Genomic DNA, 115,343 nt, shown 5'->3' with positions numbered 1-115,343 from the left:
CCGACGCCGAGCAGGCGCTGGCCATTCTCGAGCGTCCCGAGCAGATGCTCTCGCTGGCCCAGGTCGGCATCACGCTGACCAGCATCCTGACCGGTCTCTGCACCGGCGTGTTCCTGGCGCCAGTCGTTGCGAGCCTGTTGCCCTTCCTGCCGCAGGCCCATGCAGTCGCCCTCGTCATCAGCATCGTCGCAATGACGTACATCACACTGCTCTTCAGCGAATTCCTGCCGAAGAAAGCGGCCATCCAGGCGCCGGAGCGCGTGCTGCTCAAGTACCATCGCAGCCTGCGCCTCATCACGCGCCTCACCCAGCCCTTCATCACGCTGCTATCGGGGTCAGCCAACCTCATCCTGCTGATCTTCGGCATCAACCCCAAGCACGAGGACACTGTTACCGAAGACGAGGTCAAGGATCTCATCGAGCAGGGCACAGAAGATGGCACCTTCGAGAAGACCGAGCAAGCCATGGTCGACCGCATCTTCCACATGAGCGACCAAACCGCCTATGCGCTGATGACACCGCGCACGCAGATGCTGTGGCTCGACCTTTCCGACTCGCTCAAGCATAACCTGCGGCTGATCCGCGAAACGCCCCAGGACGTTTTCCCGGTCGGCCGTGACAGCCTCGATGACTTCTGCGGCATCCTCTATGCCAAGGACCTGCTGAATGCCTCGCTTGAGCGCAAGGCCCTTGACCTTTCCCTCTATATCCGCAAGCCGTTGTTCGTCCCCCGCTCGATGGAAACCTTCCGCGTGCTTGAGCAGTTCCGCGACAGTGGCACCCACGAAGCAATGGTTCTCGATGAGTACGGCGGTGTCATCGGCTTCCTGACCATGGATGACATCCTGCAGGAAATCATCGGCGATTCGCTCTCGACCAGCGAACCCGACCCCGTCCAGCTCACCGTCCGCGATGAGAACTCCTGGCTGGTCGATGGCCTTTACTCCATCGACGATTTCAAGGAGCGCTTCGACATCGACGAGCTGCCGGACGAAGACCACGACCACTATCAGACCATGGGCGGCTTCCTGACCTCCTACTTCGGCTATATTCCCAAAGCCGGCGAGAAGAAGGATTGGAACGGCCTTACCTTCGAAGTCGTCGATATGGACCGGGCGCGCATCGACAAGATCTTGATCACCAAGACCCCCGCGCCCATCGCAACCGAATAAGTGAAAATCCCGCTGCCAGGGTTTAGCCCACGGCAGCGGGATTTTTTCATGCTCAAGACTGGACAAACAACGCCTTGACGCGGATATTCACTTCATGCACGATCATGCCGGTCATATACTCCACCGCCTCGCGCACACTATGCTGCGCCTGGGCGATCAAGGTGGGGATATGGTTGCCATAGGTCAGGACCACATCACACGAGATCTTGAGCCCCAGATCCTCGTCCTTCTGCATGAGGTGCTGCACCTCTATGCCGCTGACCTTGGTGAAGGCCTCCTGCTGCGTGATCACCTGACGGATAATGCCCTTGATGGCATGGTCGTCGATTTCGAGTTTGCCATAATAGCTGAATACCGGACGCACGATGGACTTTTCGCCCAGCCGGCGCCGGCGCGTTGAAGAACGCTTGAAAAACGTCTGCAACGGATCCACGAGATATCCTGAGAAATGCGGCTTGAGTTCAATGGTCGGCACGGGGATGATATGCTTTCCCTGCTTGAGCCGATAGAACTGCGCCTTTTCCATCTCCTGCTGCGAAGCCACATCCTCGATATGGATGATCTTGGCTATCGACGGCAGCTTCAGTGCCTTGGCTATCTTCTGCACCATGTTCTCCGACGTGCCGAGGATCAGGATGCGATGCGGCTTCTCCGCCTGTATGGCAGCCCGCACTTCCTCAGCATGCCCCGGCAGGACGAAGATTGCCCGGCGCACAGCCATGATCTTGCTCTGCTCTTTCTTCGCTGAGTGACCGGCCAGTATCTTGCCGTCCTTGATCAGGATGCCATCGTCGATGATGGCATCCGCCTTGTTTTCATGTGCCACTACCAGCGCATGATGGCTCTTGCCAGTACCACTGGGTCCCACCAGTGCGATTACGTTCATGCTCTACACTCCTGTTTAGCCCAGTTTCTGCTCTGGGCGGTAAAATTTCTCTGCCCAGCTGTCTTCAATCGTAAACACGCCGAGTTCCTGCGGATAGCGTGTCGGGAACCCATGGAAATCAGAGCCCCCCGACACCATGAGCCCGAACTCCTCGGCCATGGCCAGATAGCGGCCAGTATCCTCTGCATTGTGCTGCGGATAAAACGCCTCGATGCCCTCGATGCCACGCTGGCAAAGCTCACGCACCAGCGCATCGTCACCAACGAGCTTCGGATGCGCCAGCACCGGCGTGCCACCAGCGGCCTTGATGAGGTCGATGATCTCCTCGACCTCCAGATGATAGTGCGGCACATAGGCAGGCTGCCCCTTGCAGAGGACAGCATCGAACGCCTCCCGCACCGAGGCAAAATACCCTTTCTTGACCAGGACTCGGCCGATATGCGACCGGCTGATCGACTTGCTGGTCCCGGCAATCGCCAGGACATCGGCCTCGGTAATCGCATAGCCTAAGGCCCGCAGCTTCTCCACCATCTCCGAGAACCTGCTCCAGCGTCCTTCTGTCACATCGTTAAGCTTGTCCGCCAGCCCCCGATAGTAGATATCGACGTTGTAACCCAGTATATGGATTTCCTTGGTCGGATGATGCGCACTGAACTCGATCCCGGGGATGATATTTATCCCGCGGGCCGGATAATGACCGTTCTCATATAAATCGACGATGCCTTCCACCGTATCATGGTCCGTGATGGCCATATAGGTAAGGCCGGCTGCTTTTGCGGCTGCTACGAGCTCTTCCGGTGTCAGCTTGCCATCCGAAAAAGTCGTATGCATATGCAAATCACTTGGCATTCGGATCCACTCCTATACTCTATACTCAGCGCGGCTCGACGATCAGTTTGATAGCGGTACGTTCTTCCCCGTCGATCTTGATATCCGTGAAGGCCGGAATGCAAATGAGGTCGATTCCATGCGGCGCTACGAATCCACGGGCAATGGCCACAGCCTTGACCGCCTGGTTCAGCGCTCCGGCACCGATTGCCTGCATTTCAGCGCTGCCGCTTTCCCGCAGCACGCCAGCTAAAGCGCCTGCCACTGAGTTCGGATTCGACTTTGCAGATACCTTTAGAATTTCCATGTTCAGCACGTCCTCTCAACAAAAACACTACATCAACAAATTGTGTATATCCTGTAGTCAAAACTTACTGTCACTAGGAAGAGTATTCGGCAAAAGACTGCAAAGTCCTTCTTTTTTCTACAAACTAAAGTATTTTCAGCTTACTCCTCGGTAATGAAAATACGCTCGATCCCCGTCGTCCGGTTCGTCGCATCATCGATGTCGACAATCACGGCCGAATAGACCTGCGGACCGCTCTCTTCGAGATCGAACCGGCAGGGCATGGCCGTCGTGAACTTGCGCAGGATGATGTCGGTCTTGACGCCGAGCACCGAGTTCCACGGCCCCGTCATCCCGAGGTCGGTGATATAGGCAGTGCCCTGGGGCAGGATGCGGGCATCAGCCGTCTGTATATGCGTATGCGTACCGACGACGCCATTGACACGCCCATCGAGATACCACCCCATCGCCATTTTCTCCGAGGTTGTCTCCGCATGGAAATCCAGGAATATGATGTCACACTCCCGCCGAATCTCATGCAGGATATCCTCCACCTTCTGGAACGGGCAGTCAAGCGCTGGCATGAAGGCCCGGCCCGAAAGATTGATGACACCGATATTCTTGGCCTTGAACGGATAGACGCACCAGCCCTTGCCCGGCGTCCCCTCCGGATAATTTGCCGGACGGATCAGGAAAGGCTCCTGGTCGATGAACTCCAACACATCCTTCTTGTCCCATACATGGTTGCCCGACGTGACGATGTCGGCTCCCGCATGGTAGAGCTCGTCGAGCGACTTGCGGGAAAAGCCCTTGCCACCAGCGGAATTCTCACCATTGACGATAACCACATCGATGCCCTTCTCCTGACGGAGCTTCGGCGTATACAACTGGAATGCCTTGCGGCCCGGACGGCCGACGACATCACCTGTCAACATTACTCGCACGATTGTACTTCCTCCTCCCGCTGATACCTCAGCGGTTATATACTACCACCCGATCCCGGTCGCGGATCCCGATCAGCTGCTCGCGGATCTTGTATATCTGATGCTGATCCAGCAGCTGGTCGAGAACGGCACTCTGGGCATCGGCAAATTCCGGCTCCAGCTGGTCGAGCGAGTGCTTGTCCCGTCTCAGCCTGCTGCCAAAGGTCTCCCGGAACAACGCGGCGATCAGTGTGAGCTCTCCGCGTGTCAGAGTCACCAGCTGGCGATGGATGTGGACGGTCATCAGGTTGCCGAAGCTCTCGGCCTCTGCAGCCATCCATACCTGGCTGCCCGAATCCAGCTCATGATAAGCCTGCAGGCTGTCATCGAGCAATTTGACAAAGGGCTCCAATTCCTGCTTGTCCGCCTTGCCCTCGATGATGAAATCCATGACCATTTCCGTATTCTCTGGCTCGTAGGTGACCGACTCGATCTCGGGGTAACAGACGAGGATAGAAGCCAGCAGCTGTATGCCTGTCTTGTCATTCGGCTGCTTTCCCACCGCCTGTTTCATCAAATCCTTGAATCTGAACATAGTCTGTCCTCTTATAGGTAGAATGGGGATGCAGAGCCAAGCCCTGCATCCCCAGATCTTTTGTTTCTTGCTTATTTCGCATAGTCGACGACGCGCGTCTCACGGATAACCGTAGCCTTGATCTGGCCCGGATATTCGAGCTCGTCCTCGATCTTCTTGACGATATCATGTGCCAAAGCAGCTGCCTCAGCATCATCCACCTTGTCCGGCTTGACCATGACACGGATCTCACGGCCAGCCTGGATGGCGAAGCAACGCTCAACACCATCGTAGGACTCTGCAATCTCCTCGAGACGTTTGAGGCGCTTGAGATACGACTCAAGGCTCTCACGGCGTGCCCCAGGTCTGGCAGCCGATACAGCATCGGCTGCAGCGACGAGGACAGCCTCAACACTCGTTGCCTCGACATCCCCATGATGCGAAGCAATGCAGTTGATGACATCCTTGGACTCACGGAATTTGTGTGCCAGATCTGCACCGATCGTCGTGTGCGAGCCCTCAACCTCACGGTCGATGGCCTTGCCGATATCGTGCAGCAGGCCGCCACGCTTGGCCAGCGTGACATCACAACCCAGCTCCGACGCCATGACACCAGCCAGATGGGCAACCTCGATCGAATGATTGAGGACGTTCTGCCCATAGCTCGTGCGATAGCGCAGGCGGCCGAGCATCTTCACGAGTTCCGGATGGATGCCGTGGACGCCCGTATCAAACGTAGCCTGCTCACCAGCCTCTTTGATGCGCTGGTCGACTTCGCGTTTGGCCTTCTCGACCATCTCCTCGATGCGGGCCGGATGGATGCGGCCATCCTGGATCAGTTTCTCCAGGGCAATGCGGGCCACCTCGCGGCGCACCGGATCAAAGCCCGACAGGATAACAGCCTCCGGCGTATCATCGATGATGAGGTCAACGCCCGTCATCGTCTCCAATGTACGGATGTTACGGCCCTCACGGCCGATGATGCGGCCTTTCATCTCATCGTTCGGCAGTGCGACAACCGATACCGTTGTCTCTGCGACATGGTCGGCCGCGCAGCGCTGGATGGCCTGACTCAGGATGTCCTGTGCTTTCTTGTCGCACTCATCCTTCATCTGCTGCTCATATTCCTTGATCTTCATGGCTTTCTCATGCTTGAGTTCTTCCTCAGCCTCTGCCATGAGCATCGTCCGCGCTTCCTCTGCCGTCAGGCTCGAGATGCGTTCGAGTTCTGTTTTCTGCTTCTCATGCATCTCATCCACAGCCTGCTGGCTCTTGTCAAGGCGCGACTCCTTGCGGGCCAGTGCCTCTTCCTTCTTTTCGATGGAATCGAGCTTGCGGTCAAGATTCTCTTCCTTCTGCACCACACGGCGCTCCTGGCGCTGAATCTCGCTGCGGCGCTCCTTCGTATCGCGATCGAGTTCCTGGCGCAGACGATGGATATCCTCCTTCGCCTCCAGCAGGGCCTCTTTCTTCTTGGTTTCGCCTTTTTCTTCCGCGTCTGCTACAATGCGTCTTGCTTCTTCTTCAGCGGAGCCGATCTGCGCTTCTGCCGTACGTTTACGGGCAGCATAGCCAAAGCCGGCACCGATGATAGCTGCAACTATTACCGCTACTATTTCGATAACGATAATACTCACCCCCTCTTGTTTTTATTTGCTTTTATGCAGGATAGATTCTCGGATAGTTTATACATAACTATACCCTACTATTTTAATGTTTTTCCTGTACAGTGTCAAGAAATCCTAGTCAAATCACGGCGGATGCGGTAAAATTAAAAATATGTGCGGATACGCAAGAATTCAACGGGAGGAATCCATATATGCTGAAATGTTCAGAATGCAGCCGCGACCTTGAGGAAAAGGACGCGCTCGTCCATACGGCCGAAGACGGCCAGCGCAAGGTCATCTGCCCGGAATGCTTTGAACGGCTGACCGGTGTCGACTACAAGACCTTTGCCTATCGCAAGGAAAATGCCAAGCAGACCATGTTTGCGGTACTCTTCTGCCTCGCTGCCACGGCCTATGCCTGGTATGACAAGGGCTGGATGTGGGGTGTCGGCGGCATCGTCCTCACCATCCTCGTCTATCTCTTTTCGAGCAAGACCCGTTGACAGCAAGGGCCTGACGGCCTATCGATGGCCGTCAGGCTCTTTTCATTTGAGAATCTGCTGCAGTTCTTCGTCGGTGAGGTCAAAGGTCTCCATGATGGCCTTGCTGCTCATCGTCCCATCCTGATACAGCTTGCGCAAGATGGCTCTGCGGGCATGGGAAAGCCCCTCGGCATAGCCGTTCTTGTAGAGAGCACCGACATCGCCTTTCTCGGCACTGATCCGCCGGTTGATGCCGCTGAGCAGGCTGTTGTCGATGGTCACGTCGGGCTTTTTCCAGAGCACCTCACGATTGACCATGCGGTTCGGCATCATCTTGCCGCGCAGCTGGTAGTCCCCGTCTGACAGCATCTGCCAAGTCTCATCGGCAGGCCATGATTTCTTCAGCACGCGCTCGACGTTGACGCGGTCGCTGTTCCGGTAGAAGATCTCTGCCTCTTCGCGGCTCTTGCCGCCCATCATCTTGCGCTGGATGAGACGCTCCTTGAGATCCTGCGGTTCAGCGCCGACAAACAGCGAATAATCCGCGTAATTGCGCACCGTAAGCCAGCGGTCATCACCGAGCAGCAGCCAATTGCCCTCCAGCAGGACGATGGGCCGGCGGACCTTCACGACCTCCTCGACTACATCGTGTGTCGTGCGGTCATAGATCGGCCAGCGGCATTCCTCCGCATGGAGCGTCTGCAGCTTGTCCAGCAGATGCTCCACATCGAAGGTCTCCGGGCAGCCCTTGACCATGCTCATCGGCACCTGCTTGCCATCACGCTCCACCGTATGCGTGCGGATATAATCCGCATGGTAATGGAAGCCATCGAGGCCCAGCGCCTGCACCGGCACGAGGTTCGAGTCCGTCAGCGATAGTTTTTCCAGCAGCAGGGCCAGCGTCGACTTGCCGGTCCCCGGTGGCGCCACCAGATATACGACAATGCGCGTCCCTTTCTCCCGCTGCAGCTTCGACATCCGCCGCAGAAACGGCAGGAACAGATTATCGATCGTTTCCTGATTATATCGCACCATATGCCCCAACCCGTTTATGGTCAGCCGCAGGGTACGCCAAGCTTTTTCTTCCATGAAACCCGCCTCCTTGTTCACACCTAACCGATGCCTGTCATCCGCAAGTTAAATTTCTATTAATTCTCACAAATCCCTTAACCTTTCCCGACAAAAATCCGTTATAATAATAGCAAAGGATAACAAACATCTACAGGAGGAATTATACATGAAATCTACGAAATTGCGCAAGCTGATTACGGGAACAATTGCCGCCAGCCTGCTGGCCTTCCCGCTATCCTTCGGCACAGTCCCAGCTCCGGCCGCAGAAGCCGGTACCTCCAGCATCCTCGGCGCAATCGTCGGCGGTGTTGCCGCCCATTCGCAGCTCGATGCTCTCCTGCGCAAGTACAATGACTCCGAGGAAGGACGTCAGGAATACTTCCGCGAGATGAAAAAACAATACGGCGTGAATGAGGACTGGGCGCTCAACCAGCAGCTCGATCGCATCATGACCAACCTCACGGCAGGAATCGGCGCCGTCGATTCTTCCGTATACAACAAGCCCTACAATTACTTCATCAACAACCAGAAGGGCTTCAACGCCTTCTGCACGATTGGCCACAACCTCAGTGTCAACACGGGGCTCTACAACGTGCTGACCAACGAAGACGAGATTGCCGTCGTCCTGGCCCATGAGCTCGGACACGGGCAGAAGGATCACCCGGTCAAAGGTGCCCGCAACTCGCTCAACATGCAGATCCTTGGCGCCGCCACGGGTTCCCAGGCCGGCGCTCTTGTCGCCCAGGTCATCAACAACCGCCACATCACCAAGCCGATGGAAAACGAAGCCGATGCCCTGGCCTTCGACTACATCACCCATACCAATTACAACCCCGGCGCGACAGCTGCCGTCTGGCAGCGCGTCCTCGACCTTTCCAAGAGCAAGGCCTCCGCTGTGCAGGAATTCCTCTCCGACCATCCCGCCGATGACGACCGCCGCGACGCTTACGTCAAAAAGCTCTCGTCTTACAGCGGTAACCATGTCACGAACAAAGACGGGCTCATCCGCATCAACACCAAGGATTTCACGACCCCGGCTGCGGCTGGCGGCATGAGCGCACGCGAGCGCTCCTACTTCGTCATGGGCAACCTGGCGGCAGCCTACCATAACGGCCACGACAAGCGCCGGGCCTATGTGGATGGCAACACCGTCATGCTCGGGGCCCAGCCCATCATGACCTGTGTCAGCGGCGACGAAAGCGCCAGCACCTTGGCCGAACGTCTCAACGCCATCAAATGAACCTTTCCCGCCTCCGTTGCCGGAGGCTTTTCTTTTTGACCTGGTTTGCTATAATGATAGATAACACGATTCTTTCCACACGATTCACACAAAGGAGCATTTATGCATCTACGCGCTTACCGCACATCCATCCTGCTGGGGCTTTTCTTCACGCTGCTGCTGTCAGCCTTCTGGTTCATGCCGCAGCTGGCCTTCATCATCTTTTTGTCCCTGCTGCTGCAGCTGCTCTTGCTGCCAGCCGTCAACCAGCTGAACCGCAGACTGCCGCGGGCGCTGGCCGCCGGCCTTGTACTCGCGGCCTTCGTCGGCCTTGGCTTTGTGCTGCTCGGCCTCGTCTCCAGCAGCTTCGTGCCGACCTTCTCCCGCTTCATCACGGATTTCCCGCAGATCACGGAAAAATTCCAGAACCTGCCGCTCTTGCAGGAGTCCGAATTCCTGCACAATGAGCTCGGCAATGTCTGGGGCGAAATCAAATCCACCGGCATCACAGCCCTCCGGTCTTCGCTGCAGCTGCTGCTTTCGCTGTTCAGCAAGGTCATCGATTTCGTCATCATCCTGTTCGTGACCTTCTACCTGCTGAAGGACGGCGAGGAGATCAAGCAGTATCTGGTCACGCGCTTCCCGCAGCGTGATACCGACCGCGTGCTCAAGCTGTTCAACAACATCTTGGGCGCGTTGCGCACCTACATCTGCAGCCAGCTTGTCATCTGCCTCATCACCGGCATCATTGTCTTCCTCTATTTCACCGTGCGCGATCTGCCCTATGCTTCGGTCTTCGCCATGGTATCCGGCATCGCGGAGTTCATTCCAGTGCTCGGCCCGACGGTCGCCTCAGCCTTCGGCACACTGCTGACTGCCACCGTCGAGCCCTTCATCGCCCTGCAGACCGCTGGCTTTTACCTGCTGCTCACCCAGATCAACCACAACCTCGTCTACCCGACCTTGATCGGCAAGTCGCTGAACCTGCACCCCATCGCCATCATCCTCGGCATCATCCTCGGCGGCGAGCTGCTCGGCGCCACCGGCATGTTCCTGGCTGTGCCCTTCATCGTCATCTGCAAGCTGGTCATCGAGGACATCTACGAAAACCGGCTGCTGCAGAAAAAACTCCAGCGTGAATCGCGCTGGCTCGCCAAGAAACCCACCGAAACACAAAAATAAAAGGAACTGTCTCTTGCAGGCAGTTCCTTTTTCTTGCCGGAAATTCAGAGCAGCATCTTGACGATGTCCGTACGGCTGACAATGCCGATCAGTGCACCGGCATCATCGAGCACCGGCAAGCGCTTGATATGCTTGTCATGCATGAGCTTGGCAATCTTGCTGACCTCATCTTCGGCCTTGACCGCAATGACCTCCTCCGTCATGATCTGCTCGGCGGTCAACGCGGAGAACTTGCGGAAAGCATCGCGGTACTCCTGCAGGCCATTGTAATAGATCACCGCTCCCAGGATGCAGAGCTCGTCGGGCATCTCCGGGGCGATCTCCTTGCGCATGAGATCGCCTTCGCTGACGATGCCGCAGACCTTGCCCGTCTCATCCACGACAGGGACACCAGAGATCTTCTTCGTCACGAGCAGTTCGGCCAGCTCACGGATCGTTGCTTCAGGTTTTACAGTGATAACGTTTTTGGTCATGATATCTTTGACTTGCATGCTGAACACCTTCCCTGTTGCAAACACAAGAACAAAAGCTGCCAGCGGGAATCCACTGGCAGCTGCCACAACACTTTATTTGATGACCATTACCGGAATCGGCGACTCCTCAATGACCTTCTGGCTGACACTGCCAATCAGCGCGCCCTTGAAGAGGCCCAGGCCACGGCTGCCCATGATGATCATGTCGCTGTGCTCCTGACCGGCCACACGGATGATAGCCTTCGGGATATTGCCCGTCTCAACATGCTTCGCGGCCTTGATATCATCGGGAATCTTCTCCCAGATGCGATCGAAGACGATATGGCTCGGGATATCCTTATTGATATTGCTGGCTACATAGACGAAGTCCAGATCCGCCTGGCATTTCTCGGCAAAGAAAATCGCCTCATCGACAGCTTTGCAGCCATTGACGGAACCATCAACCGGCACTAGGATTTTTTTGATTTTCCCCATAACAAAACCTCCTAACGAGTTTGTTTTATTCTATATAGCTATATTCGGGATTTTGCCGGATGATTCCTGCTTTTAGACTGAATTTTTTCAATTGTTCCGTCATCAATCCTCACAGGGACATTGCGGTTTGTCAAAGTACTTGCTGATGATCTTCACCGCACAGTAATCCCCGCACATCGAGCAGGCCTCCTCGCCTGCTTTGTTGCGTGCGCCTCGCTTTTTGCGTGCAAGCTCCGGATCGATAGACAGCTTCAACTGTTCCTCCCAGTCAAGAATCTTGCGGGCTTCTGCCATCTTGCGGTCCCATTCCACCGCCCCCGGAACTCCGCGCACCATATCCGCTGCGTGAGCCGCAATCCGTGAGGTAATCACGCCGGTATGGACATCTTCAATAGTCGGCAGCGCCAGATGCTCAGCCGGCGTCACATAGCAGAGGAAATCCGCACCGCTTACGGCTGCCAGCGTACCACCGATTGCCGCCGTAATATGGTCATAGCCTGGTGCGATATCGGTCACGAGCGGCCCCAAAACATAAAACGGTGCGTTGCGGCACAGACGTTTTTCCAATTTCATATTCGCAGCAATCTGATCATAGGGAACATGTCCCGGCCCCTCGACCATGACCTGTACCCCACGACGCCAAGCGCGATCCACAAGCTCGCCTAACGTAATCAGCTCAGTCAGCTGGCCACGGTCGGTGGCATCAGCCGTACAGCCGGGACGCATGCCATCCCCCAGGCTCAAGGTCACATCGTATTTTTCACAAATGTCAAGAATCGCATCAAAATGCTCGTATAGCGGATTCTCCCGCTCGTTATGAAGCATCCAGCCAGCAATAAACGAACCGCCACGGCTGACAATATCCATGATACGTCCCTGTTTGCGCATGCGTTCTACTGCCGTTAGCGTCACCCCGCAGTGAAGCGTCATGAAGTCCGCACCATCTTTTGCCTGCCGCTCAATAGTCTCCAGGATATCCTCTTCGGTCATCTCTACTACTGCGCCATGCGCTTTGATTGCCCGTACCGTTGCCTGATAGAGGGGAACCGTACCAACCATGACCGGCGAATGAGCGATAATCTCCTTTCTGGACTGATCTATATTATTGCCTGTCGAAAGATCCATAACCGCATCTGCTCCGCATTTGACGGCTTCTTTGAGCTTCTCAAGCTCTGGTGCTACATCCGGATAGGTACTCGACGTGCCAATATTGGCATTGACCTTTACCCGGAGACCTTCGCCCACACCGCGCGGCTGAAGCCCCCTATGGTTGATATTACACGGGATTGCCACTACACCTTTAGCTACCTTGGCACGAATCTCCTCTGGCAGGAGTTTTTCATCAGCTGCCACTTGTTTCATTTCCTCCGTGATCTTGCCTTCCCGTGCCATCTGCATCTGCGTTGCCATATCATTACCTCCTAAAATAAAAAACCGCCTAGCATAGAGCTAAGCGGTATTCTTTGCCTCTCACTTCCCTACGCAGGTATTAACCCAACAGGTTCCAAGGGTCGACATAAGTCTCTCAGCAGAACAAGTCTGCGCCCCTAGTGAATAAAAATATACAATTGATGCTAATAGTGTAGCAAATACACTCAATTTATGCAACCATTACTTTTTATCGCTAAAAAGTAAAAAAAATATAAAAAAGGTGTTGACAGTCCCCGTTATTCTGCGTATAATATTTCATGTACTCACGGGATGTGGCACAGTTTGGTAGCGCGCTTCGTTCGGGACGAAGAGGCCGCAGGTTCGAATCCTGTCATCCCGACCATTTGAATCATCAAGACAGCAACTTCGGTTGCTGTCTTTTTTATTTACCTGCGTCATCGCCATGATCTTTGAGCCATTGCGACCATTTCAAAGCAAACCCCGTCTTATGGGCTTCCTGCACATATGCATAGAACTTTTTGATCATCCCAGCCTTCTGCCGGTAATAGGTCTGCTTCCAATCATTTGATGCCGGTTTCAGCGACACATGTGCCACATATGCACCACCCAGAAGATACTGCCGCGATAAGATATCTTCCAGTGGCACCTCAGGATTTTTCATCATATCGTACATAGCCATATAGGCAGTAGTACGCCCCATCCCTGCCTGGCAATGGAAATGAAGCCAAGCATCCCTGGGCAACTTACAGGTAAAGTCAATAAACCGCTCTATATTTTCTGCTGCCGGCCATACATGATCCGTATCCGTCAGCCGCAGATAATGCCAGCCTGCGCCTTCTACCAGCTGCTGCTCACTCATGACAACTGTTATCTTCGCAAACTGTGGATGAAGCGGCTTTTTCTTTTTATCCAGCTGCGCCAGCAAGAGTATTTTCCCCTTCGCATCCTGCAACCGCTGTGCTTCATCTGTCAAGGCATCCTGCCGGGATTTGCCTACATTGCCCCAATCGCGCTTTCCATACCAGCTGACTGCATCGCCATTGAATAATCCATGCGATTCCTGCCGTAAATCTATCACATAGATGGGACCATGTGTTTTCTGCTGCAAAGTCTGCTGCAATGCCTTGAATTCGCCTGCCGAAAATTCTGCACTGCCCGATATAGCCAGCTGTTCCAGTCCCTGCCGCGAAGGTGACGCAATAACCCCTTTCCCGGCTTTGTCTGCCGATATTTTTTTCCGAAACGCCCCATCTGCCATACGGAAATTCCTTGGCAGCATATCCTTGTTTTTGGAATCGATCCGCCACATGTAGCCATGATACTCAGACGGCACCACCCGCTCAGCAGGCTGCACATCCTGTGCTTCTCCGGCCATTGCCGTCCAAGGCACCCCCATGACCAGCAAGGCAGCCCCAAGGGATACCCCTAACTCTTTTACCAAATGCAACTTCATTGAAACCTCAGCTCCTTTTACTATTCTCTTTTAGGTATACTCTTTTGCGCAATTTTGTCAATACTAAATCCTGCACACTTTGCTGTACCCACCAAAAAAGACTGCCGCCGCAGCGACAGTCCCTCCATGTCATCTAAGCATTGCCTGATTCATTTACTACACCTTCTGGCAATCAGCATCTTCTCCCTGTTTTTCACGCTCGATCACTGTTGCCTGGAAGTCAAAACATTCTTCCGCGATATCGCGGCTCAGCCATAACAAGCAGATAAGGTTCGGAATCGCCATAAGGCCATTCATCGTATCCGAAAAATTCCAGACAACTTCCAACGCTGTCGTTGCTCCCACAAAGGTCACCAAGCTGAACAGCACACGATACCCCATGATTGCCTTGCGGTTGCTGACGAGATATTCCAGCGCCTTTTCGCCATAGTATTCCCAGCCCAGAATCGTTGAAAAAGCAAACAATGCGAGTGCCACCGAGACGATCAGCTTGGCATACTCACCGAACACCGAGCTGAACGCCAGTATCGTCAGCTGGGCGCCCGATACCATCTTGCCCGTCGCAGGATCGACCGTCCCGAGCATGCCCGACGAAGCGATGACCAGGCCCGTCAGCATACAGACAATCATCGTATCAAAAAATGTTCCCGTCATATTGACATAGCCTTGGCGGGACGCGTGGTCCGTCCGGGCAGCAGCCGCCGCGATTGGTGCCGAGCCCAGGCCAGCCTCATTCGAGAATACGCCGCGGGCCACACCCCAGCGCATCGAGGTCAGCATCGAGGCAACGATGCCGCCGCCAACACCACCGGCCACCGAATCGAAGGAGAACGCCATGCGGAACATCTCCGCCACGCCAGCCGGCACTGCTTCAAAATTCACCACAATGACAATGAGTGCCACCACAAAATAGAAGCCCGCCATCGCTGGCACGACCACGCTCGATACCTTGCCGATGCTATGGATGCCACGGAGCAGCACCGACAGAGCCAGCACGGCTACCACCAGGCCAGTCAGCCAGGCTGGTACGTCAAAGCTCGTCAAGAGCGCCGCCGAAATCGAATTGGCCTGGGTCATATTGCCGATACCAAAGGACGACACCACGACAAAGAAGGCAAACAAGCCCGCCAGTCCACGGCCGATATACTTGTTCTTGAAGCCATTCTTCATCGCATACATCGGGCCGCCAGCCATCTCACCCACGCTGTTGGTCTCACGATATTTGACCGCCAGCACCGATTCTGCATACTTTGTCGACAAGCCGAACGCCGCACTGATCCACATCCAGACGAGTGCACCGGGACCCCCCAGGACCATAGCCGTCGCCACGCCGACGATATTACCGGTTCCGACGGTCGCCGAAAGCGCCGTCATAAGCGACTGGAACGGTGAAATGTCCCCTTCATGTTCTTTTTTCTGCCGGAATATCATCCGGACTGCATAGCCGAGATTGCGCCATGGCAGGAATTTCAACCGAACCGTCAAAAATACGCCTGTGCCGACCAAAAGCGTCAGCATCACCGGCCCCCAAACGAAGTCATTGATATCTGCCATCAATTTTGTCAGATCCATAAGCCCTCCATCCGTACAACACGCAAAACAACATCATCAAGGATTGCCTAAGACACAGAAAACGCCCTGTTGTTGTCCACCGACAACTTCAGAGCGTCCACCGTTGACGTCTATATGGATAATTATAATAGACAAATGTCAAGTTGTAAACAGCCAGTCAAAAGTATACACAAACAGACACAGCTGCACTTATTGGCGATATGAGATCTCACAGGCGTTCTAGCGCGCGGTGCGCGATGTCATTGCGGTAGAACGCATCCTGGAAGGAAATCTCCCTGACACCAGCATACGCCTTATCCACAGCCGTCTTGACATCATCAGCCTTGGCGACGACGCCGAGCACGCGGCCGCCCGCCGTGACAATCTGGCCGTCTTTCTCCGCCGTACCGGCATGGAATACTTCCGTACCAGCGGCCTTGGCCTCCGCCAGGCCTGCAATGGCAAAGCCCTTCTGGTAGGATTTCGGATAGCCCCCCGATGCCATGACCACGCAGACAGCTGCACCATCGCTCCACTGGATGTCCTGCCCGGCCAGGGTGCCATCGGCACAGGCCAGCATGATATCGACCAGATCGCTTTCCAAGAGCGGCAGGACAACCTGGGTCTCCGGATCGCCAAAGCGCGCATTGAACTCGACGACCTTCGGCCCTTCAGCCGTGATCATAAGGCCGGCATAGAGGCAGCCCTTATAAAGACGCCCCTCCTGCTCCATGGCCTTGATGGTCGGCACGAGGATCGTCTCATATGCCTTCTCCACCATGGCCTTCGTCATGACCGGTGCTGGTGCATAGGTGCCCATGCCGCCGGTATTCGGGCCCTTGTCGCCATCGTAGGCACGCTTGTGGTCCTGGGAGCTGATCATCGGGCAGATGGTCTTGCCATCGGTGAAGCAGAGCAGCGAGGCTTCCTCGCCCTCCATGAACTCCTCGATGACGACACGGCTGCCCGCCGTACCGAATTCCTGGTCCTCCATGATGTCAACAATGGCTGCCAGGGCCTCCTCTTTCGTCATGGCAACGATAACACCCTTGCCTGCGGCAAGGCCGTCGGCCTTGATGACAATCGGCGCCCCTTCCTGCTCGATATAGGCGCGGGCCGCATCGGCATCCGTGAATACCTCATATTTTGCCGTCGGGATATTATATTTTTTCATCAGGCCTTTCGAAAACGCCTTCGAGCCTTCAATCTCTGCCGCCAGTTTCGTCGGACCAAAAGCCTTGATGCCCGCTGCATTCAGCGCATCGACAAGGCCATTGGTCAGCGGGACCTCAGGGCCGACCACAGCCAGATCGATCTGCTTTTCCTTGGCAAAGTCGGCGACGGCATCATTATCGGTGATGGAAATCCCCTCCACGCACTCAGCCACCTCAGCCATGCCCGGATTGCCCGGAATCGCATAGAGCTTCGCAGCCTTCGGCGACTGGGAAAGCTTCCAGGCCAGCGTATGCTCACGTCCACCCGAACCAATAACAAGAATATTCATCGTCTACCCCTCTTATTTCTTCAGCTGCTCAAGAAGATACTCTTTGATCATCGCATCATAGGCTGCCGTATGGGCAAAAGCCTCCTGGGAAAGCTCCATGCGCGTGCGGTCATCGACGCAGCCATTCTCCTTGACCTGCTTGGCAATCTCCGCATAGCGGGCAGGATTCGTCACGATCGTGACGAACTTGAAGTTCTTCGCCGCCGCACGGACCATCGCCGGACCGCCGATATCGATGTTCTCGATGGCCTCCGCCAGCGTGACGTTTGGTTTGGCAATCGTCTCCTTGAAGGGATAGAGATTGACGGCTACCAGGTCGATGCCCGTGATCTTATGCTCCTGCATCTGCTTGACATGCTCTTCGTTGTCACGAACAGCCAGGATGCCGCCGTGGATATACGGATTCAGCGTCTTCACGCGGCCATCCATGATTTCCGGAAAACCCGTGACATCGCTGACATAGGTGACCGGGATGCCTGCCTCTTTGATGGCCTTCATCGTACCGCCCGTCGAAACGATTTCCACACCAGCCTCATGGAGCTGGCGGGCAAACTCAACAACACCGTCTTTATTCGATACGCTGATAAGTGCGCGTTTAATCTGCATGGATATATTCTCCTCTGTCTAAAAACTCAATCCAAAATCCGTACCTGACGTCCGTCTACCTGCAGCCGACCCTCGCAGTAAAGCTGGATAGCCTGCGGATAGATGATATGCTCCTGCTCGAGTACGCGGGCCCCCAACGTCTCCTCGGTATCCCCATCCAGCACAGGAACAGCCGCCTGCAGGATAATCGGGCCGCTGTCAGTGCCTTCATCGACAAAGTGTACGGTGCAACCGCTGACCTTGACGCCATAGGCGAGTACATCGCGATGGGCATGGGCACCGGGAAAGCTCGGCAGCAGCGCCGGATGGATATTCATGATGCGGCCGGCAAAATGATGCACAAATACTGGCGTCAGGATTCGCATAAATCCAGCCAAGACAACCAACGTTACCCCTGCTTCTTCGAGCTCAGCAATCAAGGCCTTTTCAAAGGGCTCACGGCCATCGTACTGCTTGCGATTGACGCAGACGGCCTTGATGCCAGCCTTTTTCGCCCGCTCCAGGGCAAAGGCCTCGGGCTTATCGGCAAGCACCACAGCGATCTCGGCATTGACCTCACCGCGGCCGATGGCATCGATGATGGACTGCAGATCCGTGCCACGCCCTGAACACAGGACCCCTAATTTCTGTTTCATCTCAGTCATGGAACACGCCGCCTTTGATCGTCACATCATGATTGCCCTTTACCACGCGGCCGATTTCGTAGACCGTCTCGTCAGCAGCGGCAAGATGCGCCTTGATTTTCTCTGCCTCGTCGGCACTGGCGATGATGATCATGCCAATGCCCATGTTGAAGGTGCGGTACATCTCTTTCCAATCCACGTTGCCCCACTGCTGCAGGAGCCGAAAGATTGCCGGCATCTGCCATACCGAGCTGTCGATCTCGACTGCCATATCCTCCGGCAATGCACGGGGGATGTTCTCGTAGAAACCGCCGCCCGTGATGTGGACCATGCCGTGGATATCAAAGTTCTCGATAAGGGGCAGACAGGACTTCGGATAAAGGCGCGTCGGCGTCAGAAGCTCTTCGCCGATGGTCTTGCCCAGCTCCTCGATATACTCATCGCCCTTGAAGCCCTTGAGGTCAAAGCAGATTTTGCGCACCAGCGAATAACCGTTGGAATGGACCCCCGAGGAAGGCAGGCCCAGGACCACGTCGCCTTCCTTGACTTTCTCGCTGGTGATGAGTTTCGATTTTTCGACAGCGCCGACAGCAAAGCCAGCGATATCGTATTCGCCCACCGGATAGAAGCCAGACATCTCCGCCGTCTCGCCGCCGATCAGCGCACAGCCCGATTCCTTACAGGCATTTGCTACGCCCTTGACCACATCAGCTACCTGCTCCGGGTCGAGCTTGCCTACAGCCAGGTAATCAAGGAAAAAGAGTGGCTCAGCACCCTGTACGAGGATATCGTTGACACACATGGCCACAGCATCCTGGCCCACCGTATCATGCTTATCCAGCATGAAGGCCAGGCGCAGTTTCGTGCCGACGCCATCAGTACCCGAGACCAGCACCGGCTCTTTGTATTTGCCAGCCGTCAGCGCGAACAGGCCGCCAAAGCCGCCGAGGTCACCAAGTACCTCCGGGCGATAGGTAGCTTTAACGCTGTCCTTTATCAGCTGAACGGATTTGTTGCCTGCATCGATATCAACACCGGAATCTTTATAAGTAAGTTGTTCTGCCATTTCTATCCTCTCTCAACACTTGCGCTGTTCAAATACATATTTGCTGTCGCCAGCCGGCTTTTCCCCATCCTCGATCGGATAGGCACTGTTGAAGCAGGCGTAGCACATCGCCTCAGGGTCAACGGCGGATACCGACTGTTTGAGCCCTTCGATGCTCAGGAAATGCAGCGTATCGGCACCGATGTACTCGCGGATTTCCTCGACACTCTTGGTCGCTGCGATAAGCTCCTTGCGGACCGACGTATCGATGCCATAGTAGCAGGGATAGCCAATCGGCGGACTGCTGATGAGCATATGGACTTCCTTGGCCCCGGCATTGCGGAGCATCTTGACGATCTTGCCGCTGGTGGTACCGCGGACGATGGAGTCATCGACCATGATGACGCGCTTGCCTGCAACCACCGAACGGATGGCATTGAGCTTGAGCTTCACTGCCGTATCGCGTTTCTTCTGGGTCGGCTGGATAAAGGTACGGCCGATATAGCGGTTCTTGATCAGACCCTCCACAAAGGGAATGCCCGACTCAAAGGCCACGCCCGTGGCTGCCGTCGTGCCCGAATCCGGCACTGAAATGACGATATCGCCCTGGCAGCCCGACTCGCGGGCCAGCATGCGTCCCATCATGAAACGCGCATCGTGGACACTCTGGCCATCGATGACCGAATCGGGACGCGCAAAGTAGATGTATTCAAAAATGCATGCAGCCTTGGGCTCCTGCGTCGCAAACGGATACGACTTGATACCGTTTTCATCGATGACTACCATTTCCCCCGGCAGTACATCGCGGATGAACTCAGCTCCGACCACGTCAAGGCCGCAGGTCTCCGAGGAAATGATATAGCTGCCTTCCTCCGTCTTGCCGATGCAAAGCGGACGGAAGCCCTGCGGATCGCGCGCACCGATGAGCTTGCTCTCAGTCATGATGGTCAGGCAGTACGCGCCCTTGATTTTCTTGAGGCTTTCGATGACCTTGTCCTCGATAGTCTCCTGGCGCGAACGCGCAATAAGGTTGACAAACACCTCGGAATCGATGGAGGTCTGGAAAATCGTGCCCTGCTGCTCGAGATCATGGCGGATCTCCGCAGCATTGGTCAGATTGCCGTTATGGGCCAGCGCGATCTTGCCGCCCGCATAGTTGACCATCAGCGGCTGCGTATTGGCCAGCAGGCTCGAGCCTGTCGTCGAATAGCGCACATGGCCGATGGCGATGCACTGGTTCTCCATATGCGGGACCTGATGGCGGAATACCTCATTGACGAGGCCCATGCCACGCGTGACATCCATCCAGGCGCCATCGGTGATGGCGATGCCCGCGCTTTCCTGCCCACGATGTTGCAGCGCATAGAGCCCCAGATACGTCATGCCCGAGACATCCTCCGTATGGGAATAGACACCATAGACGCCGCATTCCTCTTTCCATTTCGGTTCTAAGTTATAGCCATTTTCATACATGGTTATTTTGTTCTCTCTTTTCCTTTTTCATATAATATACACGGTCAGCCCGCTTTTTGCGGTCAAAAAAACAGTCCGGTTGCACGCAGCTTAAAGCTGGGCAGCAACGCGGGCTGCTTTCTTTTCGACTTCCTGAATCATCTTCGTGCGGTAATCCGCCAATTTCTGCGCGAGCTCCTTATCCGCCACCGCAAAGATCTCCACAGCAAAGATCGCCGCATTCTTGGCACCATTGACGGCCATCGTCGCCACGGGAATCCCCGACGGCATCTGCACCGTGCTCAGGAGCGCATCCATGCCGTTGAGCGGCGTAGCGTTGATGGGCACACCAATAACCGGCAGCGTCGTATAGCTCGCTACCACACCTGCCAGATGCGCCGCAGCCCCTGCTGCCACAATGAACGCACCAATCCCTTTTTCGGGCGCACTGAGCACGACTTCACGGACTTTGGCTGGCGTGCGGTGAGCCGACGCCACGATGACCTCAGACTCGATACCGAACGACTTGAGGATCTCGACGGCTGGCTTCAAGATTGGCCAATCGGAATCACTTCCCATCATTACTGCAACTTTCATCAATCATGCTCTCCTTTCACAAAGAACACGGATCTTGCCGATCCGCGCCCTCCAGAATCAAATCCTTACTCAAAATCCTTGCCCGTAAGCATCTTATAGGCTTCTTTGTACTTGGCGATCGTCTTGTCGATGACATCCTGCGGCAGCTCATAATCGCTGTCCGGGTTTGCCTTGAGCCAATCACGGACGAACTGCTTGTCATAGGACGGCTGGCTCTGGCCTTCCTTATAGCCCTCCAGCGGCCAGAAGCGCGAGCTGTCCGGCGTCAGTACCTCATCGCCGAGGACGATGTTGCCGTCTTCATCGATGCCGAACTCGAACTTCGTGTCGGCAATGATGATGCCACGGGAAAGTGCATACTCCGCGCATTTCTTGTAGATGGCAATCGTGTAGTCGCGGACTTTCTCAGCATACTCACGGCCATGGCCCGGGAAGGATTTCTCCAGGACTTCTGCGCCCTTCTCGAGGGAGACGTTTTCATCGTGATCGCCGAGTTCTGCTTTCGTGCTCGGCGTGAAGATCGGCTCTGGCAATTTCTGGGACTCCACGAGGCCTTCCGGCAGCTCGATGCCGCAGATCGTGCCGTTCTCCTTGTAGCTCTCCCAGCCGCTGCCCGTAATGTAGCCACGGACGATGCACTCCATCGGAATCATCGTGAGCTTCTTGCACTTCATGCTGTTGCCAACGAAACCTTCCTGCTGGAAGAATTCCGGCATATCCTTGTTGTCGACCGAAATCATGTGATTCGGCAGGATATCTTTCGTAAAGTCGAACCAGAACCGGGACATCTGCGTCAAAATAGCGCCTTTATCCGTGATCTTGTTCTTCAAGATGTGGTCAAAAGCGGAGATGCGGTCCGTAGCTACCATGATGATGCTGTCCTCTGCATCATAGACTTCACGAACCTTACCGGATTTAAATGGTTTGTACTCTTTCATGGATTTTATCGTCTCCCATAAAAACATAGAATTATTAACCGACTATTTCATAATAACGAGATTTTTTTTGCCTGTCAATGATTTTTAGGACACATGTCCTTGATTTATGAGCCAAAAATGACCCGTCAAAAATTGACGGGTCATTTCACTCAGTGGCTTATCGCCTTGTCCTTATGTTCTTTTTTCTCCTGCTGCGGCCCGCGTTCCTTAGCCACGGCCAGCATCAGTTTCAAGCGGTTGAGCTGGTTGACTTCACTTGAGCCTGCATCACAGTCGATGGCCGTGATATTGGCCCCCTTGTAGCTCGTGCGCAGCTCATGCATGACACCCTTGCCCGTGATATGGTTTGGCAGGCAGCCAAAGGGCTGCAGGCAGACCACATTGGGCACGCCTTCATCGATGAGCTTCACCATCTCACCAGTCAGGAACCAGCCCTCGCCAGCCATGTTGCCGAGGCTGACATGGCGCGCGGCAAGCTCTGCTGTCTCGTAGATCGTATTCGGTGCACGGAAATGGCGGCTCTCCTTAAGGGCCTTGCGCATGGGCTTGCGGAAGAATTCGATGGCCTTGATGAACAGCTTGCCAAAGAACTCATCCTTGTACTTGCCTGCCAGCAGCTGATGCTTGGCAATCGAATCGTAAGCCGAATAGAGGAAGAAGTCCACAAAATCCGGCATGACGACCTCGGCCCCCTCATCCATGAGCACCTTCTCGATATGGTTATTCGCCACCGGATGATACTTGACGAGAATCTCACCGACGATGCCGACCTTCGGTTTCCAGAGGTCTTCATCGATCGGCAGATTGTCAAAATCGCGCACGATGGCCTTGACGTTCTTCTTGAACTTGAAGTAACTGCCGTGATTGATTTCAGCTTTGCAGCGATCCATCCACTTGCGGAACAGGGCCTGCGTCGAGCCATGGGTCAGCTCGTACGGCATCATGCGGTTGCGCACGTTCATCAGCGTATCGCCATAGACAGCCGCCTTGATGGCATCGGTGAGCATCGCTCGGTCGAGATTGAAGGCATCCGTCTCATCCTTCAGGCCGTGCACGGCAAAGACCGGCACCTGCGGGTAGCCCGCGTACTTGAGAGCCTCCCGCAGGACGCTCAGATAATTCGTCGCCCGGCAGGCACCGCAGGTCTGGAACAACATGATGCTCGTGTGGTCCGGATCGCACATGCCCGACTTCAGCGCCTGGATGAGCTGGCCGATGACGACGATGGCCGGATAGCACATATCGTTGTTGACATAACGCAGCCCCGTGTCGATGGCCTCCTTGCCCGGCATCGGCGGGATGACCGCATGGTAGCCGTACTTGCGGATAGCCGTCTTGAAGAGCTCGAAATGGATGGGTGCCATCTGGGGTGCCAGGATGGTATGGGTAGCCTTGCAGTCCTCGGTGAACCGCGGACGCGCAATCGGCTTGATTTCCTTATAGGCGACCGGCGTACGGCGCGTGAGTGCCGCCATCAGCGACCGCAGGCGGATGCGGGCCGCCCCGAGATTCGATACCTCATCGAGCTTGATCATCGTGTAGATGCGATGATGCTGCTCGAGGATATCCTTGACCTGTCCCGTCGTCAGCGCATCGAGGCCGCAGCCGAAAGAGCTGAACTGGATCAGCGTCAGGTTGTCATGCTCCGCCACGAACTGCGCCGCATGGTAAAGCCGCGCATGGTAGCTCCACTGGTTGACCACCTTGAGCTTCCCGGACTTGACCGGCAGATGATAGACCGCATCCTCCGAGAGGATCGGCAGCTTATAGGACTGGATCATCTCAGGGATGCCGTGGTTGATTTCCGGGTCCACATGATAGGGACGGCCCACCAGCAAAATCGCCTGCTCGCCAGTCTTCTCGATGCGCGCCAGGATCTTCGCGCCATAGTCGCGGACATCCTGACGATACTGCTCGATTTCCTTATAGGCCGCCTCGACTGCCGCAGCGATCTCACGCTTGGCGATCCCTTCCCTGTCCCCCAGTTCCTCATAAAGACGCGCAATCAGGCGCTTCTTGTCATGGATCGGCAGGAAGGGCTGGATGAAGTCGATATTCTGCTCCCGCAGGATATCCATATTGCCGCGGATATTTTCGGCATACGAAGCGACAATCGGACAGTTGAAATGGTTGTCCGACTCGTTGACATCGTCCTCCATGTTATAGGGCTCGCAGGGATAGAAAATCTTCTTTACGCCCTTCTCGATGAGATCGACGATATGTCCATGGGTGATCTTGGCCGGATAGCAGAGGGAATCCGACGGTACGGTTGCCATGCCCTTGTAATACATCTTCGCACTCGACTTGCCCGACAGCACAACCTCATAGCCGAGGGTATCGAGGAAGGTGAACCAGAACGGATAGTCCTCGTACATGTTGAGCACCCGCGGGATGCCGATGCGGCCGCGCTTAGCTCCTTCATGCGGCTTGTAATGCCTAAAGACGCGGTCATATTTATACTTGTAGATATTCGGCGTCTGCTCCTCGGTCTGCTTCTCGCCTCCCACGCCGCGCTCACAGCGGTTGCCCGTAAAGTACTTGCTGCCATCGGGGAATTTCTGCATCGTAATCAGGCACTTATTGCCACAGCCCTTGCAGCGGTAGGAACTCGTCGCTACCGTGAATGCATCAAGCTGCTCCGCCGACAGTACCGACGAATGCGCCTGCCCCGATTCCAAGGCCAGGATAGCTGCACCATAGGCGCCCATAAGCCCAGCGATGTCCGGACGGATGACGTCGCGGTCCAGCAGCTTCTCCATGCAGCGCAGCACCGCATCGTTGTAGAAGGTGCCGCCCTGCACGACGATGTGGTCGCCGAGCTCGCGGACGTCCTTGAGCTGCATGACCTTGAACAAGGCATTCTTGATGACCGAGAAGGCAATGCCCGCCGAAATGTCGGCGACTTCCGCCCCCTCCTTCTGCGCCTGCTTGACCTTCGAATTCATGAAAACCGTGCAGCGCGTACCGAGGTCAACGGGGGCCTTGGAGGTCAGTGCCTTCTTCGCAAACTCCGCCGGCGTCATATGCAAGCCCTCAGCGAAGTTCTGGATGAACGAGCCGCAGCCCGCCGAGCAGGCCTCATTGAGGGTGATATTGCCGATGCTGCCATCCTTGACGAAGAAGCACTTCATATCCTGGCCGCCGATATCGAGGACAAAGGTGACCTCCGGACAGAACTCCTGGGCCGCCCGCAGATGGGCAAAGGTCTCGACCTCGCCACCATCGGCATGGATGGCCGCCTTGACGATGGCCTCACCATAGCCCGTCGTCATCGTCCCCGCGATCCAGGCCGTTTGGGGCATGGCCTTATAGAGCTCCTTCATCTCACTGACGACAGTCTTCAATGGCGATCCCTGATTGCTGCCATAGGAAGTATAGAGGATTTCTTTCTCGCGGCCGATGGCCGTGATCTTCGTAGTCGTCGACCCCGCATCGATGCCCACATAGACGGGGCCTTCATAGTCTGCAAACGTTCCGCGCTTTACCTTATCCCTATCGTGGCGTTGCTTGAATTCCTCATATTCGGCTTCGCTGTCAAACAGCGTGAAGTCCGCCTGGCGCGTCTCGCTGGCTGCCGCCTCCTTGGCACGCTCAATGCTCGTCTCCAGCTGCGAGACATCGATGTTCTTGGCTTCCTCGGAGAGAGCCGATCCCATCGCGACAAAGTAGTTGCCGTAATCCACAGCGACAACATGCTCCTTGTCGAGCCCGAGGGTCTCGATGAAGCGCTTGCGCAGCTCCGGCAGGAAATGCAGTGGGCCGCCAAGGAACGCAACATGACCGTCAATCGGGCGTCCCTGGGCCAGGTTGCCGATGGTCTGATTGACCACCGCCTGGAAAATCGACAGCGCGATATCCGCTTTCTCCGCCCCGTCGTTCATCAGGGCCTGGATATCTGTCTTGGCAAAGACGCCGCAGCGCGAAGCGATCGTATAGATCTGCTTGCCCTTGGCTGCCAGCTCATTGAGCCCAGGTGCATCCGTAGACAGAAGTGATGCCATATGGTCGATGAACGAGCCCGTGCCACCGGCACAGACACCATTCATGCGCTGCTCCGGTGCATCGCCGAAATACGTGATTTTCGCATCCTCACCGCCGAGCTCCACGACCGTATCCGTCTGCGGGATAAGCTCGCGGACAGCCGTCGCACAGGCAATGACCTCCTGCACGAAGGGCAGGCCGATGCGCTGGGCAATACCCATACCAGCAGAACCGGTCAGGGCAAACGAGAACTTCTGCTCACCGACAATCGTCTTGAGGTGCGTCAGATTCTCCTGCAGGGCATTGCCGATCTCTGAAAAGTGGCGGGCGTAGTTCTTGTAGATGATATTCTTCTCGTGGTCGAGAACCACCAGCTTGATGGTCGTAGAACCTACGTCGATACCAACCTTTAATAGGGAATTCATAGTTTCACCACCTGAAAAAATGCATACGAGTAAAGACCCTCCTTTTACAGGGTCTTTTCATATTTTAACGCATCTGCAAGTACCGTGCAACCCGAATCGTCACAAACCAATAAAAATAAGCGCTAGCAATACATGACAATCCGCCCGTCATGTCCGCTAACGCCTACCATCAATATTCGACTTTATACAGATAGAGCCCGCAGGCCGGTGCTGTGGCACTGGCCTGGTTCCGGTCAAGGCTGTCCATGATCCGCTGGAAATCCGCTACCGTCAGCCGCCCCAACCCCACATTCACCACGGTGCCGATGATGTTGCGGACCATATGGTAAAGGAAGCCATTGCCATGGATAGAAAACTCCAGCATGCCATTTTCCTTTTCCTCCACCTTGGCCTCATACATGGTGCGTATCGGAAGCATCGGCGCGCCTCCCGCAGCCCGGAACGCGCTGAAATCATGGGTGCCCAGGATGCAGTCCAGGGCCTGCTGCATAGCCGCCACATCCAGGGGCCGCCGCACATACCAGGCATAGCGCTGCGTGAACACCGAAGGAACATCCCCCTGCTGGACGCGATAGATATACGTCTTGGACTTCGCGCTATGGCGCGCGCTGAACTCACGGCCGCCCTCATGTGCCTCCGTCACGACGATATCCGGCGGCAGCAGGCTGTTGACTGCCCGCACGATGCGCTCCGTCGGTATCGTGCCATCGGTAAAGAAATTGACGACCTGTCCATACGCGTGAACTCCTGCGTCCGTGCGCCCTGATGCTGCCAGCTCGATGGTATCGCCAAATACCGTCTGGAGTTTCTCCTCCAATACATTCTGTACGGCCACCACTGGCGGCGTCTGCCGCTGAAAGCCATGATAAGCCGTGCCATCATAGGCTACGGTCAATACGATATTGCGTGCGCGGGCCTTCATCTCCGCTTTATGCTCTGGTTTCATTCCCATTCCTTTCCATTATATCTAAGCCATGATCTGGATAGCCGCCAGCCCGGCGGTCAGCAGGATGAATACCGTCACGGCTGCATAGTCGATGGACAGCAGCTGCAAAGCCTTCATCTGCGTGCGGCCGATACCGCCACGATAGCAGCGCGCCTCCATCGCCAGCGCGAGTTCATCCGCCCGGCGGAAGGCCGACAGGAACAGTGGCACGAGTATCGGTACCATATTCCTGAGCCGCGCCAGCACATTGCCACTCGAAAAATCCACACCGCGCGACTGCTGTGCCTTCATGATCTTGTCGGTCTCAGCAATCAGCGTCGGTATGAACCGCAGGGCGATCGTCATCATCATCGCCAGCTCATGCGCAGGCAGGCCAAAACGCCGGAACGGCGAGAGCAGGCTCTCCAGCGCATCCGTGAGCTTCAACGGACTCGTCGTGAAAGTCAGCAGCGAGCTCGCCAGAATCAACAGCACCAGACGCAGGGACAGGAAGAAGCCCTTCTGCACGCCCTCCCAGGTCATCGTAAATACCCACACCTGCGCAATCGGCGTCCCCGGATTGCTGAACAGATGGATGAGGAAAGTGAAGAGGATGATCCACCACAGCGGTTTCAGCGAGCGCAGCATCATACGCATCGGTACCCCCGACAGCAGGATAAGCAAGAATGTCCCCACGGTCAGCACCGCATAAGCGAGAGGATGGCTGAAAACAAACACCTCGATCAGATAGAACAGCAGCAGCACGATCTTGACACGCGGGTCAAGGCGATGCAGCACGCTATCGCCGGGGAAGAACTGTCCCAACGTTATATTACTCAGCATGGACCAGCACCTCCCGGATTGCCTGCACGCCGCCCTCGATATCGAGGGCCTCCGCTTTCACGGGAAGACCTGCAGCCTGCAATTTCTGCAGCAGGGACAGGATATGCGGCTTCTTGAGCCCCGCTTCCTGCAGCAGGGCATCCTGGGCGAAAACTTCTTCAGGAGCTGCCTGCATAGCCAACCCGCCCTGCTTCATGACGACGACGGAATCGGCCAGCCGCGCGATATCCTCCATGCTATGCGAGATGAACACAATCGTGAGCTTCCACTTCTTCTTCAGCGCACAGATTGTCCGGATCAGCGATTCGCGGCCGCAGGGATCGAGGCCAGCCGTCGGCTCATCGAGCACGAGATAGCGCGGATGCAGTGCCAGCACGCCAGCAATCGCCGCCCGCCGTTTCTGCCCGCCACTCAGCTGGAACGGACTGCGATCCTTATACTTGTCGTAGTCCAGCTCGACAAGCTCCATAGCCTCACGCACACGCTGCTCCAGCGCCTCACCGCTGAGCCCCTGATTCTGCGGTCCGAAGGCCACATCAGCCGCAATCGTCTCCTCAAAGAGCTGCTGCTCAGGATACTGGAACACCATGCCGACCTGCTGCCGTGCCCGGCGCGCCTGCTCGCGCCCTGCCTTGCTGCTGTCGGCCAGATCGATGCCATCGACCAGCACCTGCCCGCTCGTCGGCGTCAGCAGCCCATTCAGATGCTGCACCAGCGTCGACTTGCCCGAGCCCGTATGCCCGGCGATTGCCGTGAAGCTGCCCTCCTCGATTGTCAGCGATACCTCGCGCAGTGCCTGCCGTTCAAAGGGCGTTTTCGGCATATATGTATAGCTGACCTGTTTCAATTCGATTGACACGTATATGCCTCCAATGCCTCAAGTAATTCTTCGTCGGTAACTATATCCGCGGGCAGCTTGATGCCCTGCTGCCGCAACCGCCAGCCAACCTCTGCCGCCACCGGCACATCGAGGCCCCGCTTCTTCATGGCGCCCACATCAGCGAACAGCTCTCGCGGCGTCCCATCGGCCGCTACCCTGCCCCCATCCATCACGATAAGGCGGTCGGCCTGGGCGGCCTCCTCCATGAAATGCGTGATGTAGACAATCGTGATGCCCTGCTCTGCGTGCAGCCGCTGCACCGTTTGCATGACTTCCTCACGCCCCTGCGGATCGAGCATAGCCGTCGGCTCATCGAGCACCAGGCAGCGCGTCTGCATCGCGAGTGCTCCGGCAATGGCAATGCGCTGCTTCTGCCCACCGGACAGGAGATGCGGCGCATAGGTGCGGAACTTCGTCATGTTGACCGCCGCCAGAGCCTCCTTGACCCGCCGCCGGATTTCCTGCGGCTCCACCCCCAGATTCTCCGGGCCAAAGGCCACATCATCCTCGACCACCGCCGCGATCAGCTGATTATCCGGATTCTGGAACACCATGCCGATCTGCTGCCGTATCTGCCAAAGATCCTGCGCCTTGCAGGTATCCAAGCCATCGACAAGACAACGTCCCTCCGTCGGCAGCAGCAGGCCATTCAAATGACGTGCTAGCGTTGACTTACCTGAGCCATTCGTTCCGAGCACAGCCACGAACTCACCAGCCGCAATGGACAGATTCACTTTGTCCAGCGCCACGAACTCCTGCGGTGTGCCCGGATGATATACATGTGTAAGGTTCTCTACCTCGATAAATGCCATCTGGATATCCTCTTTCCCCAAAATCATACATGCACCATTATAACACAAAAAACAAGGCGGTCTGTGCAAAATCCTGCACAAACCGCCCAGCTTTTTATCACTATTGCTTAGATATCCGTTTTCCACAAACCATGCAGATTGCAATAAGCAAATACGCTCACCGGCGCATCCCCATCTGCAATCCTGAAGGCTGCCTCTGGCTTATCCTCAGGCGTCAGCTGACGCATAAGGCCGCCCAGCTTCGTCTGCACATGAATCCACTCGATGAAGTGCTCAGGCGTCATAGGATGAGCCACCGAACCGACCGTTACCTTCAGCATACCCGCACCGGCATCATACTCAGCCACCGGTACATGTTTCTCCTGAGCCGCATCGGTCGTATTCGCCGTCAGCTCTTCCATCGGCTGTCCGCAGCATACCAACGGCCCTCCGCCCTCATGGATCAGACCGATAAGGTTACCACATTTACTGCAACGATAAAATTTACTGGCCATACCTTTCCCTCCATATTCATAATACACACAAAATTCACACTTATATTGTACAAAAAAAAGGCAGGAAACACAAGGATTTCCCACGAAATAGATAATAAAGTATTTTTTTGACGATAGGAGTATTCACCATGCGAAAAATCATCTTACTGCTTTCCCTTTTCCTGCTGATCCCCAGCATGGCCTCAGCCCGCTTCGGTACAGGCATCGGCATCACCTTCCCGGCCTCGTCATCAGGCAGCTCAGCCCCGCAGAGCACCTATGCCTCCCTGACCTACGAGCAGATTGCCGAGGAGCTGTCCATCCAGGAAACCCACGGCCGCCTGCAGCTCGAATTCAAGATCACTAACACCAGCAGCATCCCTTACTCGCTCCAGCAAAAGACGAGCCAGATCTACGACATCATCATCACCGACAAGAACGGGAAAAAGCTCTGGCAGTGGTCGGACAACATGGCCTTCACCCAGGCGCTGACCACCGTTGTCATCTCCCCGCATAGCACTACCGTCTACGAAGCCGAGCTTGACAGCAAGACCTACCGCAACATAAAGGAAAAGGCCGTGCTCGCCACCGCCTACCTCCTCAACAGTCCCTGCAAGCTATCCACCAAGCTCCCCACGCACACTGCCACCCACAGCACCCCCGTCCTCATCCACGGCGGCGTGATCATCGGCAACTGATTACACCACGCGAAGAGAACCTATTATACATCCTGATGGCTGTTGAAGTAATTTATGGTGAATTGCTGGAAACAGATTGCTGCCGACGTGAGCGGCCGTCGTGTATTCCAAGCGATTCCCACGGCGCGCTTGCATACAGGAAATGCCACGGGAATATAACAAACGCCCATCTGTTCCGTACAAGGGATATGCGGCAGCAAGCTGACCCCCAGTTGTGCGGCCACGAGCGAGATCAGATTATGGACCTCGTCTCCCTCAAAGATCACCTGCGGCTGGCTTTCAGCCAGATCCAGCAGCTGATTGACCTGCTGGCGGAGCGTATACTCCGGCTTCAGCGTGATGAAGGCCTCGCCATCGATTTCTTCTAGCCGCACCTTTTCCTTCTGCGCCAATGGATGCGAACAGGGCACTACCAGGAAAAGTTCCTCGGACCACAGATACATCCAGGCAATATCCGCTCCATTCAGCATCGAACATAGGCAGATATCGGTATCCCCTTTCATGAGTGCCTCGGTCAATGCAGTGGAGTTCTGCTGGTTCAGCGTGATCCCTATATGCGGATAACGGATATGAAACCTGCTGAGAATCAAGGGCAGATAGGTATCGCCCAGTGAGTGGAGGAACGATACACTCACTGACCCTTCTCCCCCATGATCCATGATGATTTCCTGCCGTGCTACCTCCATCTCACGAAGTACCCGGTCCACATGGAACAGGAACTTTTCGCCGGCCTCTGTGAGCTTCGTCTGTTTTCCCTGGCGTTCAAACAGCATCACTGCCAGTTCCTTCTCCAGCTTGGCAATGGAGCGGCTAAGTGCCGACTGGGACACCATGATGGCTTTTGCAGTCTGCGAGAAACTCCCATGACGCGCCAAAGCCTGAAAATATTTCAACTGTGTTAACTCCATAACCGGTAAGGCCTCCCCTGTTCTATCTCCAGCCAGCACTTTGTTGTATATCATGCATAATAAACTACATCCAGATTCATTATACCCAGTGAAATCAGGGCTTTCAAGAAATATATCATGATTTTGATGATTTTTATGCATAGATATCGTGAAATTTTTTCATATTCGCATTGTTTTGTGACAATTTGCATCTATTATGCATTTTTTGCGCTTTTCCCGTGCATTTTTCACATTCGACATCTCATTCCTACCCTCCTATAATAGGTTTCTGTAAACTTATCATAGGAGGGTAGAACTGTGTAATCATGCATACTCAAGTTTCAAACGATTACATGCACGAGCTGAGTGTCACCGCTCATATCGATGCATCGGATGCAGCAGATTATCTCCAAACCTTTTCCTTTCCCGTCTGCTCGTCCAGCCACCGCCAACACACAATGCGAAAGGAGACGTTATCTATGCCAGCTGTTTCAGATCAAGCTCCCGTCAAACTCTGGAGCAAGGATTATGTTTTCGACATCATCATCAATTTCCTGGTTTACAGTGTCCATTTCCTGCTGATGTTATGGTCCACTGCCTATGCCATCCATACCTGGAATGCTTCCATCAGCATGGCCGGCCTCGCTTCCGGTCTATTCATTGTCGGGGCACTTTTCGCCCGCATCCCCGCAGGCCGCTTCATCGACTTCATCGGCCGCCGCAGATTATTCAGGAGCGGCACCGCCATGTTCTTCCTGCTGGTCCTCTGCTATGAGCTCGCACCGAATCTTGCTTCCTTCATGGTCGTGCGTTTTCTTCATGGACTCGCCTTCGGTACAACCTCCACTGCTGCCAGCACGATTGTAGCAGCTCTGGTTCCTCTCAAACGCATGGGAACAGGCATCGGCTACTTCACGCTTGGCGTCACACTCGCCTCAGCCATCGGCCCCTTCCTGGCCATGAACATCACTCAGGCCGGCAGCTTCAATCTGGGAATTGAAATCTGTACCGCCGCGACATTTGTGATCTTCCTGCTCTCCTGCTTGCTGAAAACACCAGAGCGCACCATCCTGCCGTCTGAACGGGAAGACCTGTACCATATTTCCTTTGACCGCTTCTTTTCCCTGAAGGCCCTCGGCATATCGAGCATAGCCTTCATGGGCGGCGTTTGTTACTCCACCGTACTGAGCTTCCTGGGCGCCTATACCAACGCCATCGGGGTAACGGGAATTGGCGCTACCTGCTTCTTCCTCTGCTTTGCCGCCACGTCATTCATCAGCCGTCCACTTACCGGCTTCCTGCTTGACAATTACGGCGGCGATATTGTCGTCTATCCGTCACTGCTCTGCATGGCCACCGCCATGAGTATCATCGCCCGTGCAACTACGGATATCCCTCTGCTGATCGGCGCCCTGTTCCTGGGCTTTGGTTACGGAACCTTGACAGCCTGCTGTCATGCCTTAGCCGTCCACTGTGCTCCCATGCATCAAGTCGGCATTGCCACCAGCACCTACTTTGTCCTCCTCGATCTCGGCATTGGCGTAGGCCCCTATACCCTAGGCAGCTTTGTCCCGGATTTTGGCTTCCAGGTTGTATATCTCGGCGCCGGAACGATTTCCCTCCTGGGTATCGGCCTCTACTTCTACCTCCTCGGCCGCCATCATCGCTTCACCCGTCATCAGATGGACCGCGACAGCGAAGCCAAGACCATCGTCGAACAGCGCCGCCAGCATTTCTATAAAAAACGTCTGGCCCACCAGCATGGTTGATCCTGCTCTATACTGCTTCGATCTGATATCAGCCTGATCCCTTCTTGCGACACTTCAATACAGGAAACAAAAATGGCCCTTGATCACAGTGATCAAGGACCATTTTGCTATAACAGGCCAAGTTCGTGTCTTCTTCTCCGATTTCCCCTTTATCTCTGTGGCATTGCCGGCCTGATCCTGCCTTTCAGCACAAGGGGCCGTTAGTTTCCTAGCTGTCCGGCGCAATCATACGATCTGTAGATTTCCTGCGCCACGGACAGGACGAATTCCTGACAGACCTGTGCCGTTTCCGGCTGGAAATCCTCCTCACGGAATTCAGAATTCGATATCATGCGGATACCCAAAAAGGGAATCTCATACTGTCGGCATACATGTGCTGCGGAATGTACTTCCATCTCCTCACAAGAAGAGCCGAATGTATCATGCAGATATTGCAGACGTTCCTTTTGCCTGTTCCAGGTATTGCAGCTGGCGATACAGCCATCCATCACCCGGCCACGGCTATACCCAGCCGCGGCTTTATGGGCTGCGGCCAGAAGGACTTCATCACCTGGATAATAGACTGCCTGGGGCACAAATTCGCCGCTATCCGGCTCATAGGCATATGCTCCCATGAGTTCCATATGCTGCCAATCGGCCCTATCTTCCTGTGCTGTGCGGTAGGAACTAGCGTCAAACGACTGCTTGCCTAAGACGATATCATAGGCCCCCAAAGCCGGATCATGTCCGCCTGCCGTCCCCTGACTGATAACAGCTGCTGGCTTGAATTTCTCGATTCCTAAGGCCGTGGCTGCCGCCGCATTTGCCGCTCCAACGGCTGTCACAGCCACCACCAGCGGCACTTCCTTATACCAGCCTTCCACAAACCGCCACGTCCCCAGCAAATGCTCCTGCGTCTGTTTCAAGGCATCCAGCAGAAACTTCGTCTCCAGATCCATCGCACCCTCTATCATGATTCTCTTATCCACTGCGCCTTCACCTTTCTTCAAAATCCGATTCTAAAAAACACTAATGCTGACTATAATCATAACATCAGATGAGGATTGGCAACAACAAATAAATTTTCTATCCGAAGTCTCCTCCTTCATGGTCACCCAAAATGTATCACGCATGATGGTATAGAAAAAGACCTGACCAAACGGTCAGGTCTTGCTTGTTGCAGTATGTGATCAGACGAGCTCGATGATAACCATCGGAGCAGCGTCGCCACGGCGTACGCCGAGCTTGAGGATACGCGTGTAACCGCCCTGGCGGTCAGCGTATTTAGCTGCGATCTCATCAAACAGTTTTCTTACAACATCTTCATCAGACAGGGCTGCGATAGCCTTGCGACGAGCGCTCAGGTCGCCACGCTTTGCAAGCGTGATCAGCTGCTCAGCAAATTTGCGGAGCTCTTTTGCCTTAGCTTCCGTCGTCTCAATGCGGCCATATCTGAAGAAGGAAGTAAGAATGCTAGCAAACAGCGCCTTACGGGCTGCGGAGTTACGTCCTAATTTTCTGTAGCTCATTTATTTCCCTCTTTTCAATCGTTGTTTTCTCTCAGAGCCAAACCGAGTTCCTCGAGCTTCTTCTTGACTTCCTCAAGAGATTTGCGTCCGAGGTTGCGGACCTTCATCATGTCATCTTCCGTCTTCTCAGCAAGGTCAGCGACCGTGTTGATGTTGGCGCGTTTCAGACAGTTGAAGGAACGTACCGAGAGGTCGAGGTCTTCAATGGTCATTTCGAGGACCTTCGAAGAATCATCCTCTTCCTCCTCTGGGAAGGATGCCTCCTCCTCCTCAATCTCATCCGGCAGACCGTCCATGTTCTGGAACAGTTTGAGGTGCATGACGAGAATGCCAGCAGCCTTGCTGACTGCCTCTTCCGGACGAAGCGAACCATCGGTCCAGACTTCGAGGATCAGGCGGTCATAGTCCGTGACATTACCTACACGCGTATCCTGTACGGTGTAGTTCACGCGCTGTACCGGGGAGAAAATCGAGTCGATTGGGATAATGCCAATCGTGTCTTCCGGCTTCTTGTTTTTGTCAGCCGGAACGTAGCCGCGGCCGCGCTCAACGGTCATCTCAATCTTGAGCTTGCCCGTCTCGTCAACCGTAGCAATATGGAGGTCCGGATTGAGAATCTCAATGTCGGCATCACAGATGATGTCGGCAGCCGTAACTTCCTTCTCGCCTTCCACGTCAATGCGGATGACCTTCGGCTCATTGCCTGCCATCTTGAGGCAGAGCTGCTTCAGGTTCAGAACGATGTTGGTTACGTCATCCCGGACACCCGGAATCGTCGAGAACTCATGGAGTACCCCATCGATCCGGATGGAGGTAATTGCAGCACCCTCCAGCGAGGACAGCAGCATACGGCGCAGGCTGTTGCCAAACGTCGTGCCGTAGCCACGCTCGAGCGGCTCGCAGATGAATTTACCATAACGGTTATCTTCACTGATTTCCGCAATTTCAATTTTCGGTTTCTCGATATCTATCATCTGAAATGAACCTCCTCAATAATCAATCGAACACTATGCACACAGGCACAAATATTCATTATTTGGAGTACAACTCGACGATAGCCTGCTCGTTGACAGGAACATCGATCTCTTCGCGGTTCGGGAAACGAGTTACCGTACCCGTGAGGTTAGCCTGGTCAGCCTGGAGCCATGCCGGAGCGGAAAGGGCATTGCTGCTCTCTTTGAGCTCTTTGAAGAAGGCATTGCTCTGGCTCTTCTCGCTAACAGCGATAACGTCGTTAGCGGAAACAAGTGCGGACGGAATGTCTACGCGCTTGCCGTTGACCGTGAAGTGGCCATGACGAACGAGCTGACGAGCCTGACGACGCGTGTTGGCAAGGCCAAGACGGAAAACGACGTTGTCAAGACGACGCTCAAGAAGACCAAGCAGGTTTTCACCCGTAACACCCTGCATCTTCTTCGCTTTATCGTAGTATCCACGGAACTGTTTCTCCAGTACACCGTAGATGAACTTTGCTTTCTGCTTTTCTTTCAGCTGCAGACCATACTCGGAAACCTTACGGTTCGTACGGCGCGGCTGACGTTTCGATTCTTTGGAACGACCAATAACAGCCGGCTCAATGCCAAGTGCACGGCATCTTTTAATGGCTGGTACTCTATCAATTGCCATCTAGTAATTGCACCTCCTATTAAACTCTTCTACGCTTCGGCGGACGGCAGCCATTGTGCGGAATCGGGGTAACATCTTTGATCATGTTAACCTCGAGGCCCGTTGCCTGCAGGGAACGGATTGCGGCTTCACGGCCAGCACCAGGACCCTTAACGTAAACCTCGACCTGCTTGAGGCCGTGCTCCATAGCTGCCTTAGCAGCCGTCTCAGCAGCCATCTGAGCTGCAAACGGAGTGCTCTTACGGGAACCACGGAAACCAAGGCCGCCTGCGCTAGCCCAGGAAAGTGCATTACCGCTCTTATCAGTGAGCGTTACAATCGTGTTGTTGAACGTAGAGCTGATGTGCGCTACGCCATATTCTATGTTCTTACGAACTTTTTTCTTCGTGCGAACTGCTTTCTTAACTGCCACCAGTTAACCCTCCTTTATTAGTCTTTCTTCTTGCCTGCTACAGCCTTTTTCGGGCCTTTACGCGTGCGGGCGTTGTTCTTAGTGTTCTGTCCACGGACAGGAAGGCCAAGACGGTGGCGACGACCACGGTAGCAGCCGATATCAACGAGTCGTTTGATGTTCATCTGACGCTCACGACGAAGGTCACCTTCGACGATAACGTTCTTATCGATGGCATCACGAAGTTTTACAACTTCATCCTCCGTGAGGTCACGCGTACGGGTATCCGGATTGATGCCAGTCTCCTTCAGAAGATCCTTAGAAGTCTTCAAACCAATACCAAAAATGTACGTCAATGCAATTTCAATTCTCTTGTCACGGGGTAAATCTACACCGGCAATACGTGCCATTAATAAAGCACCTCCTTATTCAATAATTAACCTTGTCTCTGTTTATGTTTCGGATTTTCGCAGATGACCATAACACGGCCTTTGCGCTTAATGACTTTGCATTTCTCACAAATCCGTTTTACTGACGGTTTTACCTTCATCTTGTGGTTGCCCCCTTTTCTTTATTGTCAGTCTCATTTTGCTAGTATACCATGTTTATTCCATCCTGCCTAGTAGCAAACGAAAAAAAATGGTAAATATTTTTTAAACCCGCAAAAGCGGAGATGACTTATTTGAATCGGTAGGTTATACGGCCACGCGTTAAGTCATATGGCGTGAGTTCGATAGTGACTTTGTCACCGGGAAGAATACGGATGAAGTTCATACGGATCTTACCGGATACATGCGCCAGTACAACATGACCATTCTCAAGCTCAACCTGGAACATCGCGTTTGGCAGTGCCTCCAGGACTTTGCCTTCTACTTCGATAACATCTTGCTTCGACATGTTTTTTCTCCTTTTATGGAAATTGGTTGGGCCAAAGTCATCTAAGGAGCTTCTGCATTTTCTATCAATGCCATGCCCAACAACAGGTTGTCAATCAATTTTTCATAATCATTGTAATGGGCGGCAAGTATTTATGCCGCCCTTTACAATAACTTCTATCGTTCAGTGAATCTCACCAACGGAACTGACTCAGCCCTTCAGGGTCTCAACGAGATCCTTCGTGACCTTGTCAATCGCCTGTCTGCCATCAACTTCCGTGTAGATGCCGGCTTTCTGATAATAATCGATAAGCGGCTTCGTGGAAGCTTCGTATACGGAGAGGCGATTCGTCATCGTCTCAGCCGTATCATCTGCACGCTGGAAGAGCTCGCCACCGCACTCGTCGCATACACCCTCTTTATTGGAAGGATTGAACTTGACATGATAGGTAGCACCGCACTTCTTGCAGATGCGGCGTCCAACTGCTCGCTCTACGAGGTCAGCAGCCGGAACACTGATGTTCAGTACACGCGTCAGGCTCAGTCCGAGGTCAGCCATGATACCGTCGAGAGCATCAGCCTGCTCGACCGTACGTGGGAAACCATCGAGAATGAAACCTTTTTTGCAGTCGTCCTGAGCTAAACGGTCACGCACAATGCCGACCGTAACGGAATCCGGAACAAGATTGCCAGCGTCGATATACGACTTGGCTTTCTTGCCCATTTCCGTACCTTCCTTCATCGCCGCACGGAACATGTCGCCCGTGGAGATGTGCGGAATGTTGAACTCCTTGACCAGTTCAGCCGCCTGCGTGCCTTTGCCGGCACCCGGGGGGCCCATCAACAGGATATGCATGGTTTTGCCTCCTCTTATTTCATGAACCCTTCGTAGTGACGCATTACAATCATGGACTCTATCTGTTTCATCGTCTGCAGCGCAACGCCGACGACGATGAGCAGTGCCGTACCACCGAAGTATACACCCTCAATATGAGTTGCACCTGCGACCAGGTTCGGCAGGACTGCGATAAAGGCCAAGAAAATGGAGCCAGCAAGCGTGATACGAGTCATGACATGATCTAAATAATCTGCCGTTGGCTGTCCCGGACGGATGCCCGGGATGAAACCACCGTATTTTTTCAGATTCTCTGCCATATCCGATATCTTTACAGTAACCGCAGTATAAAAGTAAGTGAAGAAGATGATCATACCGACGTATAACGTGGTCTGAAGCGGCTTACCCCACTCCAAATAACTGGCAATCGTCTTTACCCAGGGAATATCAATGAACTGGGCAATGGTTACTGGAAACATCAGCACGGATGACGCAAAGATAATTGGGATTACGCCCGCCTGATTCACTTTCAGGGGGATGTGGCTGGAATGACCGCCATAAGCTTTCTGCCCTACCACGCGTTTCGCATAGGAAATCGGGATGCGGCGGAAGCCATTCTCTACGTGGACAACGAACACAACCATCGCGATGGCGATGACCGCGAACATGAACACACTGAAGTAGCTGATCGTACCAGCCTGGACGTAATGGTAAATCGTTCCGATGTTTTTCGGCAGTGCAGCCACGATACCAGCGAAGATGATAAGGGAAATACCATTACCAACCCCCTGGGCCGTGATCTGCTCCCCGAGCCACATGAGGAACACCGTACCAGCCGTCAACGTGATCGCAATGATCAGGATGTTGACTGGATTCGGATTAAGGATAGCAGCCTTCAGGCCGATGGCCATGCCGATCGCCTGAAAGAATGCCAGCACTACCGTGAGATAGCGCGTTACCTTGGTGGTCTTCTTATGGCCCTCCTGGCCTTCCTTTGACCACTGCTCCAACGTCGGCACGACAACATTCAGAAGCTGGATGATGATCGCTGCATTGATGTACGGAGTAATGGACATCGCAAAGATGGAGAACTTACTGAAAGCACCACCAGAAAAGAGGTCTAACAGGCCGAAGAGACTGCCGTTGGCGAATAATTGCTCAATCGCCGCCGGATCGACTCCCGGAACCGGAATATGGGTACCCATCCGGAAGATGGCGAACATGATCAGCGTAAACGTGATCTTCTGCCTAAGCTCCGGAATTTTCCATACATTGCCAAGGGCTGAGAGCACCTCAGATCACCTCAACTTTACCGCCTGCTGCCGTAATCTTTTCTTCTGCGGATTTCGTGAAGCCGTTAGCGCGAACCGTCAGCTTCTTCGTGAGCTCGCCGTTACCAAGGATGCGGATACCATCCTGGACGTTCTTCAGGATACCGGACTCAACGAGAGCAACCGGATCAACCGTTGCACCATCCTCAAAACGATTCAGGGACTCAACGTTGACCTCAGCATAGTTCTTAGCCCAAATATTCTTGAAGCCGCGTTTCGGGAGACGACGATAAAGCGGCATCTGGCCACCCTCGAAGCCGGTGCGTACGCCGCCGCCGCTACGGGAGTTCTGACCCTTCATGCCTTTACCGGAAGTCTTGCCGTTGCCGGAACCAATACCGCGGCCTACACGGTTGCGGACTTTACGGGAACCAGCTGCTGGCTGTAATTCATGCAATTTCATCTAGTGCACCTCCTGTTCTATGATTAGTCTGCGATTTCTTCTACAACGATCAGATGCTCAACTTTGTGAAGCTGACCACGGATTGCCGGGTTGTCTGGCAGCTCAACAACAGAGTTGATCTTGCGCAGGCCCAGAGCGCGAACCGTCTTGCGCTGGGTTTCCGGACGGCCGATGAGGCTTCTCTTAAGCGTAACTTTAACTTTTGCCATTGTACAGCCTCCTATTAACCTAAGATTTCCTGAACCGTCTTGCCACGGAGCTCAGCAACAGCCTCTGCCTTCTTGAGGGCTTTGAGGCCTTCCATCGTTGCGCGAACCATGTTGTTCGGGTTGGAAGAACCGAGGGACTTCGTCAGGATGTCTTTGATACCTGCCAGCTCGAGTACGGCACGTGCCGGACCGCCAGCGATGACACCAGTACCTTTTGCAGCCGGCTTGAGCATTACGCGGCCAGCGCCGAAGATACCAACCATCTCATGCGGAATCGTGCGCTCATCGAGGATAGCGACCTCAACGAGGTTCTTCTTTGCATCCTCAACGCCTTTACGGATTGCCTCCGGAACCTCAGCAGCTTTGCCGAGACCAACGCCGACTTTGCCTTTCTTGTTGCCAACAACGACAAGGGCGCTGAACGAGAAGCGACGGCCGCCTTTGACGACTTTAGCTACTCGATTGATATATACAACTTTCTCCTCGAACTCTGGAGTTTCGTTGTCCATATTTCTAGCCATTCATTTACCTCCTTATATCAATGATTTAGAACTTGAGACCAGCTTCACGAGCGGCCTCAGCCAGAGCAGCGACACGGCCATGGTAAACATAACCGCCGCGGTCGAATACGACCTCTTTGATGCCCTTCTCGAGAGCACGTTTAGCAACAGCAGCACCAACAGCTTTTGCTGCCTCAATGTTACCACCGTAGTTCTCGAAACCCTTATCCTGGGAGCTGGCGGACACGAGCGTCACACCGTTCTCATCATCGATGACCTGAGCGTAAATGTTTGCCAGGCTGCGATATACGTTGAGGCGCGGACGAGCTGCCGTACCTGCGATATGGTTGCGGACACGCAGATGACGTTTCTGACGTGCCTTATTCTTATCTGCTTTAAGAAGCACAGAACTTCACTCCTTTCTCGAATCAGTGTCTTATTTCTTACCCTTAGCGCCGGCTTTACCCTCTTTACGACGGATATGCTCGCCAGCATATTTGATACCCTTGCCTTTGTACGGCTCCGGCTCACGGAAGCTGCGGATCTCAGCAGCGATCTGGCCGACAACTTCCTTGTCGATACCAGAAACCGTGATAGCGTTAGCCGACGGGCACTCGAATTTGATGCCCTGCGGCGGCTCGACAACTACCGGATGGGAGAAACCAAGGGAGAGGTTCAGCGTGTTGCCCTTGAGCTGAGCACGATAGCCGACACCATTGATTTCGAGATTCTTGGAGAAACCTTCCGTTACGCCAACAACCATGTTGTTAATGAGCGTACGGGACAGACCATGGAGCGATCTGTGGTTCTTATCGTCGGACGGACGCTCAACCTTGCAGATTGCGCCATCGACGGTTACTTTCATATCCTGATGAATATGGCGGGAAAGTTCACCTTTCGGGCCCTTTACTTTGACCAGATTGTCCTCGCCAACCGTAACGGTTACGCCAGCTGGGATTTCAATCGGTGCATTACCAATTCTTGACATCTGTACACCTCCTGACTACTTCGATTACCAAACGTATGCAACAACTTCGCCGCCGAGACCAGCTTTGCGAGCCTGCTTATCGCTCATGATACCCTTGGACGTGGAAATGATAGCGATACCGAGGCCGCCAAGAACGCGCGGGAGCTCATTGTGTTTTGCATACTGACGAAGACCAGGCTTCGAGATGCGTTTGATACCGGAAATTACCTTCTCACGATTCGGGCCGTATTTGAGGGAAACAGAGATAACGCCCTGTTTGCCATCCTCAGTGAAGGTGTAGTCATTGATGAAACCCTCTTCCTTCAGGACCTCTGCGATAGCGGTCTTGACTTTGGAGCCTGGGATTTCAACACTCTCATGGAATACATTGTTTGCATTGCGCAAACGAGTCAGCATATCTGCAATAGGATCAGTCATTGCCATTGAATCGATATCCTCCTTTTAACTTTAAATACTTACCAGCTGGCTTTGGTTACGCCAGGGATGGCACCTTTGTAGCTCTGCTCACGGAAGCAGATACGGCACATGTCGAATTTACGCATGTAGCCGTGCGGACGGCCGCAGATTTTGCAGCGATTATAAGCGCGCGTGGAGAATTTCGGCTCTTTGCTCCACTTCTCTACCATAGACTTCTTAGCCAAATTTCCTTACCTCCTTATGCACTGAACGGCATACCCATGAGTTTCAGGAGCTCTCTGGCTTCTTCATCCGTCTGTGCCGTCGTAACGATAACAATGTTCATACCACGGATCTTGTCGATTTTATCGTACTCGATTTCCGGGAAGATGAGCTGCTCTTTGAGACCGATAGCGTAGTTGCCGCGGCCATCAAAAGCCTTGTCGCTTACACCACGGAAGTCACGAACGCGCGGCAGAGCTACGTTCATGAACTTGTCGAGGAACTGGTACATACGCGTGCCACGCAGCGTTACTTTGCAGCCGATTGGCATGCCCTCACGCAGTTTCCAAGCAGCGAGGGATTTCTTAGCACGAGTCAGCAGCGGCTTCTGGCCAGCGATGATCGTCAGATCAGCAACAGCAGAATCCAGAGCTTTCGGATTGCCGACAGCTTCGCCAACACCCATGTTGATGATGACTTTCTCGATTTTCGGAAGCTGCATGACATTCTTGTAACCGAACTTCTCCGTCATAGCCTTGCAAACTTCATTCTGATATTTTTCCTGTAATCTATCCACTTATGCTCCTCCTTTCCTGATTATTTCGTCTGGTCGATAACTTCGCCGCATTTCTTGCAGGCGCGAACCATCTTACCATTGACTTCTTTGTGAGCAACGCGCGTTGCTTTGGAGCAAGCCGGGCAAACGAGCATAACTTTGCAAGCATGCATCGGAGCCTCTTTGACGAGGATACCGCCCTGCGGAGCTTTCTGGTTCGGTTTCGTGTGACGTTTTACTTTGTTGACGCCCTCGACAACAACCTTACCTTTTTTCGGCATAGCCGTAACGACTTTGCCCTGTTTGCCTTTATCTTTACCGGACAGCACAACGACCGTGTCGCCCTTCTTTACGTTCATCTTAACGAATGCCAAAATCGCACCTCCTCACAATTAAAGTACTTCAGGAGCCAGAGATACGATCTTCATGAAGTCTTTATCGCGAAGCTCTCTAGCTACCGGTCCGAAAATACGCGTGCCTTTCGGAGTCTTGTCGTCTTTGATGATAACTGCTGCGTTCTCATCGAAACGGATGTAAGAGCCATCGCTGCGGCGCAGGCCCTTTACGCTGCGGACAACAACTGCCTTAACGACATCGCCCTTCTTGACCGTGCCGCCAGGAGCAGCCGATTTGACTGCAGCTACGATGATATCACCAATGTTAGCGTATTTGCGATAGGAACCGCCGAGAACACGGATGCACATGATTTCTTTTGCGCCAGTGTTGTCGCCAACATTCAGGATTGTTTGCTGTTGGATCATTGTTTGACCTCCTTCTTCGATTTTTTTGGATTATTTAGCTCTCTCGATTACTTCAACAACTCTCCAACGTTTCGTCTTGGACAGCGGGCGCGTCTCCATCAGGGAAACCTTATCGCCAACATGAGCATCGTTTTTCTCATCATGGGCATGGAACTTGACCGTTCTCTTTACCGGTTTTTTGTACAGTTTGTGCTGCTCGAGTTCTTCGATAGCAACAACAACCGTTTTATCCATTTTATCGGAAATGACTTTACCGATTCTTACTTTACGTACGTTTCTTTCGCTCATTAGGGAGCCTCCTTCCTTCTGCATATCAGTTTGCGATTAAGCCTTGAGCTCAGTCTCGCGCTGGATCGTCTTGATACGGGCGATCGTCTTCTTTACTTCTTTGATACGCATCGGGTTCTCAAGCTGGCCAGTAGCGAGCTGGAAACGGAGGTTGAACAGTTCCTCTTTGAGCGAAGCAAGTTTCTGGTTAAGCTCGTCAGCACTCATCTCACGAATCTCATTAACCTTCATTTACTTCACCGCCCTCTGCTTTAGTCTCTTCTTTGACAACGAACTTCGTCTTGATCGGCAGCTTGTGGCCTGCAAGACGCATTGCTTCCTGAGCAACTTCACGGGATACGCCGTCCATCTCGAAGAGGACGCGGCCCGGCTTAACAACTGCAACCCAGTACTCCGGCGAACCTTTACCGGAACCCATGCGGGTCTCAGCCGGTTTAGCCGTTACCGGCTTATCCGGGAAAATTTTGATCCAAACCTGACCGCCACGTTTGATGTAACGGGTCATAGCGATACGAGCTGCCTCGATCTGGCGGTTCGTGATCCAAGCCGGCTCAAGAGCGACCAGACCATACTCACCATGGCTAACCGTGTTGCCGCGATGAGCTTTACCCTTCATACGGCCACGGAACTGTTTGCGATATTTTACTCTCTTTGGTAATAACATTAAGCTTCGCTCCCTTCAGCTACAGCCTTGCGCTGCTTTCTTTCCGGAAGAACTTCACCCTTGAAGATCCATACTTTTACGCCGATGTCGCCGTAAGTCGTATGTGCCGTTGCCGTACCGTAGTCGATATCAGCACGCAGCGTGTGAAGAGGAATGCTGCCTTCGCGGTAGGACTCCTTACGAGCAATCTCTGCGCCGCCGAGACGACCACCGAGTGCAACCTTGATACCTTTAGCACCAAGACGCATCGTGCGGCCAACGGCCTGCTTCATTGCACGGCGGAAAGCGATGCGGCGCTCCAGCTGCTGAGCGATGTTCTCAGCAACGAGAGTAGCATCCATATCCGGCTGTTTGATTTCAGCAATATTGATGTCAACACGTTTTTCCGTGTATTTCTTCAGACCCTCTTTGATCTGCTCGATGCCCGAACCACCGCGGCCGATTACCATACCCGGCTTAGCCGTATGGATCGTGAGCTTCAGACGGTTCTTGCTGCGCTCCGTCTCGATTCTGGACACACCGGCTGCCTGAAGGCTCTGCTTCAGATAGTCACGGATTTTAATATCTTCATGCAGGTTATCTGCAAAATCTTTATCTGCATACCACTTAGCATCCCAAGTCTTGACGATGCCAAGGCGAATACCATGCGGATTTACTTTCTGACCCAATCCGTTTCCCTCCTTCTTAGTTCTTCTCGTCTACGACGATGGTTACATGGGACGTGCGCTTCAAGATTTTGAAAGCCTGTCCACGGGAACGCGGATGGATACGCTTGAGCGTCGGACCCTGGTCAGCGAAAGCCGTCTTGATGACCAGCTTGTCGACGTCCATATCAAAATTGTTCTCAGCGTTTGCAACAGCAGAACGCAGAACCTTCTCTACAACATCAGCGCCAGCTTTCGGCGTGAATTTCAAGATCGCAAATGCCTCTGCAACGTTCTTGCCACGGATAAGATCCAGGACTACACGAACTTTGCGCGGAGTGATGCGAACATATTTAGCTACTGCTTTAGATTCCACAAGTATGCTCCTTTCGCAAAATTATCTCAGTGAAGTCTTGCGCTCTTCGCCTGCATGACCCTTGAACGTGCGGGTCGGTGCGAACTCGCCGAGCTTATGACCAACCATATCTTCCGTGACATAAACCGGTACATGTTTACGGCCGTCATGAACGGCGATCGTGTGACCGACGAAATCAGGGAAAATCGTGGAGCTTCTCGACCAGGTCTTTACAACTTTTTTATCGTTAGCTTCGTTGAGGGCCTCGATTTTCTTCATGAGGCTTTCTGCAACGTAAGGTCCCTTTTTAATAGATCTTGACAAAGTGTCTCCTCCTTTCGTCAGGCGGCATCAGGCAGCCTGTCGATTTCTATGATTATTTCGTACGTCCTTTGACGATGAGACGATCCGAAGCTTTCTTGCGACGAGTCTTGGCACCCATAGCGCATTTGCCCCATTTCGTGACAGGGTTCTTGCGGCCGACAGGGGAACGACCCTCACCACCACCATGCGGATGGTCATTCGGGTTCATAGCAGTACCACGGTTCTCCGGACGAACGCCCAGCCAACGGTTACGGCCTGCTTTACCGATCGTGATGTTCTCATGCTCGAGGTTACCAACTTCACCGATCGTTGCACGGCAGTTGATGTGAACCTTGCGGAGCTCGCCAGACGGCATACGGAGGAGTGCATAATCGCCTTCCTTAGCCATGAGCTGAGCAGACGTACCAGCACTGCGGACGAGCTGTGCGCCCTTGCCGATCTTGAGCTCGATGTTGTGGATCGTCGTACCAACCGGGATGTTCTTCAGCGGAAGAGCATTACCGACTTTGATATCAGCGTCCGGGCCGGAAACAACTTTGTCACCAACCTTGAGACCATTCGGTGCGAGGATGTAGCGCTTCTCACCGTCCACGTAGTTGAGGAGAGCGATGCGTGCGCTGCGGTTCGGGTCGTACTCGATGGTAGCGACGCGAGCCGGGATACCGTCTTTCGTGCGTTTGAAGTCGATCACGCGATAAAGACGCTTATGGCCGCCACCCTGATGGCGAACGGTCAGGCGACCCTGCTGGTTACGGCCGCCTTTTTTCGTCAGGCGCTCAGTCAGGGATTTCTCAGGCTTGCTTGCCGTGATCTCGTCGAACGAAGCGACGGTCATGAAGCGACGGCCTGCAGAATATGGTTTAAAACTCTTTACTGCCACTTAAATGTACCTCCTTTTCTCGATTATGCTTCGAAGAACTCGATGCTTTCGCCAGCAGCGAGCTTTACGATAGCTTTTTTATAGTCAGAACGCTTGCCCATCGTGCGGCCCATGCGTTTCGTTTTGCCCAGTACGTTGACCGTGTTGACTTTCTCAACTTTGACGTTGAAAACTTCAGCGACAGCTTTAGCAATCTCAATCTTGTTGGCTGCTTTCGCAACAACGAAGACGTATTTGCCCTCAGCCATGAGCTGAGTCGTTCTCTCAGTGATCAGCGGACGGATCAGGATATCACGTGCTTCCATTATGCGAATACCTCCTCGATACGGGTGATGGCATCCTTCGTGATGAACAGCTTGTCATGATTGAGAATATCAAAGACATTCAGGCCCATCGTGTTGATAGCTTTTACACCCGGAATGTTGCGTGCGGACTTCTCTACGTTCTCAGCTTCATCGCAAGTGATGAGGAGAGCTTTGGAGTCAACGCTGAAATCGCCAAGCATCTTGACGACCTGGCTCGTCTTCGGAGCATCGAAATCGAGGCTGTCGAGGACTACGAGCTCACCGCTCTTAACTTTATCGGAAAGTGCGCATTTGATAGCGAGACGACGCTGTTTGCGCGGCATCGTGAAAGCGTACTTGCGCGGATGCGGACCGAAGACCGTACCACCGCCGACCCACAGCGGGCTGCGCGTCGAGCCAGCACGAGCACGGCCCGTGCCTTTCTGCTTCCAAGGCTTGCGGCCACCACCACGGACGAAGCTTCTCGTCTTGGTAGCATGCGTGCCGAGACGCTGTGCTGCAAGCTGCATTACAACGGCCTGATGGAGAAGACCTGCGTTCATCTCTACGCCGAAGATGCTGTCATTCAATTCGATATCGCCAACCTGTTTGTTGGTGATGTCATAAACTGCTACTGTAGCCATAATTTAGGTTATCCTCCTTCCAATTAGTTTTTGCCCGGTTTAACGGTATTCTTGATCACAACGAAGCTCTTCTTCGGGCCCGGAATTGCGCCCTTGATGAGAATCAGGTTGCGGTCTGCATCAACACGGACAACCGTGAGGCGCTGAACCGTAACGCGCTCGCCACCCATGCGGCCCGGCAGTTTCTTGCCTTTGAGCACGCGTCCGCCAGGACCGGAAATCATTGCACCAGTCGAACCCGGCTCGCGGTGGGATTTGGAACCATGTCCCATAGGACCACGGGCGAAGTTGTGACGTTTGATACCGCCGGCAAAACCTTTACCTTTGGAAGTACCAGTAACATCGACTAATTCTCCAGCACTAAATATGTCAACGCCGATGGAATCACCGACTTTGTATTCAGAAGGATCCTGAAGACGCATCTCGCGGATGAATTTGACCGGCTTAACACCAGCTTTAGCGAAATGACCCTTCATTGGTTTATTTACTTTGAATTCCTTAACTTCACCGAAGCCAAGCTGGACAGCGTTGTAACCGTCGTTCTCGACCGTCTTGTTCTGGATAACGATGTTGTTACCAGACTCAACAACCGTAACAGGGACAACCTTGCCCTCTTCCGTGAAGATCTGAGTCATGCCCAGTTTTCTACCTAAAATTGCTTTAGACATTCATTCCACCTCCTCGGATTATAATTTGATTTCGATGTCTACACCAGCCGGAAGGTCAAGGCGCATCAGCGCATCTACCGTCTTGTTCGTCGGCTGCAGGATGTCGATAAGACGCTTATGCGTTCTCATTTCGAACTGCTCGCGGGAATCCTTATTGACATGCGGGGAACGCAAAATCGTGTAGATATTTTTCTCCGTCGGGAGTGGAATCGGACCGGATACCATTGCACCAGTCTTCTTTGCAGTATCCACAATCTTTACTGCGCTCTGATCGAGGGCTTTATGATCATAAGCCTTCAAACGGATTCTAATCTTTTGATTCTTAGACAATTGTTTTTCCTCCTTATCGTCCGGACTCTCGGCCCAAACATTTCTCCGTAACAGTTCCCTCGGACAATGCCGAGCCATCTGCCACGTCATCGCATTGGGGGGTACCATATTATTTTAAACCTTTAAATAAGAGCGACGCGAGCGCCGCTCTTACTTATTGGTTTAATTGACTTGGAAATTAGCCTTCAACTTCCGTTACGCGGCCAGCACCAACCGTGTGACCACCCTCGCGGATAGCGAAGCGGAGACCCTTCTCGATAGCGATCGGGGTAATGAGCTCAACATCCATCTCGATGTTATCGCCAGGCATAACCATCTCCGTGCCTTCCGGCAGGGAAACAACGCCCGTAACGTCAGTCGTACGGAAGTAGAACTGCGGACGATAGTTCGTGAAGAACGGCGTATGACGGCCACCCTCTTCTTTCGTCAGGACATAGACCTGAGCTTTGAACTTCGTATGCGGATGAATCGTGCCCGGCTTAGCGAGAACCTGGCCACGCTCGATCTCTTTGCGGTCGATACCACGGAGCAGAGCACCGATGTTATCACCAGCAACAGCGCTATCGAGCATCTTACGGAACATCTCGATACCCGTAACAACCGTGGATTTCGGCTCGTCCTGAAGACCAACGATCTCAACCGTATCGTTCAGTTTCAGCTCGCCACGCTCAACACGGCCCGTAGCAACCGTACCACGGCCAGTGATCGTGAATACGTCCTCGACCGGCATGAGGAACGGTTTATCCGTGTCACGCTCCGGCGTCGGGATGTACTCATCAACAGCGTTCATGAGCTCAACGATCTTAGCCTTCATGTCAGCATCGCCCTCGAGAGCTTTCAGAGCGGAACCAGCAACGACCGGAATGTCATCGCCAGGGAATTCGTAGCTGGAGAGCAGCTCGCGAACTTCCATCTCTACGAGCTCCAGGAGCTCCTCATCGTCAACCTGGTCAACCTTATTCAGGAAGACAACGATTGCCGGAACACCAACCTGGCGAGCGAGCAGGATGTGCTCACGCGTCTGCGGCATCGGGCCATCAGCAGCGGAAACAACCAGGATAGCACCATCCATCTGAGCAGCACCAGTGATCATGTTCTTGACATAGTCAGCATGGCCCGGGCAGTCAACGTGTGCATAATGACGTTTCTGCGTCTCATACTCAACGTGTGCCGTGTTGATGGTGATACCGCGCTCACGCTCCTCCGGAGCCTTATCGATATCAGCGTAATCCTCGAAAGCAGCCTTGCAGCCTTCCGTCTCGGACAGAACTTTCGTGATTGCAGCCGTCAGCGTCGTCTTGCCATGGTCAACGTGACCAATGGTGCCGATGTTAACATGCGGTTTAGTTCTCTCAAACTTTTCTTTAGCCATTGTAATTTTTTCCTCCCTTATTCGCCTTTGTTTTTAGCAATAACCTTTTCGGCTATATTTTTAGGAACTTCATCATAGTAAGCTACTTCCATGCTGTAGTTCCCTCGGCCCTGAGTTTTAGAACGGAGATCCGTCGAATAACCGAACATCTCGGAAAGCGGAACAAATCCGTTGATGACCTGAGCACCGTTGCGCGCTTCCATACCATCGATACGGCCGCGGCGGGAGTTCAGGTCGCCGATTACATCGCCCATGTACTCTTCCGGAACGACGACTTCGACTTTGACGTACGGCTCAAGGAGAACCGGGTTAGCCTTTTCGCAGCCGTTCTTGAAGGCCATGGAACCAGCAACTTTGAATGCTGCCTCGGAGGAGTCGACCTCGTGATAGGAACCATCGAATACGATAGCCTTGATGTCGACCATCGGATAACCAGCGACAACACCAGCTTCCATAGCCTGCTTTACGCCGGCCTCGATCGGGTTGATGAATTCCTTCGGAATCGCACCACCGACGACCTTGTTCTCGAAGCTGAAGCCTTCGCCCGGCTCCTGCGGAATGAGCTCGAGCCAGCAGTGACCATACTGACCATGACCACCGGACTGACGAACGAACTTACCTTCAGCCTTGACCGTGTTGCGGATCGTCTCACGATATGCAACCTGCGGCTCGCCGACTTTGCAGTCAACATGGAACTCGCGGAGCATACGGTCAACGATGATCTGGAGGTGAAGCTCACCCATACCGGAGATGATGCACTGACCAGTCTCCTGATCCGTGCGGACGCGGAACGTCGGATCCTCTTCAGCGAGTTTCTGGAGAGCTACGCCCATCTTCTCCTGGTCGTTCTTCGTAGCCGGCTCAACGGCAACAGAGATAACCGGATCCGGGAACTCCATGGACTCGAGGATGATCGGAGCGTTCTCGTCGCAGAGCGTGTCGCCCGTCGTCGTGTCTTTCAGACCGACAGCAGCAGCGATATCACCGGAGTAAACCTTATCGATTTCCTTACGGTTGTTGGCATGCATCTGGAGGATACGGCCAATACGCTCTTTCTTGCCCTTCGTGGAGTTGAATACGTAGGAACCTGCATCGAGTACACCGGAGTATACACGGAAGAATGCAAGCTTACCGACGTACGGGTCAGTCATGATCTTGAATGCCAGTGCGGAGAACGGCTCGCTGTCGCTAGACGGGCGATGGTCTTCAGCACCAGTATCCGGATTTACACCAGCGATCGGCGGGATATCCGTCGGAGCCGGCATATAATCAACGATGGCATCGAGCAGCGGCTGAACGCCCTTGTTGCGATACGACGTACCGCAGGTTACCGGAACGAGTTCACCAGAGAGGGTACCCTTACGGATTACCTTCTTGATCTCCTCTTCCGAAATCTCTTCGCCACCGAGATATTTCTCCATGAATTCGTCATCGAGCTCGGAGAGAGCCTCTAAGAGTTTCTCACGATACTCATCAGCCTGCTCTTTCATGTCAGCCGGGATCTCAACCTCGTCAGCAACTTTGCCGAGGTCATCCTCATAAACGATGGCTTCCATCTTGACCAGGTCGACGATGCCTTCGAACGTGTCCTCAGCGCCGATCGGCAGCTGGATTGCAACGGCATTAGCCTGCAGACGCTCGTGCATCATATCGATAACGTTGAAGAAGTTTGCGCCGGTGATGTCCATCTTGTTGACATACGCCATGCGCGGAACATGATAACGCTCAGCCTGACGCCAAACGGTCTCAGTCTGCGGCTCAACGCCACCGCGTGCAGTCAGGACTGCAACCGTGCCGTCGAGGACGCGCAGGGAACGCTCAACCTCTACCGTGAAATCCACGTGACCCGGCGTATCAATGATGTTGATACGATGCTCTTTCCAGTGGCAGGTCGTTGCAGCAGACGTAATCGTGATGCCGCGCTCCTGCTCCTGAACCATCCAGTCCATGGTGGCAGCGCCTTCATGAACCTCGCCGATCTTGTGGTTTACACCCGTGTAGAAGAGGATACGCTCAGTAGTAGTCGTCTTACCGGCATCGATGTGAGCCATGATACCGATATTACGAGTTTTTTCAAGGGAATACTCTCTTGCCACTTTTAATATCGCTCCTTAATAAAAATAAGAAAGGATTACCAACGATAGTGAGCGAAAGCCTTGTTGGCCTCTGCCATCTTGTGCGTATCTTCCTTCTTCTTGATTGCTGCGCCCGTGTTATTAGCGGCATCCATGAGCTCGCCCGAGAGGCGCTCATCCATGGTCTTCTCACCGCGGAGACGTGCGTAGTTGACGATCCAGCGAATGCCGAGCGTCATGCGGCGGTCCGGACGGACCTCAACCGGAACCTGGTAGTTTGCACCACCGACGCGACGAGCGCGTACCTCGAGAACCGGCATAACGTTCTTGAGAGCAGTCTCAAAAACTTCCAGAGGATCCTTGCCCGTTTTGGCACGGATCGTCTCGAACGCATCATAAACGACGCGCTCAGCAACGCTCTTCTTACCGGAAAGCATTACTTTATTGATGAATTTCGTAACCGTTTTGCTGTGGTACACCGGATCCGGCAGTACGTCACGCTTAGGTACGGAACCTTTTCTTGGCATTGTTTTACCTCCTTATCATAGTCTTCATTTACGAAGCTGTGTTATTTTTTCTTTGCTTTTTTCGCACCGTACTTCGAACGGCCCTGAGCACGATCCTGCACACCGGCAGTATCGAGCGAACCGCGGATGATGTGGTAACGAACACCTGGCAGGTCCTTGACACGACCGCCACGGATCAGAACAACACTATGCTCCTGAAGATTATGACCAATGCCTGGGATGTATGCGGTAACCTCGATGCTATTCGTCAGACGAACACGAGCTACCTTACGCAGTGCCGAGTTCGGCTTTTTCGGCGTAGACGTGTAAACACGCGTGCAAACACCACGTTTCTGCGGGCAATTCTTGAGTGCTGGTGCTTTGGACTTCTCCTGCATGCTCTTTCTGCTCTTACGAACTAACTGATTGATAGTAGGCATACATGCACCTCCTTCCTTCATATTGAGAATTTATTATTTATTAAAACCTCAAAGCAAGCTCTGAAGTTTTTAACAAATATACTAGAAACTTACTTCAGGACTGCCGCAGCTGCCGCACCGACTTCGATGCCGCAGGCCTGTCCCAACTCCTGCATCGTCTCTGCACGCCCTACCGGAACTTCACATTCCCTGCACAGCGTTTCCAGCGGCTCGATGACACGATCATCCGCATCGTCAGCGACGAATACGTTCTGGACATTCCCGCGCTTCACAGCTTTGGTAACCTGCTTGATACCAATCACCCGATTGGCATTTTTCAGTGTATCCAGTGTCATTGTTTTCACTCCCCTGTATCACTAAATCATGCTCTTGAATCAGGCACTTCTATATATTAGCACCAGCAAAAATGCTTGTCAACACTTTATTTATAAAGATTCACGTGCACACGCTACCTAGCGTATCATTTTGCTTTATTATTTTCAAAACCCATGATTTTGTCCATGTTTGATAGACAAAAATAATAGCAGAGACGGATTTTCCGTCTCTGCTACTCTCTCCCTGCCGTATACAGGATCTACTCTTGCTTATTTATTGTCAGCAATAACTTTTTTCGCTACCTCAACAACATGCTCAACCGTGAAGCCGAACTTCTTGAAGAGCTGCGGGCCAGGAGCCGAAGCGCCAAAGCCTTCCATGCAGACCGATGCACCATCAAGGCCTACATATTTGCCCCAGCCGAAGTCCGAAAGGGCCTCAACCGAAACACGGGCACGGACATTCTTCGGCAGGATGCTGGCTTTGTACTCAGCGCTCTGCTGCTCGAAGAGATCGATGCACGGCATCGAAACAACGCGGACATCGAGGCCTTCTTTAGCCAGCTCAGCCTGAGCATCTACAGCCAGCGAAACTTCCGAACCCGATGCCATCAGGATACCATCCATGTTCGCTGCATCCTTCGCCTCGGATACGACATATGCACCCTTGAGTGCTTCTTTGCTCGAGCCTGCCAGCTGCGGCAGATTCTGACGGGTAAGTACCAGCGCCGTCGGCGTCTTGTCAGCCGTGATGGCCAGGTACCAGCCAGCGGCTGTCTCCGTAGCATCTGCCGGGCGGAATACGTTGAGATTCGGCTGAGCCCGGAGCATGGAGAGCTGCTCGATCGGCTCATGAGTCGGGCCATCCTCGCCAACGCCGATGCTGTCGTGCGTCAGGACGTAAGTGACCGGGATATGCATCAGCGAAGCCAGACGCATCATCGGCTTCGTGTAGTCGCTGAATACGAAGAACGTAGCGACATACGTGCGCAGGCCACCATGCAGCGTGATGCCATTGGCCATAGCTGCCATGGCAAGCTCACGGATACCGAAGTGGAGATTGCGGCCAGCATAGTTGTCCTTGCTGAAATCGCTCTCGCCATTCATCATCGTCTTGTTCGACGGTGCCAGGTCAGCACTGCCGCCGATGAGCTGCGGAACCATATCCTTGAGACGATTGATCATCGTGCCAGACAGATTGCGCGTTGCCTGAGCTTTGTCCTCATATGCCCAGAACTCTTCATTAGCAAGAAGAGCCTCAGCATCAACTGGTGCATGGAATTTCTCCCAGCGAGCCTTCTCTTCCGGGAACTTCGTGCAATACTCAGCAAAGAGCTTGTTCCACTTTGCCTCAGCCTCAGCGCCGCGTTTTGCCAGTTCCTGATAATGGTCATAAACATCCTGCGGGATGTTGAATGCCTTATCCGGCTCTGGCCAGCCAAGATTCTCCTTGAGAGCCTTGACGTTCTCCTCGCCGAGAGGTTCGCCATGAGCACTGGCTTTCCCCTGTTTTGCCGGGCAGCCATAACCGATCTGCGTCTTGACCGTGATGAAGGACGGATGCTCTTTATCGGCTTTCGCTGCTTCGATTGCCTTGCCGATGGCCTCAAGGTCATTGCCATCTTCGACCGTGATCGTCTGGAAACCGAAAGCTGCCATACGAGCCTGAACATTCTCCGTGAACGCGATGTCCGTATCGCCCTCGATCGAAATCTTATTCGAATCATAGAGTACGATCAGTTTGGACAGGCCAAGCGTACCAGCCAGCGAGAACGCCTCCGAAGAGATACCTTCCATCATGCAGCCGTCGCCGCCAAGCACGAACGTATAGTGATCGACAACGTCATAGCCCGGACGGTTGAACTCGGCAGCCAAGTGTGCCTCGGCCATAGCCATGCCCACAGCCATAGCCATGCCAGCGCCCAGCGGGCCAGTCGTTGCTTCTACACCAACCGTATGACCATATTCCGGATGTCCCGGGGTCAGCGAACCATCCTGACGGAACTGCTTCATGTCATCCATCGTCAGACCATAGCCGAAGAAATGGAGCAGCGAATACAGGAGCGAGGAACCATGACCACCCGAAAGGATGAAACGGTCGCGGTTAGCCCATTCCGGATTCTTGCCATTGTGGTTCATATGGTTGGCCCACAGTTCGTAAGCCATGGCAGCACTGCCCAGCGGCAGGCCCGGATGACCAGAATTGGCCTTCTGGATGGCATCTGCAGCTAATACACGAATGGCGTTGACACAAGTCGTATCGATGTTACTCAAAGTGTATCTCTCCTTATCACTCGAATGTTTTTTATCCACACACCATTCTACTAGATTCGAATGAAAAAGTACAGTATTTTACGCCATTTCCATTAATTACTTTTATGATATCAGAATAAAAACCATATGCTTTCGTTTGTAAACACTTCTGCCTTATGTCAGAAATTGCGCAGATCCGGGCGCAGTTCTTGTGCTTTCCCCATGTACACATGCTGGATCTCCGCCTGCTTGAGCTCCGAATCCACCAGCAGCAGCACACGGATGCAGCGCTCCATCGAATCATCGACCTCCGGTACCCGCGTGTCAAACAGAGGCACCTTGTCAAAACCTTCCATCTGGCGGGCGCCCGTCGAAGGGAAACCTGCTGTGATATCGCTGGTAGAGCTGAATATGCATGCACCGATATCTTCCGGCTTCACCTTGTTGCGACGCAGGATCTGGGACAACAGCATCTTCGCTGCCTGCCAGATCTCTTCTTTTTTGTTTTCTCCTACTGTGATTGCTCCACGTATTCCTCTCATATTGACAACCTCCTCTTCAGCGACCTTTGTGTATTTCCCAGATAATCCGGATGCTCAATATGAACGCAATCAAATACCCTACGAATCCCAACAGGGGGATTTCCATGATCTTCGGCGTCATCTGTGTCGTACATATCGTACTAGAGCCCAGCAGCAATGCCGCTACCAGCACTGCCAGGATAATCTTGTTTATCATCTGATCCAACTTGCGCAACGGTTCCTCTGAGCCGGTCACATCCAGATTCACCTTTGTCTGACCACTCATGGTCATCTTCAGGATGTCCGAGATCTGCTCCGGCAGCTGCGCGGATTTACGCAGCAGCATCATGCCCTCACGTTTCGCTTTCTCTACCTCGTCACGCCAATTGAAATTCTTTTTATAATCAACCGCCAGACTCTTGGCAAAGATCTCTACAAAACTTACCTTAGGACAGCAAAGCCGCATGACGCCTTCAATCGTCAGCACACCACGCGCAAACATCGACAACCCCTGCGGACAGCCGATATGGTGCACGCGCATGAGATTCATGATCTGACGCGTCAGCACCCCCATCTGCAACTCACTGAAATCAAGTGTGCTGTACTGTGACAGCATCGCATCGATATCCTGATAGAGCATCGTATGGTTGATCTTGCCGCGCACGAGCCCCAAAGCCAAAACAGCAGCTTTGAGCTCAAAGGCGTCGTGGGTAGCCAGCGCATAGACGGCCTTGCGGATTGCCGTACGGTCACGCCCCGAAAGGCGCCCGACCATCCCGAGGTCCAGCCAGACGATCCGGCCATTGCGGATCCAGATATTGCCTGGATGCGGATCAGCATGGAAAAAACCATCCTCGATGATCTGCTTGACATAGTTCTCGCCCAGGCGCCGTCCAAGCTGGTTCACATCGTAGCCACGGGACCGCAGCTGCTCGAAGTCATCGATCTGGATGCCCTCGACCGATTCCATCACCAAGATATGCTGCGTCGAAAGCTGCCGGTATACCTGCGGACAGGAAACATAGTCCACATCCCGGTTCAGATGCTCAAACTCAGCAATATGGTCCGCCTCGATGAAAAAATCCATCTCCTGCTTGGCGATGGTCCACATCTCGTCGAGGACCATGTTGAAGTCGATCACATCCTGCGAACGGCTCACCACCTTGAGGAGCGTTGCCGCCCGTTTCAGCAGGACGATATCCTTGCTCATGATTTCGTAGATGCCTGGCCGCTGGACCTTGACGACGACCTTCTCGCCAGTCGTCAGCACCGCCCGATGCACCTGGGCGATACTGGCCGAGCCCAAGGCCTCCTCGTCGATATACGAGAACACCTTGTCCCAGCGGCGATTATACTCGCGCTCGATGACCTCAAGGATAACAGCAAACGGCAGTGGTTTAGCCGAAGTCTGCAGCTTCATGAGTTCATCACAGTACTCTGGCGGCAGGAAATCCGGACGCATGCTCATGACCTGTCCGAGCTTGACAAAAGTCGGCCCCAGATCTTCCAATATCAAGCGCAGCTTGTCCGGCGTCACCCCCCGGACAACATCGCGCTTGCGCAGCACTGCCACCATTTCCCGCAGTCGCGCCGTGGCACCAGCATCATCTATTTTGTTTTGAAAGAAATCTCCCAGCACGGCGTCAGACTCCCTTCACCTGAAATCTGCTTATTTCTTGTACTTCTCAGCCAGCTGCTGCTTGACCGTCTCATTGGAAAGGAAGTCATCATACGTCGTGACACGATCTACGACACCATCCGGCGTGATATCGATGATACGGTTCGCAATGGTCTGCACGAACTCATGGTCATGGGAAACGAACAGCGCCGTGCCCTTGAAGGCAATCAGTCCATTATTGAGGGCTGTGATCGACTCAAGGTCGAGATGGTTGGTCGGCTCATCGAGCAGCAATACATTGGCACCCGACAGCATCATGCGCGACAGCATGCAGCGCACGCGCTCACCACCCGAGAGTACCGATGCCTTTTTGAGGCTTTCCTCACCGGAGAAGAGCATACGGCCCAGGAAGCCGCGTACGAACGTCTCATCCGGGTCCTTGGAATACTGGCGCAGCCAATCCACCAGGCTGAGGTCTACCCCATCGAAGTACTCGCTGTTATCCGATGGCAAGTACGCCTGCGACGTCGTGACGCCCCACTTGAACGTACCCTCATCCGGCTCTTCCTCGCCCATGAGGATCTTGAACAGCATCGTCTTGCCGATGCCATTCGGGCCGACAAAAGCAACCTTGTCGCCCTTCTTAAGCGTGAAGCTGACATTCTTGAGCACCTGCTCACCATCAACCGTCTTGGAGATGCCGTCGACCTGCAGCAGCTGGTCACCGGCCTCGCGGTCTGGCGTGAAAGCAATGTACGGATAGCGGCGAGACGAAGGCTTGATGTCCTCCACCTGGATCTTGTCGAGCAATTTCTTACGGCTCGTAGCCTGCTTGGATTTAGCCGCGTTCGCAGCAAAGCGGGCAATGAAGGCCTGCAATTCCTTGATTTTCTCCTCGGCCTTCTTGTTCTGCTCTTTCTGCAGCTGCAGAGCCAGCTGGCTCGACTGATACCAGAAGTCATAGTTGCCGGCATAGAGCTTGATCTCACCGAAGTCAACATCGCAGATATAGGTGCAGACCTGATTCAGGAAGTGACGGTCATGGGATACGACGATGACTGTATTCTCGAAATCAGCCAGGAAGTTTTCGAGCCAGTTGATGGACTCGACATCGAGATGGTTCGTCGGCTCGTCAAGCAGCAGGATGTCCGGATTGCCGAACAATGCCTGTGCCAGCAGGACGCGTACCTTCTCCGTCGGCGTGAGCTCAGACATCTTCATCGAATGCTCATTCTCCGGAATGCCAAGGCCATTGAGCAGGCGGGCTGCCTCCGACTCAGCATCCCAGCCGTTGAGCTCAGCGAACTCCGCCTCAAGCTCCGAAGCTTTCATGCCGTCTTCCTCACTGAAATCCGGCTTTGCATACAGAGCATCCTTTTCGTCCATGATTTCGACCAGACGCTTATGGCCCATGATTACGGTACGCAGTACCTCATACTCATCATAGGCATAGTGATCCTGTTTCAGCACAGCCAGACGCTCACCCGGCGTGATCTCGATATGACCGCCGGTCGGCTCGATATCACCGGCCAGCAGCTTCAAAAAGGTCGATTTGCCGGCACCATTCGCGCCGATGATGCCATAGCAGTTGCCCGGCGTGAATTTGAGGTTGACATCCTTATACAGGACGCGCTTGCCAAACTGAAGGCTCACATTGTTGGTTGTAATCATTTCGTCTTAAATTCCCTTCTCTATATAAATGAATAAACTATTACAGGATCGTTACTGGGCCAGCATCGCACGGAAGATGCTCATGATGCTCTGCCCATAGGTATAGCCAGGCACAGCCCAACGGCCATTGAGCTCTGGCCAGCTCTTGAGGGTGCGCTCACCATAGGAGGAACGCACCAGATTGTAGCGCGGGTCGACCACCGGCTCGTTCGGAAGCCGGGTCGAAGCGTAGGCCAGCAGATGCTGGATCTGTGCACGCACGCCCATCTGCGCCGAGTTGAAATACGCCCCCTTGACCTGGCTGCTCGTCGTCCCCAGGCCACAGTAGTTGTTCTGATCCGACGTCACCGTGCCACCATAGCGAAAAAAGCCTGTCTCTTTGAGGGCCTGCGCAAAAGCGACATCCGGACGGATGCCTTCCCGGGCGCCTTCCTCGTAATAATACGAGACCAGCTGCTGCGGCGTGACCGAGATATCTGGGTTGGGATTGACACTCAGCAGATAGTCCACGCACTGCTGCTGGCTGGCCAGCGCGGTACCTATGATTGAGTCATCATAGGCAGACACCGTCTGCGGTATAGCTGCTTCTTTTTTTGCCTCTTCTTCATGTTGTTTTAGAATCGCATCGATGCGCTCCTGAAACGACAACTCCTGCGTGACATTGCGGGCAACTGCCTGGCTGCTGCCGCTGTTCACCGTGCGCTCCGTAGCCACTCTGGTTGCTGGCAGGGAAGCATCGCTCACATGACGTGCCGCCTGGCCGGACGCAGGCAGTGCCAGCGTCAGCAGCCCCACCAGCGTCCCCGCAGCAATAACTCTCGGATAACGATTAAATTCCACGAAAAAGTACACTCCTTAAATCATTCGAATCATTCATCTTACATCTCTTCATCAGATAGCCGCATAAGCAAGATACACGGCAAACACCGCTGCCAGTCCCCATGAAGCCAGCGGAACGACGCGCCAGCCCCTCTCACAAACCCGAAGCACACACCAGCTGATGAATGCGGCCCCCAGGCCAGCTGTGATATTATTTGCCAGCGGCATCAAAAGCAGCAGGCAGACAGCTGCGCCCAGCGCGGAGAAATCCCATGCCAGCGGCCGCTGCTGCAAGCTTTGTACCGTCTGCTGCAACAGCAGCAGCCCTGTCCCCACGAGCACCGGCACAACCATGACAGGAAAATCTGCCATCGCTGCCAAAAGCGGCTCACAGAACAACGCTGCCAGGAACAGCAGTGCCGCACTCCAAGCTGCCAGCCTTCCTGCCCGCGCCACAGTCCCTGCTGCGGATAGCGGCGAGACGACCAGTGGCAGGCAGCCAGCCAGCGCCCCCACGGCGCTCAAAGCAAAAGTCATGGGTAGCAGGCGGCAGCGGCCATCTGCGGGCGGCACCAGCGCCTCGATTGCCAGCCAGTTCATACTGGCCAGCACGATGAGAAGCGTCACCCCCGCAGCCAGCATATGCCCTAAGGCAGTCTCACTTCCTGGCAGCAGCGTCAGCTGCCCAGCCGCCTGATCCCAGCCGGCTGGCTGCATGAACGGCGCGGCGGGAACAACCCAGAAGCCTTCTGCCAAGGCCACAACCGCCGTGACAACCATGCCCCAAAACAGGGCCCCACGCAGCTTCAGTGCCACCATGACCATCGTCACCATGATGCCCGTCAGGCCCAGATAAGCCAGCGGATCCTGGAAGTTCCCCAGCATCGTGACTGACCAAGCCGAGCGCACAATGATGCGCCCCTGTGTCAGCCCTGCCAGGATGAGCATCACCCCCAACCCCGCAGGCAAAAGCCGCCGGACCTCCTGCGGCACGGCATCTGCAAACCATCGCCGCAACGGACTGAGGCAAAGCAACAGGCCGGTGACGGCTGCTGCCAGGCAGGCCCCCAAGAGCTGCTGCCAGCTCAGGCCCTGCGAAATCCCCACCAGATAGACCAAATACGTACTGACCGCTATGGAGGGCAGCAGCATCAATGGCTGCCGCAGCCACCCCATCAGCAGGGATGCTGCTATGGCCATCACAGCATAGGCTGTATAGGCACCGGCAAAGTCCATGCCCAGCTGGAAGAGCAGCGACGGCACAACGATGAAACCGGCCAACGCTGAGCCGGCCATAGCCAGCCCTGCCTGTACCTCTGCACCAATATACTGCCTGCCTGTTCTTGCTGTCATGAACCTTCACCTTTCCCATAGTATAACAATTCTATTTTAGCACAGGCAAATCAAAAATGACAGTTTCCTCAGTTTATTTTCAGCTGACAAGTCATTTTTAATGATATAATAGAGTCGATTCACGGCTACAGGAGGTAATTTTTCTTGCAAATTCGAAAGTCTATGGGCATGGTAAAAGCTGGTGCCGCGCTGGCCATCTTCCTGCTCTTTGTCATCATCCACTTGATAAATCCGGCATTCCTGCCGCATATGTTTGGCTTGCTGGCTCGTGGCGATATCTTGGAAACCGCTGATTACATCGCCTCCTTCGGGCCTTGGGCCGTTCTCTTCAGCTTCCTGCTGACGCTCTTCGTCAACGCGCTCGGCTTTCCGCCAGCCATCATTTTCTCGACGGCCAATACGCTGATCTTCGGCATCTTCTGGGGCATTGTCCTGTCAGTCGTCGCTGAGACTGTCGGCGTTGCCATCAGTTTCATCCTGCTGCGCTTCTTCTTCCGCGACGCAGCCGAGAAGATCATCAGCAAGAACAAAACCCTTTCCAACCTCGACAAGTACAGCGGCAAGCGCGGCTTTGTCGTCATGCTCATCGCCCGCATGGTACCATATTTCCCTTCCGTCATGCTCAACGCCATCGGTGCGCTTTCGGCCATGAGCTTCCGCGACTATGTCATCGCCTCGCTTGTCGGCAAATTCCCTTCCACCGGCATCGAGGCCATCATCGGACACGATGCGCTTACCCATCAGGAAGATCCCACACGCATGATCCTTGTCATCCTCTTTGCCATCATCCTGATCGCCGGTGCCTGGTGGTATGAACGCAGCGCCGCCCGCAAAGCGGCCGCCGAGGAACACAGGAGATGAACATCATGGACATCACTCGCCGGAAATTCCTGAAATACTGCGGGCAGGCTGCCATCCTGCTGGGACTCGAAGCCTGGCTGCAAAAAGCTGCCGCAGCGGCCGATGGTACGGTGCCGCTGAAATTCCTGCGGCACATCATCACAGCCGATGCGGCATCATCCCGCACCATCATGTGGCAGGCCAACGCCAACCTGAGCGGCTGCGCACTCGAATACCGGCCGGCCGGCCAGATACGCGCCACAAAGCAAGTGGCCGCCTCTACCACCTCGCTCTTCGAAGACAAGCTGGCTGTTTTCTTCAGTTCTGTCACACTGACAGAACTGGCCCCGGATACCAGCTACGAATACCGCATCATCCAAGGCGAGCGCGCCACACGCTGGCATCAGTTCAAGACAGAGCCAGCAAATCGCACCGAAGTTTCTGCGCTGATCTTCTGCGACTCGCAATGCAGTGGCAGCTATGATATATGGCAGCAGACATTCCAGACAGCCTGGCAGCGTCATCCCGAGAGCCAATTCGCTGCCATCGTCGGTGACCTTACCGACAACGGCCAATCCGACTGGCACTGGGACAACTTCTTCGCTGCCATGGGTACCATCCCCGAGCAGCATCCACTCGTCCCCGTCATGGGAAACCACGAATGCTACGGGCTTGACTGGAAATTCTGCCTGCCCCGCCGCTATCTTGCTTCTTTCGCTTTGCCAACCAACAACAGCGCCAAGTTCCAAGGCAGCTTTTACACCTTCGACTATGGCCCCGTACACTTCATCGTCCTCAATACGCAGGAACTCGAACTGCACGAGCTGCTGCCCGGTCTGCTCGAACGCCAGCTGCATTGGCTCAAGCAGGATACCAACAGGCGCCATCAGCCTTGGCAGGTCGTCCTCATGCACAAGGACATCCTGGCCTACGACGAATACCAGCTCGGCACCCAACAAAAAGGCGGCATCAGTGACATCGGCCATGCATTCATGCCGGTATTCGACGAGCTCGGCATCGACCTTGTCCTGACCGGTCACATGCACACCTACCGCAGCCGTGGCCATATAAAGGACCTGCAGCCAGCGGACGATGGCCCCTTCTACGTTCTGAGTGGTCCCGCAGGCAACCGTTACTACCCGGTGCCAGACGACAGGACCTATGACCGCAGTGCTATCTATCAGCCAACACCGCCTCATTATCTGCGCTTGCACGCCACCGCCCAAGAGCTCACCTTGACAGGCTGCACGACAGACGGCGAACATATCGAGACCATAACACTCACCAAGTAAGCAAAAGGCTGGCAGTAAACAACTGCCAGCCTTTTGTTGTCGCCGGAACTACGAAGGGGTCAATAGTTCTCAGCGTGAATCTCGAAATAGCTCTTCGGATGCGCACATACCGGGCAAAGCTCTGGTGCCTTGGTACCGACCACGATATGGCCGCAGTTGCGGCACTCCCATACTTTGACTTCACTGCGCTGGAAGACTTCCTGCATCTCGATGTTCTTCAGCAGGGCACGATAGCGTTCCTCATGATGCTTCTCGATTTCAGCTACCATGCGGAATTTCGCCGCCAGCTCCTTGAAGCCTTCTTCCTCGGCAGTCTTGGCAAAACCTGCATACATATCCGTCCACTCATAGTTCTCGCCATCAGCAGCATCCTTCAGATTCGTCTCCGTGTCTGGCATCCCATCATGGAGTTCTTTGAACCACATCTTCGCATGTTCTTTTTCGTTGTCCGCTGTCTTCAAGAACAGTGCCGCAATCTGCTCAAAGCCATCCTTCTTGGCGCGCGATGCATAATACGTGTACTTGTTGCGTGCCTGGCTTTCCCCGGCAAAGGCCGCCTCTAAGTTCTTCTCAGTCTGGGTCCCTGCGTATTTGCTCATAGTCATACCTCCTGGAATATAAAACACATCACAATATGATAAAGATCCCTGCCCGAAGCCGCCTGGCAACAACCACTTCGGGCAGGCATACCTTATACCTTGAATTTCTGCACTTCATCCTGCAGCATGCCAGCCATCTTGGCCAGCTGAGAGCTGTTGGTATTCATCTCATGTACCGAAGCTGACTGTTCCTCGGTTGCCGCTGATACCGTCTCGGAATTGGCCACCACGCTGCGGCTCATTCCCTCGATATCCCGGATGGCAGTCTGGCAAGCCTCAGCACTATCCGTAGCTTCCTTCGATGCACTGGCAATCTGCTGGGAACGGTTGGCGATCTTCTCTACCAGCTCCACGATGCCACTGAACTCACGGCCCGTCTCCTCGACACTCTCCTTCGCAGTAGCCAGGTTGTCCGTGCCCTCATGCATGCTGGTGACAGCCCGTTGCGTCTCCTGCTGGATCTGCCCGATAAGGCTTGCGATCTGGCTGGCAGCCTCCTCCGACTGTGCGGCCAGCTTGCGGATCTCATCTGCTACCACCGCAAAGCCACGGCCGGCATCACCGGCGCGGGCTGCCTCGATAGCAGCGTTGAGCGCCAGCAGGTTCGTCTGCTCAGCAATGCCCGAAATCGTATCGGTGATACGCCCGATCGTATCCGACCGCTCGCCAAGGCTGTTGACCACCTTGGCCGACTCGCCGACCACTTCACTCAAGCGGGCCATATCCCTGACCGTACGGGTGACGACCTGATTGCCGTTCTGTGCCTTTTCGGTTGCCTGCTGCGTCTCTACTGCAGCCCGGCGCGCATTATGTGCCATGCCGCCGATGCGCTCCAGGAGCGTCTCCATCGACTGCGAAGCCTCATCGACTGCCATGAGCTGCTTGTTGGTAGCTCCGGCTACATCCGTGATCGAGTCAGCTACCTGCTGACTGGCCGACGCCGACTGCGCGGTCATCTCATTGAGCTGGGCAGCATCACTAGCCACCTGTTCAGCCGATTCGCGGATTGCCCCCATCAGCTGGCGCATATTGCCGCCCAGCACTCTGAGGATATCGATCATCTGGCCAATCTCATCTTCGCGGTCAACATATTCCTGCTTGACCGGCTCCTGCCGGTAATCGCCCTGGGCGAATTTCTGCAGACGCCCTGTCACGAAACTGATGGGATCACCGAAGCTCTGCGCAATCTTGACACCCAGCATCGCCATGATCAAGGAGACCACTACGATGATGATCGACGAGATGAGGACCTTATGGTAGAGCTTCTCCTGCATCTCCTTGGTATACTTGGCAGCTTCCGCATCGATATAGTCAATCCAGGAACCTGTTCCTACAATCCACTGGTACGGTTTGAACTCCAGCACATAGTTGCGCTTGGGCAGGGACTCTTTCTCTCCCGGTTTCGGATAGGAGAAATCCACAAAACCGCCACCCTCATTCTGGGCTACCTTGAACATATCTTCCATATAAGGAACGCCATTGGGATCCTTGTCATTCCGGCGCATGCGTCCCTCAGATTCCTTGGATGCCGCATGGGCTACACAAATGCCTGTATTCTTCTCATCGGCAAAGAAATAGCCCTTTCCCTCATCATAACGCACGGAGCGGATGACATCGAGAGCCAGGCTCTTGGCCTGCTCCTCGGTCAGTTCCCCCGATTGCTGCCGCGCATAGATGCCATTGAGCGACGAGACTACGCCCTCCGTCTGGAGCCGCAGTTCCCGGTCATAATGCTCGGCCAATTCCTGCCGGTATTCAGCCACCAGCTTATCGTTATCCGCAATGGTCGTATAGATGAAATAACCACCTACAGCAAGTGTCGCTACCACACTGACCGCTGCGAACAAGGCGGTCAGTTTGCCGCGCACAGACTTCATGAAAAACATATACTCTCCCTCCCTAGTCCCTATCGTTCGAATATTCCGTCTTACCTGCTTAATTCTACTTTGCTGAAAAGATTCCTGCTCCGCGCACACAAAAAAACTGACAGAAATACTCTGTCAGCCAAAAACTTCTTTTTTATTGTCCTATCCTCAGCAGGAACTATCTCCCAGCAAGGGATGCTTGGCCGGGCGCAGGCTGCGCACACGGACCAGCCGCAGAGCCTCCTGCATATCGACATCCGCGCGGCTGCCCTCAGACTCATAGACACAGATAGGCTGTGCCATGCCAACCTCACTGCCGGGCATATACACATATTCCTGATTCACCGTGTCTCCGAATATCACACCGGCTTTCAGCTTCGACTCGACCATCATAGGGCAGCTTCCTCTCAAAACATATCTTTCTTCCACAAAGCATAAGCACCCGAGATGCTGATGCCAAAGGCAATGATCATGACATACAAGAACCCATGGCCATCGTCGGCAAAAGGCACTGGCACATTCATGCCAAAGAAGCTCGAAACGACAGTCGGGATAGCGATGATGATTGTCATTGCCGCTAAGAACTTCATCACGAGGTTCTGATTATTCGCAATGATGGATGTGAACGTATCGGCCATGCGTGCCAAGATCTTGCTATACATCTCCACCATTTCCTTGGCCTGCTTGTTCTCGATGATGACATCCTCCAGCAGATCCTCGTCCTCATCATATGCCTTGAGGATCGGCGTGAGCTGCGGATTGTTGCGCATGCGCAGCAGCTTGTCGAGCACCGCACCATTCGAGCGGATAGCCGCATTAAAATACGTCAAGCCCTTCTGCAGCTCAAGCAAGCGCAGGATCTCGCTGTTCTTCATATCATGGCGCAGCTGGTTCTCAATATCATCGGACAGCTTGCTGATCTGACGTAGATAGCGCAGATAGAACGTCATGGACTTATACAGAATCTGGAACAGGAAGCGCGTCTTCTTATAAGTACGGAACAGTTTCGCCGTGCGCTCGTTGAACTCGGCCATGACTGGCGTTTCCTCGAGGCAGACGGTGATGATGTACTCCTCCGTGACGATGATAGCCAGCGGCAGGGCATCATAACTGTCCTGCCCGCGGCAGACTGCAACGTTGGTCAGGACCATGACCGAGTCGTCCTCGATATCCGTATGCGAACGCTCCTCATCATCGAGTGCGGAACGCAGAAAGTCCGGATCGACTTCGGTCAGATTGCTGACCACCTTCAGCTCATAAGGCGTCGGATCGACGATATTGATCCAGGCACCCTTTTCCAGCGTCTTCAAGGTGAGCTCCTGCAAAGGGCCGCTCTCCAGCGATTTGTAAATCTGAAGCATGGCTGAATGTCTCCTTTCTTCATGAGGAAACAGCACCATCGCCAGCCAGCTTCATCGCAGCGGGCAGGAAAATGGCGCACCTTCCCCAATGGTATTGAACTTGCATCGTTTAGGGTCTGCCGTTCCAGGGTGATCGTCCATTTTCCTCACCAGCCTTTCTTTCATAGTCAACGGGAATCTGCCTGAAAAATTCCCGCCCTTCATTATATGCCTTTTCCCCGCTTTTTGTCTACCAGAAATTCCCTGCAGCGGCTTCTTTTTTCCTTGACAAACACATACTACCTAACTATAATATATAGCACAATAGAATAATGCTCTCAGGAGCACATATTACGTGGGGATGTAATGGTCTCGACGGGGATATATGCTCTGTGGATAGCGAGCCGGGGGGTCATCAACCCGTCAGTAAGGTGAAAACTTTTATTTAAATATAAAAGCTAACGAAGATTACGCTTTAGCCGCTTAAGGCTAACCCCTGTCCGTCCTTCTCCCGCGAGGATGGATAAGGGGCAAACAGCGGGATACCTAAGTGCCAATTCTCGGAGGCATTTACGGGAACTCTCATCGAGATCGGAATGATGCCGTTTGTTTGTGGATGGCTGATTTCTTAAATCTAACCACAAACTGCGCTCGGAGAGATCCATGGATCAGTATTTTCGGACAGGAGTTCGATTCTCCTCATCTCCACCAAAAGAAGTTACAGGCGCTGACAAGTCAACTTGACTGGTCAGCGCCTTTTGACAATAAAAAACGGCGCCACATTCGGTACTACCCGAATGTGGCGTCGTTTTTACCTTAGACGATTTTTGTGAACATATATACTGCCCGGATCTGATCTGGCATGACACCAAGATTCTGCACAGCCGACAAGATGCCGGCAGACAGAACGGTGCGGCCAGCCTTTTTGCTGTCATCGGTCAGTACTTTTCGCGAATCCTCATCCTGCGGATAGATTGCCACAATGCCATTGCCGTAGCTGACATCATAACTGCCCTCACGGCTTTGGTACATGAAGTCATACTTGCTGGTTGACTCCCGGCGTATCTCCGTAGGTTCTGGAATCGTGACCTTCTGGGCTGACGGCATGATGGTCAGCTTGTCCGAAGCATAATTGATGATGTAAATGCCATCGAGCTTCTTCGCCGCACCATCCGTATACAGCACCGGGATTGCGCCCGGCGTCTCACTCTGCCCGCCGTGTTCCATATAACCAGCCACACGGATCTCCTCACCTTCCAACGGCCCGGCATCAGCCTGCAGCGTCAAGCCAAACGAACCATCCGGATTGGACTGGAACGATGACGCGGCTGGCTTGTCCCCGCCAGTCTTGATGACCACCGTATCCGGCTGAGCCATCGTCCCCTTCGTATTGACCGGCACGTCAATAGCTGGCGCGGCCGTGTCAATGCTTGGAATATGCTCTCCCGTCGCAACGTTGCCTGGACTTACTGCTGGCACAGGTTGCCTCGTTCCCTGTGGCGAATCCACCTCCGTATCAACCGGTTCCGTCAAGCGCGGCGTAATAACCGTTGTACTGGTTTCTACACCAATGTGCTCCGGTGAGCCAGGGCGCAAGCCACCAAGCGTGATTGTCAGGTCACCTGGCGCATATACAAAGCGATAGTTGTCTACGCTTGTTCCTTGGAATTTCCAATCCTTATTGGCGTGAATGACGCCTGCATAGCTTCCCTGTTCCGTTGCCGGTGTGATGCCTGCATCATAGTACAGCGTGACATCCGCCAGCGCATCGCCAAACAACAGGCCTCGCGTCGTGCGGCTGTCGCCGCGCTCTACTGTGTACGCTTTGACCACGGGATTCTCCTCCCCGTAGCTGCGGGAAGCTGAACCAGCTGTGATGCATACTTCGCGTGGCGTGATCGTCAATCTGCCAGGATCCGCCGTTACATGATAGTCCGTACTCCAGCTCTTGCTGTCCTTTGACAAGCTTGCCTCCTTGACCTGCATGGAGTAGTCGCCGACGTTTGCTTTATCATCAGCTGCCGAGGTTATCGAAAAGTCCGCAAAGGAATCCCCGACCAGCAGGCCATCATAGCCTGCTTCATCAACGGCATGGCCAGTCACTTTGACTACGTCATTGGGCTGGCCAAAGACGCGTGAACCATTCTCCACCTTGACCTTGACCTGGCGCGGCGTGATTGTCAGATTACCATCTTCATAGGCAAACTCATAATTCTTCGCCGTAAGGTCACTGCCCTGGATACCGATTGCATAGCTGCCAGCATGCACAGCCCCTTGGGCATTTTCCTGCCCTGTGTCCGCAGTCTTGCCGTAGCTGATTGCACCGGACTTACCGGCAATATTGGTGATATCCTGGTCAGGCAGGAAGCCCTCATAGGTAACACCATTGCCGCCAGTATAGGAAGTTCCATCGTATTTGCGGCTATCATCCACCGCCTTTACTACAACCTGCTTCTTGTGAATGACAAGATTGCCATCCTTATAGATGATGTGGTAATTCTGGGCCTTTCCTGGCGTGATGGTTCCGCCCGCTGCTTTTATAGTGCCCGCATAAGTGCCGGCATCGGTCAGCGCGTCGATTCCCGTCACATCCTTGCTGATGGTAACAGCCGTAAGCGTATCGCCGTTTACCAGGCCGGTATGCTCGTCTGCCGTATCAATGGCTGCGCCGACCGTATAGCCAGCACGGCCAACCGGTTCAAGCTGGTCGTTACCCTGTCCATAGACGCGTTCATAATCTGCCGCCGTGACAATGACATCACGCGGCGTAACTTTTAAGACACCATCCGATTGCGTGATGTCGTAGTTTTTGGTGACATCTTCGCCATTTTCATCCAATATGGTCACTTTATTGACCGTTACGGCTGTGGTCTCACCGACATTCTGGTACTTCTGCCCCGCCGTCTGGATATCCAGCCGCGACTGCTGGCCATCAGCCAGGCTGCCGCCGGTTACGGTCCCGGCCACCGACGACGGATCGTCGGTACCGTAGACTTTCTGCACATCGCCAGCGCTCACTGCCAGCTTGCGCTTGTCAATGGTAAGTGTACCATCCTGATAGACGAATACATAGTTGCCATTGGATGTAAGGTCGCTGTCCTGAATGCCAATGGCATAACTGCCAGCATCTTTGGCACCTTCGGCCGACGTTTTGCCAGACTGTGCCGTACCATAGCGGATGCTGCCGCCCGTAATGATGCCTTTCTTGAATCCCCCTTCCGCATTTTTGTCTTCTGTATAGATATTTTCATAGGTCACCTGACCGTTGCCATTCTCATTGCTGGTATATGCCTTACCATCATATGTCTTCGTATCATTGGCAGCGGTTACCGTTACGGTACGCGGTGTAATCTTGAAATCAATATTGACCGTAGCGTTGAGGTTATTGTCTCCCACGTATTCGATCTGACGGTTCTTCCCGGCAATGCCGCCTTCCTTGGCGTTGCCATAAATGGCCCCAGCGGCCGGCCCGCCTGCTGTATTCACAGCTGTTGCCGGTGTCAATTTATCATCCCACTTATAGGATTTATCCGGATTGTTGCGCAGATCTTCCAGCAGCTTAGCATACTTTGCCTGCTCCGTTGCCGTGCCCTTATGCTCCTTATCGGCATTTTCCGCCTTGAACGCATCGCCAGTGATGAAATTCGCATTTCCGTCGCCGTAAACGCGTTCCGATGTCACATTGACGACCAGCGGCTTCGTATAAGCAATGACATTCTTATCCCAACCATAGTCCTTGCCCGTCGGGTTCTTGACCTCTTTATCATCCTGCGTATTGTAGCGGATGCCATCAGGCACAAGTGTCCCTGGATTATCACCTTCCGGACTATCCGTATGGATAATCCAGCGCTGCGAATCCGGCGTCTTTATCACTTGACTGCCCGGATTGGTATTTTCATTGATGAAATGACCTTTGCCTGCGTCAATTGTCACGCCGCCGGACGTAGACTCCAGGCTGCCGGACGAGTCAATCTTGATGCTTCCATCCGTCTGGACCGTAATCGTCTCACCCTGGATATGTCCCGTAATGGTAGTCGTTCCTGTTGTCTTGCTGCTTGTTGACGTGTTGTTCTTGATGTCAATCTTCTTACCCGTCACATCGCCGATTTCTTGGATGTGGTTTTCGGAATTCGTCAAGTCCACGTTGCCACCAGCGGCAATCGTCACTTTATCTGCCACGAGGCCGCCACCATTTTCCTGCTGGGTGACATCGCCCTGGTTCGTGATATTTACCACGCTCGGCTTCGTACCATCGGCTTTCGGCACTTCAAAACCATTGACAGAAATATTTCCCGTGTGATCCTCGCCACCAAAGTTGATTTCATTGAAGCCATGGAAGATCGAGGTTTCCGTGGTCGTATCGGTATCGAACCATTCCTTATCGATATCGAGGCCAGGCGTGCCCGTCTTGCCGATATGGATTTCTTGCTCCTTATCAAACGTATCGAGCGTCAGCTTGCCACCCTGGGTGGTCTTGATGCTGTTTCTTCCCTGGCTCGTATCATTCGTCAGGCTGTTCGTCGTGATGTTGACATTACCCGTAGTCGTTTCGATATCGGCCCCGGAAAGGACGACATTCTGGCTGCGGATGTTGTAATCTTTCTCGCCAAAGGACATCTTGCCGCTGATTTTCACCGCCGCATTGGAATTCTTATACCCTTGGATGACATTGACCGTATCTTCGAAGGTGATGCTGCCAGACTGCTCATAGCTGCCCTTACCGGCACCGCGGCCGATATTGATGGCATCAAAGCCCTTGGCGAAGATACGCGTTGTCGAGGACGCGTCAAAATATGACGAGTCAAGATAGAGCGCATCTACCGCAATCTGGCCGTTAAATGTACCGACTTTGATGCTGCGATTCTCATCCAGCGTCTTGATGTTGAGCTGACCGCCTTTCACAGTGCCCTGCGTGCCGGTCATGATGGTTCCCGTCGAAGAATTGCTGGCCAGTTCGACTTCATCAGCCGTAATGCTTATATCACCGCTTTCGGTCTCGATGGTACTCGTGCCGTTCATCTTGAACTTTTGCGCCATGAACTCGATGCCATCGGTACCAGCCAAATGGATATGCGTCTTGCCGCTGATGGTCGTCGTCTTGGATTTCGTTACCGCTTCTTCAAAACCAGAGCGCACTGTCGTGGGATCGAGGAAATGCAGGTCCGTCGAAGAGTCGATATTGGCATCGCCATAGCCGCCGCCCAGATAGATATGACTGAACCCATCCGCTATGGCCGGATTCTTATCGTGGCCGACAAACCATTCCGACTTGATATTGAGGGCACCGGCGCCATGATCCTTGATGGCATTATCGCCGATATTCAAGGCGACGCCTTCCGTCTTCTGCGCAATCGTCAGCTTGCCCTTGCCCAACAACTTGGCATCGCCAGCGATATCGAACTGGTCTGTTGTGAGCTCGATGTCGCCACTAGTTGCCGCGATTCCCTTGACGCCATTTACTTCGCCGGCCGTCAGCTGCTTGCCTGCGGTTTCTTCCAGCGACAGGCTCCTTACATTGGCCGCGACCGTACCGATGATATTGTCGCCCGTAAGCTTCACGTCACCACCAACAAAGGCAACATGCGCCGCCTGCAGACCACTGCCGGTAATCTTGCCCTCCGCGCTGGTAGTCAGCGTAGTCGGCTTCGCCAGTGTACCACCGCTGACCGTGATGCTTTGCTGTGTGTCGTTGCCGATGGCAAACGCACTGAACGTGTCTGCAAAGGCCCCCGTGCCATTGAGCAGCGCATCATAGAGATTCAAGCCACCAGCCTGAGCGTCTTTGGTAATATGGATAGCCGTCGTGCCATCATAAGTCGACAGTCCGAGCGTTCCCGTTCCGCGGATGGTATTGCCAGCTGTGCCCGTAAGCTTACTCAAATCATTCGTATAGATGTTGAGCTGGCTAGCTCCGGCAGGGCCACTTTGGGCCTCAAAACTGCCGCCAGCCGCATTGCGGATGCTGCCAGCTTTGAGCGTCACCGCCTGGCCAGCCGCCACGCTGTTTTTGCCTTGGAAGACGATGGCCCCGCTGCTGCCATTCTGCAGCGTCAAGCTATTTTTAAAAGCAACGCTATCAATCGTCAGGGTACCAGTTCCCTTTTCATTGCCCAGCGAAAGCTCCGTAAAGCCAGCCCCAAAGACACCGCCATTGATATCTGCAGCCGTGACATGCAAGCCATTTTCCGCCGTAGTCAGTTCGTTTTCCACAAACATCTTCGCCGCAGCGCTTTTCGTAGCCAGCGTCAATTTGCCTTTGCCCTCGATATTGGTCACGCTGTCAGCGCGATCCACCGTCAGCTTGTCCGTTTGCAAGGTAAAGCTGCCAGCACCGCCATCGATCTTGGCGCCCTTGCCCAATTCGAGCGCATCAGCTGTCAGCGTAACGCTGCCCTTGCCTGCAGCTGCGCCTGCCATCTCAGCCTTGGCTTCGATTTTGGCACCAGCAGCCAGCTTGATTTCCTTTGCCGCAGCATGGACAACCGTATTGGCGCCATTGATGGTAAGCGTCTTGCCCGCTGCCACGTCAATCGTACCAGCAGCACTATTCAGCGTAAGCTCCGTCGCCGCCGCAGGATCTGCGCTTCCCAGCGTAACATCCTCGACAACATGGATGCCTTTGGCTCCAGCAATCTTAACCGATTTATCGATACCGCCTGCATAAAGATAGACATTCTCCTTCGTCGTGATGCCAAAATCGCTGAAACCTGTCAGGTTGGAATTGACCGTACCATAGCCGATTTTATACCCATTGTCTTCAGCTGCTGGCATGGCAAAATCCGTACCGCCCAGATAGATATTCTTTCCTTCCGGCGTCGTGATATTGAGCTTGCCCGAACCATTGATAACACCTTCGCCCAAATCCAGGCTGTCCGTCAGATTGAGATTGAGGTTGTGATTCTTGATATCGGTCGTGCTGTCCTTATCCAGCTGCAATCCCGTCGCATGAACCGTCAAATCGCCGCCCACGATATTGCTGTCGGCAAATTCGACTTGATTCTCCGTGCGCACCGTCGTCTTCGAGCTGAAATTCGTATGCTTGATGATGACCTTGCCCTTTTGCGAACTGCCATCCTGCTCATCGGTCCGGCGGCCAATGATAAGCTCGCCATAGGAATTGCTGAATGCGCCCTTGGCAAACGAGTCGCTGGTGATATTCATAGCACCCGCATGCTCCTCGGTGTCAATGGCAATCGTCTTCTCCGCCGTAGTCGTATAGAGCTGCACCTTGCCGCTCGTCGTCACCTTGCCTGTGCTCGTCCCTTTGGCAATCGAATCCGCGGAAATCGTGATATTGGCACTGCCGGCATCGATCGTCCCCATGGTCAGCTTTTTATCGGCATCCATGGTAATCTTGACACTGCCGCCTTTGGTGGTGATTCCTTCTTTCTTCACTACCTTCTCAGCATTGCGGTCTTCCACCTGGCCAATGGTCATATCTGCGCTGCTGTTTACCGCCAGCGCACCGGAAACGTCAGCAGCCAGGTTCTGGATTTCATTGCCTGCTCCCGTAAGGTCGGCCTTGCCGCCCTGCAGCAGCAGGGATTCGGCCTTGATGCTGCCGCCATTTTCCTGAATGCCTTCTTTTGCCGCCAGCACCAGCGAGTTTGCTTTGACCGTTCCGGTAACCGTCGCCGTGCTGCCGGATTTTACCGTCAGATAAGCCGGTGGCTTAGTAATATCCGCCAGCGTTACAGCACCGCCGCTTTCCGTGCCAATAATGATATTTTTAAACGTATCGCCTATCTTTTGGAGGCTCTCATCGGTTATGTAGCTCGAGGCATCATTGCCGCCAATCGTATAGGCATCTGTACTTCTGCGCGAAAAAGACAAAGTGCCCGTATTCTGCGCTGAAAACGCGCCCGCCAGCGTCAGCTTATCTGCCTGGATAGCGATATCTGCTGCCCCGGCTTCCAGCACACTGCCATTTTCCAGCTGAAAGCCATCCGCGCCCTCGGCTGTAAAGGCCATGTCTTTGCCATTCGACGATAGCTGGCCCGCAACTGTTATGGAGCTGCCGGAGGTAAAGGATACCGCATCTTTTACGTTAAGCGTGCCGATACGGATAGCACCAGTATCCTTGCTGCCAAACTGAATGCCCGAAAAACCTTCGGCGGCAAACCCGACGCCTGCTAATTTCACATCGCCAGTATCAACCCCCACACCGAAGCTCTTGCCGGGCGTCAAGGTATCAATCGTAAGTTTCCCCTTGCCCTGGATGGAATCATCCGCCAGGTCAAAGGAATCTGCTTTGAGCGTAATATCACCCGCATCGGAATGAATAGCGCCCGCTACCGAAGTCAAAATCCCGCTGGATTTAATAGAAATATCCTTCGCAGCCGTCAGCTTCATATCCTCAGCGCCCAAAGTCATATGCTTCGTCTGGCTCGTACTGGTATTGGTAATGTCAAAGCTATTGGCCTTGCCCGTAAGGAGCGCGACATCTGTGCTTAATCGGACATCGCCTGGCGTTTCCACATCAAGTACCTCTGCGGTGACCTTGCCAGCCGCTGTGCCTGTGATTTTGTCACTTGCCTTCAGCGAAATATTCTTATCCGACGTAAGCGCTGCCCCGACGGTAATCGAACCGCCATACAAGGTCAAGTCGCCTGTCGTGCTGACCGCACTGCCGACCTGAATCATCCCCGCATTGTCAGCTGCACCGATCTGCGTCGCCGCAAAGCCGCCCCCTAGCACAGCATCCGTTATATTGAGCCCGGCACCGCTGCCAAGCGAAATCGCACCATTTTTCTTTTCCGTTTGAATGGTAAGTGTGCCTTTATTGCCATCGGCATCCGTTGTACTTGTTATCGTGCCCGAGCCTTTTGCCGCGTCCATCGTAAGCTGCATATCCTTGGCGGACATCGTGCCATCATACGCAAGCCCGTTGCCGCCGGCTTCATTATGGGCCAAGATGGCGAGCTTGCCGGCGCCAGCATCTACTTTACCGGTAATCTGAACACCATCGGCATTTTTCTCATTGGTCGCACCATGCAGGGTGATATTGCCGCCAGCCGTCGTTATCGTGCCAGCCAGCTGAATGCCGCTTTCCCCGGTTACCGTTGCCCGGGCCATATCATCGGTATTGCCGCCATGGAAGTAGACACTTCCCCCGTTAGTCGTAATCGTAGAGTCTGCAGCCTGCTTGATCTTGCCCCCCATGAACGTACCACCGTTGCCGCTGTTGGACTTGAAGTCAAGATTCAGCTGCTCGCCCGTGATATCCTTGTTGATGATGATATCGCGAGCCGCTTCCAGCGACAACGTCGCATTCTTGCCGCTGCTCTGTATGCTGCCATTGATGGTGATGTCGCCATTGTCACCACCAGCAGCCGTGCCCGTCGAGATCTTGACATCCGTATTGGCCTGCAGCGCTGCATTCACCACGGTATTGGCTATCTTCGAATCGCTTTTCGCCGCCGTATAGCTATTGCCATCTACTGCATCGCCTGTGCCGCCATCCGTGATGGTCACATTGTAGGGATCGAGCAGCCACTGTCCATTCTGGCCTTGCTCGCTTGCCGCCTCAACATGGCCAGTAACCGAGAGTTCATGCCCTGACGTCTCGACCCGGCCGCCAGCACCAGTGCCCTTGCCCTTGGCAGATATATCTCCATGAAAAGCCGTCTTTCCATCTGACCAGATAGCGGCCTCGCCGCCATTACCGTCTTCAGCCGTGGCATCGGCCTTGATCTGCGCCCCTTTTTCCACGATGACCTGCTTGGCATGAGCTAGCTCGCCGCTCCCCTGCCAGCCGCCGCCGACTTCTACCTTGCCGCCATTATCACCGCTGACATCGATGACACTGCCCGCTTTCGCATTCACAACAGACGCAGTGACAGCCACTGTGCCCCCCTTGCCATCAAGACTCTGGGCCCGCACGATACCTTCTTGATTGACCACAGAATCCGTAAGTGCTTCACCGGCTGCCGCCGACATGAAAACCAGACCTCCGTCGGCTTCGACGAGGCCCTTATTCGTCACTACATGCTCTACTGCGTTCTTACTGGGGACAACTGCTACCTTGCCATCCCCATCGAAATCCAGCGAAATCGCTTCGCCAGCTGCTAACGCAGCCGTGCCCTTCTTGGCCACGATGACGCCATCATTTTCCGCCTGCTGGCCGAGCAGTGCCACCAATCCCTGATTCTTAGCAATAAGTTCCCCCTTATTGATGACCTTGCCGCCGTCCTTCTGGCTGACAAAAGCATACTGGCCAGCCATGAAATCGGCATTACTGATCTGCAGCGTTGACGCCACCAAGGAGCCCACATTGACTTGCGCCCCAGGTGCAAACAAAATCCCGGCGGGATTGACGATGAACACGCGGCCATTGGCCTGCAATGCCCCCATGATTTGCGTCACATTGCCATCCATGACGCGATTCAGCAAGGCAGCCTGGCTGTTTGGCTGGAAGATATTGACACGCTCATTGGCGCCAATGTTGAACGACTGCCAATTGATGATTGCATTCTGTGACTGCTGGCGGATTGCCATTTCGACATTCTTCTGCGCAATCTCTGCCGCACCGGCAGCGACTTGTCCCCCCTGCGGCAATGCCCAGCCATGCTGGCTGCCGCTGATCATCATGGCACCTGCTGCCACGACCCCTGCACCACGGCGCAGCCCCTGCGTCAGCAGATGCTTCTGCTTCAGGCGCCGCTCTGCGGCACGACGCCGCTTTCTCGTTATACGCATGAAATAAACTAACTCCCTTTATCCTTCTCCGGCTTCATGCCGGAATACTTTCTTTATCGTCTACAGTATCAAAAGAATTTATACAGCTGGAACCACAACCGGCCATTCGCATCATTATCGGACTCAGCCTTTTCTGCCCCGAGCTTCCAGGCGTAATGGAGGCGTGCTGCCCAGTTGTCTTCATGGCTCCAATTGACGCCAATGCCTGCGCCGTATAGGCTGCGGCCATTCCCCCGGCCTGCGATGCGGCTGTTGCCATCGTGGTACGAATCCACGTGACCGCCATCGGCAAACGCGATGAGCTGCCAGGTATTCTTATCACCTTCACGCTGCGGGATATTCCAGCGCAGTTCCGTCGTCCAGCGCCAGCCATCATCCCCCGCTGCCTCGCCAATCGGATATGCCCTGACGCCATAGGGGCCGCCCAAGGACATCTTCTCCGAGCTATCCAGATTCTTCTCCGCCCACTGCCGCTCATAGCTCAGCCACAAAGCCAGCCGGTCATCGATGCGCTGCAGCCGCGTCAGGCTCAGATTATACTTGCCAAAATTCCCTGCAGTATGTGCACCATCGCCTGCGCCCTTCCCACGGATTGCGTCCAGGCTGCGCTGTAAATCATTCTTTATCGTCAAATCGCCGCGGGTGTACGTAAGTGACCAGGTATTTTTACCACCGCTGGCCCATGTGTCCAGACTGTCGCCATGAATAGACAACGACCAGCTCTGCGTTTCCTTTGGATTGTTCAGCGAAACATAAGCATCCGATTCCGAATCAAGCTGCTTCCAGTCAAAACGCAGCGTCCCATACCAATTAGCCTTGCGGCTGCGCTTGAAATTATGCTGCCACCAGGCACTTACCACATCAGCCGTTCCTGTCATGCCGAGCGATGACAGCTGATCGGACAATGCATAATGTGACTTGCCATAGCTGATACCGAATTTGTTGCCCTGGCTCAGGATTGGCGTCACATAAGACACCGAGCCGCTCCAGGTATCGCCGCCATGATTGGTCATGACGCCACCTGCGGATAGCAAATCGCCCTGACGGAACGGACTTGCATAGTTAGCAAACATACTATATTGATACGAACCAGTATAGCGGTAGCCGCCATTGTCGAAGCCAACATAGCCCCACATCCGCTTGCCTTTCGGTTTGACATTTACGATCAGATCGGTCGTTCCCGTTTTTTCTCCCGCCTGCAGCTGTGTTTTTACCTCCAGCCGCTGCATATCACCAGCCAGCCAGACACCGCGTTCCAGCGTCTCACGTTCTACCGCATCGCCGGCTTTGATACCCATTTCACGACGTACCGCTTCATCCGTTGCATATGACTCATTCTTGACGATTACGCGGCCATAATGCCCCGGCACGATCCGCATCTCCACCGTTCCATTTGCAAAGCCCTGCGGCGGCAAATAGACCGTGGCTACGAAATGCCCCCGCTCGCGCAAATATTTCTGCACTTCTTTCGCCTGTTCTTCAAGCTGCTTTAGTGTCGCCAGCTGCCGGCGGTGCCTTTGCAACAGCTGCTGCAGCTCCTCTTCGCTCACAGGATTCTCTCCCGAAAATACATAACGGGCAACCACTAACGACGGTTCTACCTGCTCTGCCGGTTTCCCCACGGCAGAAGACAAGCCCGACGAAAGTCCCAGCAACACGGCACTGGTAAGCACCCCCGCCGTCATCTGCTGCCATAGCCTTCTTCCCTCACGCCTGCGAATATGTTTTGCCTGTCCACGAACATGTCTGCCCATGCAACGTCCCCTCTCCTAATCTCTTCTCTTACCCATCCTGGATGGACTTCTGTTTATATTTATAGTCCTTTCCGCCTCCACACACAAGGACGTATGTCCTCGCAAAGACCGGCCGAAAAAAAGACAAAGTACACGTTATTCTATCATAAAAAAAAATTGTGCACAAATCTTGTCCAATGCAACTCTACCTACACACCTCTCTTGGATAGCCTCATATTCACCAGCCTGTGCTAACCAATAAAAAAGGAAACGTGGCCCGGGCAGATGTAATCGCCCTGCTCCACGTTTCCCCAGCACAAGCCTATCGACTATTGAATCATTTAAAGGAAAATCACTTGTTTCTATTGGAAGTAAAAGGAACATTTTGCCATAATGGTCTACTCTGATTTCATTACAGGAATATAGACCATCTTCAAAGGAATCATCTTTTTATATTTATCGCTCAAATCATCGTAATATTTCAATATCAATTCTACCAGCTCTGTACCATTTATCCCCCTAATTATCGGCGTGCGTTCAAGATACTTATGCGCATTTTTCGTATAATTGGAAAGTGTAACAAACAATCCGTAATCGCCTTCACGCATGGCTCCTTTTAAGGATTGAATCGTTGCCTCCTTAATGTCGCTGTCCTGACTCTTGACCTGAACTAAAATCCGTGGTGGTAATTCATCCTTATACGCAGTAATATCTATACCACTATCTCCGCCATGAGGAGATAGTATTGTCCGATATCCCATCGCTCCTAAAAGATCAGCCACAAACTCTTCTAAATCATAGCCTTTTAATTGACGGCTTAGTTCTTTTAGTATAAAGTCTTTCGTACTTTCAATTATATCATCAGCCGTTGCACCAACACTATCGTCTTCTGCCTCTGCACTAAAGAGCTCGTTTGTCTTCTTATTCAAAGCTCCCATAAACTCTTCTACATAGTTCTTCACACTGAAGAAACTCATAGCTGAACCAATTTCATACAGTGCCCCCTGTGAAAAGACCGTCCGCGGTAAATGTTTCAGCCACTTAACTTTTCTAGTCTGCACATATTCTGCCTGCGCAGAATCATAACTATACGCACCTTCAATCACACCAATATTCACTTCGCGGTTAATCTTGGACGGAAATACAACATAATCTCCTATTTGGACTTCGTGACAAAAACGATAAAGCATTCCTGCACTAGTCGCAATGCTCCCTTTCTTAGCATTAGGATAAACCTGCATATATTTTTCTTTAAAAGCCTCTCTTTTTGCCTCCAGCAAGGTAAGGTTTCCCATCTCTGACCAGCCTATTGCAATAATACTATCTTTAAGGAACAGATTATCATTCAAAGTATGTATTCCCCAAAACTTACTTTCCTCAGTTGCCATAATTGTATCAACCCCTTCTAAAAATATCTTTTCAGAACAATTTGCTTTCGGCAAAGGCTTTGGCTATGGCTGCTGATACTTTTCCTTATTCATTTTCCCGTTTCCTTTAGCCTATCCATAGCCACGAAACTGCCATTTTGCAGCAGATAGAGATACGTTTTGTCTACCTTTCGGCCCAGGATGGCCTCCACAGCCTGACGGTACAAATCCAGCTGAATCTGATAGCGCTGCCGGATACGGGCCGCATCGGTCAGCCTGTCGGTCTTATAGTCAATGAGGATTAATTTTCCGTCTGCCGTTTCCACCAGCAGGTCAATAACCCCCTGTGTAAACAGCAGCTCTCTTTCCTCCTGCACTTCGGGATAGAAATCTTTTGCCCTAAGCATCCGGCTGAAGGGCAGTTCCCGGTAAACCGCGGGAGCTGTCAGCACCTGCTGCCCGATTTCCGACTGGAAAAAGCTCTGGATGCCCTTAATATAGACAATTTTTCCTGCTCCTTCCGGCAGGATTCCCCTGGCTTCCAACCCAGCCACCTGACTTTTGATGCCAGCAAAGCTCAAATCGCCATGGAAGTCCAGCCGCTGCATCACCGTATGCATGATGGTGCCCCGCTCCATCGGCGAGAGTCTTTTATCCTGTTCCTGCATAAAACGTGGCCGTGGCCAAGCGGCTTCCTCCACGTTTGACAAGTCAATATCTGACTTGTCAATTTTTGACTTGTCACTTTCTGACTTGTCATCCTCGAAAGCTTCCTGTTCGCCTTCCTCATTCCGTACAATCAATTGACGGGCATTAGGCAGATCATCGTCCCATTCCTGGCTTATGGCAAAGCGCCGCTTTATCTCCGTTACCGTAAGCTTGGCTGGAACGCTCATAAGGCCCCGGTCAGGATAAGTCCAGTCCAGCATAGCCTCTACCGTTTCCCTTTCCGGAGATGCCGGCATCGGTTTTAGGGCAAGGGCAGCCTGCAGTAGTTCATCCTGACTGCTTTCCGCAGCTGCCGTTTCGCTTACCTCAGCTGCAGGATAAAGATTTATCTGCAGCTGGGCCGCAGGCTCCAGCTCCTGTTCCAGTGCACAGTCCTCGCTAATCCCCGCCATTTCCCGCAGCGTCTTTCCTGCACTATGACGGCTCAAGGCTAAGGCCACCCAGTCAAGGTAACTATCGGCCCCCATAATGACAAAATCCGGCAGCTGCGCCTCCTTCCTAGCCACATAGCGGCAATAGCCTTGGGCTTTTTTCTCAGCACTTTCCTCAGCGATAACGCCAGTCAAAATCAATTTTTCACGGGCGCGGGTCATGGCCACATAAAGGATACGCATTTCCTCCGCCTTGGACTCGGCGCGGATTTTAGCCGCTACCGCCTGCCATGGCAGGGATTTATAGATTTGCCGCCCCACCTGCGACCGCTCGGCAATGCGCACACCAATTCCAAGTTCCTTGTGCAGCAAGAACGTGCCCGTAGCATCCCGCAGATTAAACTTCTTAGCCATATCCGCAACAATGACCACGGGAAACTCCAATCCCTTGCTGCGGTGGATACTCATGATGCGCACTACGTTTTCGCTGGCCCCCAAAGTACGGGCCACCGATAGATCCGTATCCCGCTTCTTGAGATTTTCGATAAAGCGCAAGAAACGGAAGAGTCCACGATAATTGCTGCGCTCATACTCTGCCGCCCGATCTGCCAGCATGCGCAGATTGGCCTGACGCAAAAGACCGCCTTTAAGACCGCCCACATAATCATAGTAGCCGGTCTCCCGATACAAGAGCCAGATAAGTTCAGGCACACTGTGGCTTACAGCGTAGCTGCGCCATTTGGCCAGTTCTGCTTGAAATGCCGCAGTGCGGGCCGCAAGTTCCTGCGGCATTTCGCTGTCCACCGAAAAGCTGGCCAGCAGGCCATCATACAAATCGCCCGTAGCCGACGCCAAACGGATTTTGGCCAGTTCCTCCATGGAAAAACCGCCAATCGGCGAAGCCAGCACCGCTGCCAGCGGAATATCCTGACGTACATTGTCGATGACTGTGAGCAGGGCCAGCACCAGCCGCACCTCTGCCGCCTCAAAGTAGCCGCCATCTACCTCCGCATAGGCGGGAATACTGCTTTTCCGCAAGGCTTCGAGCAGGATGCTGGCCTTGCCGCTGACTGCCCGCAGCAACACTGCAATATCCCGGAACTCCAGCGAACGATAGGTATCGCTGTCTTTATCGAGGACCATATAGCCCTGCTCCATCAGCTGGCCGATGCGCCTGGCGATATAGGCCGCCTCCAGTTTGAAGCCGGACAAATCCTCGGTATCCTCCTCACTAGCATTTTCCGCCGATACTGTCTTTTCCTCCGGACCGCCCCGCAGGACCAAATCCAATTCCATAGCACCATCCGTCCCGGCAAAGCTATGCGTATGAGCAGGATAATCCTTGCCAGGATAAAGCTTGCTGTTGACATCGTATTCTATTTCAGCTGCCCCTCTGGTCATGATCTGGTCAAAGATAAAATTAATCGGCGCCAGCACCTCTTCCCGGCTGCGGAAGTTCTGCTTCATATTGATACGCTGATTCTTATCTTCTGCCGCTGGTTTTTCGGGGAAACTATCGTACTTGGCCTGAAAGAGATAGGGATCGGCCAGACGGAAACGATAGATGCTCTGCTTCACATCGCCAACTGTAAAGCGGTTGTTCTCGCGGGCAATGAGATTCAAGATAGCCTCCTGCACGCCATTGGTATCCTGATACTCATCCACCATGATAGACTTATATTTCTCCTGCAAGGAGCGCGCAGCGGGACTGTGCATAACCGCCCCCGCTTCGTCATAAGCACAGAGGATTGCCAGCGCAAAATGCTCCAGATCGTTGAAATCCAGAATGTTGCGCTCCCTTTTCGCTTCCTGCAGCGCCCTGCCAAAATCCAGCGCCAGCTGCACATAAATCGAAGCTGTCCGCTGGTTGGCCGCAATATCTTCCGCAATCTGGGCAGCTTCCTGCCCCAGATAATTATCGGCAAATTTTTTCAGGGCTTTCTTTACCGCGTCCCGCCGGCCGTTAAACTGTTCGCGGATGTCCGGATAGAGATTCTTGAGATCGTTATAGATTTTTCCCCGCATAGCCTTCCAGGAGAATTTGCTGACCTGCCGGACCAGTTCATCCCACGTTTTTCCGCTGGGATTAGCCTCCAACACGTTAAAGGCTTCGCGGATGGCATCGAGCCCCGCCAAATCCTGCTGCATCAGCTCAGCATAAGGCTGCCAGGCCGCAGGCAGGGCCGGATCATCCTGCCCCTTGCCCAAGGCGGCGGCTTCCTCATACTGGCTGATAACTGCCAGCAGGCTGGCCCGCATCTCCGGCACTGCCGCAGCCAGCCATGGCGAATTGGCAAGGTTCTCATCCTGCCTTGCCTGCTGGCTCTGCAGCCACTTTTCCGGAAACGGCTGGCTCTGCGCAAAAGTATGAAGCCTTAACACCGCCTGCTTGACTTCCTCGTCTCCTTTTTCATCGCCATAATCGTCCATAAAGGAAATAAAGCCCTCCCAATCGGGCAGTTTTTCTGCCTCCAGCGGGCGTTCATATTTTTCTGCCAGCATGGCTTCCAACGTATCGTTTTTGAGCAGCACTAACTCCTGTTCACTTGCCAGACGGAACTTTGGATCTACCTCCAAGGCATCGATATGTTGGCGGATAAGCCGCTGGCAGAAGGAATGAAAGGTGCAGATATCGGCACCAGTCAATAGTACCATCTGCCGTTCCAGCCGGGCAGCAATTTTCCTGTCGGTTACTGCTGCTAATTCCGTTTCCAAAGCAGCCTCAATGCGCTCACGCATCTCGGCCGCCGCCGCGTTGGTGAAGGTCACCACCAGCAGTTCATCCACATCCAGCTCGCCCGCAATGAGCTGGCGGATAATGCGCTCCACCAGCACCCGGGTCTTACCGGAACCGGCGGCAGCAGCCACCAGGATGTTGCGGCCCCTGGCCTCAATGGCCGTCTGTTGGTCCTTGGTATATGGCATGAGCTAAATCCTCTCTTCCAATCTTTTCCGCCATACGGCGTTCCATTTCTTCCTCATCAAAATTGCTCACCTCATGGTAGGCAAAACCTGCAATATCCGGCTCAAAACCGCAGAGCACCCGGTAATTGCAATACGTGCAAGCCGTGCGCTTGGGATTTTTGTCATAGCAGCACGGACTTATGCGGATATCCCCGCCCAAAATAGCACGGCCAGTGTCCTTCAATATGTAGTCCACATACCCCAGCATCAGTTCAAATTCCTGCTGGGTGCGGATATAGTGGCCTTTGACGGTGTTGCTGTCCAGCTCCCCATCCTTTTTTGTCTGCGGCTTGATATGCTCCAGCTCCGCATCAATGCTGCGGATTACTTCCATATCCGCCAGCACCCATCCAGGCATGGTGAGCTTCTTTTTGATTGCCGCTTGCATTTCCTCCGTGGTCATCCGCCGATCTGTGACTATGCTGGGATTATGGAGCAGCGCATAGAGAATCCCAGCCGGCAGCCGCTCCGTTCCCTGCTGTTTCAAGAGCTGCTGCCCTACCAGCAGATATACCAACAGCTGCAATTTGAGCCCATAGTAAACTTCAAAGAGATTGATGGCGGCCTGGCCGCTCTTGTAATCGAGAATCAAGAAATAGGGATTTTCCTGATGCACATCCAAACGATCAATCTGGCCTTTCAAGGACAAGGAAAAACCGCCCCCCAATGGCAAAGGTGTCAGCTGTACCCGGTCGCCGCCATGGCCAAAGCCTTCCTCAAAGTAAGCAGGCTGAAATTCCGACATAGCTGCCCAGGCAGAGAGATGATTGACCGCCTGCAGGGCCGTGTCCGCCATACGCCGCTTGTAATGACGATAGTCGGGACGGCTCAAGAGGATTTCACTCTGCAAACGCGGCGCAATTTCCTCCACCAGCTCCTGGCAGATTTGCCCCCGTTTTTCCCAGGGTACATCCTGCCAACGATGCTGATAATCACGCGCCACCATTTCCCCATATTCCCGCAGGACTTCATGGAGAAGCTGTCCTAAGTCCATCTGCCGGAACTCATAAGTACGCCGTTCCTGCAGTTTGAGGCCATAGCTGGCAAAGTGCGCAAAGGGACAACGGCGGAACTGCTCGAACTGAGTCACACTGCCCCGCAGGAATTTTCCCCGCAGGAATATTGCCTGCGCAAGCTCCGGAGATATTTCTCCTACGGGAGCTAGCGGTGCTAACCCCGCTAGTGCCAACTGCAGCGGCCGCTTTCGTTCTGGCTGATGCAAGGCCCAGTTATAAACATCCTGCCAAAAAACATCCATCTTCCCTTCGTCCCGCCGCCCCCGCAGCGCACTGGACAGCCCCGATAGCGCCGGGCCGGGAGCAGCCAGCTGCAGCATATCGTGACGGCCCAAAGTCTCCAACGGAATCGATAGCAGTTTGAGCTTAGGGAAGCACTGCCTTAGCTTTCCCACCAAAGCAGCGGGCTGCAGGCCATTTCCCTCAGCATCAGCCAAAGCATAGGACACCCACAGATACTCGCCGGCTTCATTAAAACCGCGGTAGAGCAGGAAGCGCTCACCAAAGCTGCGTTCCTGTCCCCCGCGGGATATCATGGGCGCTTCGCCTTCCTCTCCGGGCATTTGCGCCAAAGCCTCGGCCAGATGCAGCCTGTCCGCATCGGTAAACATCCCCGTCTCACCAATACGCCGGGGCATGATCCCAGCATTGGCCCCCAAGATATAAATAGCTCTGGTGCCCGCCAGGCTGTTCTGGTCAAAGGATGCTACTGTCACATAGTCAAGCCCGGGCGGAATCAAAGACAGGCTCACGGCATCCAGGCCATCCCCGAGCACTGCCGCAAAATCACTAAGGCTCATCTTTTCCTGGCCGCTGATTTCCACCAGCTGATCGAAAAAGTCCATGATGTCTTCCCAAATCTGCCGGTGTTCGGCGGCATCGGCCAGGCGCCCTTCAGCTTCGGCCATTTCCTGCCACTTTGCCAGATGAGCAGGCACCTCCAAGTCTATCAGCAAATCATAAAGCGCCGTAACTTGACCGGTCACATCTTCTGCCTGCCGGATTGACTGGTCAAAGCGGGAAAGCGCCGCCACGGCCTGCCGCCGCAGGCCGTCCACCAGCGCCAAACGCTCCTTGGTCTCCGCGTCGGCTTCCTCTGTCTCTTCCTCCAGCGAATACCGCCGGTGCCAGTTCCAATCCGCCTCTTGCAGCCAACGCTTGCGGCCCCGCAAACCAAACTCCAGCACATAATTTTCCAGCTTATCGACATCCTCCCGTACTAACGGGAAAAAACCTGTGCGCAAGCAGCGAAAGATGTTTTCATAATTCCAGCCTCTCTGCACCACTTCCAGCCCCGAGCGCAAAAGCTCCGCCAGCGGATGATGGATGCTCTGGCGCTTGCCATCCTGAAAGAACGGAATGCCATAATCCTGAAAAACCAACGGCAAAATGCCATCATAATCCTCGGCATTGCGGATAAGGATGCCAATTTCCCGATAGCGGTAGCCTTCCTCCCGCACCAGCCGCAGGATGTCTGCCGCTGCCGTTTCAACCTCAATACGGCGGTTGGCAGCCTCCACGAGCCGTAATCCCTGCGGTACTTCCTCACTGGCATCAGCCTGGCTGAATAAATTTTTCTCAAGCCAGCTAAGTGCAGGATTCTTAGCGCGATGATTCTCTGTCAACAAGGTTACCGGCTGCCCAAAAACAGCCTGCTCCGGCGCAAAACGCTGCATGAGCCGGCAAATACTTTCCATAGTGCAGTAAGGACGGTTAAACAGCCCCGTCTCGCTGGTATTCTCCGTCAGCTGGAAGTTCACCTGACCACCAGGCAGATTTTCTCCCATCATCGGCAGCGTGATATGGACTTTGGCTGCGCTGGCAAGGATTGCAGCCAACACATGCATCTCTTGCGGATTGAAAAACACAAAGCCGTCAATCCAGACTTCAGCGCCTTGCATAAGCCCGGCCTCAGGAATCTTCTCCGCCAGTATGTTCATCAAATCTTCCGCATCGCTTTTACGTCCATCCATGGCGGCAGCAAACTCATCCGCCAAAGTGCTGAGCTCCCGCACCTTGCCCGAGAGACGCTCCTGGCCTGTCCCCACCATGTCTGCGGCCTGCCGCAAAGTATCCGTAGAGAGCCGATAACTCTTCATCTCCTTGATGGCATCCGACAAGGTTTCCGTAAAGCCCCGCTGACGTGCCGCCCGGGCAAAGACCGTCAGATCCTTGTCCTTCTGGTGCTGAAGCAGCAATTTTTGCAGGAGCAGCCGCCGTCCCACGTCGCTGATACGAGGCAACTCCCCACCAGTTTCCATTAAAATTTGCCGGGCAAAGCGGCGGAAACCGAAAACATAAGCACGGAAAAAGCCCTGGCCATTTTTCTCCATCATGGTAGCCAGTTCCCGCTCCACCTTATAGGTCATATGCTCGGGCAGCAGCAGGATAAGCGCGGGCCCCAAGGGCTCCTGCTGCATCTTTGCGCGCATCGCCGCCAGACAGGCCTGGGTCTTGCCCGTGCCTGCGCGGCCAATGATGAAATCTAGTTTTGCTGTCATGATAACCTGCCTTTGCCAATATCGATCACAAAAGAAAGGACATATCCCCTTGCAGGAATATGTCCCTTTGCCTACATAAAAGAAAACGGTGTCGTGACTCGGCGAAGTGTCCGGCCGCAGCGGCATTCTTCGGTCTCCATCATCACGGCCTGTCCGGTGCGGTAGCGTATCAGCGGCATGGCCTCATTCATGAGGCTGGTAAGCACCAGCTCACCCATCTGATGCGGTTCCGTTACCACCTGGTCGCTGTTGAAGGCCACAATCTCTGGATAATAATAATCTTCCTGGATATGATAGCCGTTATGTGCCTCACAGGGATACAGTATGCCTGCCGTCCCGAGTTCCGCCGGTTCATAGAGATTGAACACCTGCGCCTTGGTGCGATCCTGGATATGACGCTGCATCGGATTCTGCACCCCCTGCGTATTGCAGCAGATGACACGGTTCAGCGGGTAGTCCACGATGTTCTTGCCCGTTGCCTGCAGCTGGATGATCAGCTGCATGATGAGCTGTGGCGTGCTGACCAGGGTATCCATGCTCATAAGCTCCATCAGACGGAGCCATTGCCGGTAATCTGTGCCCATCGGCACCACCGTCGAGCCGATCAGCTCCAGCGCATACTGGATGTCCAGAAGACGGCTGTCAGACATATCGCCCTGCAGGGCCACAATCGATGCATTTGTGATGCCCGCAGCCACCAGGCAGCGCGTCATCATCTCGACATTATGCGCAATATCCCCATTGGTATAGAACTTGGTGATCTCGCCGGTTTCCTGCTGCATCACATTGAAGCGCAGGATCCCCGAAAGCGGCATCGTCAAGATATCAAGCGAATCAACACGATACAGCATATTTCTTTCCAGGAACGGCAATTTGGCAATGTCCGCAAGACTTTGGATATCCGCAGCGGATACGCCCTTTTCCGCAAATTGTCTTTGGTAGAACAGACTCTTCTCCTGCGCCCATTTGATTTGCTTCTTCAGCCGTTCGAGCTGCAAATCCTGCAGCTTCTCTCTATCCAGTTGTTCGATCTGTTGGTTCGCATACATGTCTTAGCTCCGTTTGACTTTATTGTTTATGTTTTACCTACGCTAACGGTTTCTGGTAGAAGAACGGCTGGAAGCTGGTATAGCCCAACTTGCGGAAATTGAGGATTGCCTCAGTAGCACCGACAAACAGGATACCGCCCGGTTTCAGGGCCTTGAAGAAGTTCGCATACAGCTGATCCTTGGCCTCTTCTGTGAAATAAATGACGACATTGCGGCAGAGAATGAGATCAAATCCTTCCTCAAACTTGTCTTTCAGGAGATTGTGCCGCTTGAATTCGATGCAGCTCTTGATTTCCTGTTTGACCGCGAACTTATCACCGTCGACTTTATCAAAATACTGTGCCCGACGCTGTGGCGTCATGGCCTTGATTTCGTTGTCCGTATAGATGCCCCGTTTTGCCTTGGCCAGGATTTCGACATCCAAGTCGGATGCCAGAATGCGATGACGCGTATTCGGCGTCATCTCCTTCATGATGATTGCCAGCGAATACGGCTCTGCACCGATTGAACAGCCTGCACTCCAGATATTGAGTTTTGGCGAACGCTTGAGCAGATCCGGAATGACGTCTGTTTCCAGCTTGCCGAATTTCTCCGGCGTACGGAAAAATTCCGATACGTTGATTGTCAGATACTCGATAAAAGCAGCGAAATCATCCTTATCCTTGGCTGCATTATCAAAATATGCACTGTAGGAATCCATACCAGCGCGCGTGACCAGATTGCCGATACGGCGCTTCATCTGCGGCTCTTTATATAGATCAAGATCGATTTCCGTCTTCGCCTTCAGTTTCCGTTTGAATTCCACCCAGTCTTTTTCATCCATCATAGATAGTCCCTCCTATTTCCTCTGTCAGACCTCCGTCAGGAAAGCCTTCCGATACTACATCTCTTACCGTATATTATTCCCGCTATACCATAAAAATCCTGCTGGGAACAAGAGGAACCGTAAAATATTTTAATCGATATCGAATACCGTGCGATTATCGCATTCCTCCTCCTTCGGCATCATGATATGCAGGATACCGTTCTCATACGAGACACTGACATCCTCTTTCTTGATGCCATCAATCAGGAAAGTGCGTTCAAACTGGCCGCTGCGGCGTTCCCGGCAGAGATATTTCACCTGCATCTCGTTTTCAGGACGTTCGGCCCGGATGCGCAGGTAGTTGTTGTCGTCATAGGAAACGTTGATCTGTTCTTTATAGAAGCCTGGCAACTCGGCAAACAGCTCATAAGCCGTCTCGGTGTCAATGACATCGACGCGGAACGGCGACAACGCGCTGCTGACTTTCCCCATCGGATTGAACGGCTGATCTGCCATGAACTCCAAGGCCTTCTCCAATACTTCGCGTCCACGCTCAGCATTTTCCCGCAGATTGAAAGGTATCGTCCGGAACATAAAAATCGCCTCCATATATAGACTACATGTTTCTGTCAGTTCTATTATAGAGGCGTTTTCTGAATTTTTCAAGATTCGAGCCAACGATTACTTGCGCGGCGGGAATTTGGCGAGGATGTGACTACAGTCCTGTACGACCTCGACCGTGCCGATATAGCACTCGTCCGCATCATAGACGGCCATGTACTTCACCATGACCGGCTTGCCCATGATATAGCGGGCCACTTCAAGGGAATCACGTTTCTTCGCCTTGAAATCAGCCAGCAGATTCCTGACGACCGGAACGATCTGCGGCGGATGGCAATCGTAGACATCACGGCCCAGTGCTGCCTTGGGACGCGGAAAAATATTGCCTTCATTGATGAAAAAACGCAGCTTGTCGTTTTCATCGATAAATGTGATATCGACGGGCAGTAGCGACAACATCGCCCGCAGCTGCTTGACGGTGAGCTCGCCTGTCGGCAGCTGGATCCTGCCAGCAAGAATCTCCTGCTCGCTCAGCCGTTCAAGCTCAGCCGCTGCCCAAGCTTCCCCCTCCGGCCAGATAGCGGGCTCAGCCACAAATGCGATCCCCATCTCAGGGAAATCGCGGTAGACACGCTTCCACTCCTCCGCTGTGAAGTAACGCAGGCAAAGCGGGAAAAGGATGCGTTCTTCTTTGTAGATCATCTCCCGCGTACGCTGCGCCAAAGCCGCAATGCGTCCCTTGTAGATGCGCACATTGTCTTCATCTTCCTGCACAGCGCGCGTCAGCACGCCGAGTTCCTTCTTGATCTCATCATCGACGCCCCACATGACCTGCGACGGCCCTGTCACACCATAGTTGTAGAGCAGCGGCATCAGCAGCTCTTCCTTCTTGGCATAATGCGCCCGCACACCATGGAAAGCCCGCAAGGCCTCAACCACCACGCCAGTCTCCGGATTGCTGCCCTCACACTGCCTGGTGATGGTGTCAAGGACCTTCTCCAGCCCTGTGTTTTCTTCCCGCAGCAGGCTCAGCGGATGTCCAGCCGGCAAATCTCGGCCGGTAAAGTCCTCCATCTTGGCTGCCTGCGCCTTGAGCTCCTCCTTTATGACTTCGGCCTCCGTCCGGCCATGGAACATCGCTGCGTGCACATCGCAGAGCTTCTGTACCTGGCACATGGGTACACCGCTTTTTATGAGCTCCTGCTCCGCTGTCGCGATCTCCAGCGCTGATACGCTTGCGAACTCACGGACGAACTCTGCCCGCACAGACTCCAGCTCTTCTCCCTGGCTCAGACGCTCGATATAGCTGCGCAATTTTTCCTTGCGCGCTTCATCATCCGCATAGCCTGTAACCGTAAAACCACGCTCCTGCAAGACCGCAATAACTTTTTCCAGCGGCACACCCTTGACCGCGGCTCCGCGCGGTAGGGTCATGATATTGCCCATCACCTTCAAAGCCAGCGGATTCATGATCTTGTCAAAGCCCAGCTCTGCCAGGATATCCCGCAGCTCTGGATACATATTCACCAATTCACCTACCGTAAGGTTCAAATCGATTTTCTTCATAGCGGCTCCTTCTAACCCACGCATCATTCATCTTCTGCCTTTATTATAGCCATTCTCTCCGCCTGCGTCTGTTGCATTGGTTACACTTGCTCCTCCGCTATCCTTGTCCGGCAGCTTGCATTCCGGAGGCCGATGCAGTATGATAAGACCAGAGTGATATGAAAAAAATATCAACCATTAGATGTATATATTATTTTTGTATAGAAAGGATATCGTAATACTATGGACCTCAAGCAGTTGAAGTATTTTTTGACCGTTGTCGATGAACGGCAGATCACCGCAGCTGCCCGGAAACTCCACATGGCACAGCCGCCCCTTTCCCAGCAGATGAAATTGCTCGAAAGCGAACTGGGCACCGAGCTTTTCAAGCGCGGCCCCCATCATATCGAGCTCACAGATGCAGGCCGCCTGCTCACCCGGCGGGCCCAGCAGCTGCTAGCCCTGGCCGATTCGACCAGCCGTGAGATTGCCGATCTCTGCCAGGGACTGCGCGGTACGCTTGCCATCGGCACCATCTCATCTTCGGGCAGTATCCTGTGGCATCCCGGCCTGCAGCGCTTCCAGCAGCAATACCGGGATGTCCATTTCGAGATCTACGACGCCAATACCTATCAGCTCATCGAACTGCTGGAAAAAGGCGTCATCGAGATTGGTATCGTGCGTACCCCCTTCAATGCCAGCCAGTTCCACTGTGCCTATCTTGAACCAGAGCCGATGATTGCCGCCATGACAGCCGGTCTTGACTGGTGCCCCGAGCGTGATATCATCACGCTGTCCGAACTCGATAAACGCCAGCTCATCATCTATCGCCGGTTCAATCAGGTACTCAGCAATGCGTTTACCGCTCAAAACATCCAGCCGGAAATCTATTGCCGCAACGACGATGCCCGCACGACGATCCTCTGGGCCAATGCCGGCCTTGGCATCGCCATCACGCCGGCCTCGGCGGCCAATCTTGCCGCCCACGAGCAGCTCCATATCAAGAAGATCGACGAGCCATCGCTTGCTACGCGCATTGCCATCATCTGGCGGCGCGATGCCTATCTCTCAAATCTCGCCGAAAAATTCCTTGCCGCACTCAATATTCCGGCTGACGGTTCTAGCCAGCCACTCAATCAGGAGGTACACCTATGTCCAACGAAGAAATGAAATCCGTTGCCGCCAGCTGCCCCAACTTCTATTGGAAGCTCTTCCAATCCACCTTCCTCATCAGCGCCTTCACCGTCGGCGGCGGCTTTGTCATCATTCCGCTGCTGCGCGCCAAGTACGTCGATGAATACGGCTGGCTGACCGATAAGGATACCTTGAACCTTGTCTCCATCGCCCAATCGATGCCCGGTGTCGTTGCCGTAAACGCCTCGATCATACTCGGCTACCGCATGGCCGGCCTTGCCGGTGCCCTCACCGCGCTGGCGGCGACGATCCTGCCACCGCTCATCACGCTTTCTGCCATATCCTGCGCCTACAGCTGGTTCGCCAGCAATCCCTATGTACGCTATGCACTCAAGGGCATGCAATGCGGTGCCACCGCTCTGATTGTCAACGTCGCTATCGATCTGCTGCAGAAGCAAGTCAAAAAAAAATTGCTGCTCCCCCTGGCCATCATCGCTGGAACTTTTCTCGCCAATTTCTTTTTTGATGTCAACATCATGCTGCTCGTCATCATCGACGGCATCATCGGCTTATTGTTCCTGCGTGACCAGAAGTACAGCAAATAAGGAGGTCTTGTCATGATATACTTGCTTTTGTTTTGGGAATTCGCCAAAGTCGCCATCTTCTGCGTGGGCGGCGGCTACGCTTCGATGCCCCTGATCCAGTCTGCCGTCGTCGACACCTATCATTGGATGAGCCTTGGCGAGTTTGTCGATATCTTCACGATCTCCCAGATGACCCCAGGTCCGATCGGCATCAACGCCGCCACCTTTGCAGGGCAGAAGATTGCAGGTTTTGGCGGGGCTGTCTGTGCCACCGTCGGCTTCTGCACACCGTCGCTCATCATCGGCATCGCGCTCACGCGGCTTTTTTTCAGCTATGGAGATATCGGCGCGATCCGCGGCATCCTCAATGGCCTGCGTCCAGCCGTCGTCGCACTGATTGCCGCCGCCGGCATCAGCTTCATCGTACTGGCGCTCTGGAATACGGAAACGCTGCCCGCCGACCTCACGACAATCGACCCGCTGGGCATCATCATCCTCACAGGCTCGCTTGTTGCAGTACGCCGCAAGATCGGCGTCATCCGCCTCTTGGCCGGCTCCGGCATCATCGGGCTGCTGCTCGGCATTGCCCAGCAGTACCTCTGATTCAGCCCTCGGCAATCAGGATGCCGCTTGCATAGGCAGGCAGCTCCATGGCCTCGCCGAGGCTGACCGTACGTATCTCTTCATCCGCATAGGACAGCCGCGTGCAGATATGCAGCTTGGCATCCTTCGGCCACCCTTGCTCAATGAGCAAGGGTGGTATTGTTTTGGAGTTCTGCTCGCCATCGGTCAGCATCCCCAGGACAGCCCCCGGTTCATAACACAGCGCGGACGCTGGCGGACGGCGGCCGTGGAAGCTCACCAGCCGCGCATCGTGCCAGGGCAGCGCCAGCCGCGCAAAGGCCAGCTGCAGCGCGCTGATGCCAGGAATCACGGCAATCTGTTGCGCAGGGAAATTGCGCCGCAAGGCATCGAGCAACGAATAATAGCCTGGATCGCCGGAAACCATGACCACGACATCATGCTGGTGAAGTTCCCGCTCAATGAAGGCCATGACCCCTGCGATATCACGGGTGACAGCTAGCGTCTGCTGCCCGCTTGCCGCTGGTGCTGCAAACTGGGCCAAGGCCCGCCGTCCGCCGACCAGCGCCTTGGCCCCGGCAATCGCCTGTTTTGCCAGCGGCACCATATAATCGGGATTGCCAGGCCCGATTCCCGCGACAACGATCCTATGTTTTACTGCGGCATTTTCCATCCGAATCCCTCCCCGATCTCTCTGGCCGTCGCATCCATTCCCAGCAGCTCACCAGCCAAAGTCACCATGACGGTACCGACCTTGAGCTTCTGGAAAAGATAACGCTCCGCCCGCAGGCTTGCACGCTCGGCCAGTCTTTGGCATACCTTTTCCTGCAAGCCTGCCTGCTGCAGCACGACGAGCGCGTCTTCGGTCGTCGTGGCAGCCAGCAGCTTACAGACCTCTGCCTGCGGCAAGCCTTCAGCAGCACCATACGCGGCCAATGTCTCCAAGCGGCCATCGGCGATGCGGTTATGCGTATAGAAGACGCCAGCCGCCACCTTGCTGAGCTTGCCAATATGGCCAAACAGCAACACTCTTTGGACCTTGCGTTCAGCCGCCGCCTCGAGCATGAAGCCGATGAAATTGCTCGTCTGCACCATTGCCGCCGGCGGCAAGCCCCAGCCAGTCGCAATGCGCTCCCCGATCTTACCAGGGACGAAGATCAGATCTGCAAAGCCTGCGGCTCTGGCCACATCAATCTGCGGCACCAGGGAATTCTTGAACCCTTCCTCCGACATCGGCCGCAGGACACCAGTCGTGCCGATGACGGAAATCCCTCCCTCAACGCCGAGTATCGGATTGAGCGTCTGCCGTGCCAGTTCCACGCCAGCGGGGATTGCAATCGTGACCATCAGCGCCACCTGATCCGTCCCGAGCACTTCCGCCACCACATTGCGTATGAGCTGCCGCGGCCCTGGATTGATGGAAGGTTCCCCTACGGGGACAGACAGCCCCGGCTTGGTCACCGTGCCAATCCCTTCGCCAGCCCGGAATACGATTCCGGGCTGCTCCTGCTCCAGCCGCCGCACCGTCGTGAATACCGACACACCATTGGTGATATCGGGATCATCGCCCGAAAATTTGACAACCTCAGCCGTCAGGCCTGCCTCTGTCCGCTCAACGGCCTTGACGGGAATGACTAGCTGCGTACCATCAAGCGCCGTGAGCTCGATCTCCTGCCAGCTTTCGCCGGCTGCAAACAACAGAGCTGCCTTGACGCCAGCTGCCGCACATGCACCAGTCGTATAGCCACTGCGCAATTCTTTTGCCACTACTCTCACCTTCCTCAAATCTTTCTCCTAAAACAGCCCCACCGGTAAGACCAGGCATACCAGCGGGGCTGTCTTCTATCACTTGTTCAACTGCCTGTTAAGGAAGTCACGGCCGAACACCGTCAACGTATAGTAAAGACCGATCAAGAACGGAATGTATTCGGCAATCAGCCGCCAGCATACCGCGACAATGCCCACGGTACCAGCCGGGACTGTCTCACTGAAAAGCAGCACAAAGCCGCCCTCGGCGATGCCGGATCCCCCCGGCGTCGGCGTGAAATACAGCAGCATGTTCAGAAAGATCATGCGGCCCATGACTGTATACCAATCGGCATCCGTCACGCCGAGCCCCAATAGAAGGCACGGCACGATGGCATAGATGCAGAGCAGATTGAGTCCCGATTCCAGGAACACCAGCAGCATGCAGCGCGGTGCCTTGGACAGGAGGCTGATGGCACTCTTGGTATCCCGGTAGAAGGCAAAAAACTTGCGGCGCCGCTCATTCTTCATGCGCTTGGAACAACGGACGACCACGTAATCCAGATAACCACGCCGCGCGCCAACAATAATCGCCAGGATGACCGCAAAGGCCGTCAACGTGATGCCCATCAGTGTCTCATTCGACACCCCTGGAATGATGCCCGCATCGTGCATGAAGATAAAGGGCATGCAGAACACCAGGAACAGGATAGACAACAGCGTGCGCACTATGACCAATACCGTCGCCTTGCCTGTCGGCACCCCTGCATGGCGCAGGAACATCAGCTGGGCCACGGCACCACCCGTCGCCCCCGGCGTCAGCAGCGCCAAGAAATAATTGCCGAAAATGACTTGTACCGCTTGGTACAAGGTAATCTTCTCATTTGAAATTTTCACCATGTGCATCAGACGGCTGCCATCAAAGAACATGCCCAAGCTGACAGCAAGTATCGCCAATGCAATCGACCATGGCTGGAATTTGTCCAGATTCCGCAGCGTGTGGATATCGACCGTCGAATAGATGACAATGCCGGATATCACGAGGACGAGCAGTATCAAGAACAAAAAACGCTTGTAAAACTTATTCATGCAAACCGTCCCTCAGGATAGTTGTTTTCTCTCATTCAGACCAATGTTTCCTCATGCGCCGCAAAAGCACTGTGATTGTGGATGGACTCATAGTTCTCGCACTCGACGGAGAACCAGGCCAGCCCCTCGAGCTCACGCAGGTTCAGGACAACATCGCGCAGGATATCCTCAACAAACTTCGGATTCTCATACGCCGCCTCCGTCACGAATTTCTCATCCTCACGTTTGAGCAGCGGATAGATCGGCGACGAGCCCTGCTTTTCGATCAATGCGGCCAGATCCTCGATGTAGATGCAATCTACGCCGGACTTGAAGCGCAGCTGGATGCGCGCGACCGACCGCTGATTGTGTGCCCCATACTGCGAAATCTCCTTGCTGCATGGGCAGAGCGAAGTGAAGGGCACATCGACACCAAGCTGGAATTCGAGCTCCCCGCCCCTGCTCTTGCGCCCCGTAAAGCAGCAGTCAAGATCAAGCACCGATTTCTTGCCACTGACCGGTGCTGTCTTGTCAACAAAATACTTGAAGGACAATTCTACCTCAGCCGACTTCGCATCAAGATGATCGAGTGCCTCGGCTAACATCTTATCGATTTCCGGTTCAGCTACCGGCTTCTGGCTCCACGGCATCAGTATCTCCAGGAAACGGCTCATATGCGTGCCCTTATACTCACTGGGCAAGGCCACCGTAAAACGGATACAAGCCAGCACCTGCTGGAAGCCGCCATCCTTCGTCTTGATAAGGAATGGCAGATGTGCATCCTTGATACCGACACGCTGTATCGCAATCCCCCGGACATCGCCCCGGCTCTGTACGTCCTGCATTTCAGATTCTCCTCGTTCCTTCATCTGCTCAGCCACGGATTGCCTGGATTGCCGCCGCAGCATCCTCTGCACCATAGATTGCCGAACCAGCTACGAGCACATTGGCGCCAGCCTCGCGCACGAGCTTGCTCGTCTCGGCATTGATGCCGCCATCGACCTCGATATCACAGGCAAAGCCCATATCCTTGATGGTATGGTACAGCATATGGATCTTATCGAGCTGGGACGCGATGAATTTCTGGCCGCCAAACCCTGGGTTTACCGTCATGATGAGCACCATATCCACATCGGCGATAAGCTCTTCGATCATAGCCAGCGAAGTGCCCGGATTGACGGCGATACCCGCCTTGCAACCTGCGGCCTTGATCTGCTGGATGATGCGATGCGGATGTTTCGCCGCCTCGACATGGAACGTGATGATGTCTGCGCCAGCCTCGGCAAACGCCTCGATCTGCGTCTCAGGATGTTCCGTCATCAGATGGACATCAAAGACAGCCTTGGACGTCTTGCGCAGGCTCTTGACCACGGGCGACCCCAGCGTGATATTCGGCACGAACGTGCCATCCATGACATCGATATGGATATACTCGGCACCAGCATCGGTAACCTTCTTCACTTCATCAGCCAGATGCGCAAAGTCAGCCGACAGGATGGAGGGTGCAATCTTGATCATTTATATTCCTTCTTTCGTGCAATCTTTTGATTCTCTTTGATTTCTTCGTAGATGTTCACATATGCGTCGTAACGCTCCTGCGTGATAGCGCCAGCTGCAACGGCAGCTTTCACCGCACAGTCCGGCTCATGCGTATGGCTGCAGGGCGCAAACCGGCAAGCATCAAGATGTGGCCGGAATTCGGGGAAATATCCTGGCAGATCCTGTATATCCAGCTCGGTGAGCTCCATCGCACTGAAGCCCGGCGTATCGACGATAAAACCGCCCGCATAGGGCAGAAGCTCCGCGACACGCGTCGTATGGCGGCCGCGCTTGATTTTCTCACTGACTTGGCCGGTCTGCAAGGACAGCCGTTCATCAATGCGATTCAGCAGCGACGACTTGCCGACACCGGATGGCCCGGCAAAGACTGTCGTCTCGCCCTGCAGCTGCTGCCGCAGCGCCTCGATGCCCTCCCCCTGTTGTGCCGAGACACGCAGGACAGGATAGCCGATCTGCTCATATGCTTTGAGGAATGCCCCTATGTCACCAGCATACAGATCCTGCTTATTGACGCAGATGACGATCTTCGGGATTCCCGACCATTCAGCCAATACCAGGAAACGATTCAGCAGCAGCGGATGGAGATCCGGCTGTGCCGCCGCAAAAGTCAGCACCACCTGCGTGATATTGGCCACGGCCGGCCGCTTGAGCAGGCTCGTGCGCGGCAGCTGCTCCTCAACCACACCACTGCCATCCGGCAGCCGGTCGATGCGCACGCGGTCGCCGGGCACCACACCGATGCTGCGCCGCGATTTCTTGAACTTTCCCCGCAGCTTGCAGGTGACAAGCTCCTGACCAGCTTCTGCCTCAGTCAGCACATAGAAAAAACTGTTATAGGCCTTGATGACTCGCCCTTCTTGCATGAACGTTCCCTTTCTCAGCGGCTCTTGGTTCCTTCTGTCGACCGCTGCACTGCCGGAGCCCCATTCTCCTGCTTATTGTTTTTCTTATCGCTGTCCTTCTTGCCCTTGTCCACAGACGCTTCGGCCACGACGAGATTGACGGCCGTGCCTTCTGCTATCGAGCTGCCGCCAGCCGGACTCTGGCTGACAACGGTCCCTTCTGCCTGCTTGCTGGGCTCTTTGGACACACTGCCGACATGGAAGCCTGCACTCGTGATAGCCTCCTTAGCTGCCTCCAGCGGCAAACCAGTCACATCAGGGACAGAAACCTTCTTCTCTTTCTTGCCCTTGCTGACCGTGATGTCAACACTCTGTCCCTTGTTGATCTTGCTGCCAGCCCGCGGATCTGTCGCTATGACCGTACCGGCTTCCTCGTCCGAATTCCGCTCATAGATAGAGCCGATCTTGAGCCCCATCTTCGTGAGCTTCTCTTCCGCATCCTTGCGGCTAAGCCCCTTGAGATCTGGCATCTCCAGGCTTTCGCCGCCCTTGCTGACGTAGATCGTGACCAGACGCTCCTCTTTGACCTTCGCGCCAGCTTCCGGATTCTGAGAGACAACCGTTCCTGCTGGCACACTTGCATCATAAGTCTCAGCCACATTGACCCGCAGCTTCTTGTCTTCAAGGATCTGCCGGGCCAGCGTCATCTGTTTGCCGGTCACATCTGGCACCACGACCTCAGCCGTGCTCCAGAATTTGCCATAACTCATGAACGCTCCTGCGAAGAAGCCCATGACCAGTACCATGATAAGGCCGGCAATGAACGCCTTGGACTTGAAGATCGATTTCTCCTGCTCAGGTTCCTCATCCTCATACGACGCTGCCTGATGGCGTTCGCGCCGCGAGACAACCGGTTCAGCCGGCTCTTCTACGCGCGGCAGTACCTGCGTAGCAAAGGGATCAGCTGGTGCTGCCGGTCCAAAGCCCTGTCCTGCCCCCAGCATCTGCTCAGCCTGCTGGATATCATGCATGAACTCCGCGGCCGCCGGACGCATGGCAGGATCCTTGCTCATAGCCCGCGCCACGATGGCCTCGACGACCGGCGGGATGGCAGGATCGAGCTGGCGCACCGATACTGGCTCCTCCTGCAGATGCTTCATCGCGATGCTCACCGGCGTCTCTCCGGTAAAGGGCAGCGCTCCGGTAAGCATCTCATAGAGCACCACGCCCAGCGAATAAACATCAGACTTCGGGGTGATCAGCGTGCCCTTGGCCTGTTCCGGGGAGAAATAGTGTACCGACCCCACCACATTGCCCGTATAGGTCATCGTAGACTCCGTGACCGCACGCGCAATGCCGAAGTCTGCGACCTTGGCACTGCCATCCGGCATCATCAGGATGTTATGCGGCTTGATATCGCAATGGACCAGATTATTCGCATGGGCATGTGCCAGCGCCCGCGCGATATCCTTGGCAACCTGCAGCGCATCGCCCACAGAAAGATGGCCTTCCTGCTTGATTCTGTCCTTCAACGTGCGGCCAGGCACGTACTCCATGACAATATAATGCGCGTCATCCATCACACCAACGTCGAAGATGTTGACGATATTCGGATGCGACAAGCGTGCAGCCGCCTGCGCTTCGCGATTGAACTTATTGATGAATTCCGTATCGCTCTTGAACTGCTCATGCAGTATCTTTACGGCTACGGGGCGATTGAGCAATAAATCCTGCGCCCTGTAGACATCTGCCATGCCACCGCCGCCGATCAGTTCCTGCAGCTCATAGCGTTGGTCTAATACACGCTTTATCATTAACTGTTCCTCCTAGACAAAAGTAAAATCTATCGAACACCCTGCATCCTTCTCTAATTCTGCAAGCTAAGGATCACCTTACGGGCAATCGGGGCCGCCTGGGTACCGCCGCCGCCACCATTTTCCACGATGATAGCAAACGCAATCCGGCGGTTGCGAAGCTCAGCCGAACCGATGAACCAGGCATGATCCTCGCCAGCCGCATTCTCGGCTGTACCGGTCTTGCCCGTCACACGCACACCGCTGACTTGAGCCGCCCGGCCCGTGCCCCTGGTGACAACATCTTCCATATAGCTGTCGATCTTCGCGGCCATCTCCGGCGTCGTGACCGTCAGCCATTTTTCGGGACGCGTATCCGCAATGACCATTCCGCCTGGCGTGATGACCTGCTGCACCAGATAGGGCTTCATCATCGTTCCGCCATTTGCATATGCAGCAGCCAGCAAGGCCATATGCATCGGCGTCACCAGCAAGGTGCTCTGGCCGATGGCCGTCTGCGCCTGATCGCCGCTGCCCAGCTTGCCGAAGTCAGGCAGATGCGGTCTGGCCATGAGTATCTCGCCCCCCAGCCCGCGGTCAAAGCCAAACCGTTCAAAACTCTTCTTGAGCTTGGCATCGCCCAGACGCATTCCCAGCGTGCCAAACGTGACGTTGCACGATTCAGTCAGTGCCTTGCGCAGATCCACTTTGCCGTGGACCTCGCCATGGCTCTCGCGGATGGAGTGGCCGCCGCCTACATCCAGCTCACCATTGCAGTCAAAGATTTCCTTCTCATCGGTCACACCCTCCGTCAATGCTGCATCGGCAATCATCGGCTTGATGGTCGACCCCGGCGGATACATGCCCTGCACCGCCCGATTCAGCAAGGCGCCATCGGCCTGCTGCGATAACTCTTTCCAATTGGCCTCGATATTGTTCGGATCATATGACGGTGCACTGACCATCGCCAGCACTGCACCAGTATCCGCATCGAGCACCACCACAGCGCCCTTGCGGCCATCGAGGCCATCATAGGCAGCCTGCTGGGCATCGGCTTCGATTGTCAGCCTGACGTCATTGCCACGCTCTGACTGGAATAACTGCGAGACAGCCCCCATATGGCTCAAGTCCTCGGACAGGCCCAGCAGTTCACGGTTGGCATGGCCTTCCACGCCAGCACTGCCGATATTCTCCCCGTTGTAACCTGTCACGGCAGCCATAGCCGCTCCCATCGGGTAGCTGCGGCTGCCATCCTGCCGGTTCTGTGCCAGCACACGCCCCTGTGCATCCAGGATCGCCCCGCGCCAGATATCCGCCCGAGCCGCAGCACGGCGCATATTCAGCGAATTGTTGGCAAGGCCATCAGCCTCCCAAGTGGAAAGATAAACGATATATGCGGTCAAAAGACCTGTCAGCACCAACAGAATCGATGCCGCTTGCAGGATTTGCCGCTTGATTTTCCAATCAGCCATGTTCCTGCTCCTTTGATAATGATACTAATAAGCCCAGCAAGATAAAGCTGGATACCAGGGAACTGCCGCCATAACTGATGAACGGCAGCGTGATGCCGGTAAGTGGCAGAAACTTCGTAACACCGGCGATGATGATGAACGCCTGCAGAAGCAGCAGCGAACTGCAGCCAGCAGCCATCAGCGCTTCCTTCTCGCTGCGGCAGGCAAGCGCGGCTTTGATGCCCCGCCAGAAAAACAGCACATAGCAGACAATCAGCATCATCGTCGCAATCAGCCCCATCTCCTCAGCGATAGCCGCAAAGATGAAATCCGTGTGCACCTCGGGGATGAAGCCTGGATGACCGAAGCCAAAGCCAGTGCCCCAGATTCCCCCTGTACCGAAGGCGAACAGCGACTGCACGATCTGATAGGCCATGCCATTCGGATCCTGCCACGGATCCAGCCAGATGTCAAAACGCACGCGCACATGGCCGAAAGCCGCATAGCTGGCAGCCGCGGCAATGCCGATGAACGCCAGCGCCAAAAACGCATACGACTTGCTGCCAGTCGCCATATAGGTCATGAGTACGGCCATGCCAAAGAACAGCAAGGCTGACCCCAGATCCTTCTCTACCACAAACATCAAGACCGCCATGCCCCAGATGCAGATAAGCGGGGCGATGAAGCGGATAGGCGGCAGGCGCAGCAGCAGGAAGCGCCGCGAAGGCAGTGTCAGTACCCGCCGATGATCCGACAGGTACGAGGCAAGGAAAAATACCAGCAGGATCTTGCCAAATTCCGACGGCTGAACGGAAACAGGCCCCAAGACCAGCCAGTTCTTGCTGCCGCCGATCTCTGTGCCAAACACCAGGGGCAGACCGAGCAGGAACACACAGACAATCCCCAACAGATAAGGATAACTGAGCATCCGCCGAATGCGGCTCCAAAAGCGCAATACCAAGATCATCACGAACATCGCCACACAAAGCCACTGCAGCTGGCGGACGAGCAGTGATGGCTTGAGCCTGGCTATCTCAACGATGCCGACACTTGCCAGGGTCATAACGATCGGAAACAGGAACGTATCCTCATGCCGCCGGATGATGACTGCCTGGATGAACAGTGCCAGCAGAATCACACCGGCCAGCCACGGTATATAGGCCAGCGGTCCCTGCAGCACATCAGCCGTCAGCTTCGAGCCACCGGGATTCATCTTCAAGTAAAGCACGCTCAGGCCACAGAGGACGATTCCCAAGGGTGCGGTAAGTAATCCCCAATTCTTCATGGGCCACACACCACCACGATTGCTGTGATATTATCGCGGCCGCCGCCAGCCAATGCCTGCTGGATGAGCTCTGCTGCCGGGTCTTCTCCCCCAGCACGGAGGATTTCCCCGATTGCATCATCATCGACGGCCTTCATCAAGCCATCCGTCGCCAGCAGCAGGATATCCTGCTGCTGCACGCTGAAGCGGCCTGTATCGACTTCAAGGTCAGCCTCGACCCCAACAGCTCGCGTCAGATAATTCCGTTTCGGATGCACACGGGCCTCGGCCTCAGTGATCGTGCCTTCCACCACCAAGTCTTCCACATAGGAATGGTCGCGCGTGACCTGCCGCAGCGAGTCGCCACGCAGCAGATACAAGCGGCTGTCACCGACATGGGCCCAATAGGCTTCATCGCCAGCCAGGTGCAGGACCGTGGCCGTAGTGCCCATGCCTTTATAATCCGGATTTTCTTTCTCACAATCCAAAATGGCCCGGTTCCCCGCCAGCACAGCCTGACGCAGTTCCTCTTCCCCGATTGCTGCTACGCCTGACAACTGGCGGCGAACCGTATCCGTAAGCAGATGGCTGGCCACTTCACCGGCCACATGGCCGCCCATGCCGTCAGCCACCACATACGTCGAAGGCTCAAACACCACCGCACAATCTTCATTTCTCGGACGGACCAGACCAACATCGGTGGCCTCGTATACCTGAATCATCAGCTCACCTCTCGAATCTCAATGCGACCATGCCAATGCGGACAATGTCGCCTGGCTTGATATAAGCCCTGCCTTCCAGCACTTGATCATTCACATACGTGTGATTCATGCTGCCCAGGTCTTCAACGACATACTGATTGCCATGCTGATAGATGACCGCATGATGATGCGACACAAATCCCTCAGGGATCACGATATCGTTATCCTCTCCACGGCCGATGGCAATCTGCTCCTGGAAAGCAAACCGCCTGCCAGCAAGATTTTCTTCCTCAGCCTCCAGCACGGAAAGCACAGCTTCATTCTGGCTGGTCTCCGGCCGCCGCTGCTGCCTGCTCTCCTTGCGGATTTCCATAAACATACGCCGTGTGAGCTTCGTGGCAAACCACAGCAGCCATAGCAGCATGCCATATTCGAGTATCACGCGGACACCCTTCAAAATCATCGCCATTGCCGGCAATTCAAATCACCTCATATACTAAAACCGTGGAACCTGCCTTGATCTTATCGCCCGCTTGCAGACAATGCGTATCCACGCGCTTGCCATTCACAAACGTGCCATTCGTACTCTGTGCATCGTGCAGGATATGACGATGCTCCTCATATGTGATCCAGGCATGAAGCCGCGATGCTTTCGTATCGGTCAGGATAAATTCATTTTTGTCCCGGCGGCCGATATAGATCTTCTTCTCACCAAATTCCAGATAAGCATCCTTATCCGGCCCCTCCAGTACCGTCAGCGATACCGTCTTGTACTCACGGGGGAGATTCAATGGCGTGCTGGCCAAAAGAGCAGACCGCTCCAAGACGATCGTATTGGCTGCCGCCTCAGACTGCTGGGGCGTCGGCAGCTCCTCATAGGAGGATTCAAGCGTGTAGGTTCCAATGCCCCGCGCCTTATCCTGCCGGCACTCGATCCGCAATTGACCTGTCATGCGATAATTCTGCAGGATCACCTGTTTCTCCACCGCAGCATACAAGGTGTCGATGACACGCTGGGCACAGAACCGCTGGTAATCATCGCCAGCTAAAGTGAATGCATAGCAGTTCGGCACTTGATGCATGGCCTTGCCACGCCCCTGCCGCGCCACTTCTTTTTCGATTCCCTTGATCAGCTCAACCAATTCCAGGCTGCTGCTGAACCTTTTGTTGAAAAATCCTTCGATATGGTTTTCGAGGAACGATTCCAGCTTGCCGATTCCCATAAAACAGACCTCCTTTTCCTGTCTGTTTTCCTTTTTGTCCATTATAGCAGAAAGCCTCCGCCATGCCTAGGCTGCACGCCTCCAGACCCCCTTCAGTCTTGCAGATGCTTGTTGCGCAGCTGCCCACAGGCAGCCTGAATGTCAGTTCCCATCTCGCGGCGAACCGTAACGTTCACATGATGATCGGCCAGATATTTCTCAAACCAATCGATGCGTGCCTTCGAGGGCCGCAGCAGATTGCGCTCAACTACGGGGTTGATGGGGATGAGATTGACACTGGCCAGCTGTCCCTTCAGCAAGGCGGATAGCTCCCGTGCCTGCTGCTCACCGTCATTGAGCTGATCGATGAGGATATACTCATAGGTCACACGCCGCTTCGTCGTATCGGCATAATGCTTGGCCGCCGCTATGACATCCGCCAAAGGATACTTGCGGTTGATCGGCATGATCTGCGAACGCAGCTCCTGATTGGGCGCATGCAGCGATACCGACAACGATATCGGCATCCCCTCCTCTGCCAGCTTATACATATGCGGCACGATGCCCGAGGTCGACAGCGTGATGTTGCGATACCCCATGCCCAGCGTATAATCCTCATGGATCAGCCGCAGGAACGCAATGACGTTCTCATAGTTCATCAGTGGTTCTCCCGAGCCCATGATGACCATCGTATCGACCTTCGCTCCATTCTCTTCCTCATGCAGCATATCGTTGATGGTCACAGCCTGGGCAAGGATCTCTCCCTTCGTGAGATCACGGGCCATGCCGTGCAGCGTCGACGCACAGAATGCACAGCCCATATTGCAGCCAGCCTGGGTCGACACACAGATGCTATTGCCATACGGCTGCCGCATCAGCACGGTCTCGACTGCCGTTCCATCTGCATATTCCAGCAGAAACTTCGTCGTGCGTTCATCCTTGGAATCCAGACGATCCTTGATGCGCGGGCGGCCGATATTCAGCTGCTTTGCCAGTTCCTCGCGCAGAGACTTGGAAAGATTCGTCATCGCTGCAAAATCTTTCGCCCCACGCTGGTACATCCACTCCGCAATCTGCTTGGCACGGAATTTCTGAACCCTATATGGCGCCAGCACTTCCTGCAGCTCTGCCAGTGTCATTCCAAATATATCTTTCACGTTTCTTTCCTTTCTAGCCGCTGCGCCGCATGCGCGCGATAAAGAACCCATCGGTACCGTCATGCTGCGGGTAAAGCTGCACCATCTTTTCCTGCCGCTTCTGGCCTGGCAGGAAACTGCCTGTATCCTCCAGCACAAACCCTGGCTGTTCCGCTAGGAAAGCCTTGACTACGTCCTGATTTTCTGCCGCCTCGATCGTACAGGTACTATAAACCAGCACGCCGCCCTTCTTCACGGCCTTGGCTGCACTCTTGAGGATTTCCAGCTGCAGCGCCGGCAGGGCATCGATCTCAGCCGCCGTCTTGTTCCAGCGTGCATCGGGCTTGCGGCGCAGTACCCCCAGTCCCGAGCACGGTGCATCGACAAGCACGCGGTCTGCCTGGTCAGGATAAGCGTCGCCTACCTGACGCGCATCGAGCAGCTGCGTCTCGACGATGTGGATGCCCAGGCGCTCTGTGTTCTCCTTGATGCGCTCGAGCTTATGCTCGTAGACATCACCAGCCACAATGCGCCCCTTATCCTGCATCAGTGCTGCCATATGCGTCGTTTTGCCGCCGGGTGCACTGCAGCAGTCGATGATGAACTCTCCCGGCTGCGGATCGACGACATGCGCCACCAGCATCGAGCTCTCATCCTGCACTTGGCAAAGGCCCTGCTGCAGCGGCGTCAATGCATCCAAGGCACCATGACGCGTAATGCGTACGCCTTCTGGCGTCCACGCCGAGATCTCCGTCTCAGCTCCCTGTTCAGCCAGCTTGGCAAGCAGCTCCTGGCGGTCTGTCTTCAACGTATTCGTGCGCACGGAAAGAGTCGGCTCCCCGTTATTGAAGGCACAGAGATCACGCGCCTCATGGAAACCGAATTCTTTGACCCAGCGCTTAACGAGCCAGTATGGATGCTGGCTTTTCAGCGCCAGCTCCTCGACACCATGCCCCTTGCCGCTGGGGAATGCCGCTTTCTCCGGCTGCCGCACAGCCGTCCGCAGTACCGCATTGACGAACTTCGCCGTCCCCGCATTGCTGTATTTCTTGGCCAGATCGACGGCCGTATTGCAAGCAGCCGAAGCCGGCACCTTATCGAGGTAGAACAGCTGATAGATGCCGAGCCGCAGGATATCGCGCACCATGGGCTCGATCTTCCTGAGCGGACGGTCCACGTAACGGCGCAGGATCCAATCCAGCGTATCACCAGCCTTTACGGCACCATATACAAGTTCCGTCACAAAGCGGCGGTCACGGTCCTCAAGGCCAGCGCGGCGCAGCTCCCTGACTAACGCCACATTCGCATATGCACCCTTCTCATGCACTTCATTCAAGATTTTTACCGCGGTGTCACGCGCTTTGTCCATTTATTTCTCCTTCGGTATGATAATCTTCTCCAGCTGGGCCTTCACTTCGTCGATGTCCACATGGGTGTTATAGCACGGCCCGTTCGGCCGGATGTTGAGCACCCCCACCGCTGGCAGCGGATAGACATCCTGTATGCCGCTCATGAGATCGCGCTCACAGGCGATCGCCAGCACAGCCTTAGGCCGTGTCTGATAGACAATCTGCCGGGCCAGTGTGCCCCCCGTCGCCACGAAAAAGTGAAAGCCCATTTCCTCAGCCAGCGTCACGAGCGCACCGATGTCACAACCACCACAGCGCTTGCAGTTATTCGGGTCACGCGTGATCTTATGCGGACAGGTCGCCAGCTGCAGGCAGTGCGGCGTAACCACGAGCAGCCGGTCAGCTGGCACGCGGATTCCCATGCGGCCAAACATCAGGTTGCTCGTCGCGATGAATGAGCCCTCGAGCTTCCGCCGCCCAATGCCAAACGGCTTTGCCAGCCGCACAGCAACGGGAAAAAGCAGATTGATGAGCTCATAGGTCTGGCGCTGCAGCACTGGCAGATACGGCAGGTCCATCACGGCCAGCACCATATTGGCTATGCCCAGCAAGGAAACTGCCACCATAGCACCAAAGATGACACCGGCCACCATTGGCAGCACCGCAGCGATATTGGAAAGTCCCGGCGACGCGATATACCATATGCCATAGAGCACGGCAGCTGTCAAAAGCACAGTCAGCGACAGCATCGCCAGAAACAAGCGTTTCTTCGGCCGTCCGGGAATCACGATTTTCTTCTTATTCATGGATTGATCTGCCATTGTCAACCTCCAACAAATCTCACCTTTCTCGCATCCTGCTTCTCAAAATCCCTCAGGCAAATGCCGCCGGCAGGCTGATGCCATGGCCATTCAAGTAATCGGCTGCACGCATCTTCTTCTTCCCCGGTGCCTGCAGTTCCAGGATCTCCAGCAGTTCATCGCCAGCAGCTACCAGAAGTCCTTCCTTCTTGTCCGCTTTGACGACCGTCCCCGGAACGGCTTCAGTCTTGCAGCCCGTTTTCTTCGTCAGCCAGATCTTATACTTCTTGCCATCCAGCTCCGTGAATGCCCCCGGCCACGAATTCAGGCCGCGCACGAGATTATGGACCTGCTGCGCTGGCTTTGACCAGTCAATATGCCCGGTCTCCTTCGTGAGCATCGGCGCATAGTTCGACTCACCAGTCTGCGGCGTACGCGTAAGCGTCCCCTCGGACAGCTGTTCCAGCGTCGTCATGAGCACATCCGCCCCCATCGCCATCAGGCCGTCATGGACTGCTTCCAGCGTCATATCCGGACCAATCGGCAGTTCTTGTTTGAGCAGCATATCGCCCGTATCAAGGCCAGCATCCATGAACATCGTCGTTACGCCGGTCTTGACCTCACCATTGATGACACACCACTGCATCGGTGCTGCCCCACGGTAGCGCGGCAGCAGCGATGCATGCACATTGATGCAGCCATAGGGCGGGATATCCAGGATGCGCTGCGACAGGATCTGGCCAAAAGCCACGACGACCATCAGATCCGGCTTGAGCTCCTCGAGCTTGGCCGTGAACTCCTCTGTCTTGATCTTTTCCGGCTGATAGACCGGCAGCTCATGTTCTACCGCCCAAGCCTTGACCGGTGACGGCATCAGCTTCTGCCCGCGGCCACGTGGCTTGTCCGGCTGCGTGATGACACCGATGACTTCGCACTGCTCATGCAGGGCAGCCAGGCACGGCACGGCAAACTCCGGCGTACCCATAAAGATTACACGGAACTTCTTCATTCCTGATTCCCCCTGCGGATGCTTTTCGCCACATCAATGAACAGCTGGCCCTCCAGATGATCCAGCTCATGCTGGATGCAGCGTGCGAGCAGCCCCGTTGCCGTCAGATGCTGTTTCTTGCCCCGGCGGTTCAGGAACTCTACCTTGACCTTGGCCGAGCGCTCAACCTCACCGAAGATATTCGGTACCGAAAGACAGCCTTCCGTATCCAGCGCCGTTCCCTCACGGAACGTGATGACCGGATTGATGAGCTCGATGAGCCCATGGTCATCCTGGCAGTCGATGACGACAAGCCGGATAGACTTGCCGATCTGCGGTGCGGCCAGGCCCACACCATCGTTCTGATACATGGTTTCAGCCATGTCATCCATCAGTTTCTTCAGCTGCTTGTCAATCTTCTCGACTGGCGCACAGACTTCCTTCAAGACCGGATCGCCAGCCTTCTTTATCTCTAATAATGCCATTCCATTACTCCTTCACTTGATATCGATTTATGGTATTCTCTTCCGTCAACTGCAGATGATAGACACGCTGGGCATTTGCAGCGAACACGGCCTCCCAATGCCCGGCGGGGATGATTTCCTTGGTGAACTTGATATAGTCACCAAGATTTGCCAGTGGCCAGTCCGTACCGAACAGGAACCGGTCATAGCTGTCAAGATACTCAAGCCAGCCCTTCATGCGGTCGATATAGAAATGCTTCTTCTGCAGGAATGCCGCAAAATCGGGGATTTTAGCCGTAAGTATCCCCGACAGGTCAACCACGACATTGGGATTCTTCTCAATCACCGCCGCTGCATCCTCAAACCACGGCTCGCCAAAGTGGCACATGACAAACTGCACCCCGCGGAATTTCGTAGCCGCCTCATCCATGACCAGCGGGTGGCTGTACTTGAGCAGCGCGTCGTTTGATGCCGTAAGCCCCATATGGACAGCCACAGGCTTATCATACTTCTCCGCTAACTCGTAAAAGGGCTCCAGGCAGTCATCATAGATATAGAAATAATTGTAGCCTGGATACAATTTGAGCCCCACACACTGTGGATTCTGGAAGTGCCGCCTCACCAGCGCCGCCTGGGCTTTGATTGTTTCACGGTCAAAGCCCGTGCGGCTGTCAATGCCCACACAATAACTCATGAAGCGCGGGTACTGCGGCGCCGTATTCTCCAGCGGCAGATTGCCCATGATGATGCCATGCACCATGCCTCGGGCGCGGTACTGCTCTGCCAAATGCTCTGCATTGTTCTCGTGGCCTGCCGCCTTGGCGATCTCATCGAAATAGGCGTCCGCCCCCATATGCAGATGCGCGTCAATGATCTTCATCGCTATCCCTTATTTCTTCAACGCTGCCGCTCCCACCGCGATGCCGAGAACCGTCTCCCCGGCTTTCTTGAGGGATTCGAGCGGCAGATACTCAAACCGGCCGTGGAAGTTGGCCCCGCCCGTAAAGATATTCGGGCATGGCAGTCCCATGAAGGACAAGCGCGCACCATCCGTGCCACCACGGATTGGCTGCACATCCGGCGTAACGCCGCAGCCTTCCATGGCCTGCTTGGCCAATTCCACCACATACATATTGCCATCCGCGATTTTCTCGAGCATGTTGTAATAGACATCATGCGGCGTGATCTCTACTGTGCCCTCACCATACTTAGCATTGAGGAAATCCGCTATCGTCTGCAGCATGGCCTTGCGGGCCTCAAACTTCTGACGGTCATGGTCGCGGATCAGCATATGCATCGTGCACTTCTCCACACCGCCCTCGAGCTTGTGTACCTGATAGAAGCCTTCATAGCCTTCCGTATACTCCGGCTTCTCCCCGGCTGGCAGCATCTGCTGCCACTCAGCGGCCACGCTAAGCGCATTGATCATCTTGCCTTTGGCACTGCCCGTATGCATGCTGCGGCCATGGAACGTGATAGTCGGATTCGCCGCATTGAAGTTCTCATATTCCAGTCCGCCAAGCTCACCACCATCAATCGTATAGGCAAAATCAGCCGCAAACTTCTTAACATCGAAGCGGTCGGCACTGCGTCCCACCTCCTCATCAGGCGTGAAGCCGATGCGGATCTTGCCATGCTTGATTTCCGGATGTTTGACAAGATATTCCATAGCACTCACGATAGCCGTGACGCCAGCCTTGTCATCAGCGCCCAAAAGCGTCGTGCCATCGGTGAACATGATGTCCTGACCCTTGTACTTGAGCACCTCGGGGAAATCCTTCGTCGAAAAAACAATCGGGCCATTCTCGTTGAGCACGACATCCTTGCCATCATAATCCTTGACGATCTGCGGTTTGATGTCCGCCCCAGAGGCATCAGGACTCGTATCCACATGCGCGATGAAGCCGACGACCGGCGCCTCCGTGACGCCATTTGCTGGCAGGGTTGCCATGACATAGCCATGGTTATCAAGCTCGACCTCTTCCAGGCCGATTTCCTTCAATTCTTCGGCGAGATGTTTGGCCAGTACCAACTGTCCCGGCGTACTCGGGCAGACCTTATCATTTTCTTCGTCAGACTGCGTATCAAAGCTGATATAGTCCTTAAAACGTTTTACTAATACATCCATTTCCAGTTCCATGGATAAAACACCTCGATCAATATTTCTATTTATACATCATTACATTATAGCAAAGTTCCCCAGGAAAGTCCAAACTCGTGCTATGGTAATTGCATCCCCAAAGATGGTATAATCAGAAAAGAACCGCTAACCATTCCAACATAAGGGAGGAACTATCATGAATGTCAAGAACAGACTGCAAACCATGCCGCTTGGCTGGCCACTAGCCTTGGCCTCAGCCGGCACCATCGCCACCATCTTCGCCGGGAAGAAACTGCATGTCGCTTTCGGCGCAGCTTGGGGAATCCTCTCCGTCTGGCACACTTGCCAGCATTATGGGAAGATGAAACATGACCTCCAGAAAGCACAGGACTACCTGCGCACAGGCATCGCTCCCAAAGGGCAGCGCCCCGATGCCTACACGCTGGCTATGGCCAGATATGCCAATCACCAGAAACGCTGACAAAAAATATAGAGGGTGTGACAAAATGCGAAAGCATTTTGTCCACCTTCTTTTTTCATGCCTATTTTTACTTTTTAGAGAATAACCGCTGAAAAATGGGCACAAAGCCCCTTTCCCCATAAAACAGTATTTTTACAGATTATGCGGCTTTCTTCAAACGTAACTTC

112 protein-coding genes, 1 tRNA gene, 1 other RNA gene and 1 riboswitch (1 of these 115 running past the window's edge) are annotated in these 115,343 nt (G+C 54.2%); of the genes, 14 read left to right on the top strand and 100 right to left on the bottom strand.

The annotated features are described in order from the left end of the window. Positions 1–1,172, top strand: the 3' portion of a protein-coding gene (locus FZ041_RS02310) for a hemolysin family protein (RefSeq protein WP_075441515.1). It extends 139 nt beyond the left edge of the window; the window shows 1,172 of its 1,311 coding nt (coding positions 140–1,311); the start codon falls outside the window, past its left edge; it ends in the stop codon at positions 1,170–1,172. A gap of 52 nt (positions 1,173–1,224) precedes the next feature. On the opposite strand, the gene FZ041_RS02305 is transcribed toward FZ041_RS02310, so the two are convergent. From FZ041_RS02305 to rny, 6 genes are all read right to left on the bottom strand, one after another. Then, positions 1,225–2,058, bottom strand: a complete 834-nt coding sequence (locus FZ041_RS02305; protein ID WP_075441513.1) for an Asp23/Gls24 family envelope stress response protein — start codon at positions 2,056–2,058, stop codon at positions 1,225–1,227. Positions 2,059–2,073: 15 nt separating this feature from the next. Next, entirely contained in the window at positions 2,074–2,907 is an 834-nt protein-coding gene (locus FZ041_RS02300) for a phosphatase (RefSeq protein ID WP_075441511.1), read from the bottom strand. Between the two features lie 25 nt (positions 2,908–2,932). Further along, a complete protein-coding gene (locus FZ041_RS02295; RefSeq protein ID WP_075429227.1) occupies positions 2,933–3,193 on the bottom strand; it encodes a stage V sporulation protein S in 261 nt (86 codons plus the stop codon). 140 nt (positions 3,194–3,333) lie between these two features. Next, on the bottom strand, positions 3,334–4,116 hold the full coding sequence (locus tag FZ041_RS02290) for a TIGR00282 family metallophosphoesterase (RefSeq protein WP_177207134.1): 783 nt from the start codon (positions 4,114–4,116) through the stop codon (positions 3,334–3,336). A gap of 28 nt (positions 4,117–4,144) precedes the next feature. Next, a complete protein-coding gene (locus tag FZ041_RS02285) occupies positions 4,145–4,690 on the bottom strand; it encodes a hypothetical protein (RefSeq protein WP_082336084.1) in 546 nt (181 codons plus the stop codon). 71 nt (positions 4,691–4,761) lie between these two features. Further along, positions 4,762–6,306 (bottom strand): ribonuclease Y, encoded by a 1,545-nt coding sequence (gene rny, locus FZ041_RS02280; protein ID WP_075441507.1) that lies wholly within the window; start codon positions 6,304–6,306, stop codon positions 4,762–4,764. Positions 6,307–6,488: 182 nt separating this feature from the next. Here rny and FZ041_RS02275 point away from each other — a divergent pair, with 182 nt between their 5' ends. Continuing rightward, positions 6,489–6,779 (top strand): hypothetical protein, encoded by a 291-nt coding sequence (locus FZ041_RS02275; RefSeq protein ID WP_075441505.1) that lies wholly within the window; start codon positions 6,489–6,491, stop codon positions 6,777–6,779. A 42-nt stretch (positions 6,780–6,821) separates the two neighbouring features. On the opposite strand, the gene FZ041_RS02270 is transcribed toward FZ041_RS02275, so the two are convergent. Then, on the bottom strand, positions 6,822–7,847 hold the full coding sequence (locus tag FZ041_RS02270; RefSeq protein ID WP_075441503.1) for a nucleoside/nucleotide kinase family protein: 1,026 nt from the start codon (positions 7,845–7,847) through the stop codon (positions 6,822–6,824). Between the two features lie 148 nt (positions 7,848–7,995). Here FZ041_RS02270 and FZ041_RS02265 point away from each other — a divergent pair, with 148 nt between their 5' ends. Both FZ041_RS02265 and FZ041_RS02260 read left to right on the top strand, forming a co-directional pair. Beyond that, positions 7,996–9,069 (top strand): M48 family metallopeptidase, encoded by a 1,074-nt coding sequence (locus tag FZ041_RS02265; protein ID WP_149188367.1) that lies wholly within the window; start codon positions 7,996–7,998, stop codon positions 9,067–9,069. Positions 9,070–9,171: 102 nt separating this feature from the next. After that, the gene (locus FZ041_RS02260; protein WP_149188366.1) at positions 9,172–10,230 is read left to right on the top strand and encodes an AI-2E family transporter; all 1,059 of its coding nucleotides are present in this window, start codon (positions 9,172–9,174) and stop codon (positions 10,228–10,230) included. 44 nt (positions 10,231–10,274) lie between these two features. On the opposite strand, the gene FZ041_RS02255 is transcribed toward FZ041_RS02260, so the two are convergent. From FZ041_RS02255 to thiC, 3 genes are all read right to left on the bottom strand, one after another. Beyond that, the gene (locus FZ041_RS02255; RefSeq protein ID WP_075441497.1) at positions 10,275–10,721 is read right to left on the bottom strand and encodes a CBS domain-containing protein; all 447 of its coding nucleotides are present in this window, start codon (positions 10,719–10,721) and stop codon (positions 10,275–10,277) included. A 75-nt stretch (positions 10,722–10,796) separates the two neighbouring features. Then, entirely contained in the window at positions 10,797–11,177 is a 381-nt protein-coding gene (locus FZ041_RS02250; protein WP_075429235.1) for a universal stress protein, read from the bottom strand. 102 nt (positions 11,178–11,279) lie between these two features. Next, positions 11,280–12,587: a phosphomethylpyrimidine synthase ThiC gene (thiC, locus tag FZ041_RS02245; RefSeq protein ID WP_149188365.1), complete on the bottom strand. Its 1,308-nt coding sequence runs from the start codon at positions 12,585–12,587 to the stop codon at positions 11,280–11,282. A 48-nt stretch (positions 12,588–12,635) separates the two neighbouring features. Continuing rightward, positions 12,636–12,736, bottom strand: a riboswitch (TPP riboswitch). Between the two features lie 138 nt (positions 12,737–12,874). Here thiC and FZ041_RS02240 point away from each other — a divergent pair. After that, a tRNA-Pro gene (locus FZ041_RS02240) sits at positions 12,875–12,951 on the top strand. Positions 12,952–12,990: 39 nt separating this feature from the next. On the opposite strand, the gene FZ041_RS02235 is transcribed toward FZ041_RS02240, so the two are convergent. The 15 genes from FZ041_RS02235 to FZ041_RS02165 form a co-directional block, all read right to left on the bottom strand. Next, complete coding sequence (locus FZ041_RS02235; RefSeq protein ID WP_149188364.1) at positions 12,991–14,022, bottom strand: protein-tyrosine phosphatase family protein; 1,032 nt, start codon at positions 14,020–14,022, stop codon at positions 12,991–12,993. Positions 14,023–14,178: 156 nt separating this feature from the next. After that, positions 14,179–15,594 (bottom strand): alanine/glycine:cation symporter family protein, encoded by a 1,416-nt coding sequence (locus FZ041_RS02230; protein ID WP_177207133.1) that lies wholly within the window; start codon positions 15,592–15,594, stop codon positions 14,179–14,181. Between the two features lie 208 nt (positions 15,595–15,802). Continuing rightward, entirely contained in the window at positions 15,803–17,077 is a 1,275-nt protein-coding gene (purD, locus tag FZ041_RS02225) for a phosphoribosylamine--glycine ligase (RefSeq protein ID WP_149188363.1), read from the bottom strand. Positions 17,078–17,089: 12 nt separating this feature from the next. Then, a complete protein-coding gene (locus tag FZ041_RS02220) occupies positions 17,090–17,683 on the bottom strand; it encodes an IMP cyclohydrolase (protein WP_075441490.1) in 594 nt (197 codons plus the stop codon). A gap of 26 nt (positions 17,684–17,709) precedes the next feature. Beyond that, a complete protein-coding gene (purN, locus tag FZ041_RS02215; protein WP_081342166.1) occupies positions 17,710–18,327 on the bottom strand; it encodes a phosphoribosylglycinamide formyltransferase in 618 nt (205 codons plus the stop codon). After that, a complete protein-coding gene (gene purM, locus FZ041_RS02210; protein WP_075441488.1) occupies positions 18,320–19,372 on the bottom strand; it encodes a phosphoribosylformylglycinamidine cyclo-ligase in 1,053 nt (350 codons plus the stop codon). The genes purN and purM overlap by 8 nt, the downstream gene beginning before the upstream one ends. A gap of 12 nt (positions 19,373–19,384) precedes the next feature. Next, a complete protein-coding gene (purF, locus tag FZ041_RS02205) occupies positions 19,385–20,824 on the bottom strand; it encodes an amidophosphoribosyltransferase (protein WP_149188362.1) in 1,440 nt (479 codons plus the stop codon). Between the two features lie 90 nt (positions 20,825–20,914). Beyond that, positions 20,915–21,400: a 5-(carboxyamino)imidazole ribonucleotide mutase gene (gene purE / locus FZ041_RS02200; protein ID WP_075441484.1), complete on the bottom strand. Its 486-nt coding sequence runs from the start codon at positions 21,398–21,400 to the stop codon at positions 20,915–20,917. A 65-nt stretch (positions 21,401–21,465) separates the two neighbouring features. Continuing rightward, the gene (locus tag FZ041_RS02195; RefSeq protein ID WP_075441482.1) at positions 21,466–22,338 is read right to left on the bottom strand and encodes a phosphoribosylaminoimidazolesuccinocarboxamide synthase; all 873 of its coding nucleotides are present in this window, start codon (positions 22,336–22,338) and stop codon (positions 21,466–21,468) included. 149 nt (positions 22,339–22,487) lie between these two features. Further along, entirely contained in the window at positions 22,488–26,744 is a 4,257-nt protein-coding gene (locus tag FZ041_RS02190) for a 2-hydroxyacyl-CoA dehydratase (protein ID WP_149188361.1), read from the bottom strand. Positions 26,745–26,913: 169 nt separating this feature from the next. Then, the gene (gene truA / locus FZ041_RS02185; RefSeq protein ID WP_149188360.1) at positions 26,914–27,690 is read right to left on the bottom strand and encodes a tRNA pseudouridine(38-40) synthase TruA; all 777 of its coding nucleotides are present in this window, start codon (positions 27,688–27,690) and stop codon (positions 26,914–26,916) included. A gap of 21 nt (positions 27,691–27,711) precedes the next feature. Next, positions 27,712–28,512: an energy-coupling factor transporter transmembrane component T family protein gene (locus FZ041_RS02180; protein ID WP_149188359.1), complete on the bottom strand. Its 801-nt coding sequence runs from the start codon at positions 28,510–28,512 to the stop codon at positions 27,712–27,714. Beyond that, positions 28,502–29,371 carry an energy-coupling factor transporter ATPase gene (locus tag FZ041_RS02175; RefSeq protein ID WP_149188358.1) on the bottom strand — a complete coding sequence of 290 codons (870 nt, stop codon included), beginning with the start codon at positions 29,369–29,371 and terminating at the stop codon, positions 28,502–28,504. Before FZ041_RS02175 ends, FZ041_RS02180 begins: the two co-directional genes overlap by 11 nt. After that, on the bottom strand, positions 29,356–30,204 hold the full coding sequence (locus FZ041_RS02170; RefSeq protein ID WP_075441472.1) for an energy-coupling factor transporter ATPase: 849 nt from the start codon (positions 30,202–30,204) through the stop codon (positions 29,356–29,358). Before FZ041_RS02170 ends, FZ041_RS02175 begins: the two co-directional genes overlap by 16 nt. Before the next feature lie 107 nt (positions 30,205–30,311). Next, on the bottom strand, positions 30,312–30,698 hold the full coding sequence (locus FZ041_RS02165; RefSeq protein WP_075441470.1) for a desulfoferrodoxin family protein: 387 nt from the start codon (positions 30,696–30,698) through the stop codon (positions 30,312–30,314). Positions 30,699–30,826: 128 nt separating this feature from the next. Here FZ041_RS02165 and FZ041_RS02160 point away from each other — a divergent pair, with 128 nt between their 5' ends. Next, positions 30,827–31,375 carry a BsuPI-related putative proteinase inhibitor gene (locus tag FZ041_RS02160; protein WP_075441468.1) on the top strand — a complete coding sequence of 183 codons (549 nt, stop codon included), beginning with the start codon at positions 30,827–30,829 and terminating at the stop codon, positions 31,373–31,375. Positions 31,376–31,398: 23 nt separating this feature from the next. Here the strand turns inward: FZ041_RS02160 and FZ041_RS02155 are convergent, their stop codons facing one another. Beyond that, a complete protein-coding gene (locus FZ041_RS02155) occupies positions 31,399–32,283 on the bottom strand; it encodes a LysR family transcriptional regulator (RefSeq protein ID WP_075441466.1) in 885 nt (294 codons plus the stop codon). Positions 32,284–32,741: 458 nt separating this feature from the next. Here FZ041_RS02155 and FZ041_RS02150 point away from each other — a divergent pair, with 458 nt between their 5' ends. After that, positions 32,742–34,031, top strand: coding sequence for an MFS transporter (locus FZ041_RS02150; protein ID WP_149188357.1), 1,290 nt, complete (start codon positions 32,742–32,744; stop codon positions 34,029–34,031). Positions 34,032–34,231: 200 nt separating this feature from the next. On the opposite strand, the gene mtnN is transcribed toward FZ041_RS02150, so the two are convergent. The 42 genes from mtnN to FZ041_RS01940 form a co-directional block, all read right to left on the bottom strand. Continuing rightward, positions 34,232–34,999: a 5'-methylthioadenosine/S-adenosylhomocysteine nucleosidase gene (mtnN, locus tag FZ041_RS02145; RefSeq protein ID WP_149188356.1), complete on the bottom strand. Its 768-nt coding sequence runs from the start codon at positions 34,997–34,999 to the stop codon at positions 34,232–34,234. Positions 35,000–35,200: 201 nt separating this feature from the next. Beyond that, the gene (gene rplQ / locus FZ041_RS02140; protein WP_033169642.1) at positions 35,201–35,539 is read right to left on the bottom strand and encodes a 50S ribosomal protein L17; all 339 of its coding nucleotides are present in this window, start codon (positions 35,537–35,539) and stop codon (positions 35,201–35,203) included. 14 nt (positions 35,540–35,553) lie between these two features. Next, the gene (locus FZ041_RS02135) at positions 35,554–36,513 is read right to left on the bottom strand and encodes a DNA-directed RNA polymerase subunit alpha (RefSeq protein WP_075441460.1); all 960 of its coding nucleotides are present in this window, start codon (positions 36,511–36,513) and stop codon (positions 35,554–35,556) included. Between the two features lie 58 nt (positions 36,514–36,571). Next, entirely contained in the window at positions 36,572–37,165 is a 594-nt protein-coding gene (gene rpsD / locus FZ041_RS02130; protein ID WP_075441458.1) for a 30S ribosomal protein S4, read from the bottom strand. Between the two features lie 19 nt (positions 37,166–37,184). Next, entirely contained in the window at positions 37,185–37,577 is a 393-nt protein-coding gene (gene rpsK, locus FZ041_RS02125) for a 30S ribosomal protein S11 (RefSeq protein WP_005842142.1), read from the bottom strand. A 17-nt stretch (positions 37,578–37,594) separates the two neighbouring features. Continuing rightward, entirely contained in the window at positions 37,595–37,966 is a 372-nt protein-coding gene (rpsM, locus tag FZ041_RS02120) for a 30S ribosomal protein S13 (protein ID WP_075429259.1), read from the bottom strand. 26 nt (positions 37,967–37,992) lie between these two features. Beyond that, positions 37,993–38,106, bottom strand: coding sequence for a 50S ribosomal protein L36 (gene rpmJ, locus FZ041_RS02115; RefSeq protein WP_014423857.1), 114 nt, complete (start codon positions 38,104–38,106; stop codon positions 37,993–37,995). Between the two features lie 128 nt (positions 38,107–38,234). Further along, positions 38,235–38,453: a translation initiation factor IF-1 gene (gene infA, locus FZ041_RS02110; protein ID WP_009645081.1), complete on the bottom strand. Its 219-nt coding sequence runs from the start codon at positions 38,451–38,453 to the stop codon at positions 38,235–38,237. A 189-nt stretch (positions 38,454–38,642) separates the two neighbouring features. Further along, positions 38,643–39,287, bottom strand: coding sequence for an adenylate kinase (locus FZ041_RS02105; RefSeq protein WP_075441456.1), 645 nt, complete (start codon positions 39,285–39,287; stop codon positions 38,643–38,645). A gap of 14 nt (positions 39,288–39,301) precedes the next feature. Beyond that, positions 39,302–40,558: a preprotein translocase subunit SecY gene (gene secY / locus FZ041_RS02100; protein WP_075441454.1), complete on the bottom strand. Its 1,257-nt coding sequence runs from the start codon at positions 40,556–40,558 to the stop codon at positions 39,302–39,304. Between the two features lies 1 nt (position 40,559). Next, positions 40,560–41,000 (bottom strand): 50S ribosomal protein L15, encoded by a 441-nt coding sequence (rplO, locus tag FZ041_RS02095; RefSeq protein WP_075441452.1) that lies wholly within the window; start codon positions 40,998–41,000, stop codon positions 40,560–40,562. Positions 41,001–41,023: 23 nt separating this feature from the next. After that, complete coding sequence (rpmD, locus tag FZ041_RS02090; RefSeq protein ID WP_075429265.1) at positions 41,024–41,209, bottom strand: 50S ribosomal protein L30; 186 nt, start codon at positions 41,207–41,209, stop codon at positions 41,024–41,026. Positions 41,210–41,223: 14 nt separating this feature from the next. Continuing rightward, entirely contained in the window at positions 41,224–41,730 is a 507-nt protein-coding gene (gene rpsE, locus FZ041_RS02085; protein ID WP_075429267.1) for a 30S ribosomal protein S5, read from the bottom strand. Between the two features lie 25 nt (positions 41,731–41,755). Then, positions 41,756–42,115: a 50S ribosomal protein L18 gene (gene rplR / locus FZ041_RS02080; protein ID WP_075429269.1), complete on the bottom strand. Its 360-nt coding sequence runs from the start codon at positions 42,113–42,115 to the stop codon at positions 41,756–41,758. A 30-nt stretch (positions 42,116–42,145) separates the two neighbouring features. Then, the gene (gene rplF / locus FZ041_RS02075; RefSeq protein ID WP_075429271.1) at positions 42,146–42,697 is read right to left on the bottom strand and encodes a 50S ribosomal protein L6; all 552 of its coding nucleotides are present in this window, start codon (positions 42,695–42,697) and stop codon (positions 42,146–42,148) included. Positions 42,698–42,721: 24 nt separating this feature from the next. Continuing rightward, positions 42,722–43,120 carry a 30S ribosomal protein S8 gene (rpsH, locus tag FZ041_RS02070; protein ID WP_075429272.1) on the bottom strand — a complete coding sequence of 133 codons (399 nt, stop codon included), beginning with the start codon at positions 43,118–43,120 and terminating at the stop codon, positions 42,722–42,724. Positions 43,121–43,152: 32 nt separating this feature from the next. Then, positions 43,153–43,338: a type Z 30S ribosomal protein S14 gene (locus tag FZ041_RS02065; protein ID WP_033169654.1), complete on the bottom strand. Its 186-nt coding sequence runs from the start codon at positions 43,336–43,338 to the stop codon at positions 43,153–43,155. A gap of 14 nt (positions 43,339–43,352) precedes the next feature. After that, positions 43,353–43,892, bottom strand: a complete 540-nt coding sequence (rplE, locus tag FZ041_RS02060) for a 50S ribosomal protein L5 (RefSeq protein WP_075429274.1) — start codon at positions 43,890–43,892, stop codon at positions 43,353–43,355. Between the two features lie 20 nt (positions 43,893–43,912). Continuing rightward, complete coding sequence (gene rplX / locus FZ041_RS02055) at positions 43,913–44,230, bottom strand: 50S ribosomal protein L24 (RefSeq protein WP_173432698.1); 318 nt, start codon at positions 44,228–44,230, stop codon at positions 43,913–43,915. A 33-nt stretch (positions 44,231–44,263) separates the two neighbouring features. Next, positions 44,264–44,632, bottom strand: a complete 369-nt coding sequence (gene rplN / locus FZ041_RS02050; RefSeq protein ID WP_075429278.1) for a 50S ribosomal protein L14 — start codon at positions 44,630–44,632, stop codon at positions 44,264–44,266. Positions 44,633–44,662: 30 nt separating this feature from the next. Continuing rightward, positions 44,663–44,920, bottom strand: a complete 258-nt coding sequence (gene rpsQ, locus FZ041_RS02045) for a 30S ribosomal protein S17 (RefSeq protein WP_033169658.1) — start codon at positions 44,918–44,920, stop codon at positions 44,663–44,665. 36 nt (positions 44,921–44,956) lie between these two features. Then, positions 44,957–45,151: a 50S ribosomal protein L29 gene (rpmC, locus tag FZ041_RS02040; protein ID WP_033169659.1), complete on the bottom strand. Its 195-nt coding sequence runs from the start codon at positions 45,149–45,151 to the stop codon at positions 44,957–44,959. Beyond that, entirely contained in the window at positions 45,141–45,584 is a 444-nt protein-coding gene (gene rplP, locus FZ041_RS02035) for a 50S ribosomal protein L16 (RefSeq protein WP_075429280.1), read from the bottom strand. The genes rpmC and rplP overlap by 11 nt, the downstream gene beginning before the upstream one ends. Continuing rightward, a complete protein-coding gene (gene rpsC / locus FZ041_RS02030; protein ID WP_075429282.1) occupies positions 45,584–46,252 on the bottom strand; it encodes a 30S ribosomal protein S3 in 669 nt (222 codons plus the stop codon). Before rpsC ends, rplP begins: the two co-directional genes overlap by 1 nt. 16 nt (positions 46,253–46,268) lie before the next feature. Next, entirely contained in the window at positions 46,269–46,604 is a 336-nt protein-coding gene (gene rplV, locus FZ041_RS02025; RefSeq protein ID WP_075429284.1) for a 50S ribosomal protein L22, read from the bottom strand. A 21-nt stretch (positions 46,605–46,625) separates the two neighbouring features. Further along, on the bottom strand, positions 46,626–46,907 hold the full coding sequence (gene rpsS, locus FZ041_RS02020; RefSeq protein WP_075429286.1) for a 30S ribosomal protein S19: 282 nt from the start codon (positions 46,905–46,907) through the stop codon (positions 46,626–46,628). 52 nt (positions 46,908–46,959) lie between these two features. Then, positions 46,960–47,787: a 50S ribosomal protein L2 gene (gene rplB / locus FZ041_RS02015; RefSeq protein ID WP_075441444.1), complete on the bottom strand. Its 828-nt coding sequence runs from the start codon at positions 47,785–47,787 to the stop codon at positions 46,960–46,962. Positions 47,788–47,810: 23 nt separating this feature from the next. After that, positions 47,811–48,092 (bottom strand): 50S ribosomal protein L23, encoded by a 282-nt coding sequence (gene rplW, locus FZ041_RS02010; RefSeq protein WP_075441442.1) that lies wholly within the window; start codon positions 48,090–48,092, stop codon positions 47,811–47,813. After that, positions 48,092–48,715: a 50S ribosomal protein L4 gene (rplD, locus tag FZ041_RS02005; RefSeq protein ID WP_075441440.1), complete on the bottom strand. Its 624-nt coding sequence runs from the start codon at positions 48,713–48,715 to the stop codon at positions 48,092–48,094. The genes rplW and rplD overlap by 1 nt, the downstream gene beginning before the upstream one ends. A gap of 23 nt (positions 48,716–48,738) precedes the next feature. Then, positions 48,739–49,383 carry a 50S ribosomal protein L3 gene (gene rplC, locus FZ041_RS02000; RefSeq protein WP_033169667.1) on the bottom strand — a complete coding sequence of 215 codons (645 nt, stop codon included), beginning with the start codon at positions 49,381–49,383 and terminating at the stop codon, positions 48,739–48,741. Positions 49,384–49,401: 18 nt separating this feature from the next. Next, positions 49,402–49,713: a 30S ribosomal protein S10 gene (gene rpsJ / locus FZ041_RS01995; RefSeq protein WP_014423834.1), complete on the bottom strand. Its 312-nt coding sequence runs from the start codon at positions 49,711–49,713 to the stop codon at positions 49,402–49,404. 178 nt (positions 49,714–49,891) lie between these two features. Beyond that, positions 49,892–51,085 carry an elongation factor Tu gene (gene tuf, locus FZ041_RS01990; RefSeq protein WP_075441438.1) on the bottom strand — a complete coding sequence of 398 codons (1,194 nt, stop codon included), beginning with the start codon at positions 51,083–51,085 and terminating at the stop codon, positions 49,892–49,894. 17 nt (positions 51,086–51,102) lie between these two features. Continuing rightward, positions 51,103–53,181 carry an elongation factor G gene (fusA, locus tag FZ041_RS01985; protein WP_149188355.1) on the bottom strand — a complete coding sequence of 693 codons (2,079 nt, stop codon included), beginning with the start codon at positions 53,179–53,181 and terminating at the stop codon, positions 51,103–51,105. A 35-nt stretch (positions 53,182–53,216) separates the two neighbouring features. Continuing rightward, the gene (gene rpsG, locus FZ041_RS01980; RefSeq protein ID WP_005842089.1) at positions 53,217–53,687 is read right to left on the bottom strand and encodes a 30S ribosomal protein S7; all 471 of its coding nucleotides are present in this window, start codon (positions 53,685–53,687) and stop codon (positions 53,217–53,219) included. A 41-nt stretch (positions 53,688–53,728) separates the two neighbouring features. Next, positions 53,729–54,106: a 30S ribosomal protein S12 gene (gene rpsL, locus FZ041_RS01975; protein WP_075429297.1), complete on the bottom strand. Its 378-nt coding sequence runs from the start codon at positions 54,104–54,106 to the stop codon at positions 53,729–53,731. 89 nt (positions 54,107–54,195) lie between these two features. Further along, a complete protein-coding gene (locus tag FZ041_RS01970) occupies positions 54,196–54,441 on the bottom strand; it encodes a ribosomal L7Ae/L30e/S12e/Gadd45 family protein (protein WP_075429299.1) in 246 nt (81 codons plus the stop codon). A 249-nt stretch (positions 54,442–54,690) separates the two neighbouring features. Next, positions 54,691–56,694 carry a transketolase gene (tkt, locus tag FZ041_RS01965; protein WP_075441434.1) on the bottom strand — a complete coding sequence of 668 codons (2,004 nt, stop codon included), beginning with the start codon at positions 56,692–56,694 and terminating at the stop codon, positions 54,691–54,693. 158 nt (positions 56,695–56,852) lie between these two features. Next, complete coding sequence (aroH, locus tag FZ041_RS01960; protein WP_075441432.1) at positions 56,853–57,215, bottom strand: chorismate mutase; 363 nt, start codon at positions 57,213–57,215, stop codon at positions 56,853–56,855. A 16-nt stretch (positions 57,216–57,231) separates the two neighbouring features. Next, the gene (locus FZ041_RS01955) at positions 57,232–58,770 is read right to left on the bottom strand and encodes an ABC1 kinase family protein (RefSeq protein WP_082336093.1); all 1,539 of its coding nucleotides are present in this window, start codon (positions 58,768–58,770) and stop codon (positions 57,232–57,234) included. A gap of 93 nt (positions 58,771–58,863) precedes the next feature. Next, the gene (locus FZ041_RS01950; RefSeq protein ID WP_075441428.1) at positions 58,864–60,483 is read right to left on the bottom strand and encodes an ABC-F family ATP-binding cassette domain-containing protein; all 1,620 of its coding nucleotides are present in this window, start codon (positions 60,481–60,483) and stop codon (positions 58,864–58,866) included. 51 nt (positions 60,484–60,534) lie between these two features. Further along, positions 60,535–61,323 (bottom strand): glucosaminidase domain-containing protein, encoded by a 789-nt coding sequence (locus tag FZ041_RS01945; protein WP_439653958.1) that lies wholly within the window; start codon positions 61,321–61,323, stop codon positions 60,535–60,537. Between the two features lie 51 nt (positions 61,324–61,374). After that, positions 61,375–62,655 (bottom strand): hypothetical protein, encoded by a 1,281-nt coding sequence (locus FZ041_RS01940; protein ID WP_149188354.1) that lies wholly within the window; start codon positions 62,653–62,655, stop codon positions 61,375–61,377. A 168-nt stretch (positions 62,656–62,823) separates the two neighbouring features. Here FZ041_RS01940 and FZ041_RS01935 point away from each other — a divergent pair, with 168 nt between their 5' ends. Both FZ041_RS01935 and FZ041_RS01930 read left to right on the top strand, forming a co-directional pair. Then, complete coding sequence (locus FZ041_RS01935; RefSeq protein WP_149188399.1) at positions 62,824–63,516, top strand: TVP38/TMEM64 family protein; 693 nt, start codon at positions 62,824–62,826, stop codon at positions 63,514–63,516. A gap of 5 nt (positions 63,517–63,521) precedes the next feature. After that, positions 63,522–64,787, top strand: a complete 1,266-nt coding sequence (locus FZ041_RS01930; protein ID WP_187626277.1) for a purple acid phosphatase family protein — start codon at positions 63,522–63,524, stop codon at positions 64,785–64,787. 59 nt (positions 64,788–64,846) lie between these two features. Here the strand turns inward: FZ041_RS01930 and rbr are convergent, their stop codons facing one another. The 4 genes from rbr to FZ041_RS01910 all read right to left on the bottom strand — a co-directional run bounded on the left by rbr (position 64,847) and on the right by FZ041_RS01910 (position 68,612). Then, positions 64,847–65,386, bottom strand: a complete 540-nt coding sequence (rbr, locus tag FZ041_RS01925; protein WP_075441422.1) for a rubrerythrin — start codon at positions 65,384–65,386, stop codon at positions 64,847–64,849. Between the two features lie 92 nt (positions 65,387–65,478). Continuing rightward, complete coding sequence (locus tag FZ041_RS01920) at positions 65,479–67,272, bottom strand: methyl-accepting chemotaxis protein (RefSeq protein ID WP_149188352.1); 1,794 nt, start codon at positions 67,270–67,272, stop codon at positions 65,479–65,481. Positions 67,273–67,419: 147 nt separating this feature from the next. Next, positions 67,420–67,644, bottom strand: coding sequence for a hypothetical protein (locus FZ041_RS01915; protein WP_075441418.1), 225 nt, complete (start codon positions 67,642–67,644; stop codon positions 67,420–67,422). Positions 67,645–67,658: 14 nt separating this feature from the next. Continuing rightward, a complete protein-coding gene (locus FZ041_RS01910; protein WP_149188351.1) occupies positions 67,659–68,612 on the bottom strand; it encodes a magnesium transporter CorA family protein in 954 nt (317 codons plus the stop codon). A 336-nt stretch (positions 68,613–68,948) separates the two neighbouring features. Here FZ041_RS01910 and ssrA point away from each other — a divergent pair. Continuing rightward, positions 68,949–69,302, top strand: a transfer-messenger RNA (tmRNA) gene (gene ssrA / locus FZ041_RS01905). A gap of 105 nt (positions 69,303–69,407) precedes the next feature. Here the strand turns inward: ssrA and FZ041_RS01900 are convergent. The 9 genes from FZ041_RS01900 to FZ041_RS01860 form a co-directional block, all read right to left on the bottom strand. Next, positions 69,408–79,289, bottom strand: a complete 9,882-nt coding sequence (locus FZ041_RS01900; RefSeq protein WP_149188350.1) for a two-partner secretion domain-containing protein — start codon at positions 79,287–79,289, stop codon at positions 69,408–69,410. A 68-nt stretch (positions 79,290–79,357) separates the two neighbouring features. Further along, on the bottom strand, positions 79,358–81,043 hold the full coding sequence (locus tag FZ041_RS01895; RefSeq protein ID WP_255449198.1) for a ShlB/FhaC/HecB family hemolysin secretion/activation protein: 1,686 nt from the start codon (positions 81,041–81,043) through the stop codon (positions 79,358–79,360). A gap of 377 nt (positions 81,044–81,420) precedes the next feature. Beyond that, on the bottom strand, positions 81,421–82,410 hold the full coding sequence (locus FZ041_RS01890) for a restriction endonuclease (protein ID WP_075441408.1): 990 nt from the start codon (positions 82,408–82,410) through the stop codon (positions 81,421–81,423). A gap of 89 nt (positions 82,411–82,499) precedes the next feature. Continuing rightward, a complete protein-coding gene (addA, locus tag FZ041_RS01885; RefSeq protein ID WP_149188349.1) occupies positions 82,500–86,414 on the bottom strand; it encodes a helicase-exonuclease AddAB subunit AddA in 3,915 nt (1,304 codons plus the stop codon). Continuing rightward, a complete protein-coding gene (addB, locus tag FZ041_RS01880) occupies positions 86,380–89,970 on the bottom strand; it encodes a helicase-exonuclease AddAB subunit AddB (protein WP_149188348.1) in 3,591 nt (1,196 codons plus the stop codon). The genes addA and addB overlap by 35 nt, the downstream gene beginning before the upstream one ends. 71 nt (positions 89,971–90,041) lie before the next feature. Next, the gene (locus FZ041_RS01875) at positions 90,042–91,019 is read right to left on the bottom strand and encodes a phenylacetate--CoA ligase family protein (protein ID WP_075441402.1); all 978 of its coding nucleotides are present in this window, start codon (positions 91,017–91,019) and stop codon (positions 90,042–90,044) included. A 37-nt stretch (positions 91,020–91,056) separates the two neighbouring features. Further along, on the bottom strand, positions 91,057–91,845 hold the full coding sequence (locus FZ041_RS01870) for a CheR family methyltransferase (RefSeq protein ID WP_149188347.1): 789 nt from the start codon (positions 91,843–91,845) through the stop codon (positions 91,057–91,059). 129 nt (positions 91,846–91,974) lie between these two features. Further along, entirely contained in the window at positions 91,975–92,418 is a 444-nt protein-coding gene (locus FZ041_RS01865; RefSeq protein WP_149188346.1) for an Hsp20 family protein, read from the bottom strand. An 87-nt stretch (positions 92,419–92,505) separates the two neighbouring features. Next, positions 92,506–93,951 carry a DUF438 domain-containing protein gene (locus FZ041_RS01860; protein WP_149188345.1) on the bottom strand — a complete coding sequence of 482 codons (1,446 nt, stop codon included), beginning with the start codon at positions 93,949–93,951 and terminating at the stop codon, positions 92,506–92,508. Between the two features lie 222 nt (positions 93,952–94,173). Between FZ041_RS01860 and FZ041_RS01855 the strand changes: the two genes are divergently transcribed. The 3 genes from FZ041_RS01855 to FZ041_RS01845 are packed head-to-tail and all read left to right on the top strand — an operon-like array spanning position 94,174 to position 96,251. Then, a complete protein-coding gene (locus tag FZ041_RS01855; protein ID WP_149188344.1) occupies positions 94,174–95,100 on the top strand; it encodes a LysR family transcriptional regulator in 927 nt (308 codons plus the stop codon). Beyond that, positions 95,082–95,669, top strand: coding sequence for a chromate transporter (locus FZ041_RS01850; RefSeq protein ID WP_149188343.1), 588 nt, complete (start codon positions 95,082–95,084; stop codon positions 95,667–95,669). Before FZ041_RS01855 ends, FZ041_RS01850 begins: the two co-directional genes overlap by 19 nt. Before the next feature lie 12 nt (positions 95,670–95,681). After that, the gene (locus FZ041_RS01845) at positions 95,682–96,251 is read left to right on the top strand and encodes a chromate transporter (protein WP_149188342.1); all 570 of its coding nucleotides are present in this window, start codon (positions 95,682–95,684) and stop codon (positions 96,249–96,251) included. A gap of 1 nt (position 96,252) precedes the next feature. Here FZ041_RS01845 and cbiE read toward each other — a convergent pair whose 3' ends face one another. The 19 genes from cbiE to pepT all read right to left on the bottom strand — a co-directional run bounded on the left by cbiE (position 96,253) and on the right by pepT (position 114,734). Beyond that, positions 96,253–96,903 (bottom strand): precorrin-6y C5,15-methyltransferase (decarboxylating) subunit CbiE, encoded by a 651-nt coding sequence (gene cbiE / locus FZ041_RS01840; protein ID WP_149188341.1) that lies wholly within the window; start codon positions 96,901–96,903, stop codon positions 96,253–96,255. Next, complete coding sequence (gene cbiD, locus FZ041_RS01835) at positions 96,885–97,997, bottom strand: cobalt-precorrin-5B (C(1))-methyltransferase CbiD (protein WP_149188340.1); 1,113 nt, start codon at positions 97,995–97,997, stop codon at positions 96,885–96,887. The genes cbiE and cbiD overlap by 19 nt, the downstream gene beginning before the upstream one ends. 78 nt (positions 97,998–98,075) lie before the next feature. After that, positions 98,076–99,065 (bottom strand): lysylphosphatidylglycerol synthase transmembrane domain-containing protein, encoded by a 990-nt coding sequence (locus tag FZ041_RS01830; RefSeq protein ID WP_075441384.1) that lies wholly within the window; start codon positions 99,063–99,065, stop codon positions 98,076–98,078. Positions 99,066–99,100: 35 nt separating this feature from the next. Next, positions 99,101–99,889 carry a GTP cyclohydrolase FolE2 gene (gene folE2, locus FZ041_RS01825; protein WP_149188339.1) on the bottom strand — a complete coding sequence of 263 codons (789 nt, stop codon included), beginning with the start codon at positions 99,887–99,889 and terminating at the stop codon, positions 99,101–99,103. Positions 99,890–99,917: 28 nt separating this feature from the next. Continuing rightward, positions 99,918–100,562: a ribulose-phosphate 3-epimerase gene (rpe, locus tag FZ041_RS01820; protein ID WP_149188338.1), complete on the bottom strand. Its 645-nt coding sequence runs from the start codon at positions 100,560–100,562 to the stop codon at positions 99,918–99,920. Then, the gene (rsgA, locus tag FZ041_RS01815) at positions 100,559–101,467 is read right to left on the bottom strand and encodes a ribosome small subunit-dependent GTPase A (protein ID WP_149188337.1); all 909 of its coding nucleotides are present in this window, start codon (positions 101,465–101,467) and stop codon (positions 100,559–100,561) included. The genes rpe and rsgA overlap by 4 nt, the downstream gene beginning before the upstream one ends. A gap of 14 nt (positions 101,468–101,481) precedes the next feature. After that, on the bottom strand, positions 101,482–103,260 hold the full coding sequence (pknB, locus tag FZ041_RS01810; RefSeq protein ID WP_149188336.1) for a Stk1 family PASTA domain-containing Ser/Thr kinase: 1,779 nt from the start codon (positions 103,258–103,260) through the stop codon (positions 101,482–101,484). A 53-nt stretch (positions 103,261–103,313) separates the two neighbouring features. Beyond that, positions 103,314–104,711, bottom strand: a complete 1,398-nt coding sequence (locus FZ041_RS01805; RefSeq protein WP_075441374.1) for a peptidoglycan D,D-transpeptidase FtsI family protein — start codon at positions 104,709–104,711, stop codon at positions 103,314–103,316. Then, a complete protein-coding gene (locus FZ041_RS01800) occupies positions 104,704–105,975 on the bottom strand; it encodes an FtsW/RodA/SpoVE family cell cycle protein (protein ID WP_075441372.1) in 1,272 nt (423 codons plus the stop codon). The genes FZ041_RS01805 and FZ041_RS01800 overlap by 8 nt, the downstream gene beginning before the upstream one ends. Beyond that, positions 105,972–106,676 carry a Stp1/IreP family PP2C-type Ser/Thr phosphatase gene (locus FZ041_RS01795; protein WP_075441370.1) on the bottom strand — a complete coding sequence of 235 codons (705 nt, stop codon included), beginning with the start codon at positions 106,674–106,676 and terminating at the stop codon, positions 105,972–105,974. The genes FZ041_RS01800 and FZ041_RS01795 overlap by 4 nt, the downstream gene beginning before the upstream one ends. Positions 106,677–106,680: 4 nt before the next feature. After that, a complete protein-coding gene (locus tag FZ041_RS01790) occupies positions 106,681–107,124 on the bottom strand; it encodes an FHA domain-containing protein (protein ID WP_371262998.1) in 444 nt (147 codons plus the stop codon). 10 nt (positions 107,125–107,134) lie between these two features. After that, positions 107,135–107,878: an FhaA domain-containing protein gene (locus FZ041_RS01785; RefSeq protein WP_075441366.1), complete on the bottom strand. Its 744-nt coding sequence runs from the start codon at positions 107,876–107,878 to the stop codon at positions 107,135–107,137. A gap of 92 nt (positions 107,879–107,970) precedes the next feature. Then, positions 107,971–109,014 carry a dual-specificity RNA methyltransferase RlmN gene (rlmN, locus tag FZ041_RS01780; protein WP_187626276.1) on the bottom strand — a complete coding sequence of 348 codons (1,044 nt, stop codon included), beginning with the start codon at positions 109,012–109,014 and terminating at the stop codon, positions 107,971–107,973. Positions 109,015–109,027: 13 nt separating this feature from the next. Continuing rightward, the gene (gene rsmB, locus FZ041_RS01775) at positions 109,028–110,362 is read right to left on the bottom strand and encodes a 16S rRNA (cytosine(967)-C(5))-methyltransferase RsmB (protein ID WP_075441364.1); all 1,335 of its coding nucleotides are present in this window, start codon (positions 110,360–110,362) and stop codon (positions 109,028–109,030) included. Beyond that, a complete protein-coding gene (locus tag FZ041_RS01770; protein ID WP_075441362.1) occupies positions 110,363–111,163 on the bottom strand; it encodes a DUF116 domain-containing protein in 801 nt (266 codons plus the stop codon). Between the two features lie 52 nt (positions 111,164–111,215). Further along, positions 111,216–112,151 (bottom strand): methionyl-tRNA formyltransferase, encoded by a 936-nt coding sequence (gene fmt, locus FZ041_RS01765; protein WP_075441360.1) that lies wholly within the window; start codon positions 112,149–112,151, stop codon positions 111,216–111,218. Further along, positions 112,148–112,615 (bottom strand): peptide deformylase, encoded by a 468-nt coding sequence (def, locus tag FZ041_RS01760; protein ID WP_075441358.1) that lies wholly within the window; start codon positions 112,613–112,615, stop codon positions 112,148–112,150. The genes fmt and def overlap by 4 nt, the downstream gene beginning before the upstream one ends. 4 nt (positions 112,616–112,619) lie before the next feature. Beyond that, positions 112,620–113,474, bottom strand: coding sequence for an amidohydrolase family protein (locus FZ041_RS01755; protein WP_149188334.1), 855 nt, complete (start codon positions 113,472–113,474; stop codon positions 112,620–112,622). 9 nt (positions 113,475–113,483) lie between these two features. Continuing rightward, a complete protein-coding gene (gene pepT, locus FZ041_RS01750; RefSeq protein ID WP_149188333.1) occupies positions 113,484–114,734 on the bottom strand; it encodes a peptidase T in 1,251 nt (416 codons plus the stop codon). Between the two features lie 157 nt (positions 114,735–114,891). Between pepT and FZ041_RS01745 the strand changes: the two genes are divergently transcribed. After that, complete coding sequence (locus tag FZ041_RS01745) at positions 114,892–115,176, top strand: hypothetical protein (RefSeq protein ID WP_149188332.1); 285 nt, start codon at positions 114,892–114,894, stop codon at positions 115,174–115,176. Positions 115,177–115,343 lie beyond the last annotated feature (167 nt).

Source organism: Pseudoselenomonas caprae (assembly GCF_008271345.1).
In the GTDB taxonomy this organism is placed as follows: domain Bacteria; phylum Bacillota; class Negativicutes; order Selenomonadales; family Selenomonadaceae; genus Selenomonas_A; species Selenomonas_A caprae.
This window is presented reverse-complemented; position numbering and strand designations above follow the sequence as displayed.

Bases quoted from the DNA above. Each gene is read 5' to 3' on its own strand.
- rpmC (WP_033169659.1), bottom strand. From the start codon at position 45,151: ATGAAGGTTAATGAGATTCGTGAGATGAGTGCTGACGAGCTTAACCAG.
- FZ041_RS01870 (WP_149188347.1), bottom strand. From the start codon at position 91,845: ATGATGGATGAAAAAGACTGGGTGGAATTCAAACGGAAACTGAAGGCG.
- rbr (WP_075441422.1), bottom strand. From the start codon at position 65,386: ATGAGCAAATACGCAGGGACCCAGACTGAGAAGAACTTAGAGGCGGCC.
- purN (WP_081342166.1), bottom strand. From the start codon at position 18,327: ATGACTGAGATGAAACAGAAATTAGGGGTCCTGTGTTCAGGGCGTGGC.
- FZ041_RS02300 (WP_075441511.1), bottom strand. From the start codon at position 2,907: ATGCCAAGTGATTTGCATATGCATACGACTTTTTCGGATGGCAAGCTG.
- infA (WP_009645081.1), bottom strand. From the start codon at position 38,453: ATGTCGAAGCAAGATGTTATCGAAGTAGAAGGCAAAGTCCTGGAGGCA.
- FZ041_RS02180 (WP_149188359.1), bottom strand. From the start codon at position 28,512: ATGCTGAGTAATATAACGTTGGGACAGTTCTTCCCCGGCGATAGCGTG.
- purD (WP_149188363.1), bottom strand. From the start codon at position 17,077: ATGAATATTCTTGTTATTGGTTCGGGTGGACGTGAGCATACGCTGGCC.
- FZ041_RS02265 (WP_149188367.1), top strand. From the start codon at position 7,996: ATGAAATCTACGAAATTGCGCAAGCTGATTACGGGAACAATTGCCGCC.
- FZ041_RS02275 (WP_075441505.1), top strand. From the start codon at position 6,489: ATGCTGAAATGTTCAGAATGCAGCCGCGACCTTGAGGAAAAGGACGCG.
- FZ041_RS02190 (WP_149188361.1), bottom strand. From the start codon at position 26,744: ATGAATTCCCTATTAAAGGTTGGTATCGACGTAGGTTCTACGACCATC.
- rpsH (WP_075429272.1), bottom strand. From the start codon at position 43,120: ATGGCAATGACTGATCCTATTGCAGATATGCTGACTCGTTTGCGCAAT.
- FZ041_RS01795 (WP_075441370.1), bottom strand. From the start codon at position 106,676: ATGATTCAGGTATACGAGGCCACCGATGTTGGTCTGGTCCGTCCGAGA.
- FZ041_RS02195 (WP_075441482.1), bottom strand. From the start codon at position 22,338: ATGAAAGAGTACAAACCATTTAAATCCGGTAAGGTTCGTGAAGTCTAT.
- FZ041_RS01920 (WP_149188352.1), bottom strand. From the start codon at position 67,272: ATGTTTTTCATGAAGTCTGTGCGCGGCAAACTGACCGCCTTGTTCGCA.
- FZ041_RS01855 (WP_149188344.1), top strand. From the start codon at position 94,174: ATGGACCTCAAGCAGTTGAAGTATTTTTTGACCGTTGTCGATGAACGG.
- tuf (WP_075441438.1), bottom strand. From the start codon at position 51,085: ATGGCTAAAGAAAAGTTTGAGAGAACTAAACCGCATGTTAACATCGGC.
- rsmB (WP_075441364.1), bottom strand. From the start codon at position 110,362: ATGGACAAAGCGCGTGACACCGCGGTAAAAATCTTGAATGAAGTGCAT.
- rplX (WP_173432698.1), bottom strand. From the start codon at position 44,230: ATGAACGTAAAGAAGGGCGACACGGTCGTTGTGCTGTCCGGTAAAGAT.
- FZ041_RS01950 (WP_075441428.1), bottom strand. From the start codon at position 60,483: ATGATTACAACCAACAATGTGAGCCTTCAGTTTGGCAAGCGCGTCCTG.
- FZ041_RS02295 (WP_075429227.1), bottom strand. From the start codon at position 3,193: ATGGAAATTCTAAAGGTATCTGCAAAGTCGAATCCGAACTCAGTGGCA.
- rpe (WP_149188338.1), bottom strand. From the start codon at position 100,562: ATGATCAAGATTGCACCCTCCATCCTGTCGGCTGACTTTGCGCATCTG.
- rplN (WP_075429278.1), bottom strand. From the start codon at position 44,632: ATGATCCAACAGCAAACAATCCTGAATGTTGGCGACAACACTGGCGCA.
- FZ041_RS02105 (WP_075441456.1), bottom strand. From the start codon at position 39,287: ATGCATATCCTGTTGATGGGCCCCCCGGGTGCCGGCAAAGGCACGCAG.
- thiC (WP_149188365.1), bottom strand. From the start codon at position 12,587: ATGGCAACGCAGATGCAGATGGCACGGGAAGGCAAGATCACGGAGGAA.
- pknB (WP_149188336.1), bottom strand. From the start codon at position 103,260: ATGATAAAGCGTGTATTAGACCAACGCTATGAGCTGCAGGAACTGATC.
- rpsL (WP_075429297.1), bottom strand. From the start codon at position 54,106: ATGCCTACTATCAATCAGTTAGTTCGTAAGAGCAGAAAGAGCATGCAG.
- rplO (WP_075441452.1), bottom strand. From the start codon at position 41,000: ATGAAATTGCATGAATTACAGCCAGCAGCTGGTTCCCGTAAAGTCCGC.
- rplW (WP_075441442.1), bottom strand. From the start codon at position 48,092: ATGGAAGCACGTGATATCCTGATCCGTCCGCTGATCACTGAGAGAACG.
- purE (WP_075441484.1), bottom strand. From the start codon at position 21,400: ATGAAAGTTGCAGTAATGATGGGAAGTGATTCCGATTGGCCAATCTTG.
- rpsG (WP_005842089.1), bottom strand. From the start codon at position 53,687: ATGCCAAGAAAAGGTTCCGTACCTAAGCGTGACGTACTGCCGGATCCG.
- FZ041_RS01785 (WP_075441366.1), bottom strand. From the start codon at position 107,878: ATGGGAATCGGCAAGCTGGAATCGTTCCTCGAAAACCATATCGAAGGA.
- addB (WP_149188348.1), bottom strand. From the start codon at position 89,970: ATGACAGCAAAACTAGATTTCATCATTGGCCGCGCAGGCACGGGCAAG.
- FZ041_RS01850 (WP_149188343.1), top strand. From the start codon at position 95,082: ATGTCCAACGAAGAAATGAAATCCGTTGCCGCCAGCTGCCCCAACTTC.
- def (WP_075441358.1), bottom strand. From the start codon at position 112,615: ATGGCATTATTAGAGATAAAGAAGGCTGGCGATCCGGTCTTGAAGGAA.
- FZ041_RS01805 (WP_075441374.1), bottom strand. From the start codon at position 104,711: ATGGCTGATTGGAAAATCAAGCGGCAAATCCTGCAAGCGGCATCGATT.
- FZ041_RS01800 (WP_075441372.1), bottom strand. From the start codon at position 105,975: ATGAAGAATTGGGGATTACTTACCGCACCCTTGGGAATCGTCCTCTGT.
- rpsQ (WP_033169658.1), bottom strand. From the start codon at position 44,920: ATGAGCGAAAGAAACGTACGTAAAGTAAGAATCGGTAAAGTCATTTCC.
- FZ041_RS01970 (WP_075429299.1), bottom strand. From the start codon at position 54,441: ATGACACTGGATACACTGAAAAATGCCAATCGGGTGATTGGTATCAAG.
- FZ041_RS02170 (WP_075441472.1), bottom strand. From the start codon at position 30,204: ATGGCATTTATCGAGGTAGAGAACCTTACACATGTATATCATCCGGGC.
- FZ041_RS01745 (WP_149188332.1), top strand. From the start codon at position 114,892: ATGAATGTCAAGAACAGACTGCAAACCATGCCGCTTGGCTGGCCACTA.
- FZ041_RS02160 (WP_075441468.1), top strand. From the start codon at position 30,827: ATGCGAAAAATCATCTTACTGCTTTCCCTTTTCCTGCTGATCCCCAGC.
- rpsM (WP_075429259.1), bottom strand. From the start codon at position 37,966: ATGGCACGTATTGCCGGTGTAGATTTACCCCGTGACAAGAGAATTGAA.
- FZ041_RS01755 (WP_149188334.1), bottom strand. From the start codon at position 113,474: ATGAAGATCATTGACGCGCATCTGCATATGGGGGCGGACGCCTATTTC.
- rplQ (WP_033169642.1), bottom strand. From the start codon at position 35,539: ATGAGCTACAGAAAATTAGGACGTAACTCCGCAGCCCGTAAGGCGCTG.
- pepT (WP_149188333.1), bottom strand. From the start codon at position 114,734: ATGGAACTGGAAATGGATGTATTAGTAAAACGTTTTAAGGACTATATC.
- rplC (WP_033169667.1), bottom strand. From the start codon at position 49,383: ATGTCTAAAGCAATTTTAGGTAGAAAACTGGGCATGACTCAGATCTTC.
- FZ041_RS02135 (WP_075441460.1), bottom strand. From the start codon at position 36,513: ATGATAGATATCGAGAAACCGAAAATTGAAATTGCGGAAATCAGTGAA.
- FZ041_RS01940 (WP_149188354.1), bottom strand. From the start codon at position 62,655: ATGACAGCAAGAACAGGCAGGCAGTATATTGGTGCAGAGGTACAGGCA.
- FZ041_RS01860 (WP_149188345.1), bottom strand. From the start codon at position 93,951: ATGAAGAAAATCGATTTGAACCTTACGGTAGGTGAATTGGTGAATATG.
- FZ041_RS02305 (WP_075441513.1), bottom strand. From the start codon at position 2,058: ATGAACGTAATCGCACTGGTGGGACCCAGTGGTACTGGCAAGAGCCAT.
- FZ041_RS01955 (WP_082336093.1), bottom strand. From the start codon at position 58,770: ATGGTGGCAGTGCTGCGCAAGCGCGATGTTGTCCGGGGGGTGACGCCG.
- truA (WP_149188360.1), bottom strand. From the start codon at position 27,690: ATGAAACCAGAGCATAAAGCGGAGATGAAGGCCCGCGCACGCAATATC.
- FZ041_RS01770 (WP_075441362.1), bottom strand. From the start codon at position 111,163: ATGGCAGATCAATCCATGAATAAGAAGAAAATCGTGATTCCCGGACGG.
- FZ041_RS02230 (WP_177207133.1), bottom strand. From the start codon at position 15,594: ATGGATCTGACAAAATTGATGGCAGATATCAATGACTTCGTTTGGGGG.
- cbiE (WP_149188341.1), bottom strand. From the start codon at position 96,903: ATGGAAAATGCCGCAGTAAAACATAGGATCGTTGTCGCGGGAATCGGG.
- FZ041_RS02255 (WP_075441497.1), bottom strand. From the start codon at position 10,721: ATGCAAGTCAAAGATATCATGACCAAAAACGTTATCACTGTAAAACCT.
- addA (WP_149188349.1), bottom strand. From the start codon at position 86,414: ATGCCATATACCAAGGACCAACAGACGGCCATTGAGGCCAGGGGCCGC.
- rpmJ (WP_014423857.1), bottom strand. From the start codon at position 38,106: ATGAAGGTAAAACCGTCAGTAAAACGGATTTGTGAGAAATGCAAAGTC.
- rsgA (WP_149188337.1), bottom strand. From the start codon at position 101,467: ATGCAAGAAGGGCGAGTCATCAAGGCCTATAACAGTTTTTTCTATGTG.
- FZ041_RS02250 (WP_075429235.1), bottom strand. From the start codon at position 11,177: ATGGGGAAAATCAAAAAAATCCTAGTGCCGGTTGATGGTTCCGTCAAT.
- FZ041_RS01900 (WP_149188350.1), bottom strand. From the start codon at position 79,289: ATGCGTATAACGAGAAAGCGGCGTCGTGCCGCAGAGCGGCGCCTGAAG.
- FZ041_RS02235 (WP_149188364.1), bottom strand. From the start codon at position 14,022: ATGAAGTTGCATTTGGTAAAAGAGTTAGGGGTATCCCTTGGGGCTGCC.
- FZ041_RS02260 (WP_149188366.1), top strand. From the start codon at position 9,172: ATGCATCTACGCGCTTACCGCACATCCATCCTGCTGGGGCTTTTCTTC.
- fmt (WP_075441360.1), bottom strand. From the start codon at position 112,151: ATGAAGAAGTTCCGTGTAATCTTTATGGGTACGCCGGAGTTTGCCGTG.
- rpsD (WP_075441458.1), bottom strand. From the start codon at position 37,165: ATGGCAATTGATAGAGTACCAGCCATTAAAAGATGCCGTGCACTTGGC.
- FZ041_RS02220 (WP_075441490.1), bottom strand. From the start codon at position 17,683: ATGCAGATTAAACGCGCACTTATCAGCGTATCGAATAAAGACGGTGTT.
- FZ041_RS01830 (WP_075441384.1), bottom strand. From the start codon at position 99,065: ATGAATAAGTTTTACAAGCGTTTTTTGTTCTTGATACTGCTCGTCCTC.
- FZ041_RS01930 (WP_187626277.1), top strand. From the start codon at position 63,522: ATGGACATCACTCGCCGGAAATTCCTGAAATACTGCGGGCAGGCTGCC.
- purM (WP_075441488.1), bottom strand. From the start codon at position 19,372: ATGGCAGAACAACTTACTTATAAAGATTCCGGTGTTGATATCGATGCA.
- FZ041_RS01910 (WP_149188351.1), bottom strand. From the start codon at position 68,612: ATGCTTCAGATTTACAAATCGCTGGAGAGCGGCCCTTTGCAGGAGCTC.
- FZ041_RS01895 (WP_255449198.1), bottom strand. From the start codon at position 81,043: ATGGGCAGACATGTTCGTGGACAGGCAAAACATATTCGCAGGCGTGAG.
- rplD (WP_075441440.1), bottom strand. From the start codon at position 48,715: ATGGCTACAGTAGCAGTTTATGACATCACCAACAAACAGGTTGGCGAT.
- FZ041_RS01865 (WP_149188346.1), bottom strand. From the start codon at position 92,418: ATGTTCCGGACGATACCTTTCAATCTGCGGGAAAATGCTGAGCGTGGA.
- FZ041_RS01890 (WP_075441408.1), bottom strand. From the start codon at position 82,410: ATGGCAACTGAGGAAAGTAAGTTTTGGGGAATACATACTTTGAATGAT.
- folE2 (WP_149188339.1), bottom strand. From the start codon at position 99,889: ATGCAGGACGTACAGAGCCGGGGCGATGTCCGGGGGATTGCGATACAG.
- FZ041_RS02155 (WP_075441466.1), bottom strand. From the start codon at position 32,283: ATGGAGTTAACACAGTTGAAATATTTTCAGGCTTTGGCGCGTCATGGG.
- FZ041_RS02285 (WP_082336084.1), bottom strand. From the start codon at position 4,690: ATGTTCAGATTCAAGGATTTGATGAAACAGGCGGTGGGAAAGCAGCCG.
- FZ041_RS01790 (WP_371262998.1), bottom strand. From the start codon at position 107,124: ATGGCGATGATTTTGAAGGGTGTCCGCGTGATACTCGAATATGGCATG.
- FZ041_RS02270 (WP_075441503.1), bottom strand. From the start codon at position 7,847: ATGGAAGAAAAAGCTTGGCGTACCCTGCGGCTGACCATAAACGGGTTG.
- FZ041_RS01915 (WP_075441418.1), bottom strand. From the start codon at position 67,644: ATGATGGTCGAGTCGAAGCTGAAAGCCGGTGTGATATTCGGAGACACG.
- FZ041_RS01845 (WP_149188342.1), top strand. From the start codon at position 95,682: ATGATATACTTGCTTTTGTTTTGGGAATTCGCCAAAGTCGCCATCTTC.
- rplF (WP_075429271.1), bottom strand. From the start codon at position 42,697: ATGTCAAGAATTGGTAATGCACCGATTGAAATCCCAGCTGGCGTAACC.
- rplP (WP_075429280.1), bottom strand. From the start codon at position 45,584: ATGTTATTACCAAAGAGAGTAAAATATCGCAAACAGTTCCGTGGCCGT.
- FZ041_RS02150 (WP_149188357.1), top strand. From the start codon at position 32,742: ATGCCAGCTGTTTCAGATCAAGCTCCCGTCAAACTCTGGAGCAAGGAT.
- purF (WP_149188362.1), bottom strand. From the start codon at position 20,824: ATGTATGAAAATGGCTATAACTTAGAACCGAAATGGAAAGAGGAATGC.
- FZ041_RS02165 (WP_075441470.1), bottom strand. From the start codon at position 30,698: ATGGCCAGTAAATTTTATCGTTGCAGTAAATGTGGTAACCTTATCGGT.
- aroH (WP_075441432.1), bottom strand. From the start codon at position 57,215: ATGAGAGGAATACGTGGAGCAATCACAGTAGGAGAAAACAAAAAAGAA.
- FZ041_RS01935 (WP_149188399.1), top strand. From the start codon at position 62,824: ATGGTAAAAGCTGGTGCCGCGCTGGCCATCTTCCTGCTCTTTGTCATC.
- rpmD (WP_075429265.1), bottom strand. From the start codon at position 41,209: ATGGCAAAAGTTAAAGTTACGCTTAAGAGAAGCCTCATCGGCCGTCCG.
- rpsE (WP_075429267.1), bottom strand. From the start codon at position 41,730: ATGGCTAGAAATATGGACAACGAAACTCCAGAGTTCGAGGAGAAAGTT.
- FZ041_RS01875 (WP_075441402.1), bottom strand. From the start codon at position 91,019: ATGTATGCGAACCAACAGATCGAACAACTGGATAGAGAGAAGCTGCAG.